This window comes from Limosilactobacillus oris DSM 4864, assembly GCF_001434465.1.
Lineage (GTDB): Bacteria > Bacillota > Bacilli > Lactobacillales > Lactobacillaceae > Limosilactobacillus > Limosilactobacillus oris.
Genome location: NZ_AZGE01000003.1, coordinates 1 through 96,884, shown reverse-complemented (window position 1 = coordinate 96,884; position 96,884 = coordinate 1). Strand labels below are relative to the sequence as shown.

Annotated in this window: 91 protein-coding genes, 10 tRNA genes, 1 pseudogene, 1 riboswitch and 3 other annotated features; of the genes and pseudogenes, 11 read left to right on the top strand and 91 right to left on the bottom strand. The window is 50.3% G+C overall.

Annotated features, from left to right (window positions below):
• Positions 1 to 483 precede the first annotated feature (483 nt).
• Positions 484 to 1,173, top strand: coding sequence for a VTT domain-containing protein (locus FC49_RS02955; RefSeq protein ID WP_056984113.1), 690 nt, complete (start codon positions 484 to 486; stop codon positions 1,171 to 1,173).
• Here FC49_RS02955 and FC49_RS09740 read toward each other — a convergent pair.
• From FC49_RS09740 to FC49_RS02875, 17 genes are all read right to left on the bottom strand, one after another.
• Positions 1,099 to 1,719: a TIGR01906 family membrane protein gene (locus FC49_RS09740; RefSeq protein WP_162253471.1), complete on the bottom strand. Its 621-nt coding sequence runs from the start codon at positions 1,717 to 1,719 to the stop codon at positions 1,099 to 1,101. The two genes, FC49_RS02955 and FC49_RS09740, sit on opposite strands and share 75 nt — an antisense overlap.
• Positions 1,712 to 2,488 carry a TIGR01457 family HAD-type hydrolase gene (locus FC49_RS02950; protein WP_003714031.1) on the bottom strand — a complete coding sequence of 259 codons (777 nt, stop codon included), beginning with the start codon at positions 2,486 to 2,488 and terminating at the stop codon, positions 1,712 to 1,714. The genes FC49_RS09740 and FC49_RS02950 overlap by 8 nt, the downstream gene beginning before the upstream one ends.
• A gap of 2 nt (positions 2,489 to 2,490) precedes the next feature.
• The gene (locus FC49_RS02945) at positions 2,491 to 3,036 is read right to left on the bottom strand and encodes a YutD family protein (RefSeq protein ID WP_003714030.1); all 546 of its coding nucleotides are present in this window, start codon (positions 3,034 to 3,036) and stop codon (positions 2,491 to 2,493) included.
• Positions 3,037 to 3,088: 52 nt separating this feature from the next.
• Positions 3,089 to 3,697, bottom strand: coding sequence for a metallophosphoesterase (locus FC49_RS02940; RefSeq protein WP_056984111.1), 609 nt, complete (start codon positions 3,695 to 3,697; stop codon positions 3,089 to 3,091).
• Between the two features lie 112 nt (positions 3,698 to 3,809).
• Entirely contained in the window at positions 3,810 to 5,006 is a 1,197-nt protein-coding gene (locus tag FC49_RS02935) for an acetate/propionate family kinase (RefSeq protein ID WP_003714364.1), read from the bottom strand.
• 17 nt (positions 5,007 to 5,023) lie between these two features.
• Positions 5,024 to 6,028, bottom strand: a complete 1,005-nt coding sequence (locus FC49_RS02930; RefSeq protein ID WP_003714362.1) for a class I SAM-dependent methyltransferase — start codon at positions 6,026 to 6,028, stop codon at positions 5,024 to 5,026.
• Between the two features lie 255 nt (positions 6,029 to 6,283).
• Positions 6,284 to 6,712, bottom strand: a complete 429-nt coding sequence (locus tag FC49_RS02925; RefSeq protein ID WP_003714357.1) for a ComGF family competence protein — start codon at positions 6,710 to 6,712, stop codon at positions 6,284 to 6,286.
• A complete protein-coding gene (locus tag FC49_RS02920; RefSeq protein WP_003714360.1) occupies positions 6,709 to 6,963 on the bottom strand; it encodes a hypothetical protein in 255 nt (84 codons plus the stop codon). Before FC49_RS02920 ends, FC49_RS02925 begins: the two co-directional genes overlap by 4 nt.
• On the bottom strand, positions 6,953 to 7,396 hold the full coding sequence (locus tag FC49_RS02915) for a type II secretion system protein (protein WP_156402452.1): 444 nt from the start codon (positions 7,394 to 7,396) through the stop codon (positions 6,953 to 6,955). The genes FC49_RS02920 and FC49_RS02915 overlap by 11 nt, the downstream gene beginning before the upstream one ends.
• Positions 7,393 to 7,707 carry a competence type IV pilus major pilin ComGC gene (comGC, locus tag FC49_RS02910; protein WP_003714367.1) on the bottom strand — a complete coding sequence of 105 codons (315 nt, stop codon included), beginning with the start codon at positions 7,705 to 7,707 and terminating at the stop codon, positions 7,393 to 7,395. Before comGC ends, FC49_RS02915 begins: the two co-directional genes overlap by 4 nt.
• Positions 7,707 to 8,786, bottom strand: coding sequence for a type II secretion system F family protein (locus FC49_RS02905; protein ID WP_225349512.1), 1,080 nt, complete (start codon positions 8,784 to 8,786; stop codon positions 7,707 to 7,709). Before FC49_RS02905 ends, comGC begins: the two co-directional genes overlap by 1 nt.
• Positions 8,704 to 9,681 (bottom strand): competence type IV pilus ATPase ComGA, encoded by a 978-nt coding sequence (gene comGA / locus FC49_RS02900; RefSeq protein ID WP_003714365.1) that lies wholly within the window; start codon positions 9,679 to 9,681, stop codon positions 8,704 to 8,706. Before comGA ends, FC49_RS02905 begins: the two co-directional genes overlap by 83 nt.
• A 109-nt stretch (positions 9,682 to 9,790) precedes the next feature.
• Positions 9,791 to 10,540, bottom strand: coding sequence for a YebC/PmpR family DNA-binding transcriptional regulator (locus tag FC49_RS02895; RefSeq protein ID WP_003711612.1), 750 nt, complete (start codon positions 10,538 to 10,540; stop codon positions 9,791 to 9,793).
• A 72-nt stretch (positions 10,541 to 10,612) separates the two neighbouring features.
• Complete coding sequence (locus tag FC49_RS02890) at positions 10,613 to 11,446, bottom strand: hypothetical protein (RefSeq protein ID WP_056984110.1); 834 nt, start codon at positions 11,444 to 11,446, stop codon at positions 10,613 to 10,615.
• A 13-nt stretch (positions 11,447 to 11,459) separates the two neighbouring features.
• Entirely contained in the window at positions 11,460 to 12,467 is a 1,008-nt protein-coding gene (gene ccpA / locus FC49_RS02885; RefSeq protein ID WP_003711614.1) for a catabolite control protein A, read from the bottom strand.
• 176 nt (positions 12,468 to 12,643) lie between these two features.
• Entirely contained in the window at positions 12,644 to 13,042 is a 399-nt protein-coding gene (locus tag FC49_RS02880) for a hypothetical protein (RefSeq protein WP_004564573.1), read from the bottom strand.
• Entirely contained in the window at positions 13,035 to 13,475 is a 441-nt protein-coding gene (locus FC49_RS02875; RefSeq protein WP_003714979.1) for a DUF948 domain-containing protein, read from the bottom strand. The genes FC49_RS02880 and FC49_RS02875 overlap by 8 nt, the downstream gene beginning before the upstream one ends.
• A 144-nt stretch (positions 13,476 to 13,619) precedes the next feature.
• On the opposite strand from FC49_RS02875, the gene FC49_RS02870 reads away from it, so the two are divergent.
• Both FC49_RS02870 and FC49_RS02865 read left to right on the top strand, forming a co-directional pair.
• On the top strand, positions 13,620 to 14,498 hold the full coding sequence (locus tag FC49_RS02870; RefSeq protein ID WP_003714977.1) for a mechanosensitive ion channel family protein: 879 nt from the start codon (positions 13,620 to 13,622) through the stop codon (positions 14,496 to 14,498).
• Positions 14,488 to 15,324 (top strand): HAD-IIB family hydrolase, encoded by an 837-nt coding sequence (locus FC49_RS02865; RefSeq protein WP_003714978.1) that lies wholly within the window; start codon positions 14,488 to 14,490, stop codon positions 15,322 to 15,324. The genes FC49_RS02870 and FC49_RS02865 overlap by 11 nt, the downstream gene beginning before the upstream one ends.
• 56 nt (positions 15,325 to 15,380) lie before the next feature.
• Here the strand turns inward: FC49_RS02865 and cbpB are convergent, their stop codons facing one another.
• Genes cbpB through murI form a run of 4 tightly spaced genes read right to left on the bottom strand, consistent with a single transcriptional unit; the run spans position 15,381 to position 17,779 of the window.
• Positions 15,381 to 15,848: a cyclic-di-AMP-binding protein CbpB gene (gene cbpB / locus FC49_RS02860; protein WP_003714347.1), complete on the bottom strand. Its 468-nt coding sequence runs from the start codon at positions 15,846 to 15,848 to the stop codon at positions 15,381 to 15,383.
• Entirely contained in the window at positions 15,845 to 16,381 is a 537-nt protein-coding gene (locus FC49_RS02855) for a metallophosphoesterase (protein WP_056984109.1), read from the bottom strand. Before FC49_RS02855 ends, cbpB begins: the two co-directional genes overlap by 4 nt.
• A complete protein-coding gene (locus tag FC49_RS02850; protein WP_056984107.1) occupies positions 16,378 to 16,974 on the bottom strand; it encodes an XTP/dITP diphosphatase in 597 nt (198 codons plus the stop codon). Before FC49_RS02850 ends, FC49_RS02855 begins: the two co-directional genes overlap by 4 nt.
• Before the next feature lie 4 nt (positions 16,975 to 16,978).
• Positions 16,979 to 17,779 (bottom strand): glutamate racemase, encoded by an 801-nt coding sequence (gene murI, locus FC49_RS02845; RefSeq protein ID WP_056984105.1) that lies wholly within the window; start codon positions 17,777 to 17,779, stop codon positions 16,979 to 16,981.
• A 148-nt stretch (positions 17,780 to 17,927) separates the two neighbouring features.
• On the opposite strand from murI, the gene FC49_RS02840 reads away from it, so the two are divergent.
• The gene (locus tag FC49_RS02840; protein WP_056984103.1) at positions 17,928 to 18,491 is read left to right on the top strand and encodes a DUF2507 domain-containing protein; all 564 of its coding nucleotides are present in this window, start codon (positions 17,928 to 17,930) and stop codon (positions 18,489 to 18,491) included.
• Between the two features lie 74 nt (positions 18,492 to 18,565).
• On the opposite strand, the gene trxA is transcribed toward FC49_RS02840, so the two are convergent.
• The 42 genes from trxA to FC49_RS02630 form a co-directional block, all read right to left on the bottom strand.
• Complete coding sequence (gene trxA, locus FC49_RS02835; RefSeq protein ID WP_056984101.1) at positions 18,566 to 18,880, bottom strand: thioredoxin; 315 nt, start codon at positions 18,878 to 18,880, stop codon at positions 18,566 to 18,568.
• Positions 18,881 to 18,957: 77 nt separating this feature from the next.
• A complete protein-coding gene (locus FC49_RS02830; RefSeq protein WP_056984099.1) occupies positions 18,958 to 21,330 on the bottom strand; it encodes an endonuclease MutS2 in 2,373 nt (790 codons plus the stop codon).
• Between the two features lie 14 nt (positions 21,331 to 21,344).
• On the bottom strand, positions 21,345 to 21,872 hold the full coding sequence (locus FC49_RS02825; protein ID WP_056984097.1) for a CvpA family protein: 528 nt from the start codon (positions 21,870 to 21,872) through the stop codon (positions 21,345 to 21,347).
• Positions 21,873 to 22,026: 154 nt separating this feature from the next.
• Complete coding sequence (locus tag FC49_RS02820) at positions 22,027 to 22,335, bottom strand: DUF1292 domain-containing protein (protein ID WP_003714426.1); 309 nt, start codon at positions 22,333 to 22,335, stop codon at positions 22,027 to 22,029.
• Between the two features lie 4 nt (positions 22,336 to 22,339).
• Positions 22,340 to 22,783 carry a Holliday junction resolvase RuvX gene (gene ruvX / locus FC49_RS02815; RefSeq protein WP_003714418.1) on the bottom strand — a complete coding sequence of 148 codons (444 nt, stop codon included), beginning with the start codon at positions 22,781 to 22,783 and terminating at the stop codon, positions 22,340 to 22,342.
• Complete coding sequence (locus FC49_RS02810) at positions 22,780 to 23,049, bottom strand: IreB family regulatory phosphoprotein (RefSeq protein WP_003714378.1); 270 nt, start codon at positions 23,047 to 23,049, stop codon at positions 22,780 to 22,782. The genes ruvX and FC49_RS02810 overlap by 4 nt, the downstream gene beginning before the upstream one ends.
• 193 nt (positions 23,050 to 23,242) lie before the next feature.
• Entirely contained in the window at positions 23,243 to 25,903 is a 2,661-nt protein-coding gene (gene alaS, locus FC49_RS02805; RefSeq protein WP_056984095.1) for an alanine--tRNA ligase, read from the bottom strand.
• Between the two features lie 255 nt (positions 25,904 to 26,158).
• Entirely contained in the window at positions 26,159 to 27,532 is a 1,374-nt protein-coding gene (locus FC49_RS02800; protein WP_056984093.1) for a DEAD/DEAH box helicase, read from the bottom strand.
• A 10-nt stretch (positions 27,533 to 27,542) separates the two neighbouring features.
• On the bottom strand, positions 27,543 to 28,490 hold the full coding sequence (locus FC49_RS02795; RefSeq protein ID WP_003714960.1) for a DHH family phosphoesterase: 948 nt from the start codon (positions 28,488 to 28,490) through the stop codon (positions 27,543 to 27,545).
• Between the two features lie 329 nt (positions 28,491 to 28,819).
• A complete protein-coding gene (gene gnd, locus FC49_RS02790) occupies positions 28,820 to 29,719 on the bottom strand; it encodes a phosphogluconate dehydrogenase (NAD(+)-dependent, decarboxylating) (protein ID WP_003714385.1) in 900 nt (299 codons plus the stop codon).
• A 145-nt stretch (positions 29,720 to 29,864) separates the two neighbouring features.
• Entirely contained in the window at positions 29,865 to 30,308 is a 444-nt protein-coding gene (yajC, locus tag FC49_RS02785) for a preprotein translocase subunit YajC (RefSeq protein ID WP_003714446.1), read from the bottom strand.
• Between the two features lie 56 nt (positions 30,309 to 30,364).
• Positions 30,365 to 31,453: a tRNA-ribosyltransferase family protein gene (locus FC49_RS02780; protein WP_056984091.1), complete on the bottom strand. Its 1,089-nt coding sequence runs from the start codon at positions 31,451 to 31,453 to the stop codon at positions 30,365 to 30,367.
• Position 31,454: 1 nt separating this feature from the next.
• The gene (gene ruvB, locus FC49_RS02775; RefSeq protein WP_056984090.1) at positions 31,455 to 32,477 is read right to left on the bottom strand and encodes a Holliday junction branch migration DNA helicase RuvB; all 1,023 of its coding nucleotides are present in this window, start codon (positions 32,475 to 32,477) and stop codon (positions 31,455 to 31,457) included.
• 13 nt (positions 32,478 to 32,490) lie between these two features.
• Positions 32,491 to 33,084 carry a Holliday junction branch migration protein RuvA gene (ruvA, locus tag FC49_RS02770; RefSeq protein ID WP_056984087.1) on the bottom strand — a complete coding sequence of 198 codons (594 nt, stop codon included), beginning with the start codon at positions 33,082 to 33,084 and terminating at the stop codon, positions 32,491 to 32,493.
• 20 nt (positions 33,085 to 33,104) lie between these two features.
• On the bottom strand, positions 33,105 to 35,132 hold the full coding sequence (gene mutL / locus FC49_RS02765) for a DNA mismatch repair endonuclease MutL (RefSeq protein ID WP_056984084.1): 2,028 nt from the start codon (positions 35,130 to 35,132) through the stop codon (positions 33,105 to 33,107).
• Positions 35,133 to 35,145: 13 nt separating this feature from the next.
• Positions 35,146 to 37,797, bottom strand: a complete 2,652-nt coding sequence (gene mutS / locus FC49_RS02760) for a DNA mismatch repair protein MutS (protein WP_056984082.1) — start codon at positions 37,795 to 37,797, stop codon at positions 35,146 to 35,148.
• A gap of 251 nt (positions 37,798 to 38,048) precedes the next feature.
• Complete coding sequence (rny, locus tag FC49_RS02755) at positions 38,049 to 39,572, bottom strand: ribonuclease Y (RefSeq protein WP_416338263.1); 1,524 nt, start codon at positions 39,570 to 39,572, stop codon at positions 38,049 to 38,051.
• A gap of 219 nt (positions 39,573 to 39,791) precedes the next feature.
• Entirely contained in the window at positions 39,792 to 40,868 is a 1,077-nt protein-coding gene (gene recA / locus FC49_RS02750; RefSeq protein ID WP_056984078.1) for a recombinase RecA, read from the bottom strand.
• 90 nt (positions 40,869 to 40,958) lie between these two features.
• Positions 40,959 to 42,206: a competence/damage-inducible protein A gene (locus FC49_RS02745; protein ID WP_056984076.1), complete on the bottom strand. Its 1,248-nt coding sequence runs from the start codon at positions 42,204 to 42,206 to the stop codon at positions 40,959 to 40,961.
• A 169-nt stretch (positions 42,207 to 42,375) separates the two neighbouring features.
• On the bottom strand, positions 42,376 to 42,960 hold the full coding sequence (gene pgsA, locus FC49_RS02740) for a CDP-diacylglycerol--glycerol-3-phosphate 3-phosphatidyltransferase (RefSeq protein ID WP_056984074.1): 585 nt from the start codon (positions 42,958 to 42,960) through the stop codon (positions 42,376 to 42,378).
• An 18-nt stretch (positions 42,961 to 42,978) separates the two neighbouring features.
• Positions 42,979 to 44,070: a helix-turn-helix domain-containing protein gene (locus tag FC49_RS02735; protein ID WP_056984072.1), complete on the bottom strand. Its 1,092-nt coding sequence runs from the start codon at positions 44,068 to 44,070 to the stop codon at positions 42,979 to 42,981.
• An 86-nt stretch (positions 44,071 to 44,156) separates the two neighbouring features.
• Complete coding sequence (gene yfmH / locus FC49_RS02730; RefSeq protein ID WP_056984069.1) at positions 44,157 to 45,455, bottom strand: EF-P 5-aminopentanol modification-associated protein YfmH; 1,299 nt, start codon at positions 45,453 to 45,455, stop codon at positions 44,157 to 44,159.
• A 5-nt stretch (positions 45,456 to 45,460) separates the two neighbouring features.
• On the bottom strand, positions 45,461 to 46,714 hold the full coding sequence (yfmF, locus tag FC49_RS02725) for an EF-P 5-aminopentanol modification-associated protein YfmF (RefSeq protein ID WP_056984067.1): 1,254 nt from the start codon (positions 46,712 to 46,714) through the stop codon (positions 45,461 to 45,463).
• Positions 46,715 to 46,876: 162 nt separating this feature from the next.
• Positions 46,877 to 47,725 (bottom strand): amino acid ABC transporter substrate-binding protein, encoded by an 849-nt coding sequence (locus FC49_RS02720; RefSeq protein ID WP_003714958.1) that lies wholly within the window; start codon positions 47,723 to 47,725, stop codon positions 46,877 to 46,879.
• Positions 47,726 to 47,745: 20 nt separating this feature from the next.
• Positions 47,746 to 48,420 (bottom strand): amino acid ABC transporter ATP-binding protein, encoded by a 675-nt coding sequence (locus tag FC49_RS02715; RefSeq protein WP_003714455.1) that lies wholly within the window; start codon positions 48,418 to 48,420, stop codon positions 47,746 to 47,748.
• Positions 48,421 to 48,431: 11 nt separating this feature from the next.
• A complete protein-coding gene (locus FC49_RS02710) occupies positions 48,432 to 49,073 on the bottom strand; it encodes an amino acid ABC transporter permease (protein WP_003714449.1) in 642 nt (213 codons plus the stop codon).
• A 69-nt stretch (positions 49,074 to 49,142) separates the two neighbouring features.
• Positions 49,143 to 49,499, bottom strand: a binding site (T-box leader).
• A 53-nt stretch (positions 49,500 to 49,552) separates the two neighbouring features.
• Positions 49,553 to 50,089 carry a rod shape-determining protein MreD gene (gene mreD / locus FC49_RS02705; RefSeq protein WP_056984065.1) on the bottom strand — a complete coding sequence of 179 codons (537 nt, stop codon included), beginning with the start codon at positions 50,087 to 50,089 and terminating at the stop codon, positions 49,553 to 49,555.
• Positions 50,090 to 50,094: 5 nt separating this feature from the next.
• Positions 50,095 to 50,952, bottom strand: coding sequence for a rod shape-determining protein MreC (mreC, locus tag FC49_RS02700; RefSeq protein WP_056984063.1), 858 nt, complete (start codon positions 50,950 to 50,952; stop codon positions 50,095 to 50,097).
• A 145-nt stretch (positions 50,953 to 51,097) separates the two neighbouring features.
• Positions 51,098 to 52,099: a rod shape-determining protein gene (locus FC49_RS02695; protein ID WP_056984061.1), complete on the bottom strand. Its 1,002-nt coding sequence runs from the start codon at positions 52,097 to 52,099 to the stop codon at positions 51,098 to 51,100.
• Between the two features lie 157 nt (positions 52,100 to 52,256).
• Positions 52,257 to 52,874, bottom strand: coding sequence for a JAB domain-containing protein (locus FC49_RS02690; RefSeq protein ID WP_003714370.1), 618 nt, complete (start codon positions 52,872 to 52,874; stop codon positions 52,257 to 52,259).
• A 48-nt stretch (positions 52,875 to 52,922) separates the two neighbouring features.
• On the bottom strand, positions 52,923 to 54,239 hold the full coding sequence (locus FC49_RS02685) for a bifunctional folylpolyglutamate synthase/dihydrofolate synthase (protein WP_056984059.1): 1,317 nt from the start codon (positions 54,237 to 54,239) through the stop codon (positions 52,923 to 52,925).
• An 83-nt stretch (positions 54,240 to 54,322) separates the two neighbouring features.
• Entirely contained in the window at positions 54,323 to 56,974 is a 2,652-nt protein-coding gene (locus FC49_RS02680; protein ID WP_056984057.1) for a valine--tRNA ligase, read from the bottom strand.
• 80 nt (positions 56,975 to 57,054) lie between these two features.
• Positions 57,055 to 57,265, bottom strand: a binding site (T-box leader).
• Positions 57,266 to 57,310: 45 nt separating this feature from the next.
• Complete coding sequence (gene thiI / locus FC49_RS02675) at positions 57,311 to 58,531, bottom strand: tRNA uracil 4-sulfurtransferase ThiI (protein ID WP_056984055.1); 1,221 nt, start codon at positions 58,529 to 58,531, stop codon at positions 57,311 to 57,313.
• A 19-nt stretch (positions 58,532 to 58,550) separates the two neighbouring features.
• Entirely contained in the window at positions 58,551 to 59,699 is a 1,149-nt protein-coding gene (locus FC49_RS02670; protein ID WP_056984053.1) for a cysteine desulfurase family protein, read from the bottom strand.
• Positions 59,700 to 59,845: 146 nt separating this feature from the next.
• Positions 59,846 to 60,571 (bottom strand): potassium channel family protein, encoded by a 726-nt coding sequence (locus FC49_RS02665; protein ID WP_003714980.1) that lies wholly within the window; start codon positions 60,569 to 60,571, stop codon positions 59,846 to 59,848.
• 98 nt (positions 60,572 to 60,669) lie between these two features.
• Positions 60,670 to 60,753: transfer RNA gene (locus FC49_RS02660), tRNA-Leu, on the bottom strand.
• 586 nt (positions 60,754 to 61,339) lie between these two features.
• The gene (locus FC49_RS02655) at positions 61,340 to 61,891 is read right to left on the bottom strand and encodes an RNA polymerase sigma factor (RefSeq protein WP_056984051.1); all 552 of its coding nucleotides are present in this window, start codon (positions 61,889 to 61,891) and stop codon (positions 61,340 to 61,342) included.
• A gap of 515 nt (positions 61,892 to 62,406) precedes the next feature.
• Complete coding sequence (locus FC49_RS02650; protein ID WP_235804862.1) at positions 62,407 to 63,099, bottom strand: CPBP family intramembrane glutamic endopeptidase; 693 nt, start codon at positions 63,097 to 63,099, stop codon at positions 62,407 to 62,409.
• Entirely contained in the window at positions 63,077 to 63,313 is a 237-nt protein-coding gene (locus FC49_RS02645; RefSeq protein WP_056984047.1) for a hypothetical protein, read from the bottom strand. Before FC49_RS02645 ends, FC49_RS02650 begins: the two co-directional genes overlap by 23 nt.
• 68 nt (positions 63,314 to 63,381) lie before the next feature.
• Positions 63,382 to 64,299, bottom strand: coding sequence for a ribokinase (gene rbsK / locus FC49_RS02640; RefSeq protein WP_003714384.1), 918 nt, complete (start codon positions 64,297 to 64,299; stop codon positions 63,382 to 63,384).
• 31 nt (positions 64,300 to 64,330) lie between these two features.
• A complete protein-coding gene (gene rbsR / locus FC49_RS02635; protein ID WP_003714420.1) occupies positions 64,331 to 65,350 on the bottom strand; it encodes a ribose utilization transcriptional repressor RbsR in 1,020 nt (339 codons plus the stop codon).
• A 61-nt stretch (positions 65,351 to 65,411) separates the two neighbouring features.
• Positions 65,412 to 66,017, bottom strand: coding sequence for a hypothetical protein (locus FC49_RS02630; RefSeq protein WP_056984044.1), 606 nt, complete (start codon positions 66,015 to 66,017; stop codon positions 65,412 to 65,414).
• Positions 66,018 to 66,195: 178 nt separating this feature from the next.
• Between FC49_RS02630 and FC49_RS02625 the strand changes: the two genes are divergently transcribed.
• Positions 66,196 to 66,828, top strand: a complete 633-nt coding sequence (locus FC49_RS02625) for a deoxynucleoside kinase (protein ID WP_003714379.1) — start codon at positions 66,196 to 66,198, stop codon at positions 66,826 to 66,828.
• Positions 66,829 to 66,991: 163 nt separating this feature from the next.
• On the opposite strand, the gene FC49_RS02620 is transcribed toward FC49_RS02625, so the two are convergent.
• From FC49_RS02620 to pepV, 4 genes and pseudogenes are all read right to left on the bottom strand, one after another.
• The gene (locus FC49_RS02620) at positions 66,992 to 68,122 is read right to left on the bottom strand and encodes a glycoside hydrolase family 73 protein (RefSeq protein WP_056984042.1); all 1,131 of its coding nucleotides are present in this window, start codon (positions 68,120 to 68,122) and stop codon (positions 66,992 to 66,994) included.
• A gap of 111 nt (positions 68,123 to 68,233) precedes the next feature.
• Positions 68,234 to 69,625 carry a L,D-transpeptidase gene (locus FC49_RS02615; protein WP_056984039.1) on the bottom strand — a complete coding sequence of 464 codons (1,392 nt, stop codon included), beginning with the start codon at positions 69,623 to 69,625 and terminating at the stop codon, positions 68,234 to 68,236.
• Positions 69,626 to 69,783: 158 nt separating this feature from the next.
• A complete protein-coding gene (locus tag FC49_RS02610) occupies positions 69,784 to 70,281 on the bottom strand; it encodes a universal stress protein (protein ID WP_003714402.1) in 498 nt (165 codons plus the stop codon).
• A 53-nt stretch (positions 70,282 to 70,334) separates the two neighbouring features.
• Positions 70,335 to 71,735 (bottom strand): annotated as a pseudogene (gene pepV, locus FC49_RS02605) (dipeptidase PepV).
• 80 nt (positions 71,736 to 71,815) lie between these two features.
• On the opposite strand from pepV, the gene FC49_RS02600 reads away from it, so the two are divergent.
• Positions 71,816 to 72,676 (top strand): NAD(P)H-hydrate dehydratase, encoded by an 861-nt coding sequence (locus FC49_RS02600; protein ID WP_056984038.1) that lies wholly within the window; start codon positions 71,816 to 71,818, stop codon positions 72,674 to 72,676.
• A gap of 257 nt (positions 72,677 to 72,933) precedes the next feature.
• Here FC49_RS02600 and FC49_RS02595 read toward each other — a convergent pair whose 3' ends face one another.
• The 6 genes from FC49_RS02595 to FC49_RS02570 form a co-directional block, all read right to left on the bottom strand.
• Positions 72,934 to 74,583 (bottom strand): putative polysaccharide biosynthesis protein, encoded by a 1,650-nt coding sequence (locus FC49_RS02595; RefSeq protein ID WP_056984036.1) that lies wholly within the window; start codon positions 74,581 to 74,583, stop codon positions 72,934 to 72,936.
• Positions 74,584 to 74,689: 106 nt separating this feature from the next.
• The gene (locus FC49_RS02590) at positions 74,690 to 74,953 is read right to left on the bottom strand and encodes a type II toxin-antitoxin system HicB family antitoxin (protein WP_003713851.1); all 264 of its coding nucleotides are present in this window, start codon (positions 74,951 to 74,953) and stop codon (positions 74,690 to 74,692) included.
• 59 nt (positions 74,954 to 75,012) lie between these two features.
• On the bottom strand, positions 75,013 to 77,433 hold the full coding sequence (leuS, locus tag FC49_RS02585) for a leucine--tRNA ligase (protein WP_003715319.1): 2,421 nt from the start codon (positions 77,431 to 77,433) through the stop codon (positions 75,013 to 75,015).
• 60 nt (positions 77,434 to 77,493) lie between these two features.
• Positions 77,494 to 77,705, bottom strand: a binding site (T-box leader).
• 48 nt (positions 77,706 to 77,753) lie between these two features.
• Positions 77,754 to 78,941, bottom strand: a complete 1,188-nt coding sequence (gene metK, locus FC49_RS02580) for a methionine adenosyltransferase (protein ID WP_003713862.1) — start codon at positions 78,939 to 78,941, stop codon at positions 77,754 to 77,756.
• A riboswitch (SMK box riboswitch) is annotated at positions 78,942 to 79,050 on the bottom strand.
• Between the two features lie 49 nt (positions 79,051 to 79,099).
• Complete coding sequence (locus FC49_RS02575) at positions 79,100 to 79,636, bottom strand: DNA-3-methyladenine glycosylase I (RefSeq protein ID WP_003715303.1); 537 nt, start codon at positions 79,634 to 79,636, stop codon at positions 79,100 to 79,102.
• 168 nt (positions 79,637 to 79,804) lie between these two features.
• A complete protein-coding gene (locus FC49_RS02570; protein ID WP_003715306.1) occupies positions 79,805 to 81,241 on the bottom strand; it encodes an MFS transporter in 1,437 nt (478 codons plus the stop codon).
• A gap of 128 nt (positions 81,242 to 81,369) precedes the next feature.
• Here FC49_RS02570 and FC49_RS02565 point away from each other — a divergent pair, with 128 nt between their 5' ends.
• Positions 81,370 to 81,831, top strand: a complete 462-nt coding sequence (locus tag FC49_RS02565; RefSeq protein WP_056984034.1) for a Fur family transcriptional regulator — start codon at positions 81,370 to 81,372, stop codon at positions 81,829 to 81,831.
• Between the two features lie 288 nt (positions 81,832 to 82,119).
• Here the strand turns inward: FC49_RS02565 and FC49_RS02560 are convergent, their stop codons facing one another.
• Positions 82,120 to 83,478 carry an amino acid permease gene (locus FC49_RS02560; RefSeq protein WP_003715300.1) on the bottom strand — a complete coding sequence of 453 codons (1,359 nt, stop codon included), beginning with the start codon at positions 83,476 to 83,478 and terminating at the stop codon, positions 82,120 to 82,122.
• A 190-nt stretch (positions 83,479 to 83,668) separates the two neighbouring features.
• Here FC49_RS02560 and FC49_RS02555 point away from each other — a divergent pair, with 190 nt between their 5' ends.
• Together FC49_RS02555 and FC49_RS02550 are read left to right on the top strand one after the other, a co-directional pair.
• A complete protein-coding gene (locus tag FC49_RS02555) occupies positions 83,669 to 83,851 on the top strand; it encodes a hypothetical protein (RefSeq protein ID WP_003713855.1) in 183 nt (60 codons plus the stop codon).
• A 209-nt stretch (positions 83,852 to 84,060) separates the two neighbouring features.
• On the top strand, positions 84,061 to 84,585 hold the full coding sequence (locus FC49_RS02550) for an HdeD family acid-resistance protein (RefSeq protein WP_003713884.1): 525 nt from the start codon (positions 84,061 to 84,063) through the stop codon (positions 84,583 to 84,585).
• 129 nt (positions 84,586 to 84,714) lie between these two features.
• Here FC49_RS02550 and FC49_RS02545 read toward each other — a convergent pair whose 3' ends face one another.
• Positions 84,715 to 85,146, bottom strand: a complete 432-nt coding sequence (locus FC49_RS02545) for an Hsp20/alpha crystallin family protein (RefSeq protein WP_003713872.1) — start codon at positions 85,144 to 85,146, stop codon at positions 84,715 to 84,717.
• Between the two features lie 292 nt (positions 85,147 to 85,438).
• Here FC49_RS02545 and FC49_RS02540 point away from each other — a divergent pair, with 292 nt between their 5' ends.
• Positions 85,439 to 86,002, top strand: coding sequence for a L,D-transpeptidase (locus FC49_RS02540; protein ID WP_056984032.1), 564 nt, complete (start codon positions 85,439 to 85,441; stop codon positions 86,000 to 86,002).
• Positions 86,003 to 86,164: 162 nt separating this feature from the next.
• Here the strand turns inward: FC49_RS02540 and FC49_RS02535 are convergent, their stop codons facing one another.
• Positions 86,165 to 86,674, bottom strand: coding sequence for an acyl-CoA thioesterase (locus tag FC49_RS02535; RefSeq protein ID WP_003713876.1), 510 nt, complete (start codon positions 86,672 to 86,674; stop codon positions 86,165 to 86,167).
• A 126-nt stretch (positions 86,675 to 86,800) separates the two neighbouring features.
• Between FC49_RS02535 and FC49_RS02530 the strand changes: the two genes are divergently transcribed.
• Positions 86,801 to 88,495 carry a phosphoenolpyruvate carboxykinase (ATP) gene (locus tag FC49_RS02530; protein WP_056984031.1) on the top strand — a complete coding sequence of 565 codons (1,695 nt, stop codon included), beginning with the start codon at positions 86,801 to 86,803 and terminating at the stop codon, positions 88,493 to 88,495.
• Between the two features lie 162 nt (positions 88,496 to 88,657).
• Here the strand turns inward: FC49_RS02530 and msrA are convergent, their stop codons facing one another.
• From msrA to FC49_RS02455, 15 genes are all read right to left on the bottom strand, one after another.
• Positions 88,658 to 89,182, bottom strand: a complete 525-nt coding sequence (gene msrA / locus FC49_RS02525; RefSeq protein WP_003713858.1) for a peptide-methionine (S)-S-oxide reductase MsrA — start codon at positions 89,180 to 89,182, stop codon at positions 88,658 to 88,660.
• A 21-nt stretch (positions 89,183 to 89,203) separates the two neighbouring features.
• A complete protein-coding gene (locus FC49_RS02520; protein ID WP_056984029.1) occupies positions 89,204 to 90,064 on the bottom strand; it encodes a MetQ/NlpA family ABC transporter substrate-binding protein in 861 nt (286 codons plus the stop codon).
• Positions 90,065 to 90,477: 413 nt separating this feature from the next.
• Positions 90,478 to 91,140, bottom strand: a complete 663-nt coding sequence (gene apf, locus FC49_RS02515) for an aggregation-promoting factor (RefSeq protein WP_003713889.1) — start codon at positions 91,138 to 91,140, stop codon at positions 90,478 to 90,480.
• Between the two features lie 338 nt (positions 91,141 to 91,478).
• Positions 91,479 to 92,390 (bottom strand): SufD family Fe-S cluster assembly protein, encoded by a 912-nt coding sequence (locus FC49_RS02510; protein ID WP_056984027.1) that lies wholly within the window; start codon positions 92,388 to 92,390, stop codon positions 91,479 to 91,481.
• 11 nt (positions 92,391 to 92,401) lie between these two features.
• Complete coding sequence (gene nrdG / locus FC49_RS02505) at positions 92,402 to 92,989, bottom strand: anaerobic ribonucleoside-triphosphate reductase activating protein (RefSeq protein WP_003713849.1); 588 nt, start codon at positions 92,987 to 92,989, stop codon at positions 92,402 to 92,404.
• Between the two features lie 14 nt (positions 92,990 to 93,003).
• Complete coding sequence (gene nrdD / locus FC49_RS02500) at positions 93,004 to 95,241, bottom strand: anaerobic ribonucleoside-triphosphate reductase (RefSeq protein ID WP_003713852.1); 2,238 nt, start codon at positions 95,239 to 95,241, stop codon at positions 93,004 to 93,006.
• Between the two features lie 745 nt (positions 95,242 to 95,986).
• A tRNA-Leu gene (locus tag FC49_RS02495) sits at positions 95,987 to 96,071 on the bottom strand.
• Between the two features lie 14 nt (positions 96,072 to 96,085).
• Positions 96,086 to 96,156: transfer RNA gene (locus FC49_RS02490), tRNA-Cys, on the bottom strand.
• A 46-nt stretch (positions 96,157 to 96,202) separates the two neighbouring features.
• A tRNA-His gene (locus tag FC49_RS02485) sits at positions 96,203 to 96,277 on the bottom strand.
• A gap of 17 nt (positions 96,278 to 96,294) precedes the next feature.
• Positions 96,295 to 96,365: transfer RNA gene (locus FC49_RS02480), tRNA-Trp, on the bottom strand.
• A gap of 5 nt (positions 96,366 to 96,370) precedes the next feature.
• Positions 96,371 to 96,453 (bottom strand) — tRNA-Tyr (locus FC49_RS02475).
• Positions 96,454 to 96,458: 5 nt separating this feature from the next.
• A tRNA-Phe gene (locus FC49_RS02470) sits at positions 96,459 to 96,531 on the bottom strand.
• Positions 96,532 to 96,564: 33 nt separating this feature from the next.
• Positions 96,565 to 96,637, bottom strand: a tRNA-Val gene (locus FC49_RS02465).
• A gap of 5 nt (positions 96,638 to 96,642) precedes the next feature.
• Positions 96,643 to 96,714 (bottom strand) — tRNA-Glu (locus tag FC49_RS02460).
• Between the two features lie 4 nt (positions 96,715 to 96,718).
• A tRNA-Ser gene (locus FC49_RS02455) sits at positions 96,719 to 96,810 on the bottom strand.
• Positions 96,811 to 96,884 lie beyond the last annotated feature (74 nt).

Here is a 96,884-nt window from a genome sequence, read left to right as displayed (position 1 = left end):
GTCTACCAAGCTGTCATCAGACAGCTTTTATATTCTATCACAACTACCATTATCAAGTCAACAACTAATTTCAAGTAATTATTTGTTAGCTTTCAAACAAGTAGCTTAAATAATATATCATGCTGTCAAAACGATGTCAACGACTTTTTTCAAAGCTGCTTATTCCCTTTGACAACGTTAATTACTATACAAGAATTACCAATTACTGTCAACAATATTTTGAACCTTAACTACTAGCCAGAAACACTAAATAATGAACGATCATTTAGTGTTTGCTCATTATCATGGAACATCGGCTAAGTTTTAGCAACAATTTCACCGGACTCAGGGCCTAAAAGTGGACTGATAGCGAACTATTCGCCAAGCCCAAACATTTCAGATTTATTACGTTTATCCTAATATTGTCCCTGCTATCTTCACAAGGCGCAGATTTCCTGCTAAACTTCATCACTGTTAACTAGCTATAAGAAAAGGAGAATACCGTTGACTACACTGATCGACTTTATATTACATATCGACACGCACATCATCCAAATTGTAAATCAGTTTGGCGACTGGACTTACCTAATCCTGTTTGCAATTATCTTCATTGAAACTGGAGCGGTAATCATGCCGTTTCTTCCTGGGGATTCGTTGCTGTTTGCCGCCAGTGCGATTGCTGCTGACCCCCGTTATAACCTCAACATCTGGATTTTTGCCCTGCTTTTCTTAATCGCCTGCCTGGGTGGTGACTCACTGAACTTCTTAATCGGTCACAAAGTCGGCAAGACTCTTTCTAATCACTCGCTCTTTGGCAAACTGATTAATAAAGAAAGTCTAGCAAAATCGGAAGCCTTCTTTGAGCGTCACGGTGCGCCCGCAATCATCCTTGCCCGGTTCATGCCAATTATTAGAACCTTTGCCCCCTTTGCTGCGGCAGGATCTGGCTTCCCATACCGCCGCTTTATCCCATACAGCATCATTGGCTGCTTAGCTTGGGTAATCCTTTGTTGTGGTTCAGGCTACTTCTTTGGAAACCTGCCGTTTGTTCAAGAACACTTCTCGGTAATTATTCTTGGGATTATCTTTGTAACCCTGCTCCCAGCAATTTTCGGTTTCCTAAAGTCGAAATTTGGTAAGTCCAGTGGCGAAGTGGAGGTATCCCCAGAGTACCGCGAGGAAGAAAAAGACTAAACTCACCCAAACTATAAACAGCTCTGTAAAAAAGCTCAGCGGCATCAGTAAAATAATCGGGTCCACCCGCGGATTCAACACCCAGTCCATCTTAGCAAAGAGCCAGTAATGGCTGGTAATGAACAAACTAGGAAAGTCAACCAGCATCATTGTCAAAATAACCGCTAATATGCTCATCCCCCACGCTAACGGTGACAGCAACTGCCAAAGTTGTTGCCGCCGTTTTTCTTTTTGCAAAAGTATGCAGGCAGCTGACGTACTAACTACCATAACCAGCTCATTAAGCAACAGGTAGCGTTTCACATCAGCAAAGTGGCCCCGTGCCGCTGCGGTGAGCGGCATCTGCTCTAACACTAACCGGCTACCTGGGAGCTCAAGGTAAGCAAGCAGCCGCCGGTAATCACTATTTATCCCATTTCGACTGACTTGTAATGATCCAGGATGCGAAATGAACCATGGTGAAACATTAATCGTAATAAAAAGAGCAACGCTAAACACGCTAATAATACATACTAGCGTAATCAGGATTGCTCTTCGACTAGTCAATCTGCCAATCATCTAAAGTCGCCACCGTATATGTCGGTTGAATCTCTTCTTGTTCAACTTCAGCTGGACGGGAAAGGCCCGTGTAAACTAACAGGCTGTCCATTCCAACGTTAATTGCCGCCTGAATATCGGTATGGTAGTTATCCCCCACCATCACCGCGTCAGCCGTAGTTAAACCAACTCGTTTTAATGCCATTTCCATAATAATTTTTTCGGGTTTGCCAATCATCAGCGGCTTTTGTTGGGTTGCGTACTCCACTAACTTAACAAGTGAGCCCGCTCCCGGAACCATCCCCCGTTCGTTAGGAAGGTTGCTATCAGCGTTCGTGCCAATAAATTTAGCACCGGCCCGAATCAATAGTACCGCCTTCTCCAGCTTTTCATAGGTAACATGGGAATCCAAGCCCACTACAACAAAGTCCGGATCCTGGTCATCGTCCTTGAAGCCCTTCGCAGCTAACGCCTCTCGGAGGCCGCTTTCCCCCACTACGTATACCGACCGTCGTTTCCCGGCAATTTGATCTAAGTAGTCAGCAGCTGCCAGTGCCGTTGTGTATATATTTTCAGGGCCCACGTTGATAGCATGGTTTTGGGCTAAGTTATCGGCGACAAATTGGGGTGACCTGGTACTGTTGTTCGTTACAAATAACACTTGCTTCCCGGCCGACTGGAGCCGTTTGATAAACCGGGCCGCGGCTGGAATCCGTTTTTTCCCCTTATAGGTAGTGCCGTCGAGGTCAATAAAATATGCTTGGTAATTAGCGGTCATTACTAATCCTTGTCTCCTTGTTTCCGTGAGCGAATCACAAATTTTTGCTGGTGTTTTCCCGTTCGCACACGTTTAGCATGCTGGTTGCGCCGGTGCTTAACATCTGGTTGATTAGCTTTCCGCCGCCGTTCTTTAATTGCCGGCCCCCGTGAGTGGCGTTTCCGTCGCCGGTGCTGACGAGGGAGATGCACACTGTCATTATGGACAATAAAATAGGCACAACCGAAATTACAATCCTCGTAAAGGAAATCCTCAATTGTTTCAACACCATGTTCGGAATTATAAAGCGGATTTTGCCGGTCATAGAAGCCCGTTAACCGCAACTGTTCATATCCCCAGTCACCAACAATGTAGTCATATTTACTGAGGATATTGCTAAAACGCTTGGCAAATTCCTCACCATCAAAGGCGTGCCGGTACTCCTTCACGAGCTCATATGCATGCCCATTCAGCTGGAAGTGCTTCTCATCCGTCGCTTCATAGTGATAAAGATCCGCTCGTTGCTCTTCCCGCTGGTCAATATAATCTTGAATTTTTGCCCGGTTCACCCTGTCACCTTCTTTTGGATTGATTTAACTCCTCTATCTTACACCATAAAGCTCACCGTTGCTTCTCCAAATCGGCTGCCTTGGCGACAATCATTTGTTCAATTTCGGCAAAGTTTACGGGAGCACCAAAAGCGGGCCGCGGGTTCAGGTAATCAAGTTCCGGCGCATCAATTCCCACATTAATATTTTCCTTTACTGGCACCGCATAGTGGTGAATATGCCCATGCAGGTTAATAATTTGCGGCGCAATTCCCAACATCATTGGGTAGTGAGTCAAGTAGTACTGCCGGTGGTTGTACTTTAAAAGTACCCCCACATCATGAAATTCATACTTAGGGTGACCGTCAACCATAAAATTATGCGCGGCCAGGTACTTGAACAGGGCCCGGCTATCGTGGTTGCCTTTCACCAGCACTAACCGCCCATGAAGTTGTCCTAGCACGTCGGCAATTGCTTCGTACGCCTTCCGCGGCGGCTTGGTAAAATAGAGGGCGATATCACCAAGGTGGTAAACAATATTGTGCTCACCAACCTTAGCATTCCAGTTATCAATAATTGTTTGGTTCATTGTCGCAACATCTGGAAATGGCCGCGGCGCAAACTTATCCACGCCCAGAAGCTCACTGTGAAAGAAATGCGTGTCAGCTGTTACAAATTGCATCAAACCACCCCTAAATTAGACAAAAGGCTGGGAAAAACGGTTCGTTTCTTCCCAGCCTCCATTTTAATTAACATTTTCGTATAGCCGGTAAATTCCCGGTCATAGTTTAAGCCTAGTTAGCTTCTTTTTTCAAGCGTTCGATATCGCGAACAATCATTAATTCTTCGTTAGTTGGGATCAACAGGGTTTTCACCTTAGCATCGGCAGCCGACAAATCCCGTTCAACACCATGGCATTGGTTCTTTTCCTGGTCAATCTTGATGCCGAAGCAGTCCAGGTTGTCAGTAACCAGTTTCCGAACTGGGGCACTGTTTTCACCAACACCAGCGGTGAAGACAATGGCGTCCACTCCGTCCATTTCGGCGATGTACGCACCAATGTACCGCTTGATCCGGTTGACGTAAATATCCAACGCTAATTGTGCCTTTTCATTTCCCTTATCAGCAGCGGCAAGGATGTCCCGCATGTCCGGTGATAATTCTGAAATTCCCAGTAACCCAGACTTGTGGTTCAAGGCATCAATCATTTCATCGGAGGATAGCCCGGCCTTTTCTTCAACAAAAGCAACCAGTGAAGGGTCAACATCCCCGGAACGGGTTGCCATTGTAATCCCGGCCAGCGGCGTAAAGCCCATTGAAGTATCAAAGGACTTCCCATTCTTAACGGCCGTGATAGAAGCACCAGCACCAATGTGCATCGTAATCAGCTTGAGATCTTCCAATGGCTTCTTCAGCATCTTCGCAGCTTGGGCAGCAACATAGCGGTGGCTAGTACCATGGGCACCGTACTTCCGGGCACCGTACTTTTCATACCATTCGTAAGGGATGCTGTAAAGCGCGTTCTTCTTCGGCATTTCCGCGTGGAATGATGTATCAAAAACAGCAATTGCGAATGCGTTTGGTAATGCCTTCCGGAAAGCCTTAATTCCCATCAATTCAGCCGGATCATGCAGTGGGGCATATTCTGCTAAAGAATCAATTTTTGCAATTACGTCGTCGTCAATAATGGCAGAATCCTTAAAGTATTCACCACCGGCAACTACCCGGTGACCCACGGCGGTAATCTCATCGTAGTTCTTAACAATTCCCAAAGCAATCAGCTGATCGAGCAGGTACTTGATTGCGGCCCCGTGGTCAGCAAATGGTTGGTCGTCCTCGTGCTTTTGACCAGCGTACTTGATCTTAGCATGACCCATCTTTTCTCCAATTCGCTCGATGGTTCCCTCAGCAACTACTTCCTCACTAGGCATATCAAAGAGCTTAAACTTTAATGTTGAGCTTCCGGCATTAACTGCAATTGATTTTGACATAAAACTGTCTCCTTTTATTAATTTAAGTTTGTCTGGACCCACTGGTCAATTTCCTGCATAAAGGCACTGAACTCCTGTGGCTTTTTAAACGACGGAAATTCGCCAAGGAGCACCTTGACCGCCTGCTTGCTCTTGCCACCATGACGTTGCAGGAGCAGGATGGCCTTTTGGGCATTCTGGTTGGCAAATAGCTCTGCTGGAAGGTTAATTAAACCTTGTAAGTAGCCGACAGAGTGCATCCACTGGATAAACGGTTGGGCTTCCTTCGTTTGGAAGAGGTTGCTTGGAACCAAGAACACACCAAAGCCACCCGGCCGCAAGTAATTCATCGCTTGTTCAATCAAGAGGTGATGAACGTACGAATGACCCTTTTGAGCCCGGGTCTTATAGTTTTTGGTATTCTGATCCAGCGGATAATAGCCAATTGGCAAATCCGCCACCGCCAAGTCACATTCCGGAATATCCAGCGCATTAATCGCATCCTGGTGAAAAAGATCCACGTCTAATCCTTGAAGGGCTACACTAGCGCTTGCCACTTCCAGCATTGCCGGATCATTATCAATTCCGTAGCCATGAATTGGCTCAGCACTGGCTTGTTGGAGCTGGTTGATGATCGTCGTCAAAAGGTTACCAGTTCCGACGGCGGGGTCGAAAATCGTGGAAGGCCGATCAAGCTTACTGATCTTCTCAATCAAAAACGCCATTAAAAAGCCAATGGTATCTGGCGTCATCTGGTGGTTGGCCTGGATTGCGTCCTTGCGAATCACCTTTAAAAAGCTCAGCTGAAGGACCTGACGAATGGTTTCAGCCGAAGCGTCTTTCAGGTGCATTTCCTGATAGAGCTTTTCGAGCTGCTCAACCGTTTTCTTGTCCGGCACCCCATCTTCAACCGCCACCCGGCCGTCAATCACGTTTTCCGCGTTTTCCAGCATGGCGTCAAGGTACGAACTCCGCAAAGCCGCTTGCAGGATTTCAGTCCCCTGATCAAAGAGTTCAAACAATTTCTGTGGTGTTTGTTGCAATGTCCCTGTCACCCCCTAATTAATGACAAACATTACATTAACAGTTTACCGATTCTCCGTTGCAAATTCAAGATAACGCTTTCCACTCACCGGATTTTCTGGCTTAAATTTTGACGTGCCCGGAGTACCAACTCATCCGTCAGCTGCTTCTCCAATTGATACTGAGTCGCATAATAGTGGTACTGAAAAATTAGTGTTATACAAATGCAGCTAAGTACCACTAGGCTGGTAATCATAACGTAGCCCTGGTGACGGTTACCGATCCTTTTCAAAGCAGACAACCCCTTCTAATTTTTGACCATTGGTTCGCACGACAGTAACATGAACCCGCTGACTATCTAACCGCTTAAAGGCACTCTGTTCGCCCCTAATATTACTAAAGATTGGCATATAGCCACCATTAGGCGCGCGGAGATACAAACGATCCCGCAAGCATAGTTCATAAATTCGCCGCTGGTTCAAGTCGTACAGTTCAAGCTGGTAACGCTCAGTCCGTTTGAGGGCGAACCGGTGGTCTGGCGATTCCAGCTCTTGGAGACAAATTATCCAGTCCGTAGCACGGTCCAAAGATGGCCGACTTGTCGTTCGAATCGCGGTTAAGGCATAGCCCGTTAACACCACCACCAAGCTGGTCACCAGCAAGGCCCCAATACATTCAACTAACGTGAAAGCCGACCGTTTCATAGTCGAATCACCAACCGTCCCTGATACCACACCGCGGCCTGATTAGAGTCCGCGACCGCGTGATAGTTAGCCCGGTTAATGACCGTCTGGCGATGCTGAATTCGGTAACCATCACTAGCCTCTTTTAGTAACCGGGCCGCAGTCAGCTTAATTAAATGCTGCCGTTGTTGATAATGCAACTGGACTTGGCAGACTGCTAACGATCCCAAACCAATACTAATGATTAGGAGCGCTAAAATGCTATCCGTCATCACGAATGCCCTCGTCTTTTTTAACATCATATTCCCCCCGTGCCATCTGAATTACCAGGCGGTAGCGACACCGCCCACTCCGCGAATAAAACCGCTGGGTTGCGGGCTTTACGTAGCCATCCGCCTGCATTTCAATCGGCGAAAAGCGCTCGACCCGCATGGTTGCCGGAACCGCTATCGTGGTGCGATTTTGCCAGCTGGTAAAAACCACCGCATTGGTATCCGCAGAATAAGTGATCGTAGTTGGCTGACGCTTGAGCTGAGCCCGTGTCTGTGCCAAATGCCATTGCTGGCGAAAGCTCTGCCAAAATCGCTGCTCAACCACCTGTTCATGGCTGTGACTAACCAGTGGACCGGTAAAGAGCAGGATTACCGTAACAAGTGCTAAGGCAATGACCATCTCAAGCATCGTAAACGCTTTGGCTCTGCTCATCGTCGGTATGCTTTCCCATTAGCAATGACGATCTGCTCCCGCTGGGCGCGAGCAACCTGGGCCTTGGTCAGGTAGTCATCCGCCTGGAGTTGGGCATAGCTGACCCGGTTCGTACCGTGTTCGTTCTCATAGGCATCAATTTGGGTTTGAACAACGGCAACCATTGCATCACCATGTACGCGATTAGCATGACGACGCTGCTGGGCTAAGTTTGGCAGCACGATTAAAATCAGCAAACTAATAATAAAGAGCACTATGGACATTTCTAGTAAGGTGAAGCCGGACCGCCGCCGTTTGAAGACTTTTTTCATTAGTACACCCCCTGAATGGACTGGTAGATTGGCAGCAAAATACTCAGGTACAGGACCACAATTACTACCGCAATGACGATAAAAATAACTGGCTGAACAAAACTCAGTAATTCTTCTAGCTGGGCTAGCAACCGTTGAAACTGAATCTTGCCTAAGGCCATCAAATCAGTCCCAAGCTGGTCTATTGTCGTTCCCTTGTCTGCTAAAATCACTAACTCATTCGGTAAATACGGACGACTGTTGACTAAGCCCTTAACATCGCCACCGGCAGCCAGCTGGCTTTGGAGAAGCTGACCAAGGCAATAAAGCAGGGACCGGGGCGCAAACTGGTTCACAACGGCTAAAATTTCTTTTAATGACATTCCGCACTGCAAGAGGGTCGCTAAAGTAGTGGATAAATAATAACCATAGTACAGGCAATAGCAGCGCCCGACTACCGGCAACCCACACAGCCAGGCCGCCCGTTGATCAGCATTGAAATGATGCCACCGGCAGCCAGTGCGAACACTCCACCCCAAGGCTGCAAGGAGGACAAAAATCAGTAAAAAAATACCGGTTTCTTTCAGCCGGTCCCACTTGATTCCCGCGGTCCCGGTTTGCCAGCTGCTTAACTCGGGAAAAACGTAGACGCTTAGCCCCACCATTAAGGCACCGAGTAAAAAGAGCAACAGGAGCGGGTACTGCAACAGTCTGTGAAGTTTCTGCCGCTGACGCTGCTTTGTTAGCAAAAGCGTCCCGATTTCAGTTAAAATGTGGCTAAGTTCACCGTGTTTCTCCGCTAACAGCAACTGATAATAAAGGTCCGCCCCCACGAAGGGTTGCATGCTATCCGCAAACGACTTCCCCTCCATCAAGCGTTGGTTAACCATTACTAACGCCAACCGCTGCCGCTTCATCACCACGGTCGTAAACGCCAGGGCGCGCTGCAAGGAAAAGCCGACCTTTAGCAGGTCCCCCATTAGTAAAAACCATTTTGCCTGTGCCGCCTGGTTAAAACTAACCCTGCGCAAACGCCGCTTGAACCGCAGAACTAATCTTTTTTTGGTCATAAGCCCGTTGAAGGCGTGTCCGCCAGTCATCTGTCATCCCCCGTTTCTTATGATTTACTAACGCAGCCTGCAAGTCCGCTCCCCGTAAGGAATCGAACAGGACCGCCTGCTTCCCGTCTTGACACGGTAAGAGTCGCTGATAAAAAACTCCCGTTAAAACCTGCTCCAGATAAAAAGGTGCAACCCCCAGCTGCTCCAGCCGCGCTACTACCCCAAAGACATTCTGCGCGTGAACAGTCCCCAGCACGAGGTGACCGCTCAAAGCAGCCTGGACGGTCATCTGGGCTGTCTCTGGGTCGCGAATTTCACCGATAATAAAAACGTCCGGTCGGTGGCGAAGACCTAGCCGGAGCAATTGTTGGTAATTCATCCCGGCCAGTTCATTGACCTGGAGTTGGACAAAGGATGGCTCATCAATTTCCACCGGATCCTCAATTGCCATGACTACCTGCTGGTCAGCCACCTGCCGGGCCAATTGATACATTGTGGTGGTCTTGCCAGACCCCATGGGTCCCGCAAACAAGACCAGCCCCCGTTGCTTTAACAGGTCTTTTAACTCCTGCCACTGATCTGGGAAGAGCAAGTGGTAATTGCTAGCGCTGAAATGATAGATAAAACGCACTACTAAGGACTCGCGCCCCTGGTAGTCGCCGACGCTCGAGAGCCGCAAGTTAATAATTTCCGGCCCGTGGTGCCATTCCATCGCTCCTAACTGCGGCCGCCGGTGTTCACTAACCGCCATGTCCGCCTGGTACTTTAAATAAGAGATCAGCCGCTGACCATAGTCAGGCGCAACTTCCTTAACTACCCTTAATTGTCCCTGGCAGTTAATCAGCAGCCGGTAATACTTTTTATATGGCAAGATATACAAGTCAGCCGCTCGCCGACCAATCGCCACTGCAATTTCTTTTTCAAATCCAATCATCCAAAAAGCCCCCTCACCTATAAGAAACGGTAACGGGAGCCATTTAAACTAAAAAATCCAATTCTCATCATCATGAGAATTGGATTTTTTAGTTCATCGTAATGACTACTTATTCTTCATCGTCGTCATCGTCATCTGGTAAAATTCCAGTTTCGTAGATGTCGGCAACATCATCATTAGCAGTTAATTCATCAATTAAATGCCGGTATTGCTTAACCTTGTCTTCAGGAACGGCCGTCCGGTTTTCTGGGATCATCGTTACTTCGGCAGTGTCCAGGTCGTAGCCCTTTTCCTGCAAAGCATCACGAACAGCAGTCATACTACTTGGGTCAGTGAAGATTTGGAACTTTTCTTCAGTGGCCTTCATATCATCCGCACCAGCATCCAGGGCGTCCATCAACATGTCGTCTTCACTGGTGTCAAGATCATCCCGCAAAATTTCAATCAAACCTTGGCGGTTGAACATGTAGGCAACGGAACCACTAGCACCCAGCGAACCACCAGAGTGACTAAATGCTGAACGAACAGCTGAAGCAGTCCGGTTCTTGTTATCAGTTAAGGCGGAAACCATTACGGCAACCCCACCCGGAGCATACCCTTCGTAGGTAACTTCTTCGAACTTTGCGCCACCAATACCAGAAGCCTTAGCAATCGCCCGGTCAATGTTCTTCTTTGGCATGTTAGCCGCGTGGGCCTTGTCAATGACCAGCCGTAATTGGGCGTTGTTAGCTGGATCAGGATCACCTGCTTTAGCTGCTTGGTACAAATCACGGGAGATCTTTTGGAAGATCTTGCCCCGCTTAGCATCCTGGGCGTTCTTCCGCCCCTGAATGTTATGCCATTTTGAATGTCCTGACATTACTGACTCCTCTTTTCTTTATTAATGTGATAAACAGATAAATTTTAGCAAAAAACGACTATGAATTCAAGGTTACCGTCGAGACGATAATCGCAGGCTTAACAGCCGGATTACCCACAGGACGATGGCAACTACCGCCAGCAGGCCCAGCCAGGTTAATGCAGCGGCCTGGAAGCCAGTCGCCAGCTGGGCCGCCAACGAACTGTATTCAGGATTAGCAGCGGCTAGGTGGGGAATGACGCCCTTGACTGTCATTACCAGCCCCCCACTAACCAGCAGGGCAAGCGTACAGATCCAAGAAAAGCTCTGGACTAAGTGACGGTGGATAACAGCCCCTACCAGCATTATGACCATGAGAACACTGCTGATGCCGAGAACCGTAGTATTAACCATCCGCGCCAGTTGGAGGCTGTTGATTGCCTGCTTTACCTGCGGGGTATTAATTCGCGAATTAACGGCAGAATTGATATTGTCGTTGACCGCAGCGGTCGTCCCGGACGGCAGTAAACTTGTTGAAATGCCAAATTGGGCTAGCTGACTGTTGGCCTGGCCAGCTAAGCGGTTGGTAACCTGACTCAGGTCCAGGCTTAGCTCCTGACCCGCGAAGGCTTGGTTCACCACCGTTCTAACAATTCGATCGGTATCGTCCTTCGTCAGGACCGTACGCGGAATACCGTACTGGCTTAGCCCAGCCTGCACTTGGTCCAGCAGGTCTGTTTCTACCGTTGATGAGGTGACTTCGTGCATTACAAACCGCTTGTTAAAAACCGTCCGGCTAGCAATTAAGCTAACCATTAACAGGACCAGAATAACTAGCCCACAGATGTTAAACGCAAGGTGGGGGCCCTGTTTGCCAGCCGAGTCATGATTGCGCCGCGCTTGGTGAATTCCACTCCGTGTTTGCACTGGTCTCAGCCACCTATTGCAAACGGGTCGACTGCCGTGGAATAATGCTGTGTTCCAAGATGACGTCGCTTTCGCTGTCATCCTTGTCTTCCATCAGCTTCGTTAACAAGCGCATGGAAACAGCACCAATATCGTACAGCGGCTGGCTAATTGAAGTCAGCATTGGCCGGCACAGCCGAGTGTAGGTCGTGTCATTGGATGAAATAATCTCAAAATCGTCTGGCACCTTGATGCCGCTATCCGTGAGTCCGTTTAACAGTCCCACCGCCAAGTGGTCATTCGTCACGTAAGCAGCCTTGACGCCGGAATCGGCAATTGCCTTCGCCTGGTCATAAATCTGCTTGTAGCTACCATCGGTTTCAATTACCAGCTGGTCATCAAAATCGACCCCGGCATCCGCCAAAGCATCCTTGTAGCCGCTGAGCCGGTCATCGGCATTGATTGAGTAGCCGAGCGAGCTCGTTACTAGGGCAACGTGGTCGTGGTTGTGATCCAACAACCGGGTTACCGCTTCTTTGGCAGCCTTGCGGTAGTCGATCCGAACTGCCGGAAGTTCCTTATCGTTGACCACGGAGCCAGCAACCACTACCGGTGTACTGCTCGACTTAAATTCAGCCCGTAATTCTGGGGATAAATCAAAGCCCATGAAAATAATTCCGTCAACCTGCTTAGCATGGAGGTTGCGAACCACCTTCAAGATCTTGTCATTATCATAATCCGAATTAGCCAGAATAATGTTGTACTTGTACATTGAGGCAATATCATCAATTCCCAAGGCAAGTTCCGCAAAGTACGGGTTCGTGATGCTAGGGATTACTACCCCGACCGTGGTCGTCCGCTTGGAAGCTAGGCCCCGTGCTACGGCGTTTGGCCGGTAGTTTAAACGTTCAATTACGTCAAGGACCTTTTGCCGAGTGGCCGGCTTAACGTTGGGGTTGCCATTAACCACCCGGGAAACGGTCGCCATCGAAACCCGCGCTTCACGCGCAACGGTATAAATTGTCACAGCTTGTTTTTCCATAAGATAGCCCTTTCTTTATTGATATATCATGCTTTCATTATTTTTCATAGCTACACTAATATAGCAAATTAAAATCTACTTGGCAAACGATTGCGAACATCTTTCGGTTAACGGTAATCGAAAAGCCGTTGCCACTCAAGCCAGGAGGGCAACGGCCATTTTATCTTAATTGTGCGTTATTCTTCATTATTATCATCCGCGGTTGCATCAATGACAATGTCATCATCTTGGTCAGCCGTGGAATTAGCATTAGCTAGTTTTTCCCGGATTGCCGCCGTCTGTTCGTCAAAATCATCATTGGCTAGGTGGTCAACCACTTGGTCCTTCTTATCCTTAACCTTTTGACCAGCCGCCTTGATACGGTCCGTAACTCCCGCGTTATCCATTTCGGCTAAGCGCTCGTCAACAATATCCAATGCCGTTAAGGCGTAGTCAGTAACGTAATCGGCAATATCATTCAATTTACTGTTGGCCTGCGTCTGCAATTCCTGACGCTTAGCCTTAGGCAACAGCGCCCAGCTCACGGCAGTGGCAACACTTCCCAAAACGATTCCCGTTAATAATTTTTTACTCATCTTTTGCGGCCCCTTTCTTATTCTTTCGGTGCTGACGGTAACGGTTGAAAGCACTGAGCACAACCGTCTTTCCGGCAGTCTTTGCTAAGCCTAAGCCCAGCCGGTTCTTTTCACGCTGGGTTGCAACCTTTTCCGCCATCTCGTGCAGTTGATCATTGATGTCCACCACACTCTGGCTAACGTCAGCCACAGCCTTAACGGCCGGATCCAATTGACTAGACTTCTTGTTGATATCTTCTAACAAGACATTTGTATTTCCTAAAACTTCTTCAACTTCCTTGCTCAGGCTATCCATATCCTTTGTGAGCAGGGAAATACTCCGGTTGGTTTCCTGCATGGTTTTACTAAGATGGTTGATCAGAATACATAAGAAAACCACCAGGATCAAAAAGGCAATTGCAGCGATTAACCCTGCTAATTCACCAAACGTCATTCTACTCCGCCTCCCGATTGCACAATTCAGTTATATCAATGATAGCATATCACAATCCCGGGCAAAACAACAAATTCCCCCTATCGACATTCCCTCGCAGAACTTGTTACAATTAAAAAGATATACCCAAAGGAGGAACGTCCCATGATTCTTGGTGCTGGAAATGCCCAATTGAATAAACAGCTGGAACAAGTCAAACATGCCTTTACCGACCTATCCTGGAATGAAATTGGGCGGCAAATTCTCAATAAGTTGCTCTTGATTATCGTCACCGCCCTGCTCTTCTTGATTATATTGTGGTTAGGCCGCTTGATTATTAACCACCTGTTCCTTGAGTCCAAACGCTACCAACTATTAAAAAATAAAAATCGGCTGGCAACCATCCGGACGATGACGCTTAATATCTACCGCTACACCTGCTACTTCTTCTTTCTCTACGCCATTCTTTCCGAAATTGGCGTTCCCGTAGGTACGTTGATTGCCGGTGCCGGAATCTTTAGCATCGCATTAGGACTGGGGGCCCAGGGCTTCGTCAGCGACCTGGTCAACGGTTTTTTCATCCTGCTCGAGCAGCAGCTTGACGTTGGGGATACAGTTGCTATCGGCCAAATTAAGGGAACCGTGACCGCGATCGGGATCCGGACGACCCAGGTAACCAGTGCCGATGGGACCCTCAACTATATCCCGAACCGGCAAATCACGATTGTCCAAAACTTTTCCCGCAACAATATGGTGACCAACGTAGATATTCACATTGCCCCCAGTGCTAAACTCGACCAAGTCCGCCAGTTAGTAGAGGAGGCTAACCAGCAGTTAATTGCCAACACGCCTGAGCTGCGGGAACAGCCGGTCATTATTGGACCGTTGACCGTTAATGCCCAGCTGGTCTTTCGGGTATCCATCACCGTCACCAGCGGAACCCAATCTCAGGTCGCCAGCAAGTTCCTCGCGGCCTATCTGAAAAAACTTCACGCGGCTCAGGTGCCGCTATCTTGGGAAGGAAGAGAACATAGTGAAAATTAAAATGATTGCGACCGACCTCGATGGAACCTTTCTCCACGATGATCATAGCTATAACCACCGCTTATTTGCTAAGGTTTTTCGGCAACTCCGCAAGCACCAGGTGCACTTCGTCGCTGCCAGCGGTTCTAGCTACCCCCGCCTTGCCCGTGAGTTTGCACCCTACCTCGACCAGATGTCCTTCGTATCACAGAACGGGTCGGTCGTCCACCAAGGTCAGCAGCTTTTGCAAACCTATCCCATCCAAGCACCGGCCTTGGCCCGTGTCCTGCACGTCCTCGACCGCTTTTACGGGCCGCAGGATATTAACCAGCTCGTGGTCTCCGGCCCCCAGGTATCATACGTGGATCAGCGGATGGACCAGCACAACCTCGCCATCGTCAAGACCTTTTACGAGCAGGTCCACACCGTGACCGACCTGCGACAGCTCTTCAGCAACAATCCCCACGAGGAGTTTACCAAGATTTCGATTAATTTTGCTGACCACGTTGACCTCCAACGGGTAGCAGCAACCCTAGACCAGTACCTGCCAGCCTCCCTGATTATTGAAAATTCAGGGTTCAACACCGACCTCATCGGCGACGCCCGCGGCACTAAACGAAACGGGTTGGCCCTCTTGCAGGAACGGTTCAACGTTGCGGATGATGAAATCGTCACGTTCGGCGACAACGAAAACGACCTGGGGATGTTGGCAATGACGTCCCAAAGCTATGCGATGCAAAATGCCCACCAGTTAATCCGGATGCAGGCCGGTCACGTCACGGCCGCCGATAATAACCACGATGGCGTCCTCAAAACCATCCAGCAAATCCTGAAAAACGATAAGTAAATAAAACCCACCGGTAGGCAGCACTTTTTTAAGCGCACCGAACTGGTGGGTTTTGTCTAATCTTTTTCACTTACGTTATAAAAATGGTCAAAGCGATGGACGGTGTAGTTGACGGCCTTGAGCAGCTCCCGGCGGGTTACGATCCCCGTAAAATGCCCCTCACTGTCGACCACCGTCAAAAAGGACTGGTCAATCAGGAGGTGGAGGTTCTCCTCCACGTCGTAGGGGTCGGTAATCGGCGCAACATCCGTCTGCATAACATCCCCGACCCGGTAGCGGTGCAAGTTCTCGACGTTGATCTTGGCCGTTTCAATTAGGCGGTCAGTAATCATTGAGAGGGAAATCAACCCGCGGTAGTGGTTATCATTATCAACCACCACGATTTTGGCATAGTGGTTCTTGGTCAAGAGCAAAAAGGCGTGGTCAAGCGTATTAGTAACGTTTACACTGGCGACTAAACTAGCAGGAATCAGGAACTTCTCCTGGTGGGCCAGGAGTAATTCGCGCAGGTGTCTTTCAATCATAGTTCGCGCTCCTCACGAGTAAATTCCCGGTGCAGCTGGGGCTGCTGGTGCGAATGACGGTCATAAAAATCGACCGTAAAGGACTGCGGCGAAAGCTCCACTACCGCAAAGGTTCCGCCAATTCCCACATACTGGCCCCGCGGCAAGGAGATACTTCCGGGGTTAATCATCAGCATCCCCCGTTCAACTGCTGCAAACAGCTGGTGGGTATGACCAAAGCAGACAACATCAGCCCCAACCGCTTCCCCTTTAAGCATTAAGGGCGTCATTGAAGAGTTGACCCCATAATTATGACCATGGGTGACCAGGAAACGGGCACCCCCGGCGAGGACCAGCTGATTAGGGTCATAGCCCAGGTGCCAGTCGTTATTCCCAGCCACCCGGACAAAGGACTGCATTAACGAGTCACTGCTTGGGATTTCCGAATCACCACAGTGGACCATCAGGTCGACCTTCTCTTTCCAGCGGTCTACCAACTGCTCTAAAATCGCCCGGTCACCATGGTTATCACTCACAATCAATGCCTTAGTCATGCTTGCCACCACCCCGCAAATTGTTCCATGAAAGCCCGTAAGGCCCGTCCACGGTGGCTGATCTGGTTCTTTTCTGCCGGAGTCAATTCCGCCATCGACCGTCCCGGAAATTCTTTTGGCATAAATAATGGGTCATAGCCAAAACCGTTTTGACCGCGCGGCTGGGTGAGAATCTGCCCTTCCACGCGACCGCTAGTCTCTAGCTTCGCCCCATCTGGTTTCAAGGCAACAATCGTCGTGTGAAAGTGTGCCGTTCGCTGCGCTGCTGGAACCCCGGTCAGTTCCCGTAATAATTTGGCATTATTCGCCGCATCATCATGGTCCCCCGCGTACCGTGCCGAGTGAACGCCCGGTGCCCCGTTTAAGGCATCGACAACCAAGCCCGAATCATCCGCCAGTACGGGCAAGTCCAGTTTAGCCACGGCCGTTCGCGCCTTTATTAACGCGTTTTCTTCAAAGCTGGTCCCACATTCATCAATCGCAAAGCGTGGAAAGTCCGCAAGCGTCTTTACCGTCACACCGAAGGGCGCGAGCATTTCACGGTATTCCCGCGCCTTTCCCGCATTGTTGGTTGCAATCACTAGAGTAGCCATTTTCTCACTCCCCGTCTAATTTAACACTGGAACACTGCTCATAGTCGCCAGCCAGCCACTTATCCGCACCAGCTTGCAAGTCGGCAATCCGGCCGGTAGTGTAGAGGGCCGTCCGTTGCTGTCCGCCAGCTGATAATAAGCGCTTATCCGTAAGCACCTGCTTAACCGTCTGAACGGTTTCATAGGCCGGATCGATCAGGCGTACGCTTGGCCCCAACCGTCGCTGGATTTCCCGACTGAGGAAGGGAAAATGGGTACAGCCCAGGATTAGGGTTTCCACCGGCTGGGTGGCAAAGCATTGCAAAACCTTGTTCACCGCTTGCTGTGCAGCTGGCGTCCCCGTCTGACCATGCTCAACAATGGACACCAGGGGCTGGGCCGGTTGGCTAACCACTTGGACTGTGGGCTGTAATTCATGCAGCGTTCGTTCATAGGCCCCATTCTTAATCGTCGAATCAGTACCAATCACCCCGATTGTCCGGGGATTCGTTGCTAAGGCCGCGCTTGCTCCTGGCCGGATCACCCCGATGACTGGAATCGGTAGAGCCGCCTGTAAAGCGGGCAAGGCCGCTCCGGTAGCCGTATTGCAAGCTACCACCATTAGTTTTGCATCGTGACGCACCAAGAACCGCCCGATTGCCAGGGCTAGTCGGCGTACCTCCGCCTGTGTCTTTGTCCCGTAAGGAAAATGTCCCTGGTCGCCAACGAAGAGCAGGGACTCGTCAGGAAGTTCCCGGCGCAATACCCGGAGGACCGAAAGACCGCCTAGTCCAGAATCCATCACCCCAATGGGCCGTCTATCCATTTCTGCCACCTCACTATTAATCGCAAAATACTTGAAACTTTATTATCGGTTTAATAATCAAAATTTGCAAGTTTTAAAATTGCCGTTACTATCCTAATCGATTTTAAGTATAATAAGTATTGATTGTAAAAAGGAGCGAACGATAACTATGAGTCAAAAATTATATGACGAATTGATCAATAGTCCGCAGGGACTGGTTAACGGTACCCTGCGGGATGTCATCCTGCCGGCAATTCTCGGTAAGGAAACCGACGAGATGCTTTACTGGATTGGCAAGGACCTCGCCCGTCAGTACCCCGTAGCTAGTCCCGCCGAACTTATCACCTTGACTCACCAGCTTGGGCTTGGCGAGCTCACACTGGAAAAGCACAGCCCCACAAGCCAGCTCTGGCGGCTAGGAGGGCCAATCGTCGCGGGACGGATCAAAAAGGATGATGAAGAAACGTCCTTTGGCCTCGAATGCGGCTTCCTTGCCCAAGAAATCGAATTCCAACTAGGGACCGTCGTTGAAGCTAAAATCAACGACCGGCACCACGATGCCGTCAATATTTTGCTGGAAAACGACCCCCAAACGGACAGCAACTCCGAACGAGCCGAATTGGCCACGTTCATTCACTTGCAAACCACTTCCGCCGATAATGACCAGGTGCAGTCCCCCAAAGCAGGACGGCACCTTCGCAAACGGCGGTCCAGACGAGAAAAGCAGGATTAAAACTGACCATAAACAAAAGGGACTTTCCAAACCGGCTATGCCGTGCTTGGGAAGTCCCTTACTAGTTTTAAAAACTAATCTACGTATTGTTGCAAAAGCTGTTTGAGCTGTTCCTGCGGGTGGTAACCGACAATCTGGTCAACTACCTCCCCGTTTTTCTTCACCATTAAGGTTGGAATACTCATGATCCGGAACTTCCGCGCCGTTTCCTGGTTTTGGTCAACGTCCATCTTAAAGAAGTTAACTTCCGGCATTTCGTCGGACAGGGCTTCAACGACCGGTGACTGCATCCGACAAGGGCCACACCAAGTTGCCCAAAAATCGACTAACGCAACCCCTTGCGCAGTATTCTGTTCAAACGTCTGATCAGTAGTTTCTTTTACTGCCATTGTAAAGACTCCTCTCTAATTGTTTGATTCTAATTTTAACAGAGGTCAGCAATAAAAGCACGAAAAGAGCTTACTTATTATAAGTTAACGATTGTCGCTCCGTCGCCACCAGCATTCGGGGCCGCATACGAGAAGGACTTGACCCGCGGATTACTCTGCAGGTACTGCTGGGTTCCCTTCCGCAATGCTCCGGTCCCCTTGCCGTGAATAATCGTCACAGTCCCCAGGTTGTTCAGCAGGGCATGATCAATGAAGTTGCTCAACTCGCCCATCGCCTCTTCGTAGCGGTGCCCGCGCAGGTCCAACCGGGCAGAGGTCTTCCGAGTCTGCGTGGTCTTGACCGCCCGGTGCCCCGTCCGCTGCTGCTTTTCTTTTGGCAGGTCCCGCTTGGCAACCTTTTCTAAGTCCCGTTCATCGATTTCCATTTTGAGAATGCCAATTTGGACTTCCCACTTATGGTTTCCCCGCCGGCTAAGCAGTTCGCCGTGCTGGCCGTAAGATTTCACCAGGACCGCATCCCCCTTATGCAAATCATGTTTCTCCTTGGCCCGCTTCAGGACGCTGTTATGCTGGAGCCGCGGGTTATCCTGGTGGAGGGCGTTCAACGCCCCCTGGGCATCAATCAGCTGATTCTCCTTAACTCCGGCTCCCTGTTGGATTTCCAACTGGCGCAGGTGGTGGATGATCCGGTCAGCCTTACGCTTGGCCTGAGCCACCTGGTGGTTCGCCTGCGACCGAGCCCGTTCCAACAACTGGTCGCGCTGCTCATTAAAGCGGTCTAACTTTTGGTTAAGTTCTTCCTGGTCAGCCTGATTTTGGGCAACCAGCTTTGCCAGCCGCTCGCTTTCTTCCCGCGCCTGCTTCCGTTGTTCTACCAGGTCGCCAATCATTGCGTTCAAGTCCTGACTATCATCACTGACCAGCGACTGGGCCTCGCTGATGATTGCCGGGCCAATCCCGAGACGCTTGGCAATCTCCAAACCGTTTGACCGTCCGGGAATCCCCAACAGCAACCGGTAGGTCGGCTGCAGGGTCGCCTGGTCAAACTCCATACTGGCGTTAATGGTTTTGGCACGATCGTAACCATACACCTTTAGCTCCGGATAGTGGGTGGTAATCATTACCAAGCTCCCCCGTTGCCCGACTTCATCCAGGATTGCCATGGCCAAGGCAGCCCCTTCTTTCGGGTCTGTCCCGGCCCCCAATTCATCCAGCAGAACCAGGCTGTCGGCGGTCAACTGGTCAAGAATCGTCTTCACGTTATCCATGTGTCCGGAAAAGGTACTGAGGTTTTGCTCAAGCGATTGCTCATCACCGATGTCAGCAAAGACGTTATCGAAAACCCCGATCGTGCTGCCCTCCTGCGCGGGGATAAACAGGCCCGCCTGACCCATTAGTTGGATAATTCCAAGCGTTTTCAGGGTAATCGTCTTCCCACCTGTGTTTGGACCAGTAATGATTACCGTTTGGTAGTCCCCACCAAGTTTAATATCATTGGCAACCGCCTGGTCACGTGCAATCAGGGGGTGCCAGGCTTTGCGCAGGTTCACCTGGTTATCCGCAGACAGGAGCGGCAGGCTGGCCTTGAGTTCGTGGGCGTAGATTGCCTTCGCGTTAATGAAGTCCAGGTGTCCCAAAATCTGCTCGTTATTTAGGATGTCGTGCCGGTATGGTGAAATCAGGGCTGACAGTTCGGCCAATACCCGCAGGACCTCCTGCTTCTCCTCAATCTGGGCCTGGCGTAAGCGGTTATTGTCTTCCATCACCGCGCCCGGTTCAATGTACAGGGTCTGGCCGCTAGCGCTCTGGTCATGAACGACCCCGCCAAACTTATTCCGGTACCGGGCCAACACCGGGATCACAAAGCGGTCGTTTCTGACCGTCACGATCGGTTCGCTGAGGTACTTGGCACTCTTCCCCTGGGTGTACTGGGCCATCTGCTGGCGAATTTCATTTTCGGTCTTACTAATTAACTGCCGAATCCCGTGTAACTTCGCCGAGGCTTCATCGTTAATCCGCCCGTCAGGATCCACCGAACGGACTAGCCGGGTCGTCACCGACGGAATCGTTACCAGCCGGTCCACCGTCTGCTCGAGGACCCGGAGTTTGATCTTCTTCTCCCGCATCTGTTCAAAGAAGTTCTGGACGCTTAGGCTCGCTTGCAGGACCTTGGTCACCTGGGCCAGTTCAGTCCCGTTTAAGTTGGCGCCAATCTTCAAGCGTTTCATCTGGGGCTTAATATCAGCCAGCTTAGGCAGGGGCAGGCCCCCCTCTAAGCGGAGGATGTCAGCCCCATCAGTTGTTTCTGTCAACCAGGTATCCACCGTCTGGTAGTCCGTTGCCGGCATTAAGGCCGCCAGTTCCTGCTTGCCAGCAGCCGAAACAAGGTGCTGGGCGACCCGGCCTTTGATTTGTTCAAATTCAAGTGTCTCGATTATTTTATGGTTCATTCTCCTACTTCCCCTTATTCAATCGTTTGTAAAACCAGCTGGGCGAGCAGTGGCGTTTGATCAATGATTAGCCGGGCCAAGCCAGAGTTGGCGAGTTGCATTTGCCACCATTCTGCCGGCCACAGCTGCGTCACTACCAGGATCACAAAGATAATCACGTAACCAATCAGTAACGATAGGAGTCCGCCGGCCAGCCTGTCGAGCGTTCCAATCACGGGCAGTCGCCGAACCCAGTTTAATTGGCGGACTAGCCAGTGGCATAAGAATGCTACAATGGCGAAAATCAGCATGAAGGCAATCCCGTTACTAAAAAAGTGGTCTAGATCAACCGGCGCTAACAGCTGCCCAGAATACGACGAGCCGTTTGAAACATTTGGCAGCAGGTTGCCCAACCATCTGCCAACCACCGGAGCCGCTAACTTGGCTACCAGCCAGCTCACGAGGTACGTCGCGGCATAGAGGACCATCATCAATAGCCCCCGGCGCCGGCCGTTAAGAAAACAACCGACTAGAATTAAAATAATAACTGTGGTTAAAACCATTCTCTGCCATCCTTTACCTGAAAATTACTACTACGCTAATAGGGCCTAGCACCCAATCCACTGATTGTATACTAGACCCCAATTCAATTTGGCAATTGTTATTTCAGTTGTTCCAGCCCTGGTTCACCGGTCCTGGACAATCGCCGTTTCCTGATTAACCCTTGAAGTTGCCATCATCATCCAAGAAGGTGTTCAGAACCTGCTCAACCATGTCCCATTCTTTATCGTCCTCGATGGGAACGAGGTCCTGCCCGTCGCCTTCCTGGTTATCAGTGACAATGTAGGCCTGGATGTCAACTGATTCATCGTTTTCCTGTTCAGCGGGGTAAATAAAAATGTATGACTTCCCATAATCATCTGAGTCAAAAGTAAACAGTTCCTTAAACAGCTGTTCATTGCCATCTTCATCAATCAGTGTGATCATGTTTTCATCGTTATTTTGTTGTTTAGTCACTTTAACCATTCCCTTATTTTAGTTTTTGCACTAACCGGCCATGACGATCAAGGTAGCTTTGCAGGATAAAGGTTGCAGCAACCTCATCAATGACTTTTTTCTGCTTGGCCCGTGAAATATCCGCCTCTTCCACCAGCATCCGGTGCGCTTCAACAGTCGTGAGGCGCTCATCTTGAAAGTCGATTGGAATCTGGGGGAACCGTTCCTGGAGCAGCTCACCATAGTGTTTAGAAGCTGCCACCCGGGGGCCTTCCGTATTATTCATGTTTTTGGGCAAGCCCAAGACGAAGCCCGCCACCTGTTCCTTGTCGACAAGTTCGGCGACCCGGTCCAAGCCAAAGACCTCTTCATCTTCATCAATCGGAATAATCTCGACCGCCTGGGCTGTCCAACCGAGCGGGTCACTCACGGCGATGCCCACGGTCTTGGAGCCAACGTCTAAGCCCAATAGCCTCATTTGGTCTCACCATTATTCTTTAGGTACGAGCGGACCAGCTCTTCAATAATTTCATCCCGCTCATGAGCCCGAATCAGATTCCGGGCGTCATTAAGCCGCGGAATGTAAGCTGGATCTCCAGACAGCAGGTAACCCACGATTTGGTTAATTGGGTTGTAGCCCTTTTCCTCCAACGATTCATAAACCGTTTTGAGCGTTTCTTTAATATCTTCTTGGCGTTCCTGACCAAAATCAAAGAACATCGTCTTGTCATTATTAGCAGTCATCAATCGTCACCTCCAGATAGTCTCTTTAACCCAATATTTTACTATACTCGTTGTAAAATCACAATTATCCCGGCTGATTGGCAATTAAAAAAGCCGGTTCCTTCATCGAACAACGCTAATCTTCATTTAACTGCAAAACGAGCAGCCCGCCCCGCTGATTGCCAGGGTTAGAGCTGCCCGCCTAACTGCTAAATTAATTTTCGTTGTCCAGGTATTCCTTTGCCAGCTTGAGGGCGGCAGGAATACCGGCAGGATCTTTTCCACCAGCCTGGGCAAGGTTTGGCCGGCCGCCGCCGCCACCCTTAATGGCGGAAGCGATTGCCTTAATCAGGTCACCAGCCTTTAAGCCCGCCTTGACCTTTTCGTCACTGACTGCCACGAGGAGGTTAGCCTTGCCATCATTGGCCGTCCCCAAGACAAGAACATCGGACAAGCCCTTGGCACGCCAGCTATCAGCCAGTTGCCGCAGTTGACCCATCCCAGCAACCTTGACCTCGGCCACAATCAGTTTACCCTTCTTCGTCTCTTGAACATCATCAAAGACGTTGTTCGCCTGCTGGGCCGCAATCTTAGCCTGCAGTGCCTCGACCTGCTTGTTGGCCTGCTTTAATTCCTCTTGCAGGTTAGCAACCTGGTGTGGCACCTCTTTGATCTGGGCTGCTTTCAGGTCCCCCGCGACTTCTTCCAACATGGCATTGCGCTTTTGCAGGAAGTCATAGGCATCGCTGGAGGTCACCGCTTCAATCCGCCGGACGCCGGCACCGACGCCCCCTTCGGAAACAATCTTGAAAAGCCCCAGCTCATTGGTGTTTTTGACGTGGTCACCGCCACAGAATTCGGTATTGTAGTCACCAATCTTAACGACGCGGACCTTATCGCCGTACTTGTCGGAGAAGAGGGCAATCGCGCCCATTTCTTTGGCCGAATCAATGTCGGTTTCCACCGTGGTTACCGGAATTTCCTTAAAGATCTGCTCATTGACCATTGCTTCAACCGCAGCTAAGTCCTTAGCAGTAACCTGGCCGAAGTGGTTAAAGTCAAAGCGGAGGTAGTGGGCTTCGACCAGGGAGCCGGCCTGTTGGGTGTGCCCGCCCAAGACGTTCCGCAACGCTTGATCCAACAGGTGGGTCGCGGTATGGTTCTTTTCAATCTTCAGGTGCCGAGCCCGGTCAACTACCAGCTTGTAGCGGGCCCCCTTCTTGATTGGGCTCGTCAATTCAACCCGGTGTAAGTTTTGCTGGTTTGGCGCGTGCTGGACGCCAACGACCCGACCGACCTTCTTACCGTAATTATCGATAATATCACCAGTATCGGCTACCTGGCCCCCCATTTCCGCGTAGAATGGTGTGGTATCAAAGATCACTTCGATGTTCTGGTCGCTTGGCGCTGCGCTGTCGGCTTGCTGGCCATCGTGGGCCAGGCCAATCACCTTGGCATCGTCGACCGTCAAATCAGTATAGCCGACGTACTTGCTATCTTCCTTGAAGTCGGTCCAGAGGTCGGTTTGCACGCCCATTCCGTTGTCCATGTCACGCGCGTTTCGGGCCCGGTTTTGCTGCTCAGTCATCGCAGCTTCAAAGCCCGTTTGGTCAACCGTCAAGCCCTCATCAGCTGCATATTCCTTCGTCAATTCGATTGGGAAGCCGTAGGTATCGTAGAGCTTGAACGCCGTCCGGCCATCGATCTGGTTACTGCCGTTTTGCTTGGCATCAGCAATCACGCTGTTTAACAGGTTTAATCCCCCATTCAGGGTCGCACTGAAACGGTCCTCTTCCGACTTAATAACGGAAGCAATGTAATCAGCGTTTTGCAAAACTTCTGGGTAGTAGTCTTCCATAATTTTGCCAACGGTGGGAACCAGTTGTGCCAGGAATGGTTCGTCAATGCCGAGCTTCTTGCCGGCTACCACGGCCCGCCGAAGCAGCCGCCGGATGACATAGCCCCGCCCCATGTTCGATGGGAGGGCACCATCACCAATGGCAAAGGTAATCGTCCGGATATGGTCGGCAATAATCTTAAACTGAACGTCATCGGCCTTATCAGCCCCGTACTGTTTACCAGCAGACAGGGCTGCAACCTGCTTGATAATTGGCATGAAGAGGTCGGTTTCAAAGTTCGTCGGTGCATTCTCAAAGATGGAAACGACCCGTTCCAAGCCCATCCCCGTATCAATATTCTTGTGGGGGAGCGGCTCGTAAGTATTTTCTGGCGTGTGGTTAAACTGGCTGAAGACGATGTTCCAGATTTCCAGGTAGCGTTCGTTTTCGCCGCCCGGGTAGCTTTCAGGGTCATCTTCTGCCAGGTTATTGAATTCCTGCCCCCGGTCATAGAAAACTTCGGTGTCCGGACCAGAAGGCCCCTGACCAATATCCCAGAAGTTGTCTTCATCGGCAATCAAGTGGTCTTCGGCAACCCCGACTTCCCGCCATTTATTGTAGGCATCATGGTCTTTCGGGTAGTAGGTAATGTAGAGACGGGCTGGGTCAAAGCCGAACCAGTCGTCACTCGTCAACAGTTCCCAGGCCCACGGGATGACCTCATTTTTAAAGTAATCCCCAACGGAGAAGTTGCCGAGCATTTCAAACATCGTGTGGTGGCGCGCCGTCTTCCCCACGTTTTCAATATCGTTGGTCCGAATACTCTTCTGGGAGGAAGTCATCCGCGGGTTATCCGGGACGACCTTCCCGTCAAAGTACTTCTTCATCGTTGCCACCCCAGAATTAATCCATAACAGGGTCGGATCATTGACTGGGACTAAGGACTGGCTTGGCATTACCTTATGACCGTGCTGTTGGAAAAAGTCCAGGTACATCCGCCGCACCTGCGCACTGTCCAACTGTTTCAGCTTTTTCACGCTACTCTCTTCCTTTCAAAAAACAAAAACCATCCCTGCTAACAAAGACGCCGATTGACGCGGTACCACTTTGCTTGCAACGATGGAATTCGTTTACCTCTTTATTTCCCTCACGGGAGTTTTATCCAGTTTTTTGGATGGGGAGCACCCGCTAACCGTCACTCAACCGTCACAGCGACCCGGTTGTTTCTGTCAATGACGAATCAACGGACATATCCCAAACGAACCATATTATAGCGGACCCCCGCGCAAAAATCAACGGTCGGCACGTTCACGCCGGTGCTGCCGTTGTCGCTGCCGCTTGGCCTTTCGGATTTTATGACGCAGTTCAAGACGCCGCTTTTGCTGCTCATCATCCTTGATTGCCCGCTTGATTCGCTTCTTATAGCCCGGTTTGACCTTCCGCTTGGCTTTCTTGACGTAGCCCTTCATTGACGGGTCAAGTTCCTCTTGCCGCCGCCGAAACTTTTTCCGCCGGTTCCGGTCATGGGTAGTTACCAAGCGGCCGTTTTTGACTTCCTTCGGCACAAACTTGATTCCCCGGTCTTCCAACTTGGCAATCAACTCATCTTCGGCCGGCTCGTAAAGGGTGATCGCCGTGCCAGTCATCTGGTTACGGCCGGTCCGCCCCACCCGGTGAACGAAGTATTCCAGGTCAGTCGGCAAGTCATCATTGATTACCAAAGAAACCCCGTCAATATCAATTCCCCGGGCCGCCAAATCGGTTGCCACCACATACTGGTAGTCTAAATTACGGATCTGGCGCATCACCCGTTTCCGCCTCCGGGGTTCCAGTCCCCCGTGAATCAGCGCTACCTTTAACCCCTGCTCGCTAAGGTAGCGGGTCAGTTCTTCTGCCCGCTCCTTGGTGTTGGCAAAGACGAGGGCCAGGTATGGTTCCCCCATCGTGAGCAGCTGGTAAATCAGCTGGTTGCGGTCATGGCCCTTAGTCGATAGCAGCCAGTTCTCTACGTCTGGATTAATGACCGTTGCCGTTGGGATTTCCTCAATCACCGGGTTCGCCATGTACTTTTTCAGAAACGGCCGGAGCTTCTCCGGAATGGTAGCAGAAAAGACCATCATCTGTAAGTTTTCCGGGAAGCGCCCCGCAATCTGGTCGACCTGTTCCAAGAATCCCATATCAAGAGTCATATCCGCTTCATCGACCACGAACATTGTGGCGGTATGCACGTCCAGGTGCTGGGACTTAATCAGGTCCAATACCCGTCCCGGCGTTCCAATCACTAACTGGGGTTGCTTGCGCTCCAACTGGGCAATCTGGTGCTGCTTATCCGTACCCCCAACGTAGTTATGGATGGTCAACGGCTGGTCAGCAAACTGGTTTAACTGCTTGGCAGCATTGTAAATTTGGTAGGCCAACTCCCGGCTCGGGGTCGTGATGACCGCCTGAACTTCCTGAACAGCCGGGTCGATCCGGGAAAAGAGCGGCAGTAAAAAGGCGTGGGTTTTCCCGCTCCCGGTAGCCGACTGCCCAACCACGCTCTTTCCTGCAAGGATATCTGGGATGACTTTCTCCTGCACCGCAGTAGGTTCGTGGAAGTTAATTGCCGTTACAGCTTTTACCAAGTATGGTTTGAGCTTAAAATCACTAAAAGTTTTGCTCGTCATGGGCGCCTCCTTATTCATTTTTTGTCAGTTGATCTAATTCGGCAATGACCTGCTTGATCTCCGCCTCGTCCTTGGCCTTAGCACCACTAGCCAGCGGGTGGCCACCACCATCGTGCTTCTTCGCTAGCTCATTGATTACCGGCCCCTTAGAACGCAACCGAATCCGGTAGTGGCCGTCCGCCTGCTCAACGAAGATGGCCCAGGCACGGACGTCCTTAATCCGTCCCGGCAGCGAAACCACCGCCGAGGTCCCTGCTTCGGTCAGGCCGAACTTCTCAAGGAGGTCATTCGTTAACACGACGTAGGCGGCACCGTGGTCTAAAATTGTCAGGTGCTCGTAAACGTAGGCCGATAGACGGGCCACCGGCAGGGTAATCTCATCTTCCCGCCGACTAATCTCGGCCGCATTTGCTCCGGCAGCCATCAGCGCCCCCGCGACTAGCATCGTCCGGGGAGTTGTTGCTGGGTACAAGAAGCGGCCGGTATCGCCGATAATTCCCGCATAAAGGGCATGGGCGGCCTTCTTAGGCAGGGTTAGCTGGTCGCTAAAATGCTGGTAGAAATCGTAAATCATTTCTGAACAGCTTGACGCGTCTGGTTCGACCCACATCAGGTCGCCGAAGGGTTCATCATTCGGGTGGTGGTCAATTTTGATCAACTCGTCACCGTTGTTAAACCGTCGGTCATCGATCCGGGGAGCGTTGGCCGTGTCGGTGACAATCACCAGGGCATCATTAAAGGTTTCACCGTCGATGTCATCCATCGTTCCAATCCAGTCAAAACCTGGAATATGCTTTCCTACCAGGTAAACCTGCTTGTAAGGGAAGGAGGCCTTCAAGATTTCGCCGAGCCCCACCTGGGAACCGATGGCATCCGGGTCCGGCCGCTGGTGCCGGTGAATGATAATTTTATTGTACTTTTTGATTTGTTCAAGAATCTGACTTAACTGGTCCGCCATAATAATTACTCCTTCGCACTCCATAATTGTCTAAGAATTAAGTATAACAGGATTTGCATCCTGATTCTATCAAAAACGTAACAGAATGGGCGTGGTCAGGCAAGTCAGCGTTTGAACTGCCAGCCAGTTGCTGCCTTGAGGCATTATTAGCTTTAAATATAGACAGAAGCCGTTTACGACTTCGTTTTCGAGCCCCCGCGAACACAAATAGGGCTTCAGAGATTGGCAAAGCCGAACTCTGAAGCCCATTTGCGTACCACGCTATTCGCTTTTTATTAAAGTAATAGGACTTATATCACAGCCCCCTGAACTAAAATCTTAAATATTAATTACTTCTTGTCAACAGCGTGGCCACCGAAACCATTCCGTAATGCCGCAACGACCTTCCCGTCAAAGGTATCCTCTTGCATGGACTTGAAACGCGCACATAATGCTTCGTAGATAACTGGCGTTGGCACGTTGTGGTCCATCGCATCAGCAATCGTCCAGTGTGCTTCACCACTACTGTGCATCCGACCTTGGATTTGGTCTAAGTGTGGGTCCTTTTCAAAGGCATCCTGCGCCAGTTCCATCAGCCAGGACCGGATAACAGAACCGTGGTTCCACAGCTTAGCAACAGCGGCGTTATCGTAATCGAAGTCTGATGCTTCCAGGATTTCAAAGCCTTCACCAATGGCTTCCATCATCCCGTATTCGACCCCATTGTGAACCATCTTGAGGTAGTGACCGGAACCGGCCTTACCAGTGTAGAGGTAGCCATCCTTTTGGGCAATGCCTTCAAAGAGTGGACGAATCCGTTCAAAGGCTTCCTTGTCGTCGCCACCGATCATGAAGTTACCGCCTTCAAGGGCACCACGCCAACCACCAGAAGAACCACAGTCAAAGAAGTGAATTCCCTTTTCGGTCAGCAAACGGTTGTGCTTCAGTGAGTCCTTCCAATAAGTGTTACCACCATCGATCACAATGTCGTCGGCAGAAAGCTTTTCCGCCAACTGAGCCATTGTAGCGTCGGTTGGCTTTCCTGCAGGAACCATTACCCACACAGTCCGTGGAGTGTCCAGCTTTTCAATCATTTCATCCAAGGAAAAAGCAGTTTCGGCACCGTATGAACCGGCTTCCTTAACGGCATCTTGGTTCAAATCGAAAGCAACAACATCGTTACCGTTACGCAGCATGTTTTGGGCAAGGTGAATCCCCATCTTTCCCAGACCAATCAATCCAATTTGCATCTCAAAAGTTCCTCCTGTCGTAGGTCAGCCTGCTAAGTTTAGTTAGCAAGCGAAAAGCTAAATAACGGGACCTTTTTGCTAATAAAAAAGCCCTTAACTAATTACCAGTTAAGAGTTTCGCATGTTTTCATAAATTAGTCAATTATTATTTTGACTCCTGGTCGTCGTCAGCAGACTTAGCATCCGCAGCGTCATCAGTAGTCTCTGTTTCAGCAGCGTCATCTTTGCCAGCACTGGCCTGGGTTTCAGCCGCTTGTTGAGCAGGCTGTTCAGCTTCACCAGCCCGCTTGAGGACCCGGGCAATTGCTACCATATCAAAGGTTAAATAGATTCCTTCACAGTCAAGAGTTACGGTCTGGTTTTCCTTGTTGACCTCGTCAATCTTACCGTGAAGACGACCGATGGTAACCACCTCGTCGCCCTTGTGAAGCTCATTCATCATTTCCTGGTGCTGCTTACGTTGCTTCTGTTGTGGCCGGATCATAAAGAAGTACATCAAAGCAATCATCAAAACAATCAGGATGATGCTGGAGTAACCACCGGTATTAGCAGCAGCTAAAGTTACAAAACTATTCACGATATTATCCATTCCTTTCGCCAAATCTCTCTTTTAACTTTACCAAACTTTTTATAAAAAAACCACCGTTAGTAGTCAATTGCTAGGTCAGCCATCAATTCTGCCAGCCGCCCAGCCGCGATAGCTTGGCGGAGGCGGTCAACCAACTGGTTAAGCACAAACAGGTTGTGGACTGTCAACAATCGGACCTCCACTGGTGACTGCTCTTGGAGGAGCTGGTGCAGGTATGCCCGGGAATAACCCGCCTGGCAAGTTGGGCACTGACATCCCGGCACCAGTGTCCGGGAGTCGCCTGCCAAGTGTTCTTGGGTCAGGTGCAATCGTTTTGTCCCCAGGTAGGCAGTGCCATGGAGCGCGGTCGTCGCCGCACAGTCGCTATCAACAATGTCCATTCCCTGTGCAATTGCCATCAGTACCTGCTCTAACGCCCCACAGGCAGGTAAATAGCGCAGTCCCTCCGTAGGGAGCATCGCAACGATTTCACCGATTACCCGTCGTTGTTCAGCCAATTTGACGGCCCCATCAACCCCTAAGAGGGCATAGCCACAAGGGTGCGTTGCCTGAGCCGCGGCAACACTGGCCTGGCGGACCCGTTTCAGGCCGCCCCCAACTACCGGCGCCAGCGTATTCAATGACTGCTTGTCCATTCCGAGCCATTCGGCCGTCTGCTGGGCAGCTGCTTGCAAATCGTCGACGGGGGCATAGTAATCATCCCAGCGGGCAAAGCCAACCAGCAGATCACAGCCCAGCAGCCGTTGCCATTGTTGGGCTAATTGGGGCGTATACATTTTTTGCTGCCCCGTCACTGGCTCGTGAAAACTAACCCCTGTTTTCTTGCGACCACGGGGTTTGGCCCAGTGGTAAGCCTGGTCTGCTCCAGAGGCCCCAACAACGATTCCCGGCCAGCGCAAGTGCTCATGGATATCGGCAAACCCGAGTTGCTCTGGTTGCCCCTGGGCCCCGAGCCAATATTCTAAGGCCGACTGCTTGATGGCCTGCGTCCCTAGTGCTGTCAATTCATCGCTGGTGAGAATTGCGGGCACCATTCCGGTTTGAACCAGCATGGGGGTGGTGGCCGTCCGGGATCCTAACTGTAAGTGGCCAGTACGGGCATTGCCGCTCTCTGCCTGGATGTTAAATTTAAGTTTGCTCTCCATATTATTTTCCCTCATCCGTTGGATAATTAATTCCCAGGTGGTCATAGGCTGCTGGCGTGACCACCCGTCCACGGGGAGTTCGACTAATGTAGCCAATCTGGATCAGGTAGGGTTCGTACATTTCTTCAATCGTATTGGTTTCTTCACCAATATTAGCAGCAATTGTTTTCAGACCGACCGGCCCGCCCTGGTAGAAATTAATCATCGTCAACAACATTTTCCGGTCGATTTCATCAAGGCCGCGGCTATCCACCTGGAGGAGATCGAGGGCCTGTTTGACGATAGCGGCATTAATCGCCTGCCGGTGAGCAACCTGGGCAAAGTCCCGCACCCGTTTGAGCAGCCGGTTAGCAATCCGGGGAGTTCCCCGAGAACGCAGGGCCAGTTCATGTGCCCCCTGCTCCTCAATTTGGGTATCAAAGATCCGCGCCGATCGAAAAATAATTTGTTTCAGCTCGTCCTGGTTGTAGTAGTTCATGTGCTCAACAATCCCAAACCGGTCCCGCAACGGCGCCGACAGCATTCCGGCCCGGGTCGTTGCTCCAATCAAGGTAAAGGGCGGCAAGGGGAAGTGGACCGGGTGGGCGGTTGGCCCTTCCCCGACCACAATGTCGATATAGTAATCCTCCATTGCCGAGTAGAGCATTTCCTCCACGACCTTGGGCAGGCGGTGAATTTCGTCAATGAAGAGAACGTCTCCAGGCTGGAGTTCGTTTAGCAGGGCCACAAGGTCGCCCGGTTTTTCAATTGCCGGGCCGCTGGTCGTCTTGATGTTCACAGCCATTTCATGGGCAATGACCATCGCCAGCGTTGTCTTCCCCAGGCCCGGTGGACCGTACAGCAAGACGTGGTCCAAGGCTTCTTCCCGTTCCTTGGCTGCCTTGATGTACACCCGCAGCTTATTTTTGAGCTGCGCTTGACCGATATAGTCCTGAAGATTCTGGGGACGGAGGGTGAGTTCGATCTGCTCCTCCGCTTCATCTTGGGACTGGTCAGATAGCACGTCGTTTTGCTTCTCGTTCACGATGATCCTCCCCTCATTGGTTTAGCAGGCGCAGTGCTTGCCGCAAGTACTCGTCGGTCGATTGTTGCTCCTCACCCAGCTGCTTACCGATCTTTTTAACCTCCCGCTCCTTGTAGCCCAACGCTTTAAGGGCCGCTAAGGCATCCGCCAGTGCCGGGTTAGCCGTTGCACTGACTGGCTGCTGGTCAAACAGGCTGCCAGCAGTAGCGGCCGCCAGCTTATCTTTCAAATCCAGCACAATCTGTGAGGCCGTCTTTTTACCGATTCCCGGAAACTTCGTCAGATAGCCAATGTTATTGTTAGCAATTGCATCCACCAGTCCCTGGTGGTCAGGGTTGGCCAGAATTGCCAAAGCACTCTTCGGGCCAATTCCCGAAACGTTGATCAGCTGCATAAACAACCGTTTTTCCGCCTGGTCACTAAAGCCAAACAGGGAAATGTCATCGTCTCGGACAGCCTGGTAGACAAACACCCGGACGGCCTTGGCTGAATCCTCATGAAAGCGGTAAGGGTTGGCCACCAATAATTTGTAACCAACTCCCTGAACATCTACCACGATGTACTGGGGGGCAACAATGCTAATGGTTCCCGTTAAATATTCATACACGTCAGAAAACTCCTTTATCACTAAAAATCATGGTCGTCGAAATCGTCAGCATACGGAACATGGGCTTCCTGGATCCGTTTAAACATCTTTTCGAGGTCGCGGTCGTTAAAATGAACCGTTACGGGACGACCGTGGGGGCAGTTAAACGGATTCTCACACTGGGGAAGCCGGTGCAAGAGTGCCCGGGCTTCCCGATCGTCCAGGTGGTGGTTAGCCTTAATCGCACGTTTGCAGCTCATCATGATGGCCGTCTTCATCCGAAATTGCTGGACAGTCAGCTTGCCGTCCTTAATGATCCAATCAATCATTTCCCGGACGGTATCCTCTTCTTGCCCCTCTTTAAACCAGGTCGGGTGTGACCGTAGCAAGAAACTGTTTTGCCCAAAGTGTTCTAGGTGCAGGCCAACACTTGCTAAGACGTCAGCATGGTTGCTGATGGCCAAGGCATCAACCGTCGAATAGTTCAACACTAGCGGAACCAGGAACGTCTGCTGGTCAGCACTGACCTGACCAATTTCCTGCCGGTAGCGCTCATAGTTGATCCGCTCCTGGGCGGCATGCTGGTCTACGATATATAAGCCATCACTAGCTTGGGCTAATAAAAAGGTCCCCTGGAGCTGGCCGATATATTGCAGGTCTGGAAAGCGTCCCGTCTCCTGGTCGCTCTTGTCATGAACGTCCAGTTCGAGGTTTTCCGTCTGGACTGGCGCGGTTGGCTGACTGTCAGCGGCTGGCCTTCCCGAATCATTAAACAGTGCCGGCAGGCTTTCGTCTTGGTAACGAGCATCAAACTCCTTCATCCGGGCAGAATTTAGTTCACTGCTCTGGTGGATAATCACCGGGGCCGGGATTTGGCTGTCGACCGTATCCGCCCCGGCCTTTGCCGTGCTCATTGGCTGAGGCGGTGTCACTCCCGCGGCTGCGCTGGACGCTCCTGCCGTGTCAGCTTGGTCAACCCCGTAGGAAGCCGCCGCCTCGTTCAGGCGCCGGTTAAGGTCGTCAACTAGGTCCGGATCTGGCTGGGGGGTAAACCGGTCCGCGTCCACGTCAGGAATTAGGTTTTCCTGGGCAATCCGCTGGCGAATGGTTTGCGCAATCAGCTTAGCTAGCTGGTCCTCCTTGCTCAGACGGACCTCCCGTTTTGCCGGGTGGACATTGACATCCACCAGGACCGGATCCAAGTCAATGTTAATGACGGCCACCGGGTAGCGCCCCACCATCAGCTTTGACTCGTAGCCCTGGATAATCGCCTTAGTCAGGGCATAATTACGGACGTAGCGGTGGTTAATCATTATCGTAATGTACTGGCGGGACGCCCGGGTTAACTCCGGCAGGGAAACAAAGCCGGTTACCCGAAAATCATTATCGGTCCCCTGGACAGCCAGCATCTTCCGCCCCGCTTGAATTCCGTAAATCGTTGCGATTACCTGCTGGAGGTTATCGTTCCCCGCCGACCGAAAGATTTCCTTCCCGTTATGGGTAAAGCTAAAGGCCACCTGGGGGTTAGCGAGGGCCAGCCGGTTGATAATATCAGTAATTCGAGCCAGTTCCGTCTGGGGAGATTTGAGGTACTTCAAGCGGGCTGGCGTGTTGAAGAAGAGTTCCGTCACCCGGACGTCAGTTCCCCGCCGGGCCGGTGCTGGTTGGTTGGCAACCAGTTTGCCACCCCGGAGATGGACAGTTCGGCCAGCGGTTGCGTCCGCAATGGCCGTCGTTAGTTCGACGTCTGCAACCGAAGCAATGCTGGGCAGCGCCTCCCCGCGAAAGCCCATCGTCTGGACCCGAAAAAGGTCTTGGCGGCTATTGATCTTACTCGTGGCATGGCGCTTAAAAGCTAATTCCACGTCATCAGCAGCGATTCCCTGACCGTCATCAATCACCCTAATGCTATCAAGGCCCGCATTTTCCACGATGATGTCAACCCGTTTGCTCTGAGCGTCCAGGGAATTTTCCACCAGTTCCTTCACAATTGAGGCTGGCCGTTCAATTACTTCCCCGGCAGCGATTTGATCAGCTAAAATATCATTCAATTCATGAATCTGCCCCATTCGCCTTCACACCTCACTTTAGTTTTTGCTGCCAGTCATACAGCTGGTTCATTACCTCCATCGGCGTCATCCCCATCAGGTTAAGCTCCTTCAGCTGGTTAAGCACCCGTTCCTCTTTTTTATCCAGCTTCTTGGCGGCCGGCTGGGGGTTAAACAATTCCATTTGGCCGTTCTGTTCAACTAGCGGAGCTGCCGCTGCGGGTGCTTCCTGGACCCGGTCGTTTGGCTGGGCCGCAGGCTGTTGCGGAGTCGGTTGGTTGGTCGGGGCTGCCCCTTTCTTAGCCAGCTCGGCTTCCTTATTCTCCAATTTCTGCAGGATCTGGTCGGCACGCTTCAGAAGTGGCGCGGGCATGCCAGCCAGCTTGGCAACGTGGATCCCGTACGACTTATCTGCTGGCCCCGCACTGACCTTGTGGAGGAAGACCAGCTCACCGTTCTTCTCCGTTGCCCCCACGTGAACATTCTTTAAGCGGGGAAGAGTCTCTTCCAGGCTGGTTAGTTCATGGTAGTGGGTGGAGAAAAGGGTCTTGGCGCGAACGTGCTGGTGGACATACTCAATTATTGCCTGGGCCAGGGCCATCCCATCGTAAGTAGCGGTCCCACGGCCAATCTCATCAAAGAGGATCAGGCTCCGGTCCGTGGCGTGACTCAGGGCATTGTTAGCCTCCATCATCTCCACCATAAACGTACTTTCGCCGGAAATCAGGTCGTCCGCCGCCCCAATCCGGGTAAAGATTTGGTCAAAAATCGGCAGCTCAGCCCGGCTTGCCGGAACAAAGCACCCCATCTGGGCCATTACCGCCGTCAGTGCTAACTGCCGCATATAGGTACTCTTCCCGGACATATTAGGTCCCGTAATCAGCAGGATATCCGTGTCGTCCCCCATCTGGACGTCGTTTGGAACGTATTCCTGGTGGCCCATAAACTTTTCTACCACTGGGTGGCGCCCGTCTTTAATCTGTAACTGGTGACCACTATTCATTATCGGCCGTACGAAGTGGTAGTCTTCACTGACCACGGCAAAGCTCTGCAAAACATCCAGTTCGGACAGGGCCTGGGCCAATTTTTGCAGCCGCTGGATCTGTTCCTTGACCTGCTCACGAATCTTCACGAAGAGGTCGTATTCAAGGGCCACTGACTTCTCCTGGGCGCCGAGGATTAGGGCTTCCTTTTCCTTTAGCTCCGGCGTAGAAAAGCGCTCCGCGTTGACCAAGGTTTGCTTTCGTTCGTACCGGTCCCGTGGGATCTTATCCAGGTTGACCTTGGTAACTTCGATAAAATAGCCAAAAACATGGTTATAACCAATCTTCAAGTTATTGATACCAGTGACCTGCCGCTCCTGCTCTTGAAGGTCAGCGATCCACTGCTTGCCGTTGTTCATGGCATCCCGGTACTGGTCTAACTGGTCATTGTAACCATCCTTAATTACCCCACCATCCGTGACCGCAATCGGCGGCTCTTCCACGATGGCCCGGTCAATCAGGTCGGCAATATCCGTCAAGGGGTCTAAGCGGCTAGTAAGGTCTGTAAAAACGGGGGAGTCCAGGGTTTCGAGGACGTACTTAATCTTGGGGACCTGCTCCAAAGACGTCTTTAGCTGAATCAGGTCCCGGCCATTGACACTCCCGTACGCGACCCGGCCAGCTAGACGTTCCAGGTCATAGACCTTAATCAATTCTTCCTGAAGGTTGCTCCGTTCGAAGTAGTGGTCAAGCAGCTCGGCCACTTTATCCTGGCGCTCCTTAATTGCCGCCGGATCAATCAGCGGCCTGTCCAGCCAGCGTTTTAAAAGCCGGCTGCCCATCGCCGTTTTGGTCTCGTCTAACAGCCAGGATAGGGTTCCCTGACGCTTCCCGCTACGGAGGTTGGTCATCAGTTCGAGGTTCGTCTTGGAATAATGATCAATCTTCATAAACGAACTAGGTTGGTAAGCAATCGCCCGCTGCATATGGGCAAGAGAACGTTTTTGCGTCGTCAGCAGGTAGGAAACCAGGAGGCCTACCACGTGCCGCTGACCTGCGGCTGTCAGGTCCTGGGTCAGGTAGCTGATCTCCGACCGCTTGAGAATTTCCGTCTGCTGGGAAAGCAGGATGTGCCGGCTGTCCAAGGCAGCTTTGAGGCGGGCGGGCAGGTCCCCCTCCCCGACGACTTCCTTGCTTTGGAGGTTGATCAGTTCGTTAATGACCCCCTCGACGCTGCCTAAGCTGGTCGTTTTCAGTTCCCCCGTCGACAAGTCGGTGTACGCCAGGTTAAACTGATTATCCGCCTGGCTAATTGCCGCCAAATAGTTGTTCTGCCGCGCTTGATCGCCATTGAGGTCCATCTGGGTTCCTGGAGTAATCAACCGGGTTACGGCCCGTTTGACCATTCCCTTAGCCTTCTTTGGATCCTCCATCTGTTCACAGATTGCCACCTTGTAGCCCTTGTCAATCAACACGTCAACATAGCTTTCAACGGCCCGGTGGGGAACCCCACACATTGGAATTGGATTTTTGGCACTGTGATTCCGGGTCGTCAGAGTCAGCTCTAGCAGCTGAGCCCCCTTCACCGCATCTTCGTTAAAAAGTTCATAAAAGTCACCAAGGCGATAAAACAGGAAAGCATCTGGATACTGGTCCTTGACCTTCTGATACTGTTCCATCATTGGTGTTTGTTTCTTTGCCAAAAAGTTCACCTCATTAAAAACTCTGCGTAATTTACATATGACAATTATATTTTTTGTGTCTCGTCAGTGCAAGCAGGGCACCGGGGATTTAAAAAACAAGAGAGGAGGATAGAAACTATTGGCCTAGTTCGTAATCCCACCTCCGTTGATGTGCAGCCAGCCTCCTGCGGATTGCACTATTAACTTTAAAATAGCAAAGAGGTTGAGCTGAGTCCCAACCTCTTGCTTGATAACGCTGGCTGATTGGCTAACTATTTTGCATAGTCAACCGCCCGTACTTCACGAATAACCGTTACCTTAATGTGGCCTGGATATTCTAACTGTTTCTCAATTTGTTGTTTAATATCATGAGCCAAAGTCGTTGCTTCCATGTCGGAAATCTTCTTTGGCTTGACAATTACTCGTAATTCACGACCAGCCTGAATGGCAAAACTATGGTCGACACCATCGTAATTATTAGCTATACCTTCTAGTTTCTTTAGCCGCTGAATGTATTGCTCTAAGGACTCACTCCGGGCACCGGGGCGGGCACCAGAAATGGCATCCGCTGCCTGTACCAGGACGGCAATGACCGACGTTGCCGGTACATCACCGTGATGAGAAGCGATTGTGTTAATCACAACCTTATTTTCCTTATACTTCCGCGTCAATTCAACTCCTAATTCAACGTGGGAACCATCGACCTCATGGTCAACTGCCTTTCCGATATCGTGAAGGAGTCCGGCCCGTTTAGCCAGGGCCACGTCTTCACCTAATTCACCCGCCATAATACCGGCTAGCTTAGCCACCTCGATCGAGTGGTTAAGGACGTTTTGTCCGTAACTGGTCCGGTACTTCATCCGGCCGACCGTCTTAATCAGGTCGGGGTGCATTGAATGGATACCAAGGTCAAAGAGTGCCTGTTCACCGGTCTCCCGGAGCTGACTGTCCATTTCCTTGCGGGCCTTGTCGACTGCCTCTTCAATCCGGGCCGGGTGAATCCGGCCATCCTGAATTAGCTTCTCCAAGGCGATCTTAGCAATCTCCCGCCGTACGGGATCAAAGCCGCTCAAGACGACCGCTTCCGGCGTATCATCAATAATCAGGTCAATCCCGGTCAGGGTTTCCAAGGTCCGAATATTCCGACCTTCGCGCCCGATAATCCGGCCCTTCATATCATCATTCGGCAGGTTAACAACTGAGACCGTCGTTTCGGAAACTACATCGGCGGCACTCCGCTGGATTGCTTCCACGATCAATTTCTTTGCATTACGATCCGCGGTCACTTCGGCTTCCTGCTCACTGTCACGGATCATTACTTCCCGCTCTGTCTTGAGCTGCTCCTTCATTTCTGCCAGAAGCAGGCTCTTGGCATCCTCGTGTGACATCTGCGCGACCTTTTCCAATTCGGCCTGACGCTGGTCAACTAATGCGGTTGCTGCCTGCTGCTTTTGGTGAAGTTTCTCAGTTTCCTGATCCAGTTTGTGTTCACGCTTGCCGACCGCTGATTCACGTCGTTCTAATGCGGAATCCTTGTGGTCAAGGCTGGTTTCACGCTGCAAGAGACGATCCTCCTGCCGCTGAACCTCACTCCGGCGTTGTTTTAGCTCATCTTCAACGTTTTCACGGTAGCGGTGACTTTCTTCCTTAGCCTCCAGAATCGCTTCTTTTTTCGCCGTTTCCGCTTCACTCTTAGCGGTCGCAATAATTCCCGCAGCGGTCTGCTGCGCCGCTGCTAACTGTTTTTCGTAAGTTGCTTTACGAATAGCATAGCCAATAACAAGACCGACAACCATAGCAAGCGCGGCGAAAATAAATAACTGCACAATTTCACCCCCGCTTCAACTATTTTGTTGTTGGTTGGTTAATAATTTTCACCGTGTCACGCTTAAAAAGCATCACACAAATTAAATTTTAATCTTGGTCAAGGAAGGTGTCAACTATTATTATTTTGTCGCCTCCCCAGCAAAAAAGGGAGTCACAAACATTTGTGCTCCCTTAGTTAACAGTATTAGTTAGTTCTTGCTGGCCTCTTCGATAGTTTCCTGCTGACCGGCAGCCGGAGTGTCACCATCATCGGCGGCCTTCTTGCTCTCTTCCAGCGGCTTCATGCCATTAGCAACCCGAACCTTATTCATCAGTTCCATCATGCTGTCTGGGTGATCAGCAAGCCACTGTTTGGCGTTTTCCCGGCCTTGACCAATTCGTTCGTTGCCGTATGAGTACCATGCACCGCTCTTCTTCACCAGGTCCTGGTCTACCGCCATATCCAACAGTTCACCAGTCTTCGAGATTCCTTCACCGTACATGATATCAACTTCACACCGCTTGAACGGAGGTGCTACCTTATTCTTAACGATTTTGACCTTCGCCTTATTACCGATGACGTCGGTTCCGTTCTTAATCTGTTCCGCCCGGCGGATTTCCATCCGGATGGTGGAGTAAAATTTAAGGGCCCGGCCCCCAGTAGTCGTTTCGGGATTTCCAAACATAACCCCGACCTTTTCACGGATCTGATTGATGAAAATCGCAATTGTCTTCGTCTTGTTGATTTCACCAGAAAGTTTCCGCAAGGCTTGGGACATCAGCCGCGCCTGCAAACCGACGTGGTGGTCACCCATGTCACCATCAATTTCGGCTTGGGGAACCAGGGCGGCTACGGAATCAATCACGACCAGGTCAATTGCACTGGTGGCAATTAAGGCATCTGCAATCGCCAGTCCCTCTTCACCGGTGTCTGGCTGGGATAAGAGCAGGTTGTCGACATCAACCCCAAGGGCTTCCGCATACTGCGGGTCTAAGGCGTTTTCGGCATCGATGTACGCTACCGTGCCCCCTTGCCGTTGAACTTCTGCCACGGCATGGAGGGCGACAGTCGTCTTCCCCGAACTTTCAGGACCGTAGATTTCTACTATCCGGCCCCGTGGATAACCGCCAACACCAAGTGCCTTGTCGATTGCCAGCGAACCGCTGGAAACCGTCGCAATCTTCATGTCGGCAGCATCCCCCATGCGCATGATCGAACCCTTACCAAAGTTCTTTTCAATCTTTTGAAGTGCTTTATCTAAAGCTGCTTTACGCTGGTCTGCCAAATTACTTCCTCCTTTATCGGACTCATCTCTGCCAATTAACGATACCAGTTTTCATCAGAAAACACAAGAAAAATGCGAACAGCGGTTCGCTTAGCCTTGTAGTGCCTGGAAAACCATTTGTAGGCCGTACTGGACACTCAGGTTACGAACCGCCTGCCGCCCCAGGTAGGCAGCTAAATGGAGCTCCTTAGTTTTCGTCGGCTGGCCGCGGTGAGCAAGTCCCAGCCAAACGGTTCCCGCCGGGTGCCCCTCCAAGTCATCAGGGCCCGCAACTCCGGTAAAGGAGAGCGCAAAGTCAGCATCCAGGAGTTCACGGCTCTTTTCTGCCATCTGGGCCGCGGTCTGGGAACTCACAACCCCGTGTTCTGCAATTACTTCCGGTTCAATCCCCAGTAATTTTTCCTTCGCACCCGCCGCATAGGTCACAAAACCACCGTTAAAGACGTTGGAGGCACCAGGGACCGAACAAATCGTACTCTGAAAAAGGCCGCCGGTGAGGCTCTCAGCCCCAGTGATGGTTTGCCGCCGCGCATGCAGCTGCTCAACCACCTCCGCTACCAGCGTACACTTGTCGCCAACCCCAAAGAAGTATGGCCGTTCGACCGCCAAAATGGCTGCCGTGACCTGGTCTAGCAGGTCATTAGCCTGAGCTGTCGGCAGGTCATAGACGTTAATCCGTACCTGGATTTGGCTAGGCTGAACGTAGGAGGTAACCGTCATATCCTGAAACTGCTCAGTTGCAGCCTCAATCTCATCCATTAACTGCGACTCGGGCCGTCCCAAAAAATTCAAGGTTCGACTTGCAATCCGCCGCCCGGTACCATACTTTTCCACCAGACGCGGTTGAACACTTTCTTCCAGCATTGCCCGGAACTCTGCTGGGGGCCCCGGAAGCACGACTACCACCAGGCCGTCCTGCTCGTACCAGCTGCCCAATGCCAGCCCCACCGGATTGGCGAGCGGTGTCCCACCGGCAAGGTAACGAGCCTGTTGAATATTCTCCGGGAGCATCTCAATCCGGCGCGCCTTAAACGTTCCCTTGATCCACTCCCAGTGCTGTTCATCCGTCTTTAGCCCCGTCCCTAAAGCGGCAGCAGTACTCTTTAGCGTAACGTCATCGGTTGTCGGTCCAAGCCCACCACAGACAAAGATCAGCGACGCCCGCTGACGGGCATTGTCAATCGCAGTAACGATTTGCTCCTGGTCGTCCATCACCGTTACCTGGTGGGGGGATTTAATGTCCAGCGTTGAAAGCGTCCGGGCTAATAACGGAACATTAGTATTCGTCACCTGGCCCAACACTAATTCAGTTCCTACCGAAATAATTTCTGCATCCATGTCAGTATCCTCCTAATTATTTAAACACGGCCTTTACCCGTAAATGCACGAAAACTGTTAAAAAAGGCAAAAAAGGAGTGGGGCGGAACTAGCCCTTCCTAGTTCGGTCCCCGCTCCCATCGGCATCCCCTGCCTGAGCAGCAATGGCACGCCGTTGCGTTATCCTTGTTTACTTAAAGCCGTCCGAGAACACACCCCGGCCCTGGATGAAGTAGTCAACTCCAGAGTAAATGGTGAAGAACAGACAGATGTACAACATAATTTGACCAAACGGAATATTCCAGATGGCAAAAATAACGTTGTTTAGCAGCAAGAAGATAATTGCGATAAACTGCGTCGTCGTCTTAATTTTTCCAGGCATCTTTGCAGCTAAAACCGTACCATCCTGTTCTACCAACAGCAACCGCAGACCGGTTACTGAAAGTTCCCGCCAAATGATGATCGTGGTGACCCAGGCAGGCACTACCTGACTGCCAGTCAAAACGATAAAGGCAGTCATTACGAGCAGCTTATCTGCTAGGGGATCGGTAAATTTACCGAAGTTCGTCACCAGGTGATGTTTCCGGGCGATCCGCCCATCTAAGTTGTCAGTAATGGTCGCCGCAATGAACAGGATTGCGGCAATCAGCTGGGCCACGGGAATCGTCGCTCCCCAAAAGGTCACGCTACCCCAGGCAAAGGGCACCACCATTAAAATCAGGAAGAAGGGAACAATTATTAATCGTACAACGGTTAGTTTGTTAGGTAAATTCAAAAGCTCGTCCTCCCTGGATTAACGTGTGGTGGTTTGCTGGCCACCGGTAGTAGTAGTTCCCTGATTACCAGTCGTCGGGGTCGTAGTCGTCTGCTGACGGTTAGCAGTCGTGGCATTTGACGTTCCCGTCGTGGTGGAGTTGGTTGTTGCCGACCGGTTGACCGCAGTCGTCGTATTGTTAGTGGTGGTCCGTTGACCATTATTCACGGTCGTATTATTAGTGCTTGAAGAGCTGGCGGTCTGGCTACCAAAGTTGATGGTAATCGTCCGCGTCGTTTGGGCCTTTCCGCTATTGGTAAAGTTAATGGTCCGCCCACCAATTTTAATGGTCGTAACCGCCGGATTAGTAACGGTGATCACCAGGGAAGTCGTTCCCTTGGCAACCTTGACACTGCTCTTCCCGTTAGCGGTCAAAGTCCGGCTCAAGAGGGTGTCAGTGTTATTTGCCACGGCCCGAACCGTCGAACTGCCGCTTGTCTGCACATCCAGGTTAACAGCCTTATTTAGCTTGCCAGCGGTATAGGTAACGGCAGTTGCGGTCCGACTTTGCTCCGTCAGTTTCAGCTTTGCCGTGCTGGTTTTAGTCGAGGTCTTCTTAGCAGACGATGCCTTTTTCCGGCTTTCACCAGAAACGGATACGGAACTATTGTCAATCCGCGTCGAAGAATCACGATGGCTCCGTGCAATCGCGGTAATCCAGATTGCCGCCAAAACAACCACGATTACACAGGCAATGATAACCGTTGGCAAATATTGGCGCGCTTTGGAAACACTATTGCTGACGGTCTTACGCTGGCTAGCCCGTGTTTCCACTGCTTGGGAAATATGGTCAGAGTATTCCGCCGTCTTTGCTTCAGGCAGGTCATCATCGTACTCCCGCAGCAGTTCTTTACCATCTAAGCCAACCGTATTGGCGTACTGCTTGATAAAGGCACGGACATAAAAATCACCTGGCAATTCATCGAATTTTTCATCCTCAATTGCAATCAAGTACCGCTTCTGAATCTTCGTGATTTGTTGAAGGTCGTCTAATGTGTAGCCTTTCGCTTGCCGGGCCTCCCGCAGCTTTTTACCAATTTGAATTTGTTGTTCGCTGTCGTTTTCACTCATTATCTTATCTCCATTAATCTCTTAGTTTTACTCACTGGATAATTATATCATGCCGCCTGCCAGGTGAAAGTTAAGAAAATATTTATTTACTGGTGCTGGGGAACGATTTGGTAGACTGACATCGCCTGGGGCATAATGAAGTCGGTTGCTGCTTGGTGCAGGTCAGCCAGCTCCAGCTCCTGCAAGAGACGAATTTCATCCATCAGGTTAGCATCATCATAGAGGCGGCCAGCATAGCGATTCCCTACCGCCTCGGGAGAATCAAGCAGGCTAATCAAGCGGCCCACTTCAGCCCGCTTTACTCCAGCAAACCGGTCGGCTGCCTGTTCCAGCTCCTGGTCGGCATTTTCTAAAATCACCATCACTTCATCCGCAAACTCTTCCAGCTGCTCGGTATTCGTGCTGATCGTCGCAAAGTCAAAGCCCCGCTGCATATCATAGCTATAGCCGAAAGAATCATCAATGATCCCCTTATCATAGAGGCGCAGGTAGTTGGCCGAAGTGTCATCAAGCAGCATATCCAATAACAGGTCCACCGCCAGCTTATACTTCAAGCGGTCGCGACCGTTAGCAAAGGTCTTCGTACCCCGCACTCCCACCATGATTTTCGGGCGGGAAACGTTCATTGTCAAAGAACGGAACGGAATTACGTCGTGACCAGTAGGATCGGTCAGTTCAAACAGACGCTGCGGGGCCTCCTGGGCGGCAAATAACCGGCGCTGCTGGTTGGCTTTAATCCACGTCATGGTTTGGGCCGGTTCTAGCTTCCCCACCAGCAGCAGGGTCATATTACCTGGCTGGTAAAAAGTCCGGTAGCATTCCATTAACGTCAACGGCGTAATCTGCCGAATCGACTCGACGGTTCCGGCAATATCAATCCGCATCGGGTCATGCGGGTACAGGTTGCCGAGCATCCCCAAGTAAAGCCGCCAGCCCGGGTCATCATTGTACATTTGAATTTCCTGCCCGATAATTCCCTGTTCCTTTGCCACCATCTGCTCCGTAAAGTAAGGCTCCTGCACAAAATCGAGGAGGACGTCGAGGTTCTCGTGCAGGCGGCTCGTCGTCGAAAAGAGATAGCTGGTCTGGGTAAAACTGGTAAAGGCGTTCGCGTCTGCCCCCAGTTCGCCGAAGAGGTCGAAAGCGTCGTGGTCCTGCTTTTCAAAGAGCTTATGTTCTAAAAAATGGGCCGTTCCGTCAGGCACCCGGACCGCTTCGTCCCCCTGGTAGGGGATAAAATGGTTATCAACCGAGCCAAAATCGGTGGTCATAATCGCATAGGTTTTGTTAAATCCCGCCATCGGCATCAACTCTACCCGCAAACCATTTGCCAGTGTTTCCCGGTAGACAGACCGGTTAAATTCACGATAAAGATAATTCTCCATTTAGTTTAATTCTCACCACTTAATAAGTATACCGCTTGCTTTTTCATCATTTTGGCAACCGCCACCACTTGCTCACGGGTAACCGCATGAATTGCGGCCGCCTCGTCCTGGTTAGGCAAGCCTAAGAGCTGGTTAGTCAGTCGCCGGCCGAGAATGTTTCCAGCGAGGTCATTACTCGACAGGTACTGGTTAGCTAGCCCATTCTGCACCTCCGTAAACCGTTCCGTACTAAAGCGGCCCGCCTGCAGATCTGCTAACTGGCTGTCAATCAACCCCTCGACCTGGACTGCCCGCTTGGAATCAATCCCTGACTGGACACTCAGGAGCCCATTAAACGGCATTAACCGGCTAGCTGCGTAATAAGCCAATCCTGCCTGTTCACGGATATTAACGTAAAGTTTGGAAAAGGGGCTGCCCCCAAAGAGGTCGTTAAAGACGATCCCGGCGTAATATAGCTCCGTACCGCTATACAGTGGCAACTGGTAACCAATGTTGAGTTTTGCCTGGCTGACCGGTTGGTATTCCACCTGCCGTTGAACCTGCCGGTAGAGCGGCTGGTGGTACAGAATTTCCGGCTGCGCATCGGCATTCGGCCGGGGCGTAAACGGCAGCTGGGCAAACGCCTGCTTCACCTGTTCTTCATCAATATTCCCCAGGAAGAAGATATCGACCCGGTCGTTAGTCAGCATCCGCTGGTAGGTCTGGTAAACGCTGGCGGGTGTCAGTTGATTGACCGCCTGGGCCCGGCCAAAACTCGGAATCTTCATTACCGAGTCATCACGGTAGTAAAGGTCCAGCAGGCGGCGGGCCGCCCAAAACTGTTTGTCGTCATAGTAGCCCTTGATGGTGCTCTGCAAGTTAACTGCCTGCCGCGCAAACGTTGCCTCATCAAATTGGTTATCGCTGACCAGCGGGTTAAACAGCATTTCCTGGATCAAAGCTAGCAGTTGTTGGAACAGGTCCTCATTAGCCAGCTCATTATTGACAAAGCTGGCCTTCAGGCGAACACAGTGCAGCCGGCCGACCCGGCTAACCCCCATGTTGACGTATGCCCCGTACATCTTTGCTAGCTGGTCGGCCAGTTCAGTCTGCGTCGGGTACTTGTTCGTACTTGTCTCGAGTAAGTTGGCTAACAGGTTCCGCGCCGTTGCATTGTCTGCCGTTTGCGGCGTAGCAAAGTTAATTAGGATCTGGTTCATATTGAATTTGTTCGTGGGGATTACTTCTAAATTGACCCCATCAGTTAATTGATACCGCATGAATATCATCCTTCCTATCCAAAATACTCCATTCCATACGGGTTAATGATACGTTATCTGCTAGGCAAATTCAAACTGCCACCGCGATGAGCATAAAGCGACCCCCAGAGTCAGCAGTTGCCAAACTCTGGAGGTCGTTTTTTCGAATTGATAGGCCTATTCCTATTCACTATCTGGGCCCAGGAAGTTACTGTCCTTGCCAAACCACTTTTCATTAATCTGTCGGAGCTGACCATCCTTTTGCAGGCGGCCTAAGCCCTGGTTGATCTTCTTACGGAGGGTCTTGTCACCTTTCCGCATCCCAACACCAAAGTATTCTGCCGGCAGCTGCTTGCTCTCGTAAACCTGATAAGCATTCTTGTCCTTCTGGTGGTCAACGTAATAGTCGGCATACACCTGATCCATTAGGATGCCCTGAATCCGGTTGGCATTGAGGTCAATAAAGGCGTCCGGGAAGGTATCATAGAGGACCGCCGACTTATTTTTAATTTTATCCTTTAACAGCTTAGGCTTAGCATCCAGAACAGCCGCCCCAGTAGACCCATTTTGGACCCCCAGCGACTTACCAGCCATCCCACTCAAGCCGTCAATGTGACTGCTCTTTTTCGTTACCAGGACCTGCCGGTTATCTAGGTATGGCCGGCTAAAGGCGACTTTCTTTTCCCGGCTCGGATTCATGGAATAACCATTCCACAGCAGGTCAATCGTCCCGTTCTTCAACTCGGTCTCTTTCATTGACCAGTCAATGGTCTGAAAATCAACCTTAATCCCATACTGCTTAAAGACTGCCTTTGCAAGGTCCACATCATAGCCAACCAGCTTACCGTTCTTTTCGCGAAAACCCATCGGCACAAAGCTATCATCTAGGCCAATCACCACTTTTTTACGGCGCTCAATCCGCGACCAGGTATCCTGCGTATTGGCCCGGGTCGTAACACTCTCGCAGCCCCCCAGCAAGAAAGTGGGGATCAGCAGGATCAGCAGCAGCCAGATTGCCTTAACCTTTTTCATATGCCTCTTCCTCTTTTCTTTTAAGCGTCCTTACCCAGATCTTCTACCTGGTTTACGGCCTTATCAAGGGCCTGCACCTTCAAAATATCGTCCGCAATCGTATCAGCAAAGTCAAAATCGTGGGTAACTACCAGTTGGGTCATCCCGTCTTTCTTCAGCCCCAAGATGATTTTAGCTACTTCTTGCCGCAGGTTGGGATCCAACGCTGAGGTTGGTTCATCGTAGCAGAGAATTTTCGGTTTCATTGCCAGTGCCCGGGCAATGGCGACCCGCTGCTTCTGTCCGCCAGATAGCTGGTAGGGGTAGAGGTCACCCTTCGTACTCAATCCCAATTCTTCTAAGAGAACCTTAGCGTCCTTGACTGCCACCGCTGTATCCTTCTTCAGAACCATCGTCGGGGCAAGGGTAATATTCTCCATAACGGATAAGTTAGGAAAGAGGTTGTAGTCCTGAAAGACTACCCCAATCACCCGGTCCGTGTCCTTGCTCCCCTGAGGATCAAAGGGCTGGCCGTCGACCAAAAACTGCCCGCTGTCCGCCGTTTCCAAACCAGTGATGCAACGAAGCAGGGTCGTCTTCCCGGCTCCAGAAGGACCGACAATGCTTAAAATTTCGCCATCTTTTACCGTCAAGTTAACGTTGTCCAAGATGACCCGGTTGCCAAAACTCTTCGTTAAATTTTTAACTTCTAACATTGCAATTCCTCCTACTTAAAGTATGCGTAGCGTTGTTCAACCTTCCGCAAAATCAACGTGCAGATCCCAACTAAAATCAGGTAGATCAAGCCGACCAGCAGTAACGGCAGCAGGGTGACATCCCGTGAAGTGGCGACGTTCCCGGCCCGTAACAGGTCGCCCAGGCCAATTACGTAAACCAGTGATGAATCCTTCACCAAGTTGATTACTTCATTACCAATGGACGGGATGACGATCTTGACCACTTGGGGAATCACAATCTTGCGCAGGGTTTGCCAGTAGCTTAACCGCAATACCCGGGCCGCCTCAAATTGACCTTCATCAATTGCCTGGAACCCACCCCGAAAGATTTCGGCGAAGTAGGCAGCGTAGTTTAGGATGAAGGCTACCAGAGCGGCGTCATAACGTTGGAAGACAATTCCAATGATTGGCAGGCCATAGAAGACAAAAATCAATTGCAGCAAGAGCGGCGTCCCCCGCATTAACCATACATAAATTTCCAGGATCCACTTGAGGGGGCGAATCTTAGAAATCAAGCCCAGACTAACAAGGATTCCTAGCGGCAAAGAGCCAATCAGTGTCCAGAAGAAGATTTGCAGGGTCAGCGACGCCCCCTGGAATAATGACGGTAAAATTGATGAAATATAAGACATATAATTATCCTCCTTCTCGTGTTCAGCAAATGGCCCTAAACAAAAAGTCCCCTAGAATCCAACCGGATCCTAGAGGACGAATCAATCGTGGTACCACCTCAGTTTGCGGCCGCTTCACAGCACCCGCCTCGGTAAGTTCATCATGTCTGCGCCCACCTCGCTGGAAAACAAAAACACCCCCGAGCCAATTTGGCTCCGAGGGCGTTTCCGCGGTTCCACCTCATCTTGCCAGTCCCTCACGGTAACTGGCCTTAGCGAGTTCATTATGATAAACTCCGTGCTGTAACGGGCGACCCCGGACCAACCTACTAGGCTTCAGAAGGTCAACTCACAGATGTGATTCAAGTACTTTAACAGGTCCATTCCCACCAGCCTGGACTCTCTTAGCTGCTAGAAGCACTTTACTAGTCTGTTCATTGTCATTTGCTTTATTGATTGTAAATGATACTACACTCATTATATTTTAATGTCAAGCCAATTTACATAGTTTTTTCTGTCGTTGCCCACGAATATAGTGACCGGATTGGCCAGTAAAGGACAACAAAGTAAACAAGGTTTAACGCTAGGGTCGGTGCAAGTGAGAATGCTAGGTAGTCACCAAAGCCGACACTGGTAACCCCAATCAGGGAGTAGGCCCAGTAGTTGACCGTCGCAAACACCACGAGACCAACAAAGAAAATCATGATGTTCGTCAAAAAAGACGGGGTAAAATAATGGGCGAGCATCCTGGTGAGCGCAACGATGCAGGGAAAAAGGACCATGTATAAGCCCAGGATTCCTGATATATAAACATCGGCAACCACCCCCGCCGCGATTGCAAACGGAATCAGCGGGATCTCAATCCCATCTTCAAAGAAGTAGGATAAGACCAGCCACAGAATAACCAGCTCACTCGCCATCGAATACGGGTAGCGGAAAAACAGCGGTGCCCAAACATGACTTAATGAACCATCAAGAAAAAGGCAGACGAACAGGCCAAGCGGGAAAACATACTTTAATCGTGATAATCGGTACATGGCAATCACTCCCGAGCAGTACTTTCCGCAACGGTAACAATATTGATGTCATTAAAGTTGCTAGCCGGCGTAATATACACCTTCTGGGCAAGGCCGTAATCATCCTTGCCGATCCGAGCAACTTTGCCGACATAGAGGCCCTTCGGAGTAACGCCACCCATACCACTGGTAACGACCTTGGTCCCCTTCTTGATTTTCGCCTTGGAGCTGACCTGACCCATTACTAATTCATTCCGGTCGGCATTATAACCAGTGATAATCCCGTTGACGAGTTGGTAGTTGCTCCCGCCAATAGAAATCGCAAAGCGACTTGAAGCTTCATTAGTGTCACTGAGCAGCTCAACCTTACTATTTGTCTTGTTGACTTCCACGATCCGGCCAACCAGGCCACCATCACTCATCACTGGCATATTCTTTTTGATTCCGCTGGACTGGCCCTTGTTAATGACCAGCTGCTGCTGCCATGACGACGGGGTCCGTGTTAACACAGCCGCCGTCACAGTATCATAATCAGTCATCGACTTTCCCAGCTTGAGTTCCTGCTTCAATTGCTGGTTCTCATGAGCAAGCGTTTGGTCCCGAACCTTCGTCTGTGCCAATTCCGTCACTTGCTGCTTTAATTCACGGTTCTCCGAATAGGTATTCATCAAATCGTTAACCGAGCTGAAGCTGGTTTGCAGCCAGTTAACCGGTAGCGCAACCGCACTATCAGCAAAGCCAACGATATCGTTGCCAAACTGCTGAATCAATGGCGGTGTATTTCGCCGGTTGCGGAGGGTAACTGATCCTGCCATAAGGCCAAAACAAACAACCAGAATTACCACAATGATCACCAACCGACGATTGGAAAAGAATTTTTGCATGCTAATCCTCCATTGTGGGCAAGATAATAAAAGGGGGCTAGACAAAACAAATCGTTTTGCGACCAGCCCCGCCTATCACTAGCCAAATCTAATGATATATCTTTGACTGTCAATTGACAGCTATCTCAAAATCATTTCTCTTTGCTTACTTCTTCATTACGTCAATGCTCTTTAGTGATTCACCAGTACCGATGGCTACACAGTCCAGCGGGTCATTAGCGATAAACACTGGCACCTTAGTAGCATCCGCGATAACATCTGGCAGGTGCTTCAGCAAGGCTCCCCCACCAGTCAGAACAATTCCGTGGTCAATGACGTCCGCGGCAATTTCTGGTGAAGTTTCCTCAAGCGTGCCCTTAATAGCATTAATAATGTCTTCGACAACGTCCTGAAGAGCAGTTGAAACGTCCACAGCGGATACTTCCATCGTCTTTGGCAAACCGGTTACCAAATCCCGGCCGCGGACTTCGGTCGTTCCCATTTCCTTGGCAGCTTCGACGGAAGCAGAACCAACATCCCACTTCAGCTTTTCGGCAGTCCGTTCACCAATCAGGAGGTTCATGTTTTGCCGGACATACTGGGCAATGGCATCGTTCATCTTGTCACCAGCCATCCGAATTGACCGGCTAGAAACGATTCCCCCCAGTGAGATGGTAGCAACGTCAGTCGTCCCACCACCAATATCAACCACCATGCTCCCGGTCGGGTCCATTACTGGAAGACCGGCACCGATTGCGGCCGCGAATGGTTCCTCGATGACGTACGCATCACGCGCACCAGCAACCCGCGTAGCGTCGATTACGGCCCGCTTTTCTACTTCCGTAATGCCGCTTGGGACACAAACCATCACGTATGGCTTGCCATTCCCATTACCGAGGGCCTTGTTGATGTAGTACTTCATCATGGCAACGGTGGTATCGTAATCAGCAATCACACCGTCCTTCATCGGCCGAATTGCAACAATACTTTCTGGGGTCCGGCCAATCATGTCACGGGCGTCGCTCCCAACGGAAATAACTTCGTTGGACTTAGCATTCCGCGCAACAACTGATGGCTCCCGGAGTACGATTCCCTTGCCCTCAAGGTAGACAATCGTATTCGCAGTTCCCAGATCGATTCCCAAATTTTTGGTTCCGATTCCTAGCACTCTGTTTCTTCCCTTCGTTTTTAAGACTGATAATCTTTTGAATTCAATACCGTGGATATTATACCATAGCCACGGGTCACATACGAACATAAATATACATTATTAGCCGTTCCGGGTAAAACCTCACTAGGGAAATTAAATCTTTCTTTACCTTTTATTACTTTAACTGACTTTCCCGCCAGCTAAAGTACTGCTCTTGACCGACAATCAGGAAGTCCAGCATCTGAAGGCCGAGAATTCGACTGCCCCGCTCCAGTCGTTTGGCAAACCGCAGGTCCTGTTCAGAGGGCTTGACGTCCCCAGAAGGATGATTATGGACCATCACAATTCCGGTCGCGGATTGCCGCAGTGCATAGGCAAAGATTTGGTCAGGATACAAAAGGCACTCACTCTGCCCACCCTTGAAGACCGTCTTGTAGTCGATAACGTCATTATGAACATCAGTACAGGCAATCACAACACTTTCCTGCTCATCACCCGCAAAGTAGTCGATCATCTGCTGGCCTAGCGTCACGCTGGAGTATGCGTGTCCGCAAATTTCCGGGTGACTCTTCCCTACCAGTTTTCCAAGCTCAATTCCCGCAATCAAGGCCCGCATTTCCGGGCCCCACTCCAGGACCTGGGATCGCTGGGCACGTGACATCTGTTTAACCGCGAGCGGGTTGGGAAACCAGTCTAAAAACTTCAAAAAAAGTTCTTCATTACGCTTGATTGTCGCCGCGGGAATGCTCCGGGCTAGTAAATTGACGTACTGATCTTCAACTGAGTTAGTCATACTTATCATTCTCCTTTTCGGCTCTAAATAATAAATACGACTGCTTTCCTAATTTGCATCAAATAGGTGGCGAACTTCTGAAATAAAATAAAGTGAGCCGGTGACAATCATAACGTCGTCGCTGCTTAGTTCCTGAGCTACCTGCTGAAAAGCCAATTGCCATTGTTCGGCAACTTGAATTGGGTAGCGGGCCTTGATCTGCTGGGCAGCCGCGGCCAAGTCAGCACTTGGTCGCTTAGGCCCCGGTCCCGCAAAGTGGGTAACGGTGATATGGACATTCCCAAGGCTCGCCAGCTCACCAAGCATCAGCTCGTACTGCTTGTCGGCCAAAATGGCCACCAACAGGTAAACGTCCCGGTCGGCGAAATCATCACGAATCGTCTTAACTAGTGCCTGGATTCCAGGAAGGTTATGCGCCCCATCCAACAACACCAACGGTTCCGCGTTAACGGGTTCCAATCGTCCCGGCCACCGCGTCTCTGCCAAGCCGGTCAGCAAGGCGTGCCGGTCCAGGGGGTAATGGTTACTCGTGAGAAATAATTGGACCGCCGTCAGAGCCACCGCGGCGTTTTCCACCTGATAGTCACCGCCTAGGCCTAACTGTCCCCGAAGCTGGTGCAGTTCCAACCCAGAATAAGTAATCTGAGCGAAAAAACGGTGGTTGGCGGACTTTTTAACCGTAAAGTCACGATCCAGCGTGTACAAGCGGGCGTCCTTTGCCACTGCCGTTTGCTTAATCACGGTTGCGGCACTTGCTGGCAATTGACCGACTACTACTGGACGGCCCGCCTTAATAATGCCCGCCTTTTGCGTGGCAATTGCCGCCAGAGTATTCCCCAAGTACTTCATATGGTCCCAGCCGACCGTCGTAATCACGCTGACTTCGGGAACGATCACGTTTGTCGAATCATAGAGGCCCCCGATGCCAACTTCCAGCAGTACCACGTCCGGCTGTTTTTCCGCCATGTACAAAAACATAATGGCCGTATCAATTTCGAACTCCGTCGGTCCCCCCTCGGGTAAGGCCTGGTCAAGTTTAGCCACTACCCCGGCGACCTGGTTCGTCAGCCGCACCAGGTCCGCGTCGCTGATTTGTTCGCCATTAAGTTCGATTCGTTCGTTAAAGCGGGTAATAAAGGGCGAAGTAAAGCTGCCAACCGTCAAGCCGCTTTCCAGCAGCATTGACCGCATCATCGCCACGACCGACCCCTTCCCATTGGTTCCGGTGACGTGGATGTACTTTAAGCCCTCCTGCGGGTCGCCGAGTTCTTTTAAAAAGCGCCGCATCCGCTTGAGCGTCGGAATTTTCTTGAATTTCGTCCGGCCATGGATAAAAGCCAACGCCTCTTCATACGTTGAAATCATCTTAATCCTCCTTTATTCAAAACAAGGCGGTCAACGAGTCACGATTGACCGGTTAACCGCCTTGTTGGGGACATCAATTAATGTTAAGCATCTTGCAATGAGGCCAAGCGATCTTGTGCGGCCGCCAGTTTTTGCTGCCACTCAACGGCCTTTTGCTTTTCGGCTTCAACGACCTTTTCAGGAGCATTTTCAACAAACTTCTTGTTGCCGAGCTTCTTGTTGGAACGTTCAACTTCCTTTTCCAGCTTGGCAATTTCTTTCTCCATCTTGGTTCGTTCTTCATCCAGGTCGACCAGTTCGGCCATTGGGATAAAGACTTCAGCCCCTGCCAGGATACTGGACATCGCCAGCTTTGGTGCTTCCACGTCGGCCCCGATCTTTAATTCTGCCGGGTGACAGAAGCGGTCAATGTAATCGCGGTTCGCATTGAGCATCTCGGCCAGGTGGGCGTCCTTAGTCTTAACCAGGATGTCTACCGGCTTTGACATCGGTGCGTTAGCTTCGTTCCGGATGTTCCGGACCGCCTTGATCATCTCAATCAGGCTATCCATCTGCTCAGTTGCAGCCGGATCATTCAGATCGGCATTAACCGTTGGGTAGGCTGCGACCATGATTGACTTGCCATCGTGCGGCATTGACTGCCAAAGTTTTTCCGTTACGAACGGCATGATCGGGTGAAGGAGCTTCAGGGTTTGATCTAAGACGTAGCCAAGAATGTTCTTAGTGTCGGCATTTTCTTCTGCGGTCCCGTTATTCAGCTTCTCCTTGGTCATTTCGATGTACCAGTCACAGAAGTCGTTCCAAATGAAGTTGTAGAGGGCCCGTCCCACTTCACCGAATTCAAACTTCTCTGACATTTCGGTAACCTGTTCAATCGTAGCGTTCAGCCGGCTCAGAATCCACCGGTCGGCTAAGTCCCACTTTTCCTTGGCCGGCAGAACTGGGGCTGGCATCTCACCAAGGTTCATGATTACGTACCGGCTGGCATTCCAAATCTTGTTGATGAAGTTCCAGGCAGCGTCCATCTTGGTGTAGGAGAATCGAATATCCTGACCTGGGGTGGAGCCGGTAATCAGGAACCAGCGCAATGCGTCCACCCCGTACTTCTTGATGACGTCCATTGGGTCAATCCCGTTTCCGAGGGACTTACTCATCTTCCGGCCCTGTTCATCCCGAATCAAACCGTGCAGGAGGACGTTCTTAAACGGTGCCTTGCCAGTAAATTCGAGTGACTGGAAAATCATCCGGGAAACCCAGAAGAAGATGATGTCGTAACCAGTAACCAGGGTGTTGGTTGGGAAGTAGCGCTTGAAGTCTGCGGAATCAGTATCCGGCCAGCCCATCGTTGAGAACGGCCAGAGGGCACTGGAGAACCAGGTATCGAGGACGTCATTATCCTGCTCCCAGTTCTCGGCATCCTTTGGTGCTTCCATCCCGACGTAAACTTCCCCGGTCTGCTTGTTGTACCAAGCCGGAATCCGGTGGCCCCACCAGAGCTGCCGGGAGATTACCCAGTCATGAATATTTTCCATCCACTGGGTAAAGGTGTGCTCGAACCGTTCAGGGATAAAGTTTACCCGGTCGTCCGTCTGCTGGTTCTTGAGTGCCATTTCAGCCAGCGGCTTCATCTTAACAAACCACTGGGTCGACAGGCGCGCTTCGACTTGGACCCCGGTCCGTTCGGAGTGACCAACAGAGTGGGTAATTGGCACTACTTTGAGCATGTAGCCTTGATCTTCCAGGTCCTTGACGATTGCCTTCCGGGCTTCAAACCGGTCCATGCCTTCGTACTTGCCGGCATTTTCGTTCATCGTGGCGTCTTCATTCATCGTGTTCAGCTCTGGCAAGTTGTGACGCTTACCAACTTTGAAGTCGTTCGGGTCGTGGGCTGGGGTAATCTTAACCATCCCCGTTCCGAAGTCTGGGGTAACGTATTCGTCGGCAATGATTTCGATTTCCCGATCAACCAGCGGTACTTTGACCTTCTTGCCGACCAGTTCCTTGTAGCGTTCGTCATCAGGGTGGACAGCGACCGCTTCGTCACCGAACATCGTTTCCGGACGGGTCGTCGCAATTTCGATGTAGTCCTTGCCGTTAAAGGTCGTGCCGTCGGTAAACGGGTATTTAACGTGGTAGAAGGCACCCTGATCATCCTTGTGGACAACTTCAATGTCCGACAGGGCCGTCCGCGCTTGCGGATCCCAGTTGATAATATAAGTTCCCCGGTAAATTAAGCCCTTCTTGTAAAGGTCAACGAAAACCTTCCGCACGGCCTTGTTCAGCCCCTCATCCAGGGTAAAGCGTTCCCGGTCGTAATCAACAGAAATTCCCATCTTGGCCCATTGCTGGTGGATAATGTCGGCGTACTCGTCCTTCCAGTCCCAGACCTGTTGAACGAACTTTTCCCGGCCCAGGTCGTAACGGGAAATCCCCTGCTTGCGCAACCGGGCTTCTACCTTTGCCTGGGTGGCAATCCCGGCGTGGTCCATTCCCGGAATCCACAGAACGTCATAACCCTGCATCCGCTTTTGCCGGATAATAATATCTTGCAGGGTCGTATCCCAGGCGTGGCCCAAGTGAAGTTTCCCGGTAACGTTCGGCGGCGGGATCACGATAGAATACGGGTGGGCCTTCTTGTCACCGCTGGGTTTGAACAGACCCTGGTCAATCCACCATTGGTAGCGGCCAGTTTCAACTGCTGACGGATCATACTTAGTTGACATCTCTTTTGTCATCGTATAATCGCTCCTTTCACATTTTGTTTACTCCATCATCTTCGTAAGCACGACTAATAAAAAAATCGCCCCATCATTTCTGATAGGACGATTGCTCGCGTTACCACCTAAATTGAGTCAAGTCATGACTCCCCTCATTCATTTGGTAACGGTGATGAACCGGATCAGCCTAATAAAGGTTCAGCCAATCAGCTCCCGAGCTACATTCGTCAGTCAGCAGCCAGGCCCTTTCACCAACTGGCCCTCGCTAGGCACTACACGACTCACTACTCTTTCGGTCATTGCTTATTATGCTTGTATCATAGCTAAATAACTTAGCGACGTCAAGCAGGAATTTTACAGAAGTTCCGCAAAGACATCCTCGTTTTGGTTCAGGAAGTCTTCCCCAGGATGGATTTCGGTAATCTTAATGCCATCTAGGGACCGCTGAATCAAGCCTTCAACATCAAGGTGCTGTTCGTACAAGCGGGCCTTTTTCACGCTTGGTTTAGTCTTCGGCGACGGCGGCGTAAAGACCGTACAACAGTCTTCGTACGGCAGGATTGATAAGTCATAGGTATCGATATTTTCGGCAATCTTGATAATTTCCGTCTTATCAAAGGACAGGACCGGCCGTAAAACGGGATAGTTCGTCACGTCCTCAATTGCCATCATACTCTCCATCGTCTGGGAAGCCACCTGGCCCAGTGACTCACCATTAAAGATTGCCAGGCCGTGGCGTTTTTCCATAATTGCCGTTGCCAAACGGAGCATCATTCGCCGTTGGACGGTCATCAAGTAACCTTCTGGAACTTTTTCCTTCACCGCTTCCTGGATTTCGGTAAACGGCACCTGAATAAACTTGATACTACCGGAGTACTTAGCCAGCTTTTCCGTCAGCTGCTTCGCCTTGGCAAGCGCCTGGGGGCTAGTGTACGGCGGGCTAAAGAAGTGAACCATTTCCATCGAAACACCCCGCTTCATTCCTAAGTAGGCGGCCACTGGCGAGTCAATTCCCCCGGAAAGCATCATCATTCCCTTGCCGGCGGTTCCAACCGGGAGCCCACCAGCACCCTTGATGGTCTCGCTGGAGAGGAAAATCCCGTTTAAGCGAATTTCAACCCGGATCGTCAGGTCGGGATGGTGAACATCGACCTTTAGCTTGTCTGGAAACTTCTCTAACAGGTCCCCGCCCAGGCGGTTATTCATCTCAAAGGTGTCGATTGGGAAGTGGTGGTCCGCGCGCTTGGTCTCAATCTTAAAAGTCACGGGCTTAGTAACCTGTTCCTTTACCATCGCTTCAGCAGCGGCCGCAACGGCTTCAAAACTCTTTTCAACCTTAATCGACGGTGAAAAGTTTTGAATCCCGAAGACGTCCTTCAGGTGCTTCATCACTTCGTCGTAGTCAGCACCATTTAATTGGACGTGGAGCCGATCTTGCTGGGCGTGCACCTTTACTTGCTCAAAGCGGTGTAGGGCATGGCGAACGTTGCTTCCCAAGCGGTCAATAAATGACTTTTTATTGTGCCCCTTGGTGGAAAGCTCACCGTAGCGCACCATAATTTCAGTGTACTGCAAGTGTTTACCTCCTTAGTTGTTAGTCAATAATTTTTTGGAAACCAGCGTAAAGCTGATCCAAAACTTGGTTGAACTCATCGGCATCTGCCAGGGTGTTCTGGTCACCAAGACTAATCCGGACCGCACTGGTAGCTTCATTTTCCGGTACTTTCATCGCAGCTAACGTCCCGGCTTCGGCGTGTTTCTTTGAAGAACAAGCACTGGTGGTAGAAATGTAAATCCCCTGTTCCTCAAAAGCGTGGACAATCGTTTCTCCACGGACACCAACAATTGCAAAGCAAAGCACGTGGGGTGCAAAACCAGCATTGCGGCCAGAGAAGATGCGGACATGGTCGAACTGCTTGAGGTGGTCGTAAATCCGCTCCTTGATCGCCTGCTCGTTTTTAACGGTTGCGGCTTCGTTTTCCTTCACTAAGCGGATGGCCCGGGCCATTGCGACGTCACCAGGGGTGTTTTCCGTTCCGCTCCGCATCGTCCGTTCCTGACCGCCGCCGTCAATCAGCGGCGAAAGTTTCCGACCGCTCTTGGCATAGACAAAGCCCGTTCCCCGGGGAGCGTGAAATTTATGCCCAGAGAAAGTTGCAAAATCGACCCGGTCACTAAAGACAAGGTCATCTAAGCCCTTGCCAATCGCTTGAACCGCGTCAACCATGTAGTGGATGTTCGGGTAATCCTTGAGAATTTCGCCGACCTCTTTAATTGGCTGAATAGTGCCAATTTCATTATTAACAGCCATGATGGAGACCAAGATGGTATCGGGACGGAGGGCGGCCTTGACATCTGCCGGGTTGATCCGCCCTTCCTTGTCAACTGGCAGGTACGTAACTTCAAAGCCCAACTCTTCTAACTGAGCCATTGCATTGCGTACCGCCGCGTGCTCCACCGAAGTGGTAATGATGTGTTTGCCAAAGCGGTGCTTAGCGAGGGCGGTCCCCTTGATTACCCAGTTGTCCCCCTCGGAGCCACCACTTGTGAATATAATTTCACTCGGTTTTACGCCCATTAACTTAGCAATCTGCTGCCGAGCCTGTTCCAACAAGTTCCAGGCCTCTTCACCAAAGTTATGCAGACTGCTGGGGTTCCCCCAAATTTTTTGGCTAACCGTATCATAGGTTGTCAAAACTTCAGGAGATATTTTTGTCGTCGCGCTATTATCAAAATAGATCATTGCATTTGCTCCTCTGATAATTTCATCTGACGGTCAGCAACCGGTTTGACCACCGGTAGGGTTGGTTCGACCCATTCTTAAAGCAACTTCATATTATAACAAAAAACGGCCGGGGAGCAAGCATCCCGGCCGCCAAGCCAGCCGAGTCACTCATTTTGATTATCACGCTGTTCCTGCCGTTGCACCAGTCGCCATACTTCGGCCTGAAGTTCTCGGTTAGCTTTTTCTAGTTGGTCCAGCTTGTTCAGGACCGTGGTCATCCGGTCTTTAGTATGGTCCTGAATAAAGAAGTTCGTCAGCGAACTGGTGAGGACCCCGACAAAGCCGATTCCAATAATCATTAGCAGGATAGCGGCAAATTTGCCCAAAACCGTATGGGGTGAAATATCACCATAACCAATCGTCGTCGCGGTGGCGATTGCCCACCATAACGACCGTCCATAGCTGACGTGTTCACTGACGGAATACATGGCGGCACTAATGATCAAAATAGCAAGACTGGTATAGATGATGTAAACCAAGCCGTTAATTTTCAGAAGGCGGTTCAGTTTACCGGTCAGACCGACTAGTCGTACCAAGCGGAACACCATTACCAGGCGTCCTAAGCGCGCAACCCGGAAAAGGTTGAAGGAGGCACTAGCCGGAATAATGGAGAGCAGGTCAAAAATATTTTCCTTAAAGAACCTTTTCTTATCCTTGGCTAGGTATAAGCGGCTAAAATAGTCAATCGTAAAAATTCCCAGCAAAACGTTGTTTAATAGGGCTGGGTAACCCCGGTCAATGTTAATTACCGAGCCATAATCAAGAATAATTAAAATAATCGAAATCAGCGCCATAATCGCCATGCTCGATTCATAAAGTTTATTTTTCATTGAACAATCCTTCCCCCGATTGAGATTCTGGCAATGCACACCTAGAAACACCGACAAAGAAAAAGCCCGGTAAATCAACATTTACCGAGCTAACCCTATGCCCCAAACAGGATTCGAACCTGTACATGGAAACCCATACAACGACCTGAACGTTGCGCGTCTGCCAATTCCGCCACTGGGGCATCGCTATTTAGTTGTTATCAATCAGACAACAATAATTATTATACTGATTCCCAGAAAAATTGCAAGCAGTATTTTGCATTAATTTATTATTTTTTGAAAAATGACTCCCCCCCCCCCGTTCCTCCACCACTGGATGAGGCCGCTGCTTTCAGGTCGGTCGAGTACCACTTCCGCAACAGTCGTCCCACCCGCCGGTGACTTGCCATTTAAAATAGTAAAAGGCCGGGTTTCTACCCAGCCTTTTACTCATACGGAAGGAATCTCGCCACTTTGCACTGGAACTGATTAATTAACTATCTTTGATTCTAAACTTCCGCAAAGTCGCTTTTTTTACCGCCCTTCAAGCGCACCCTGGTGACCACAACTGTTAAAAGATAAACGCTAAACGATATTTCAGGTCACACTTACGTTGCTTCTGCCTACTCCTTAACTTCCTTCGGCACTTTATCAGGTGGGAGAACTTCATGACGTATCATGGACTCATTTACTTTTCCTTCCACGCCTTTAATATACCATCTTTTGTAAGCGATTACAACAATGAGGTAAAAAATAAGCTAACTTTGTATTCAAATTAACAAGTGCCAGCTATGACTGGATAATCTTCATCATTTTCCTCCTGCTCCTCCCCATTGCACTTTGTACCTGACGCTTCGTGCACTGCAAGCGTTCCGCAACTTCGTCTATCGAATATCCCTGATTAAAACTAAGCAACACCTGACGTTCAAAGGGTGAACAAGCCGCAATCAATTGCCGCAGACAGAACCGGCCATGAACCAGCTCCTCAGGTTGGCGCCACGGCTGATCTTGCAGCATTTCTTCAGCTTCCGGCGTCAATGCCCCAATTTCTCCTGCCGGAATCCGCTTGTGAGCCTTCCGAGCCCGGTATAAATCCAAGATGCGGTTAACCAGACTCTGTTTTAAAAAACCACTAAACTGCTCACCATCTTCGCTCCCCTGGTACACCTCTAAAACGCGGACAATCACCATCCGCGCCTCCTGTTCCCAGTCGGCAAATTCCAGGCCAGCAACATAGTAGCGCCGCCAGAGCCTGATAATTAGCGGGCGGTACCGCTGAAAGATTTCTTCTTGTTTCCCATTACCGCCATCACGTCCCCGTGGTCCTTGTTTCAAACGCATTAATAAAAACTCCCTGATATTAGCTATTGACTCGTCACGATTTTTGATCTCCTTTATTTTATTGATCCCCCCACCATGGTATTTGCCTTCCCCATGGTCTGGTGCGTAACTCACGCAAAATCCACGTGTCTGTTAACAATTTAGCAAAGGTCAACCGGATTAACAATCGTCTACAAAACTTTGGCAAACGACTAATCGAACGCTTCAAAGCCAACCCCCGTACCAGTGTACTCTCCGTCCGCCCCATAATCCGCAAAAATATGAAAGCGCTTTAAAATACCGTCCAAGCGATAAGCGACTAATATAATTATCAGCAGTTGAAGTGCATTCTACCCCCACTCCCGTATATCTATATTAGAGCCGCTCGACATTCTCCTTCGTCCATACCAACCACTCGCAACCTTTAAAATACAAAAGGACTGGAGAAAATAAACTTTTCTTCCAGTCTCTTAATTATTTAATGCTAATAATACTGAGCCGCATCCTAATAAACACCTTTGTAAAGTTTGAAGTAATCAGCTACCAGCCAACGACATTACCATCATCAGCATCGCAACTAAGTTATTGATTCCGTGAACTAAGATACTATTTTTTAAGTTGCCAGATTGCCGGTAAACATACGTCAAAACCATTCCCATAAAACAGTAAAGCAAGAAACTGATAATCGTTGTGCTGGTATGCGCAGCCGAAAAAACCAGCCCAGACAAGATCATCTTCGACCAGAGAGCCGTCCGATTAAAAAAGAGGTTCGTTAAGATTCCCCGAAAAATCAGCTCCTCGGCAATCGGCGTCAGGGTAAACGATGATATAACAAAGACAACCGTAATAATCAGGTTGTGGTTGAGCAGTTGCCGGATGATTTCATTATTGGCCGTCCCAGCCTGGTGAAAGAGCCACTGGTTCAACCAGCCAAAAATCATCATCCCAACAATCAAAGCAAAATACCCGCCTACTACCAGGCGCCAGTTAATCCCCTTAGCCACTGGCAATTGGTTATAGTGCCGGTACACTCGTCGTGCGCCAGCAATGATGACCAAAAACATCACCACAAAGACAACGGCTAAGCTGATTGCTAACCTTTGATTCGTCGGGTCGCGGTTGGCAATTACTACTGCCACTGGCGGCACCTGAACCAACAGGAAAAACACCGCAACGATTCCTACGCGGTAAAACCCGTTGCCAAGTTTACTTATCCTTATTTTCCGCATTCTTCTTTTCTTCCTTCATCCGTAATTCACGGCGGCGCTGATAACTCCACTTAGCGGTAATTTTGGTAACAATGATATTAGCAACCACAAAGCCAATAATCCATAATCCATACATCAGCCAGCCAGAAATGACTTTGGCGATCGTCAGGGCTACTAAAACCGCAAAAATAATAAATGGCGGTAAAATTACCTTAACCAGGTACTCTGCTTTCATTAATCATTAACCTCACTTTAAAACTAAGGAGACGTGACAGAAACTGCCGCATCCCCCCCATTGCTGATTTAGTTTTGGCTTGCCGCCAAGATTTGTTCCCTAGTCGGAATTGATGGCAATGCTCCCATCTTTTGAACCGCCAGTGAACTAGCCCGTTGTGCATAAACTAAGGCTTTTTCAATGTTACTCATATCCGGCTTGAGCTGTGACGACAGTGCCCCAATAAAGGTATCACCAGCGGCAGTCGTATCAACCGCGTTAACCTTAAAGGCCGGAATAAAGCTATAACCATCCTGAGTGCAGTAGAACGCTCCCTTAGCCCCAACGGTAATGATCAGGTTACGAACTCCCATTTGTGCAAACTTGGCTGCCGAAATCAGCATTGAAGTTTCATCAGTAATGATCACACCAGTCAACTCAGCGCTTTCCGTTTCATTTGGAATAATCAGATCCGTCAGTTTCAATACTTCTGGATCAATCTTTTGAGCCGGCGCCGGATTCAAAATAGTAGTAACACCATTGGCCTTTGCCAATTGGAAAGCCCGAAGAGTTGCCGCTTGCGGCGTTTCAAATTGAGCTACTACAAAGTCCGCTGCCGTAATCTTATCCTTCGCTGCTTCCACATCGGTTGGACTAAGCTGCTGGTTAGCGCCCCCATAGATCAAAATACTGTTTTGACCATTTTCGTCCAGGAGAATCGAGGCGGTCCCGGTACCAACCTGGTCGTTTTCCCGAATTCCGGCAACGTCAATCCCGTTGGCCTTCATTTCATCCAGCATCATCTGGCCACTGTTGTCCTTACCAACTTCACCAATAAACGCCGTTTGTGCACCGGACCGTGCCGCCGAAACTGCTTGGTTAGCCCCCTTGCCTCCTGCGGCGCTGCTCTTGCCTTCCGCTGCTAAGGTTTCACCAGGCAGGGGCATCCGCTTGATCCGCAGCGTCGTGTCGACATTTAAACTACCGACAATTGTCACTTTATTCATTTTGAAATCCTCCTCGTGTTCTGTACTAATACTATACCATATGATATGGCGCCGTGCTCTCCCGACGGATGAGCCGCACTGGGAAATGTTCAACCTGCTCCGATTGGTGTTTGTTCTCAATTCGGTCAAGTAAAATTTTCGCCGCGCCAACTCCTAAGTCAAAGATTGGTTGGTGGATGGTTGTCAACTGGGGATACACATACTCGTCCAGGGCAATATCATCATAGCCCACCACAGAAATATCCTCCGGCACCCGCACCTTCAATTCACGCAGACCGCGCAGGAGCCCCATGGCAATATCATCGTTGGCTGTAAAGACCGCTGTGGCCCCACTCTCTGCGACCGCTTGGGCAGCCTTGTAGCCCCCCTGGCGGCTAAGCTCTGTATGTAAAACGTCCCGGTCTTCATTAAAGGACAGGTGACTAGCCAGCAGACTATCCTTGAAGCCGGCCAACCGTTGCTTAAAGTTTTCGGTCAGGTGGTTAACACCCAGGTAGAGAAACTTACGGTGGCCTAGTTCAGCCAGGTGCTGTGCTGCCAACTGACCACCATGGTAATCATCGGTTTGCACCCGCGTCCCCACCTGATCATAATTCCGGTCAAACAAAATGTAGGGGATTTCACGGTTAATCAGAGCCTGATTAATCATTTCGGTCGTCATCCGGGCACTTGCGATAATCAGGCCGTCAATTGACCGTTCCACCATCTGTTCCAGGTAGGCCTTTTCGAGTTTAGGATCCCGGTTAGCACTGAAAATCAACGGAATCAGCTTTTCCTGGCGGGCCACCTGCTGAACCCCTTCGACAAAGGTTCCAAAGAAAGGTTCGCTGACGTTCGGTACTAGCACCCCGATCGTATTGATGTTTTCCCTCATAATCAGACTGCGAGCGTGGAAGTCTGGCACATATTGGTACTCGTCCCGCAGCTTTAAGATCTTTTCCCGCGTGCTCTTACTAAAACGGTTTCCCTTGCCATTCAGTACTTGAGAAACGGTCGTCACCGACACCCCAGCCAGGCGCGCAATATCTCGAATTGTTACTTTTTTCCCCATGTTATTCCTCTTTACATTAGCTTTAATATGAATGGTAAGCTAATTTCGGTTATCTTGCAATTTAATTTTGAAAAAGGTCCCGCATTATTTGCTGGCCCGTAGCTGCCTGGGTCCCCCGAACCCGGACGTAATCAATCTGAGCAAGTAAAATCTCGTATGACCATAGTGATGATAAATCTCGTTCATTAAAGTAATGCAAATCAAGCTTGATCCGATCCCGATTAGCGATTAAGCCGGTAAAATCATCAGCGCCCTTATATTTTCTCGTACCGACCACCACGGGTAGCCGGTGGGTATAAGAATCATTCAAGGCATTATTTAACAGGTCGCCCCGGCTAAAGTCCGGATGGTCATCAATAAACTGCTGAACGTGCCAAAGGTCAAAATAGTCGTGACGGTGGGCAACCTTGGTTTTTTCCGAAATCGTCAGTAAGTAATCCGTGTTGCTTTCGATTTTATCAATGCTACTAATACGAATTACAATCAGCCCGTTGATTTTTCCATCCCAGTCAATACTAATCATCAGACAAAAGGTGGGATCCATGGCCACGACAAAGCCCACGTTAAAGTACTCGTCATGTGGAATGTTATGAACCTCAATTAGCGTCCCCTGCTGCCGCGCAATCGTCAACTGGGCCCGGAGCTCGTTCAACTTTGCTTTCTCCATTTCGTCATTACTTCCTCTAAAGTTCTTTCCCTTTATTTTCCCGGTTTTAGCGGCTTTTTTCAAACTTTTTTGCGGACCAATAACGGCTTCCACTAAATCTAGTTGAATTTTTAATAGGAATCCCCCATATTTTGTAGTAACATGGTTCTTGTGCTAAAAAAATTAAAGAGGGGCCACTATGGTGATTATTACAGCAGGAATGATTGGTGTTGGCAAGACGACGTTAACGGGAAAGATTGCTGAACACCTCCATACTAAAGCTTTTTTTGAACCAGTTGGCGACAATCCCGTGTTGCCACTGTACTACCAAGACCAAAAGCAATATGGCTTTTTACTCCAGATCTACTTTTTAAATAAGCGGTTTTCGATGATCAAACAGGCTTTGGCCGACGATAATAACGTTTTAGACCGGTCAATCTATGAGGACGCCCTGTTTACCAGGGAGAATAACGCTGAGGGAAACATCTCCGACACTGAGCTGGAAGTGTACCTAACTCTTCTCGACAATATGATGAAGGACCTGCAACAGCTGCCGAAGAAGGCACCTGACCTGATGGTTTATTCTGAAACTGACTTTGAAACCATTCTTTACCGGATCAAGAAGCGGGGACGGGACTACGAGCAGATTGACCACAATCCAGAACTAAAGGATTACTACTACAAGATGTGGAGTGCCTACAAGCAATGGTACCAAGACTACGATGCTAGTCCTAAAATGAAAATTGACCTGGAAACTTATGATTTGGAAAAGCCAGAAAACGTTCAGACCGTTTTAGCAATGATTGACGAACGGTTAAAGACCATTCGTTAATCGTTAACAGGCAAAGCCAAAGAGTGCCAGAAAAACGACCACCCAGCGCTAAAGCTGATGTTGGTCGTTTTCATTTTGGCATTCAGGGAGTTAGTACCGACAGTTAACCAATCAGGGATTGCACCTGAACATCCCCTAATTGCGGCAGAGAATTACCCCACCTTTACGATTTAATTAAAAACCGCCGGAGTAATCCTAATGCACCCGCGGAACTAGCGCCGCCAACAATCGACAGCCAGGTTAAATGGTGGGTTTTCTTTCGTGAAACGTGACTTTGCGGGTCCCGTACCGCTGCCACGGATTCTTGCTTCGGCAGTTCCCGATTATCATGATCGTTTTTCCCTGTGGGAACGGGGTCGTCATATTTAGTTAACTGGTAGCTAGCAATAATTTTATTTAGTTTTCGATCATACTGCGGGTCTGTTGCATACCTGCCTAATAAGGAGTGCGTTGCTGCCCGGTAACTACCAGCTTGGCCCCGATGAACGCCTGCATATAACGGGTCCGCCAAAGTTTCAGCATAATCGCATAACGACTGGTAGTCATTTTCGTACCAACGAAAATGGTCATTGATCTTTTTTTCCTCTCCGTCATGGGTATACTCCGTTGTTGGCTGAACAACTGATTTCCCATTAAAAGAACCCTTGACCCCAAAGAGGTTATGGTAGGGTTTTTGAGCCAAACCGCTGCTTCCCCAGTTGCTCTCCAGAGCGGCCTGGGCGATGATTACCGACGGGTAAAGATCATATTCCATCCCCACCTTCTGGGCACTCTTGGCAATTCGTGAGATAAACTTAGCCTGATCCGGCGAAGGGCTTTGCACTTCGTATTCTTGTTGGTCAGGACCCGTTGCGGCCGGGGACTGGTCTGGTTGTGCTGGTTGGTCCGCTGGTGGCGTTGTGTTATCCGTTGGTGCAGCTGACGGCGAACTTGGCGACGCCGGGACCGGCTGAGGACGAAGCTGTTGTCCGCGTTGATACCCCCGCTGGTAGCCAGCCTGACCAACTTTAGTCCGTGTCCGCCCGTCTATAATCCCCCTGAGGCCGTCAGCAACTCCTTGCCGGAATGACTGCTCATAATCCCGGCTTAGCTGCGCGAAGGCCGTTAGAAAAGCACTGGTATATTCTTCGCCCCGTTGGCGAATTTGCCCCTCATCAAGCTGTTGTTGGTTGATAATTACTGATTCAGCATCCTGGTAGGCCGAGTTAACGTTTATTCCCGCTGCTAATACCGGTGCGCCATTGGTAAAGGACAGCATTCCGGCAATAATTACTGTTAATAATTGTTTATTCATCTTCTCACCTCTATATAATAAATACGGTAAGAAGCCCCAAAATATTTTTTAAAATAAAAAGAGGAGGGACAGACCTAGCTTAACTAGTTCGTCGTCCCGCCTCTTTCGTTATTAATAAATTACTACCGGTTCGTTGATTTCCATATCGTGATAAGCAGTCCCGGCATCGCTTGGGTGCATATTAGCACAACCATGAGAGCCACCGGTCGTTGTCAGATATTGGGTCTTTGACCAGTTATTCCGCCAGCTAGCATCGTAGAAGCCACAGCCACTGTCGGTAAATGGTGACCAGTATTGAACCGGACTGCTGTATTGCGAACCATCATCGTTTAAGCCCCGTAACGTTGCCGGCGATTGCTGGTACATAATGTACCAAACACCCCTTGGCGTCCGGTTGCCCGGTGTATTACTTCCCGTAACCACGTCGGCATCAAATACACACTTGCCGTCCTTGTAGAACCAAACATGCTGGTCCGCTAGTGAAAGTTCTACGTAGGTATTACCAATTCCGTTGTTACTGGTAACCCCGTAGCCGGTTCCGCGGCGGTTGTAGCCAATCCCGTAAATATCACTTTTAGCGTTAACATTCTTTTTGTTATCTGCCATCGCGTGCGCCAGGGACTGGCCGGCTAGCTGCTCGCTAATTTTCCAACCATAGGAGCCCTTGTCACTGGTAGTAATTTCCTTTCCAGCGTGAGTCCTAAACTTAAACGCCTTGCCAAGCGTAGCCTGTTTTTCGTTGATTTTAGCAATCCGCCCGTTGACCGCACTCGTATCAAAGTTGTACTTGCCGTGTTGGTAAGTCGCCCGGGTAATCACATCAGCAGCGGTGAACTTATAGTTTTCCTTTTCAACCGTGTAAGTTACCTTCCGCTTGCTCAGGGTTTGTAACTTCGCTTTTTCAGCTTGAACAGTCTTGCTATCAGCCGCCAACGGTTGGGTATAGTGAGTCGTTAACCGAATCGTCCCGTTTGCCCGCTGACTATTAAACTGCTTAATAAGGTCCTGGACGTCATACTGGTTTCCCTTCTTCGCGGCGACCGTTGAAACCTTACCATTTTTCAGTTCCGCGTATGCGTCAACAGGTGCCCGGCGGCCCTGGTTCATCTTCTGGGTTTCAGCGTAGACTGCCCGCCGCATCAGAGCCGTCTGTTCATCATCTAACTGGCTCGGCATCACATTAACGTTTTGCTTTTTGCCAGACGGGAAAAAGGTCCGTTGCTTCTTTTGCGCGGCAACAAACTTGCTTTTATCCGCACTGCTAATTCCTGATGCACTTGCCTTCCCCTCGTAGACTAACCGTCCATTGATATAAACCTGGTTAGCACGGCTACTCTCCTTGACCTTATGGTAGGCCTGGTCAACCGTCATTCCGCCGACTGCCACCCCATTGACAGTCGTGTTCCGGTTAAAGTGGTTATGCTGATGCCAACTCATTACTCCCAGTAAAACCACTAGGATCGCAATAACAGCAATAATATAGTTTCTTAACTTCAACTGCATTTTCTAACTCCCTAGATACAAAATTTCCGCTTTACCTAAATAAAGTTAACATTTGCATTATACCAGCATTTTAAGATAATGATACCGTTAACGAAGCAGATTTAAAAAAGAACTTTGCCAACCCCAAATCATGCTCCGGAGCCGGCAAAGTTCACTAATTAAATTTCTGGATAACTGTTCTTTTTGACGTCAATTTTATGATTATCAAGATCCGTCTTCACAACCGTAACATCACACGGCGCTTCCCGAATCGTGTACGCAGCGGTCGAACCCACAATCAACCGTCCAACCACATTTAACCCGGTCGCACCAATCAGGATGAGGTCGATTCCATTTTGCTTGGGGTAGTTTTCAGCCAACTCCAGCTTGGCATTGCCTACTTCAACCTCTGTCACCACGTCCGTAATACCTGCTGCTTGGGCCTTTTTTTCGTACTCTGCCAACTTTTGCTTCATCGTTTCAATTGCTGGCTTGTAGATGCTTCGGTCAACAAAGCCATAGCCGTTCGGACCACCAGAAGGAATCCGTTCACCATTGATCACACTCAGCAAATAGAGTTTGGCATCATTTTGCTTAGCCACCTCAAGAGCCTTTGCAAAGGCCATGTCGGACTGCTTGGAACCATCAATACCCACCAAAATTTTTTGATAACTCATCAGAAACCGCCTCCACAGTTAATTTAACCCTATTTTAGCATAAGTTCAGAGTATTAATCAGTAACGAGGTCATTAATTGCTTCCATGTAAATGGCCATTGATTTAATCAGGTCGGCTACCGGCTGGAACTCATTGGCCTGGTGCATCGTATTCGGCGTGTTCGGCATCAGCGCCCCAAAGGCAACTCCCCGTTTCATCAACCGGCCATAGGTGCCGCCACCGACAACCTCGGGCTTAGCCGTCTGATCCCCGGTTTGGTCAATGTAGGCCGTCATCAACGTTTTAACGATCGGGTCAGTGGGGTCAACATAGTGCGGTTCCTGGGCCGGCCCTTATTTCACGCTAATTCCCAATGGGTCGGCAACTTTCTTTACGGTCGCTTCTAATTGGTCAGGCGTGATTCCCTTTGGAAAGCGGAAGTTCATGTTAATGTCACCACCATCTTCAGTGGTAAAGTTAAGAATTCCGGCATTCATAGTCAGCTCGCCCATCACCGGATCCTTAAAGGAACCATCAAACTTATCCATCCGGGTATCGAGGTGGAGGTAGTGGCCGAGGAAGTGAATAAAGCTGCCCGCACCGCCAGCAAAGTCATACTGGTCCAAAAAGTTGGCCAGGTAGGTTCCCGCGTTAATCCCCTTTTCGGGTTCCATCCCATGGGCCGCCTTGCCAATAACGGTCAGCTTTAAGCCGTCTTCCGTTTCTTCTGCCTCACCAGTGATTGGGTTCTCCGCGATAAAGCGGGCAAAATCGTCCTCCAACTTTTGGAGATTATTAACAGTTACTAGCGCTACGGCTTCCCGGGGCACCATGTTGAACCGCAGGCCCGACTCAAAGTGCTTGAGCTGGTTAGGGCCTTCATTAGTCGCTGGCACGTTCAGCAGCAATGATACTTGCCCCTTTTCACTATTGATTACCGGAAATTCGGCATCTGGCGAAAAGCCGAGGGTCGGTGCCGGTTCCACTTCAAAGTAGCGGTGCATCCCCGTCCAGTTGCTTTCTTCGTCCGTCCCCACGATAAAGCGAACCCGCTTATTGAACTTGACTCCCTGATCTTTTAAATACTTGAGAGCATAGTAAGCAGCCATTCCGGGCCCCTTGTCATCAGAAGCACCCCGACCATAGAGGTTGCCATCCTTGATCACTGGGTCGAATGGATCGGTATCCCAACCCTTGCCCGCTGGCATCACATCCAAGTGTGCCAGGATTGCCAGGGTTTCGTCCCCTTCCCCACACTCAGCGTAGCCAACCAGGTTATCAATATTCTTGGTCTTGAAACCGTCCTGGTCCGCCATCTCCAAGAAGGCCTTTAGTGCTTGGGCTGGTCGTGGCCCCAATGGGTATTCATCAGTTGCGGCCGCGTCATCTCGAACGCTGGGAATCTTCATTAAGGCCACCAGGTCGTTCAAGTAATCTTTTTCTTGGCTCTGGGCCGCTTTTAACCATTCTGTCATTTTAGTCCCTCCATCTAATCATTCAACTAAAATAATGATACCATTATTATAACGATTACAAAATCTAAAGGAGTTTTAAAATGGAAAAATTAACTGAGCAAATCCTGCACGATGTTATTCGGCCGCGTCCAGCCAATAGTTTTAAAGGAAGCTATGGCAAGGTGACCCTCGTTGGGGGCAACCGTAACTTTGGCGGTGCTATTATCATGGCTTCTACTGCCGCTGTCTGCGCCGGTGCTGGTTTAGTGACGACCGCAACTGCCACCAGCAATTCTGGTGCCCTCCACGCCCAGCTGCCAGAGGCAATGTTTGCCGACTTCACCGCCGACCAGCAGTTAGCGGACTTGTTGAGTGCCGCAACCACCGTTGTTGTGGGCCCCGGTCTGGGAGACGACGACCAAAGCCTGCACATTCTAAAAAACGTCTTTGCCCATGTTCGACCCGAACAAAACCTGGTAATTGACGGCTCAGCCATTACGCTGATGGCTCGCGAAAAGCTAACTGCACCGGCCGCTAACGTCATTTACACCCCGCACGAGATGGAATGGCAACGCCTCTCCGGAATCAAAATTGGTGAGCAAACGGAAGCAAGGAATCAGGCCGTCCGGGACCAGCTTAACGCCACGGTGGTTCTCAAAAAGCACCACACGGAAATTTATACCGCTAGCCAGGTCTACCAGCTCACCATTGGCTCTCCCGCCCAGGCCGTCGGCGGCATGGGCGACACCCTGGCCGGCATGGTGGGTGGCTTTACCGCTGAATTTAGCAGCCAGCCGCAAAAGGCAGTCCTTGCCGCTGTTTATGCCCACAGTGCCATCGCCGATAAGATTGCGGAAAGTCAGTACATTGTCTTGCCCCACCAAATCAGCCGTGCCCTTCCAAGTTTCATGAAGAAGATGGAACAGGTACCAACCGAACACCAAATTGGCTTTTTAAATTAATTTCCCGGGAAATTAATTCCAGTTCAAAAGATAAAGACAGGCCGTTGCCTGGTAAAAGTAAGTGAGTGGGAAATAACCTTCTCGACAGGGCGTATGGCTAACCTAGAACGATAGTTGGCACGGCACGGGCCGGCTAGCGTTCGTAGTTAGACACTAGCCCTGTGGTTATTTCGCACGTTATCTTTATAATAGTTAAGAACTAGCAAGAGGCTGGTGAGAAAAGCAACGTTTTCTCCCAGCCCCTTTTCCATATTCAATTAGCTAATTCGCAGCTTCTGCCGAAGTGCGGCTGACCGGGAACCAATGATTCGGTCCGCCAGACGGTACTTCAATGCTAGGTAAATGAAGATGCTGGCACCAATGATAACCCCGAGCACGAGGGCAAAGAATGCCGTAAACCGGCCGTACGGACTGATAAAGTGACCGAGAACGACCATTACCGTCTTAGTAACGGCATACATAATCAAAGAAAAGCAGAGAATTTGGTTCGTTGACCTTGCCATCTGGTTAAAATGCAGGCCAAATTCCATGTTAAAAGAATGAAGAATCAGGTAGTCAATTACAAACATTGACAGGCAGGTCGAGAGCAGGGGACCCATTCCCTGCAGGAGGAAAATACATGGGTACTGTAACAGCAGTTTGATGATAATCCCAATTCCGAGGTACTTCATCATCCGCCGGTTTTCTGAAATTCCCTGCATCATCGCTGCGGCGACGGTATACAGACCCATAGGAATTGCCACAAAGGCCGCAAACTCAAGGATAACGATTCCGGCGTGGTCATAGCGGTAAAAGACCGTATACATCTGCTGGGCCACCGCAGCCAGGCCGAGTGAAGAAGGAATCATAATAAAGTAGAACAGTTGCAGGACATTTTCAATTTGCTTCCGCATCCCTAACTGGTCATTTTGGGCCCGGGCCGTTGCTAACAGCGGAATCACTGTAGCTGCCATCGCACTCGCTAGTGAAATAATAATCGTGTAGAGCTTGTTGGCGTTAAAGGCAAAGAGCGCGTAAAGCACGGTTTCTTGGTAGCGGGTAAAGTCACCGACCCGGAACAGAATCCAAGGGAAAGTATACTGGTCAATCAGCATAAAGATGGCCACCCCGGATTCAATCACGATAAATGGAATCGACTGGTAAACCATCTTACCGATCAGGCTAAGCGTTGATACCGACCGGTTTGGCTTTCCCCGGTTAACCAGTTCGTTCATTTCCCGCCGGTGACGCATCCAAAACCAGGCGAGGACCGCCCCAGCACCTAGGGCCCCGATGAAGGCCGCAAAAGTAGATTGGGTAACCGCACCGACCCAGCTTCCCTTTTGGATCTTCATAATCAGGTAGGTTGCCCCCAGCATGTAAACCACCCGGAAGACCTGCTCAACAAACTGGGAAATTCCCGATGGCGCCATCCAGTTGTATCCTTGCAGGAAGCCCCGACTCATTGCCAGAGCTGGGATAATCAGGACTGCCCATGCCAAAGAACGAATTACCGGTACGACATTCGGGTCGTTATTTGACAGTCCCGGTGCCCAGGCCATCATGACGATTGCGCAGACAATTCCCATCGCCAGGGCAACGTACATGCTGGAATAGTACAGCCGGCGACTGACGCCGTATTCATTAAGGCCATTGTAATGGGCGACCATCTTAGAAATCGCTGACGGCAACCCTGCCGTGGCAATCGTCAAGAAAATGTTATAAATGTTGTATCCCTGTGCATAGAGGGCGTTGGCCTCGTTACTATACGCATCAAACCAGGTTACCCAGGGGATAACGTAAATTGCACCAAGAATCCGCGAGGTAATACTACCGACCGTCATCCAGGCGGAACCACTCAGCATCTTCTCCCGGGCATCCTTATTGGCAGCCGCAAGCGGCGACCCGTTAGTATGTTCTTCATTCATGATTCATAAATTTCCTGCCTTCTTCAAAAATAAACAATCTTAATTATTTTAGCGTGAATCAGACCGCGGCGCAATTTCTTTTCCGCTTTTTTAGCTTTCCTTAATGCTAATACTGGTCGAGGTCGACCCGTACTTCCCGAACGGTCGCTTCCGGGTGTGCAGCAGCCACTTCCGCCAGCGGGCTGGCTACCGGAGCTGCTTCGAAATGCCCCAGCTTATCGTTAATGGTGATTGCCAGGCCGAGTTTGGCGAACTCCAGCGCCTCCTCCATCGTCTTCCCCTGTGTAAAAGCCTCCGGAAGGTCGGGAAAGTCAACCAGGATTTGCCCATCCCGCGGGGTAAAGATGGCCGGGTACGTTACGATTTCCATACTCAACGTTCCTTTCTAAAGAAAAAGGCCCGGGAAAACCACGGAACCTTTTAATTCATTTACTTTGCAACGATGTTAACAATCTTATTTGGCACAACGATGACCTTCTTGATGTCCTTGCCAGCCGTAAATTTCTGCACGTGCTCGTTTGCTAGTGCCTGCTTTTCGGCCTCTTCCTTCGGCGTATCCTTAGCCATCTTGACCTTCGCCCGGACCTTGCCGTTAACTTGGAGGATCATCTCGACCTCATTTTCTACCAGAGCCGCTGGATCATACTTTGGCCATGGCTGGTAGGCAATCGTGTCGCTAATGCCGAATTGGCTCCACAGTTCTTCTGCCACGTGCGGCATAACTGGTGAAATCATCTTAATGAAGCCCTGCATGTACTCCGCCGGTAAGTCATCAGCCTTGTAGGCCTCGTTGACGAAGACCATCAGTTGGGAAATCGCGGTGTTGAAGTGCATCCGTTCAAAGTCTTCCGTTACTTTCTTGACAGTCTGGTTGTAAACCTTGGTCAGCTTGCCATCGTTAAAGTTGGAAACCCGGTCCCGGAGGTGGTTATTATCATCCATCAACAGGCGCCAAACCCGCTGAATCCACTTGTAGGAACCGTGCAGGCCTTCTTCATCCCACGGCACGGATTCGGTCAGTGGCCCCATGAACATTTCGTAGAGACGGAGCGTGTCGGCACCGTACTTGTCAACGATGTCATCCGGGTTGACCACGTTCCCCTTGGACTTCGACATCTTTTCATGGTTGGAACCCAGGATCATCCCCTGGTTGACCAGCTTCATGAACGGTTCCTTGGTTGGTACTAAGCCCAGGTCGTAAAGAACCTTGTGCCAGAAGCGGGCGTAAAGCAGGTGGAGGACGGCGTGTTCGGCACCACCAACGTACAGGTCAACCGGTGACCAGTAGTCCAGCGCTTCCTTAGAGGCAAATTCCTTGCTGTTGTGAGGATCCGTGTACCGCAGCCAGTACCAAGAAGAGCCCGCCCATTGCGGCATCGTGTTGGTTTCACGCAGACCGTGACGGCCGTTTTCATCATAAACGTTGACCCAGTCCTTGACGTTTGCCAGTGGACTTTCACCAGTCCCGGATGGTTCAATGTTGTCGGTATCCGGCAGCTTCAGCGGCAGTTCGTCTTCTGGAACCAGGGAAGTCGTGCCGTCATCCCAGTGAATAACCGGAATTGGTTCACCCCAGTAGCGTTGCCGACTGAAGATCCAGTCTCGCAGCCGGTAGTTGACCTGCTTGTGACCGGCATCGTGTTCTTCCAGCCAGTCAATCATCTTCGCCTTGGCATCCTTAATATTCAGGCCATCCAAGAAGCCAGAGTTGATATGCTTGCCGTCACCGTCAAAAGCCCCTTCGGAAAGGTCAGCCCCTTCGATGATCGGCTTGATTGGCAGGTCAAATTTCTTGGCAAAGTCATAGTCCCGCTGGTCGCCAGAAGGAACCGCCATCACACACCCAGTCCCGTAAGAAGCCAGAACATAGTCACTGATCCAGATTGGCAGCTTTTCGCCGTTCACCGGGTTGATAACGTAGGAACCGGTAAATACCCCGGTCTTTTCCTTATTCAAGTCGGTCCGTTCCAGGTCCGAGCGCCGGGAAGCCTCTTCCTTATACTGAGCAACCTCTTCCTTGTGTTCCGGAGTGGTCAGCTGGTCAACTAACTCCTGTTCCGGTGCCAGGACAACGTAGGAAGCCCCAAACAGGGTGTCCGCCCGGGTAGTAAAGACTTCAATCTTCGTCTCTTCGTCACCGGCAACGGGAAAGAAGACGGAAGCCCCCTCAGAGCGCCCAATCCAGTTCCGCTGCATTTCCTTAACGCTTTCTGGCCAGTCTACTAGGTCCAGGTCCTTGATCAGGCGGTCAGCGTAGGCAGTAATCTTTAGGACCCACTGCTTCATCGGCTTCCGGTAAACCGGGTAGCCGCCCCGCTTGGTCTTGCCATCTTCAACTTCTTCGTTGGCAACCACGGTTCCGCCCATGAAATCAGGCGCCCAGTTGACCATAATTTCACTTTCGTAGGCCAGCCCCTTCTTGTAGAGCTGTTCAAAAATCCACTGGGTCCACTTGTAGTATTCCGGGTCGGTAGTGTTGATTTCCCGGTCCCAGTCATAGGAAAAACCGAGTGACTGAATTTGGTCGCGGAAGTGGTCGATATTCTTGTTAGTAAAGCTCTTTGGGTTGTGGCCGGTTTTGAGGGCGTACTGTTCCGCCGGCAAACCAAAGGCATCCCAGCCCATCGGGTGCAGTACGTTAAAGCCCTGCATCCGCTTCATCCGCGACATTACATCGGTTGCGGTGTAACCTTCAGGGTGTCCGACGTGCAGTCCCTGCCCAGATGGGTACGGGAACATGTCGAGGGCGTAAAACTTCTTCTGGTCCTTATTAATGTCTGCCTTAAAGGTTTGGTTTTTCTTCCAAAACTTCTGCCACTTATTTTCAATCGTTGTGTGATCGTAAGCCATAGTCTGTCTCCCTTTCTTTTTCATGATCGTAATAAAAAAGTCCCGCAGGAGTCTAAGCTCCTCCGAGACGAAATCTAATCCGCGGTACCACCCGTTTTTCTATGGATTCCCATAGCACTCTAAGCCTTAACGCGGTTAGACGTCACCACCTACTCCTGTTCAGCGGCAATCTATTAGGATGAGTTCACCGGATAACCATCCCCGCTTCACAGCACCAGCGGGTCTCTGTCGATAGTTCATCCAGCTACTATTTCCCCTACGATCAAAATATTAATTGTATTCTAACTTTCTCACCCGTAATTTGCAAGCAGGAAACGAAATTAACCCAAGATTTGTTTCAATTCGTCAACTTTATCCAGGTGTTCCCATGGCAGATCAACGTCGGTCCGACCGAAGTGGCCGTACGCAGCAGTCTGCTTGTAGATTGGCCGCTTCAGGTCCAGCATTTCAATAATTCCGGCTGGACGCAGATCAAAGACTTTCCGAACCGCGGCAATTAATTCCGCTTCACTCTTGGTACCAGTGCCAAAGGTGTCAATCGAAATCGAGACTGGTTCGGCCACCCCAATTGCGTAGGCGACTTGGATTTCCAGCTTCTTAGCGTAACCAGCGGCAACCAAATTCTTGGCAATGTACCGGGCCGCGTAACTAGCAGAACGGTCCACCTTCGTCGCGTCCTTGCCGGAGAAGGCTCCACCACCGTGGTGAGCGGCCCCACCGTAAGTATCAACGATGACCTTCCGCCCGGTCAAACCGGCATCCCCCTGCGGACCACCGATTACAAAGCGGCCGGTCGGGTTGATAAAGTACTTGGTTTGATCATCAAGCAGTTCAGCAGGAATCACTGCCTTGATCACTTGCTCCTTAACGTCTTGCCGAATTTGTTCCAGCGTCGCTTCAGGATCATGCTGGGTACTCAGTACCACGGTGTCTACCCGGAGCGGCTTCCCTTCGTCATCATATTCAACTGTCACTTCGGCCTTCGCATCCGGCCGCAGGTAAGAGATTGCCCCTTCCTTCCGGAGCTTGGCAATCCGTTGCATCAGCTTGTGGCTGAGCATTAAGGTCAGCGGCATGTATTCCGGCGTTTCATCGGTTGCGTAGCCAAACATCAGCCCCTGGTCACCAGCACCAATCTTGTCGAGCGGATCACTATCACCAGTCCGCGTTTCCAGTGAGTCATCAACCCCCTGAGCAATATCTGGTGATTGCTCATCCAAGGCGGTGATTACTGCACAGTTATCAGCATCAAAGCCATACTTGCCATCGGTATAGCCAATCTTGCGGATGGTGTCCCGAACGACCTTTTGGATATTAACGTAGCCCTTGGTTGAGACTTCGCCAAATACCAAGACCAGGCCGGTCGTCACTGAGGTTTCCACCGCAGCCCGCGCGTCTGGATCTTCTTTTAGCAGGGCGTCTAAAATGGCGTCACTGATTTGGTCAGCAATTTTATCCGGGTGTCCTTCAGAAACTGATTCTGATGTGAAGAGGTGTTTTTCTGTCATCTTTATTAATTCCCCCATATTCTAGTCGAAACTCTAACAGTAGTTTTGTAGTTGCGGTTACAAGGCATCTTCACAATTAAGTGAATCCTATCGGGAATTTGCTTCATAACGAGGATAATACTATCACAAAGTAACATTAATAATCAATTAGGAATCTATTAAAGACGGGCATTCACCAGCCCGACCGCCGTCATAAACGAGTACACGGTCGTTGGCCCCACAAAGGCCAAACCATCTTTTTTCATCTGGCGGGCCATCTGCCGTGACAAACTTGTTTGGGCCGGCAACGGTTCACCTGACTTTAAAATGAGGCGCTGTGGCTGGTAATCGACGAACTGCCAAACATAGTCGTCAAAACTCTGCCCAGCTGCAGCAAGTTTCTGAATCATCCGGGCGTTATTTATCGTGGCTTCGATTTTACGCCGGTTGCGGATAATCCCTGAATCATCCAGCAACCTGGCGCGGTCCCGGTCGTCAAATTCAGCAACGACCGCAATTTGAAAATCGTGGAACGCCCGCTCAAATGCAGCGCGACGCTGCCAAATTGTCGTCCAGCTCAGACCGGCTTGAAATGCTTCTAGGCTCAGCATTTCAAAGAGAAAGCGGTCATCATGAACCGGAAAGCCCCAGTAATGATCGTAATAATCCTGCATGGCAACCGAACTATTTGCCCAGTCGGGACGGATAATAGCCATATTCTGTCCTCCTAAAAATAATAAAAGTCAGGAGGCCGGGAAATTCTCCCAGCCTCTTTGCTAATTTAATACGGTGGTTGGCTAGCTACGCGCCAGCAGGAACTGCGAACCAGACAAGCTGGTTCTGCCCGCTCACGACTCCCTCATAGTTTAAATACGGGGCTAACCTTACTTTGCACCTTGCTTTTTAGTGTTCTTCAGCATTACTGCCAAAACCAGGCCCACCAGTTCAATTACCACCATCATGATAAAAACCAGGTGGTAGCCATGAAGGTTCGCTGCTAATGGCTTGCTACCAGCACTCAGGGCGTGTTCGCTCGCCACGGTCAGAACAATTGTCGCTACGGCAACCCCAGCTGATCCCAGAACCTGACGAACCGTGGTAATCACGGCCGTCCCGTGAGGAACCAGCTTGTCGGGCAGGGAATTGGCTCCCAGGGTGACCGCCGGCATCATTACAAAGGCGTTTCCCCCTTCAATGATCATCGCGCACAGGATCATTGCCACGAGACTCAACCGACTCAGCATGGTTAAGCCAACCAGCCAGCCGCAGATAATCATGACCATCCCCACCAGCATCGTCGGCTTAAAGCCGATCTTATCAGCTAATTTACCTGACAATGGGTTGAGGATACTCAGAAAGACCGCTCCCGGAACCAACGCCATCCCGGAAACAAAGGGGCTGACGTGCAATACTCCCTGGTAATAGAGGGGGAAAATAATGGTCGTAACAATCAAGGCAATGTAGGAGATCGATGTCAGCAACACCGCTAGATCGTAATTGAAGGTCTTTAAGACCCGCAGTTCCAGCAACGGTTCCGCCAAGTGCAATTGCCGGTAGCAGAACCAAATGATTGCCGCCACGCTGACAACCAGGATAAGACCATTAAGAAGCCAGTTGACGTCCTTTTTGGCCGCCAAATTGACCACGTACATGATCCCAATCAGGCCAACCGATAAGATAACGGACAGCCAGTCCAGAACCGTTTCGTGCCGGGGCATGACGTCCCTAATTAGACCAGTTCCCGCCATCACCATAATTAAGGTAATGACAATCATAAAGAAGGCAAAGAGGCTCTTCCAGTCAAAGAATTTCAGGATAATTCCCGAGACAATCGGTCCGCAGGCAAGGGCTGATCCCATCACCAGACCAGCGATTCCCATGGTTGTCCCCCGGTTATCCTTGGGCGTAATTTCCAAGAGCACCGACTGGTATGATGGAAAGAGGACACCCACCGCGAAGGCTTCCAGCGCCCGACCAACCATCATAAACCAAAAACCGTTGCTCCCCCAACTTGCCGGGGTCAGGACAATCATCAACGAGCCGATATCAAACAGTCCCAGGGCAACGACAAACATCGTCTTAAAGTTTAAGTTATTCAGCATCCAGGGACTGATCGGCATGCTGACACACATCACCAGCATGAAGCCAGTCGTCAGCCACTGGACAGTATCAGCTGAAATGCCAAACGCCCTCATTAGCGTCGGGTACGCTGTCGACAGTGATGACTGACTAATTGACATCGTAAAAGTTCCCACTAACAAGGTAAAGATAAACCAAAACCGACTGTAAGGCCGGCCATGTTGGTCAATGCTCTTTTCCATCTAACTCGCTCCCTTTTTAGAACTATTATTATTTGCCAGTTATCAATTATATATTTTGAATCTCTCCTTGTAAATGGTATAATATTGATAGATTAAAACTATTTTAAATTAAGAAAGGAGAATTGCTCATGGCAGAAGCTGAATTGGACCGGGCACTGGAAATGCTGCGGAAGCACAAGGTTCGCCTCACCCCCCAGCGGAAAACAATTTTGGAATACCTCATCAGCCACCATACCCACCCCAGTGTGGAAATGATCTATGCGGACTTAAAAGATCAGGTCGACAATATCAGCATGGCGACGGTCTACAACACGATTAAACTCTTCGTCGACTACAATTTGGCCATTGAATTAAAAAATGGTGACGGCAGTACCCATTACGACTACTTTGGCCGCCCCCACTACCACGTTGTCTGCGATAACTGTGGCAAGATTACGGACGTTTTCGATGAACATTTTTCTGAAATCACCAAAGAGCTTTCCACGATGACCCGGGAAAAAACGCATTATCTCGTGACTGGAAGTAACATTGAAATTCACGGCTTATGCCCCGACTGCCAGCGCAAGCTTCATTTAAATCAGACCTTATAGGAACAGAGGCTGGGAATTAACTCAGTCTCTTTACTGTTTTAAAGATAGTAATGCCTCAGCGTAGTAGCTGGCTGGCAGTTCAAACGCTGATCAATTAGCATTTGACCACCCCCAAATAGGCTTGCTGTGCGTCGACGGAGGTTCTCAGAGGCTAGCTGCGCGTCGAAAGACAAACGCCCCCAACCAGCTAGCCGATTGGGGGCGTTTGTCCTCACTCTCACGCTCACTCCTTTTTATTTTTAAACTGAAATCAGCGGTCGGGCCACATCCCGCCGCTGATTGATCAGTTTATTTAATTTTTGTCCGGGCCGGCTGACTTAGCGAGGCTACCCCCAAGACGGCAAACCAGGCCAGGGTAAAGAGCAGCGCAATCAGTGTCTGCTTTTCAAAACACAGCACAACCATCACAAAGGCGAGAAATATCAGGACCAGCCAGTCCGTAAACGGGGCCCCCGGCATCTTGAACTGCCGGTCGGTCGGGTGCAGCTTGATAAAGCGCAGGTGGGCACCAATAATCGCTGCCCAGATAAAAAGAAAGCTGGTCGTTGCAATACTGGAAACCAGGGTGAAGACCTCCCCTGGCATCGTTAAGTTAAGCACCGCTGCTAGGGCAATGACCGCCGTGGAAAAGGCCACGGCCCGGGCCGGCACCCGGTGCTTTGAGAGGCGGGAAAGGCTCCGAATTGCCGGCCGGTGAGCGTTGGACGTCAGCTCCGCCAGCATCCGGCCGGTGGTGTAAATGGAACTGTTGCAAGCAGATGCTGCCGCGGTAATCACCACAAAGTTAACCACGCTCGCTGCCCCACGTAAACCCGCATCACGAAAGACCAGGACAAAGGGGCTGTTAGTTGGCGACAGCCGGTTCCAAGGGTAAATACACATAATTACCGCCAACGCACCGATATAAAAGAGCAGGATCCGGATGGGAATACCGTTGATGGCCTTTGGAATTACCTGGCGCGGCTTTTCCGCCTCTGCCGCTGTGACCCCCACCATTTCAATCCCGACAAAGGCGAAGACAACCATCTGAAAGGACATTACGAACCCCTTCCACCCGGTCGCAAAGAAGCCGTTATAGGCGACCAGGTTTCCCGGCGACGCCACGTAGCCTCCCCGGGAGCGGAACTGAATGACCATCATAAAAATCCCCACAGCAATCAAGACCAGGATAGCGATAATCTTAATCAAGGCAAACCAGAACTCAATTTCACCAAATATATTAACGGTAATCAGGTTGAGGCAGAGAAAAATCAGGAGCGTAATCAACCCGGGAACCCATTGGGGAAGATTGGGCAGCCAGATCTGAATGTAAAGCCCGATTGCCGTGATTTCAGCCATTGCCAGCGCCAGCCAGCACGCCCAGTAGGCCCAACCAGTAATAAAACTGATCCGGTTGCCCAGGTAGTCCCGAATTGCTTCCATAAAGGAACGGTATTTGAGGTTTGCCATCAATAGCTCCCCTAGGGCCCGCATAATGCCAAAGCAGACAATCCCCGTAATCAGGTAGGCTAACAGGATGGCTGGGCCCGCCATCCGAATAGCCCTTCCAGATCCCAGGAACAGTCCGGTCCCAATTGTTCCGCCCAGTGCCATCAACTGAATGTGCCGACTCTTGAGACTCCTCTTCATCCGCTGTTGCTTATTCATATTTGCTAACTCTCCTATGGTTCGTATTTAGAGCTTACCGCGCCCTAATTTTTGATCCGTAAATTGTGAGCCTTCATTGTATACCCAATCACCGCTCCAGTACAACTCGGCTCATCTCCATGCACCTTGAGTAAACAAATCCGCCGCAAGCGGCGAAAGTCTGGTAAACTTAGGGACGAGGTGAGAGAAAATGATTTCAAATGAACAACGTGCGCACGACATCGCGGTGGCCCTCGTGCAAGCCAATGCGAAGGACTTAGAGCCCCTCGAGGCATATCATCGCTATGTCAACTACCTGGTGCCCCTGCTAAAGGAAATTGACAAGGATTTCCCCCACGGCATCCGGGAACACCTGGGACAGCATGACGAATAGTGAATCGGAGGCTGGGAATTAACTCAGTCTCTTTACTGTTTTAAAGATAAAATGCCTCAGCGCAGTAGCTGGCTGCGCGGTGACGGGGTGGGACAGCGAACTAGCCGAGCTAGTTCTGTCCTCCTGCCATTTTTTATTTGTAAGATATTTGTTTTAAAATATTATTTAGTTTATGATTATAACGATTACGCTAAGAAAGGAAGTCAATTATGTTTACTGAACACAAGAAGGGCTTTGACTGGTTTAGTCTGGTCCTCGGAATCTTATTCGTTATCGCCGGGATTGCCTCGTTTGCCCATCCCGATAAGACGATGCACTTTTTGGCAATTCTAGCAGGGATCGCCTTTATCCTTCGGGGAATCTACGAATTATGGTTCCGGAACTTTATCAATAACGCCCTGGACGAAAGCACCGGCTGGATTATCTTTATTGCTATTTTAGATATTATTTTAGGAATTATCGTCCTGGTCTGGCCAAACTTCGGTGTCTTGTACCTGGCAATCCTCTTTGCCATTTGGTTCATCATTGACTCACTGGCAATGATTCGCGGGGCCAAGTTCTTTAAGGAATTCCACCGCGGTTACGCTACCTGGTTAGTAATCCTGGGCATTATCAGTCTGATTCTGGGGATCATTCTCCTCTTCAGTCCAATTCTCTCGACAATCACCATTGTTTGGCTAGTTTCCGTCATGCTGATGGTCTTCGGAATTATGCACATTATTCAAGCATTCTAACTGGCAATTAGAACAGTTCTCAACAACACTAAGGCCCCGGGTTCGGCAAAACCGAATCTGGGGCCTTAAATTTTCTTTACTAAATTAAACTCCGCAATAACGGTGAAACGCATCCGTAGCTCTTACTGACTAATCAATGTCGATCCGGGTATCATTCTCGTCACTCGCCTGAAGCTTAGGCAGTTCCAATGTCAAAACCCCGTTCTCGTAACCGGCTTTCACAGCGCTGCGGTCAACATCAGGCAATCGGTACTGCCGACTCATCTGACCATACCGCCGTTCCGTGTGTAAGACGTTGCCCTTCTGGTCACTTTCATCAGCAAAACTATCCCGGTGGCCGGTAACGGCTAAAATATTATTAGCGTAGTTGATATGGATGTCTTTCTTATCAAAGCCTGGCATATCAATTTTAACGGTGTAGCCGTGGTCGTCTTCCGCCACGTCCGTCTTCATATGATCAGCGGCGGGCGTCAAGTCCGAGAAGAAGTCATCATTCATCCAGTCACGCATATTCATCAAATTGTCAAAAAGGTTGTTACGACGTTGAATTTCGTTAGCCATAATTGAATCATCCTTTCTCATACCTTGATTACGCCCCTATCATAGTCCATTAGCCGGCGGTTGCAAGTGCTTTTTAGCAGTCTAATCGTTAATCTGCTAAAATTCGTTTGACTTTTATTGGCCAATTGTTAGAACGCTACGCCCACCTGGCCGCACCCATTTTAAACCGGCGCCCCTCATTTTGTCTTAGCCGAAACTAATTTATAACATATGATAAAAAATACATCTTTATTTCAGGAGTGACTATGCTAAAATGGGTTTGATTATTTTAAACCACAAGGGGTAACTCAGAATGACAATTAAAAAAATCCTGCTGCTAATCACTGAGGTCGCCGCGCTCTTCTTGCTGGCACTCCCCGGAACTGCTAGTGCCGCTTCCCATATGCGGACGCCAATCAACTATCTCAAGTCTTCCGAGACTATCCCCTACCCAGATATTAACAAACTGAAGGATCCCTGGGTCAAGGTCAGCATTGCTAAAAACCGGGTCTACATCATGGATGGTCACCGGTGTGTCTACACTATGTACGCCAGCGCCGGCAAGTATGAAAGCAAGCATGGCAAACACGTCAGTGCTACGCCGACCGGAACCTTTGCCATTCAAGACGACCGGGGTGCGAGCTTCTACAATGCCGCGGTCAAGTGTGGCGCTAACAACTATGTCTCCTGGCATGATAACGGGGCCTACCTCTTTCACAGTGTTCCAACCGATAAGGACGGTCACTACATCAAGTCGGAGGCGGCCAAGTTAGGCAAGCAAACCGCTTCGCACGGCTGTGTCCGGCTCTCCGTCCCTGACTCTAAATGGATGATGAATGTCCCTACCGGCACGAAAGTCGTCGTCCAGGAAAACTAGGTCGGTTCTCAAAAGCCAGCGCGGAACTCTAATGCCACCTGTACCACAAACGGTGATTCTACACAGCCCACGTAATTTAACTGCAGGACCACGTAACAAGCAGTCTTCCACCTGATAAAACCGGCTGACCGCCTCCTAATTGGAGATGGTCAGCCGGTTTTGCTATTCCCAAGGTTTATCGATCGTAATGGCTGCTAACGCTTCCTGCTGGTGGCCTCGGTTGGCTGCCCGCTGTTCGCGACGCCGTTCGTAACCGGCGACCAGTGCCCGCTGCTCGTTATTTTCCGGGAGCACTTCGTCGTACTTCACCTGTTCTGCCGGATCCTGAATCACATAGGTCATAAAACAGGTAAAGCCTAAAAAGCGCTCCCCAGTCCGGAGGTGTTCACCGATCACTTTAACAAACACCTCTAAGGAACGGTGCCCGATCCCGGTGACGTACGCCTCCATGCACATTGAATCCTGCAGGCGGAAGGGTTTTAAGAACTGAACATGGTCCATTGCCGCAGTAACCACCGTTGCCCGGGTAACCCGCATCGCCGCCACCGATGCTTCCCCGTCTACCAACTCTAAGATCCGCCCGCCGAACACCGTGCCGTGTTCATTCAAGTCGGCATTGAAGACCCGGTGAATCGAAACTGATAGTGTTTGCTTACAATTTATCTTCATCATCTGAAACCCCTTACACAATTTATTACTACCTATTTTACCACAACGGGATAAATATTAGATTTTTCTCACCAATCGATTAAAAGTAGCTTATAATAGGAGCAAGGCTATAAGAAAGGATTGAGATAAATGGCTAAGCAAGAAAAAGTTCAAACCCCATCGCTTTACGTCAACACCGATGCAGGGGTCGCGTTGTTAAACCTAAGTCAAGCATACTATAAGGATACCTATTCACTGGTTAACAGTGACGAATTGTTGGAAATCATTAAGCTCTACCTTGATTCCAAGAACCCCGAGTATGATGATGACGCCTTTGATAACGCCACCCCAACCCAGTATGTAAGTGTCCTCAAAAAAATCCTGATCGATGATGATAGCGCCTTTGATAAGTATGACCCGAAAGATATTCTGGCCAGTGTTGAAGAATTGTATTCCTTCTACCGGTCACTATTACGGGTAACAGTCATCAACTACAACAACAGCAAGATCGCCGGGAACGAATTTAAGATGATTGATAGCCACCTCAATGACCTGGTTCGGGAAGCCTACCGGGTCATTGAAGAAAAGCTCCAGGGCTACCCTAACCAGACTTACCGGCAGGTCAACGCTGGTTCTAACGCATCAATGCTCGTTCAAACTCACGACTGGCCAATTCCTGAAGACTACGACCAGCTCCGTGACATTGACTTCATCGACACCGTCATGCTCCGGCCGCCAATGATGATGCACACCAAGAGTAATAAGCGGGAGGGTGTCTTCTCCGCGGTCGATGAAAATCCTATCAAACGGTTCCATGGGCAAAAGGGACAGTGGTACTGCTACCCGGCCAAGATCGGTGAAAGCCTGGCCTATATCTACTTCAACGTAGACTACCTGGTCAACGGAATTGCCCTTTCCAACCTCTTCCAGCTGGCCCGCCCCGATGAAGTACAGGGCCAAAAGCCCGACCTAATCCTCCTCTTCGGCCTGAAAGAAACCGAAGGAATGGTCTCCCACTACTACCACGACACAGCTAACGACATCTGGGTCGGCGAAGTGCCATACACGGACAAGACCACCTACTTCGGCTACATGAAGAAGATGTGCCTGACCCTGCACAACCTGCACCAGATTTACAGTGGCCGGTTGCCAATCCATGGTTCCATGCTCCGGGTCCGCTTCACTAACGGCAAGGAAAAGAACGTGGTCTTCTTTGGCGATTCCGGCGCCGGCAAGTCCGAATCAATCGAAGCCATGCAGGAAATTGCTGACGACAAGATTGTTGACATGGAAACCATTTTTGATGACATGGGCAGCTTTGCAATCGGTGAAGACGGCAAGGTTTACGCCCAGGGAACAGAAACCGGGGCCTTTGTCCGGCTCGATGACCTGTCCAGCGCGGTCGCCTTTAACAACATGGACCGCGGGGTTTACCTCAATCCTGAACTTTCCAACGCCCGGGTCATCATCCCCGCCGATGCTTATGAAAACATCATCAAGCACCACCCAATCGACATGTGGGTTTACGCTAACAACTACGATGACAAGGTTGGTATCCACCGCTTTGACAACGAAGACGAAGCCAAGAAAGTCTTCGTTGCCGGTAAGCGGAAGGCCTTGGGGACGACTGACGAGGTCGGCATGAGCACCACCTTCTTTGCTAATCCATTTGGCCCGGTTCAAGAAGAAGAAAAGACGAAGCCGATTATCGACAAGATCTTCAATAAACTTTTCAACAACGACGTTTACGTCGGTGAAGTTTACACCCACCTGGGGAACGACAAGTCCAAAGAAGCCCTCCATGAATCTGCACGGGAGCTGCTCGACGTCTTGATGAACAACTAATTGATAGCTAATAATATAACTTCGCGTCAAAAAGGTCCAAAATCAGCTTATCAGCCAATTTTGGGCCTTTTTCCTCATTCTTTCGCTAACTTAACAATTGCAAAGACAATGTAAGCAAGGTCTCCAGTTCGGTTTTACCAGAATTGGAGGCCTTGTTGCGTATCACTTTTTATTCCAATGCTCCTGCCGGAACTGGTCCCGGCCAGCCCCTTCCTCGGCCGCAAACCGCTCTGGATTCTTCTTATAAAACTGCTGGTGGTAGTCTTCTGCCAGGTAAAAGGGCTGGGCCGGCTCAATCCGGGTGACGATTGGGTCTGCAAACCGGCCACTCGCCGCCAACCGTTTCTTGGAAGCCTCTGCAATCCGGCGCTGGTCCTGATCCTTAACAAAGATTACCGGCCGGTAGTTATCACCACGGTCCTGAAACTGTCCCATGGCGTCCGTCGGGTCTGTTTGCTGCCAGTAGATTTCGACCAGGTCCGCGTAAGAAACGACTGCCGGATCAAAGGTAATACGCACCGCCTCCGTATGCCCAGTTGCCCCCGACTTGACCTGCTCGTAGGTCGGATTGGGCACGTGACCGCCGGTATAACCGGACTCGACCTTCTCGATTCCCGGGTAGGTATCAAAGGGTTGAACCATGCACCAGAAGCACCCACCCGCAAAGATTGCTGTGTCTACACTCATTTTCGCTTCCTCCTTCATAGCTTAGTTCCGGCCAAAGATCGGCCATGCCGCTACCTGACTGCCCTTGTAAGTCTTTTGGATAACCTGCTTAGTGGCCTCAGTCTGGTAAGCATCAACAATTTTCTTATAGGTCGGGTTGTCCTTATCCTTGGCCTGAACTGCAATAATGTTGACGTACGGCCGGGCCTGCTTGTTGACCGGTTCCAGGTAGAGGGCATCCTTCTTTGGTTGCAGGTTTGCCGCCACCGCGTAGTTGCTGTTGATGATTGACGCATCCACAGAAGTCAGTGCCCGGGCCGTTTCCGCGGGATCGACCTCCTTGAACTTCAGCTTTTTCGGGTTGGCCGTGATGTCACTGAGCGACGGCTTGATTCCGCTGTTGCCATTGACCTTGATCAGCCCCGCCGACTGCAGGAGGTTCAGCCCCCGCCCCAGGGTCGTCGGTTCATTTGGGATTGCAATTGTTGCGCCATCTGGCAGATCCTTTAAGCCCGAGTACTTTTTCGAGTAAATTCCCAGAGGCGAAATCACCGTATTGCCGATACTGGTCAAATGGGCGTGCTGGCTTTTATTATAAGAATCAAAGTAATAGCGGGTCAGGCAGGAGTGCAGATCAATCTTGCCTTCCTTCAATGCCACGTCTGGTTGGACGTAATCGTTGAAGGTCACGTATTTAATCTCGATGTGCTCCTTTTTCAGCCGGGCCCGGACGTTGTCCCAAACCGGTTCGGAATCGGTGCCAACTAACCCCAGCCGAACCGTCTTGGTAGCTGCCCGCTGGTGGCGCTGATAAACGAGGCGGCCAAGTCCGCCCAGCACTAACAGGACAACAATAATTCCAATAATCCAATTGCGGCGCTGCCGCCGTTTTTTTCTCTGCATTTGCACTTCCTCCTTAATATAAAAAACGTCCCGAAAAGCAGTTCAACTCTGCTCTTCGGGACGTCGCTGTTCTAACGTGTTACCACCCGGATTTAACTGGACCTCACAGCCCACTCCTCATTGAGTACTAACATACTCAGACCTGATATCGAGGTCACCCCGCACGGTTGCTTGCCACCTGACTCACCACCGTGAACCGCTCCAAGACCATCTTCACTATCCTCAACCGGACGGGCTCACACCTTTCCCCGCTCTCTGGACCAGTTTCTTAAATAGTTACTCATCTTTTCTCAGCGTTTTATAATTTGATTGTCATTATCATATAACAAACCTTTAAGCGGGTCAACTCTTTTTAAACAAAAAAGGGACGGCATACGCCATCCCCTTGCAATTAATATTTAGGTTGATTAATTTTAGTACCAGCCGTGTGATTGCCAGAATGCCTGGGCAGCAGTCCAAGAGCCGTAACGACTCGCAACATACTGGTCGGCAACCCGTTCCTGGTTAGCGGCTGAGTAGTCACCGTTCAGGTAAGAAGCAGATAATTGGTACTTACCAATGTATTGACCATTGGTTGCGCCGTAGTTGCCACCGGATTCACGAGCAGCGATCCAGGCCTTAGCAGCGGCGTCACTACCAGCTACACTAGAGGTGTAGTTAGAAGTAGCGGCATTCGCAGCTTGGGTCGTTGCAGTAGCCGTAGCCTGTTGGGCTTGACCAGCAGTTTGTTGTTGAGCGGCCGCCTGTGTCTGGCTAGCAGCCTGGTTAGTTCCGTTTGAACTTGGCAGGGTTGCGACTTCTTCCTGCGTTGCTGGTGCAACTTCACCATTATCCTTGATTACCAACTTTTGACCGACGTAAATCAGGTTCTTGTTAGCAATGTTGTTGGAAGAAGCCAGCGTGTCAACAAAGTTCAAATCGTGACCGAATTTGTAGGAAATTCCTGATAAAGTATCGCCACTTTGCACCGTGTAAATTGAATCTGCATTTGCAGTCGTCGCGGTAGCAATGGTTCCTAAAGCAACGGCACCAGCAACAGCAGCGGTAATTTTTGCGATGTGTTTAGATAACTTCATAGAGATAAAATCCCATCCTTTTCATATTTTTGATTTTGCGATCTTTTCTTGAGAAACGATTGATATCAATCAACAGTTAATACTATAACGCCTCGAGGTTACACCACAATTACCCCCAATTTTCAATTTCTAGCCGCTGGTAATAATCCGTAACATAGGCCATTAAAAAAGTGATGATAATGCGGAATAAGCGCATCAATTCGGTCTTAATTCATCCCCCAACCAGGATGGAAGTTTGTAACAAACACACGAAAAAAAGTGGTCAAAACCGGCTTGCCAAGCTGATTTTGATCACTTTTAAACTGTCTTAAACACTTTTTGTAATACTGTCGTAACGATTACTGCACCCCAGTAAGACTTAGGGGCCACTTGGCCGCTCCCGATTTTCTAATAACCATACTCTTCAAAGGAAGCGGTTCTCCTGAGCCGGTCTTAAATGGGGTGAGCTTAACCTGCCCCTGGCCCTGGTCGTTGATATAGGTAGTCAAGTCGGCATGACTGCCTTGACCAAAACCATCTGCAACCGGAATAAAGCGGAGCTGACCGGTATCCCCAGGATCCAGCAAGGCGGTCGTCGTCCACTCGCTGCCAGCCCCATCGAGAAAGTTGCTGGCACTAACCGTGACCGCTCCCTGGTTAGCAACCACCAGGTGCAGGTCTAGCATAGCCCCGTGGGCTTGGTAGGCGTGAACCGCCGTGTAAACTACCGGCGCCCGCAAGTCATTTGCCTGCCGGTATTCCACCCGGGCCCCAGCACCCAGCAAAATTTCAGTCCCGGCGAATAAGCCCTGGGCGCTCTTCACCATCAGCCGTTCGGCGATTGTCACCTGACTCCGGGCCCCCACGATAATCACATTATGGGGGTTAGCCAAGCACCCCCGCCCCGTGAACTCAAGCGGCACCGTTAACTGGCAATCATCGGGCACGTAAATGAACTGACCACCGTCAATGTTGGCAAGGTGGCCCGCAAACAACTGGTTGTCCTGCCAGCGGAGGGCCTTCTCCATTAAGTTCTCCTGCAGGAGTTCGGAGTAGTCCCACACTGCCTCTTCCAGGGGAAGCGCAGTGTAAGTTCCGGCATGACGCAGCCAGCCCTCATTCTCCTGCCCAGTACAGCTAGTTGGTTGCCAGGGGAGCCACTGTTCTTGCCCCGGGAGCACGGGAAAATGGCTTTGTAAGAGGGTCGCTAGCTGGCGCTTCTTTTGCAGCCAGTCCGGTTCTGCTTTTCCAGCCTGTTTTTTAACTGTCATCGCATACCCCCCTAGTGAACTAGCTTGTCCCAGATGACTACCTGTCCCTGGTCCAGTGACTTCGGAACGTCGATAATCCGTTGGTTGGCACTCCCACGGAACTGGAGGGTTAAATCTTTTTGAGCCAGCATGAAACGACCATCAACGAGGATGTCAATGTTATGCAAGAGTTCCAGCTTGTCAGCCGACTCCTTTTGCAATTCTTCCCAAGTATACCCCGACCAGGACCAGATATCCTTAGTGTGACCAAACTCCTTCCGTAAGCGATGAACCAGTTTCAGGCAGACCTGGGTGTTAAGAAAGGGTTCGCCGCCCAGCAGGGTCAAGCCCTGAACGTAGCTTTGCGAAAGGTCTTCCATAATCTGGTCTTCCAGCTCCTGGGTATAGGGTTGGCCATAGTGAAAGTTTTGAGCGGCCTTATTGTAGCAGCCTGGGCAGTTAAAGAGGCAGCCGCTGACGTAGACACTGCAGCGGACCCCCTCGCCGTCAACAAAGTTAAAGGGCTTGTAATCGGCCACGTACTGGAGAGAGTGGTCCGCAGCAAGCCACTCCTGCGGTTGAGGATTCTTCGGTAAGCGTTGGCGCTGATGTTCTACCATTTAATCCCCTCCCGTTAAATCTGCTGACCCTTAACGGTAGCGTAACCTTCCCGTGAGTCACACTGCCGGGCCGCTTCAAAGGCCGCCGCGTGCTTGATCATCGACGGGCTCATGTGTTTCTCCCGGTGAATGATTTCTTCATGCCGGCCGTGAACCATTGGCCGCGCCTGGGGGTTCCCCAAGTAGCCACAGGTCCGCTTGACCACGTCACAGGTTGCCGGGTCGGAGTTGCCACACTGGGGGCACTTGAAGCCCCGGGCAGTTGCCTTGAATTCACCCTTAAAGCCGCACTTGAAGCACTGGTCAATTGATGTGTTGGTCCCTAGGTAGCCCACGTGGTCATAGGCCCAGTCCCAAACGGCTTCCAGGGCCTTCGGGTTTTGCCGCAGGTTTGGGTACTCACAGTAGTGGATAAAGCCACCAGCGGCCTGGTAAGGGAAATCTTCCTCAAATTCCAGCTTTTCAAACGGGGTCGGGTGCTTTCGGACGTCGTAGTGGAAACTGTTGGTGTAGTATTCCTTGTCGGTAACGTTAGCAACCCGGCCAAACTTCTTCAGGTCATCCTGGCAGAAGGTATCCGTCAGCGATTCCGCCGGCGTAGAGTAGAGGCTAAAATGGTAGCCCTCTTCGTCCTCCCACTTGGCACAGAGGTCGTGCATCGTTTTGGTAATTGAAACCGCAAAATCATGGGCCTCCTGATTGTGCTCCCAGTTTGGGCCGTAGAAGGTCGTGCAGACTTCGTAAAGGCCAATGTAGCCAAGCGAAACGGTGGCCCGGCTGTTCTTGAAGACCTCATCCACACTATCGGTCTTCTTGAGCCGCTTGCCGAAGGCCCCGTACATGTACAGTAACGGGGCGTTCTCGGGTTTAGCTTCCTTGGTCCGCTTAATCCGGTAGTCGAGGGCCTGCTTGCAGATGCCCATCTTTTCCTGGAAGATTTCCCAGAAGAGCCGCTTGTCACCGTGGGCTTCCAGGGCGATCCGTGGTAGGTTGACAGTGACCACTCCAAGGTTCATACGGCCAGAGTTAACTTCTTTGCCCGTCTCGGGGTCCGTCCAGCCCTGCAAGAAGGACCGGCAGCCCATTGGCGTCTTGAAGCTCCCGGTTATTTCCTTGATTTTGTCGTACATTAAGAGGTCGGGGTACATCCGCTTGGTCGAACATTCTAGAGCCAGCTGCTTAATGTCATAGTTCGGGTCGCCGGGGTTCAAATTAAGTCCTCGCTTAATAGTAAAGATCAACTTCGGGAAGATTGCCGTCCGGTGTTCTTTCCCCAGTCCCTTGATCCGAATTTGCAAAATAGCCTTTTGGATTTCCCGCGAGATCCACGATGTCCCCAGGCCAAAATTAATAGTCGTAAATGGGGTCTGACCCTGACTGGAGTAGAGGGTGTTAATCTCGTATTCCAACGCCTGCATGGCGTCGTAGATATCCTTCTTGGTCTTTTCACGGGCAAACTCCTCCCGCTTGTCAGGAGTAATCCACTTCTTTGCATCCGCCATGTGCTTTTCGTAGTTAATCTTCGCGTACGGTTCCAAGAGCTGGTCAATCCGGTTGGCCGAACAGCCCCCGTATTGGAGGGAGGCAACGTTAGCGATGATCTGGGACATCTGGGCCGTCGCAGTCTGAATAGAGCGGGGCGAGGAAACCCAAGCATTTCCGATCTTAAAGCCGTGCTTGAACATCTCGTCGAAATCGATTAGGCAGCAGTTCGTTTCCGGCGTCACTGGCGAATAGTCCAGATCGTGCCAGTGAATATCACCACGGAGGTGGGCCTTGGCAACCACCTCAGGAAGCATCCGCAAACCGAGGGCCCGACTGACAACCCCGGCCTCGAGATCCCGCTGGGTGTTGAAAACCCGACTATCCTTGTTGGCGTTTTCGTGAACCACCGTGTCCTTGCGCCCAAAAAGCTGTTCTAGCTTGTGCTGGGGGTTAGTCGCCTCGGCAAAAGCCCGTTCATCCGCTTGCCGGTAGTCGCGGTATTGCTTAGCCAGGTCATCATGACCAGCTGCCTTGAGCCCAGCGACGAATAAATCAGCAATCGTACTCGTCTGTACCTCATGGTTCCCCATTAAGGCATTGAAAATGGCCAAATCGACGCTGTGCCGCGTTTGCTCGTCGGCATCCAGGGCGTCTAAGACTAGATCGATCTTGTAGGCGTAAAAGGAGCTGGGGGTCCCATCACGCTTAATAACCTTCACATCTGCCAGGTTATTTAAATTTTTTTTATCAATTATTTGGACCTTCATTAATGCCGTCTCCCTTCAAAAGTTAACAGTTTATATACTAGCACAAATACAATTGGTAGAAAGGATTGACATTTTTACCACTATATGTTGTGGTTGAGATTTAGATTACTCCCTTCCCTGGTTAAACCGATTAACTAGATTACACGATAAAAAGAGCAATTCCCTCTGACACGCTCACTAGCCCAATAGTTGCTCTTTTTTCCTGCCTCTTAAATTTCAGTTTGCTTTATCGTTAGATATATTTGATTTTAATTTGCCCACACATGAAGGAACCATCATTCTTCAATCATAGGAAAAGCGAGAAAGAGCTTCCTCGGCAGGTGGGACTAGCTGCACGGCTATTATTCGTAGGGTCCCACGTCTGATGATACGAAGCGCTAACTTTAATTAAGAACTACCGCTTTTAAAAGACTAAAGAGGCCGGGAAACCTTCCCAGCTTCTTAATAGAATGTCTTAACGCAGCATCTAACTGGCGGTTCAACCAGCATTCACTGCTGCCGTTGTCTTAGCCTGCTGAAGCACCCGGGTTGCCCCCTCACTGACATTCCCAAGAATCATTCTGTTAGGAACAAGTTTATAATCCTGGAGGGTCATCCCTATAAAATTTATTTGATTTTAGGAAAATGGACGCCCTTATTTTAACTGATGTACAAGCGGAAATAAAATTTAAAATAAAACAGGCTTGAACGCTGCTAAGCCAGCAATTCAAGCCTGTTTAATATTAGCTGAATAGTATCTGTAAAATGCCTCCGGTGGGGGTCGAACCCACACTCCCTCAACGGGAACTGGATTTTGAGTCCAGCGCGTCTGCCAATTCCGCCACAGAGGCATTAGCTAACTAAAAGGTGGTAATCGGATTTGAACCGATGATAAAGGTTTTGCAGACCTCTGCCTTACCACTTGGCTATACCACCAAATAGTTAAGATTGAACAGGAAAGACCCTCATGTTCAATCATAAGGGCGGTATGTGGGATTTGAACCCACGCGTGCCGGACCCACAAACCGGTGTGTTAACCAAACTTCACCAATACCGCCAAAATATTCAGTTAAGCAGGGATAGTAGGAATCGAACCCACAATGACGGTTTTGGAGACCGTAGTTATACCGTTTAACTATATCCCTATAAATGGAGGAGGGTGGATTCGAACCGCCGAACCCGAAGGAACGGTTTTACAGACCGTCGCGTTTAGCCAGACTTCGCTACTCCTCCATAAATGGCGCGGGACGGAATCGAACCGCCGACACACGGAGCTTCAATCCGTTGCTCTACCAACTGAGCTACCGAGCCATCGTGTATGGGTAACAACTATTAAGTTGTTGATGGAGGATACAGGGCTCGAACCTGTGACCCTCTGCTTGTAAGGCAGACGCTCTCCCAACTGAGCTAATCCTCCAAAAGTGACCCGTGCGGGATTTGAACCCACGATACCAGCGTGAAAGGCTGGTGTCTTAACCACTTGACTAACGGGTCATAACGGAGAGTAAGGGATTCGAACCCTTGATACAGGCTTTAACCCGTATACAGCATTTCCAATGCTGCTCCTTCGGCCAACTCGGACAACTCTCCAGTATCCGAACCCCGGCACAAAGCCAGGTGCCAAAGTCCGTCAATCGCGTGGCAACGTCCTATCCTCGCAGGGA

What these genes read in the sequence shown, in the direction of transcription:
- FC49_RS02855 (WP_056984109.1), bottom strand. Translation starts at nt 16,381, where the DNA reads ATGACTAAGGCATTGATTGTGAGTGATAACCATGGTGACCGGGCGATT.
- FC49_RS02560 (WP_003715300.1), bottom strand. Translation starts at nt 83,478, where the DNA reads ATGAATAAGCAACAGCGGATGAAGAGGAGTCTCAAGAGTCGGCACATT.
- yfmH (WP_056984069.1), bottom strand. Translation starts at nt 45,455, where the DNA reads ATGGAGAATTATCTTTATCGTGAATTTAACCGGTCTGTCTACCGGGAA.
- ruvX (WP_003714418.1), bottom strand. Translation starts at nt 22,783, where the DNA reads ATGAGGCTATTGGGCTTAGACGTTGGCTCCAAGACCGTGGGCATCGCC.
- FC49_RS02810 (WP_003714378.1), bottom strand. Translation starts at nt 23,049, where the DNA reads ATGACTGCTAATAATGACAAGACGATGTTCTTTGATTTTGGTCAGGAA.
- FC49_RS02875 (WP_003714979.1), bottom strand. Translation starts at nt 13,475, where the DNA reads ATGACGTTTGGTGAATTAGCAGGGTTAATCGCTGCAATTGCCTTTTTG.
- FC49_RS02575 (WP_003715303.1), bottom strand. Translation starts at nt 79,636, where the DNA reads ATGGCTATTATCCGTCCCGACTGGGCAAATAGTTCGGTTGCCATGCAG.
- FC49_RS02520 (WP_056984029.1), bottom strand. Translation starts at nt 90,064, where the DNA reads ATGCAGAGAAAAAAACGGCGGCAGCGCCGCAATTGGATTATTGGAATT.
- FC49_RS02940 (WP_056984111.1), bottom strand. Translation starts at nt 3,697, where the DNA reads ATGCAATTTGTAACAGCTGACACGCATTTCTTTCACAGTGAGCTTCTG.
- FC49_RS02625 (WP_003714379.1), top strand. Translation starts at nt 66,196, where the DNA reads ATGGTGATTATTACAGCAGGAATGATTGGTGTTGGCAAGACGACGTTA.
- FC49_RS02915 (WP_156402452.1), bottom strand. Translation starts at nt 7,396, where the DNA reads ATGAGCAGAGCCAAAGCGTTTACGATGCTTGAGATGGTCATTGCCTTA.
- mreC (WP_056984063.1), bottom strand. Translation starts at nt 50,952, where the DNA reads ATGCAAAAATTCTTTTCCAATCGTCGGTTGGTGATCATTGTGGTAATT.
- FC49_RS02570 (WP_003715306.1), bottom strand. Translation starts at nt 81,241, where the DNA reads ATGGAAAAGAGCATTGACCAACATGGCCGGCCTTACAGTCGGTTTTGG.
- FC49_RS02780 (WP_056984091.1), bottom strand. Translation starts at nt 31,453, where the DNA reads ATGGAGAGCAAACTTAAATTTAACATCCAGGCAGAGAGCGGCAATGCC.
- rny (WP_416338263.1), bottom strand. Translation starts at nt 39,572, where the DNA reads ATGGTTGTCGGTCTTGTTATTGGCTATGCTATTCGTAAAGCAACTTAC.
- mreD (WP_056984065.1), bottom strand. Translation starts at nt 50,089, where the DNA reads ATGTACCGATTATCACGATTAAAGTATGTTTTCCCGCTTGGCCTGTTC.
- FC49_RS02530 (WP_056984031.1), top strand. Translation starts at nt 86,801, where the DNA reads ATGGCTAAGCAAGAAAAAGTTCAAACCCCATCGCTTTACGTCAACACC.
- FC49_RS02935 (WP_003714364.1), bottom strand. Translation starts at nt 5,006, where the DNA reads ATGTCAAAATCAATTGCAGTTAATGCCGGAAGCTCAACATTAAAGTTT.
- FC49_RS02680 (WP_056984057.1), bottom strand. Translation starts at nt 56,974, where the DNA reads ATGACAAAAGAGATGTCAACTAAGTATGATCCGTCAGCAGTTGAAACT.
- yfmF (WP_056984067.1), bottom strand. Translation starts at nt 46,714, where the DNA reads ATGCGGTATCAATTAACTGATGGGGTCAATTTAGAAGTAATCCCCACG.
- FC49_RS02545 (WP_003713872.1), bottom strand. Translation starts at nt 85,146, where the DNA reads ATGGCTAACGAAATTCAACGTCGTAACAACCTTTTTGACAATTTGATG.
- FC49_RS02550 (WP_003713884.1), top strand. Translation starts at nt 84,061, where the DNA reads ATGTTTACTGAACACAAGAAGGGCTTTGACTGGTTTAGTCTGGTCCTC.
- FC49_RS02920 (WP_003714360.1), bottom strand. Translation starts at nt 6,963, where the DNA reads ATGACGGATAGCATTTTAGCGCTCCTAATCATTAGTATTGGTTTGGGA.
- FC49_RS02905 (WP_225349512.1), bottom strand. Translation starts at nt 8,786, where the DNA reads ATGACTGGCGGACACGCCTTCAACGGGCTTATGACCAAAAAAAGATTA.
- FC49_RS02510 (WP_056984027.1), bottom strand. Translation starts at nt 92,390, where the DNA reads ATGACAGTTAAAAAACAGGCTGGAAAAGCAGAACCGGACTGGCTGCAA.
- nrdG (WP_003713849.1), bottom strand. Translation starts at nt 92,989, where the DNA reads ATGGTAGAACATCAGCGCCAACGCTTACCGAAGAATCCTCAACCGCAG.
- FC49_RS02650 (WP_235804862.1), bottom strand. Translation starts at nt 63,099, where the DNA reads ATGCGGAAAATAAGGATAAGTAAACTTGGCAACGGGTTTTACCGCGTA.
- FC49_RS02685 (WP_056984059.1), bottom strand. Translation starts at nt 54,239, where the DNA reads ATGATTTCAACGTATGAAGAGGCGTTGGCTTTTATCCATGGCCGGACG.
- FC49_RS02850 (WP_056984107.1), bottom strand. Translation starts at nt 16,974, where the DNA reads ATGGCTACTCTAGTGATTGCAACCAACAATGCGGGAAAGGCGCGGGAA.
- FC49_RS02800 (WP_056984093.1), bottom strand. Translation starts at nt 27,532, where the DNA reads ATGACGAGCAAAACTTTTAGTGATTTTAAGCTCAAACCATACTTGGTA.
- FC49_RS02690 (WP_003714370.1), bottom strand. Translation starts at nt 52,874, where the DNA reads ATGACTAACTCAGTTGAAGATCAGTACGTCAATTTACTAGCCCGGAGC.
- yajC (WP_003714446.1), bottom strand. Translation starts at nt 30,308, where the DNA reads ATGGATAATATCGTGAATAGTTTTGTAACTTTAGCTGCTGCTAATACC.
- FC49_RS02555 (WP_003713855.1), top strand. Translation starts at nt 83,669, where the DNA reads ATGATTTCAAATGAACAACGTGCGCACGACATCGCGGTGGCCCTCGTG.
- comGA (WP_003714365.1), bottom strand. Translation starts at nt 9,681, where the DNA reads ATGATTGGATTTGAAAAAGAAATTGCAGTGGCGATTGGTCGGCGAGCG.
- FC49_RS02595 (WP_056984036.1), bottom strand. Translation starts at nt 74,583, where the DNA reads ATGAATGAAGAACATACTAACGGGTCGCCGCTTGCGGCTGCCAATAAG.
- FC49_RS02615 (WP_056984039.1), bottom strand. Translation starts at nt 69,625, where the DNA reads ATGCAGTTGAAGTTAAGAAACTATATTATTGCTGTTATTGCGATCCTA.
- mutL (WP_056984084.1), bottom strand. Translation starts at nt 35,132, where the DNA reads ATGGGGCAGATTCATGAATTGAATGATATTTTAGCTGATCAAATCGCT.
- nrdD (WP_003713852.1), bottom strand. Translation starts at nt 95,241, where the DNA reads ATGAAGGTCCAAATAATTGATAAAAAAAATTTAAATAACCTGGCAGAT.
- gnd (WP_003714385.1), bottom strand. Translation starts at nt 29,719, where the DNA reads ATGCAAATTGGATTGATTGGTCTGGGAAAGATGGGGATTCACCTTGCC.
- ccpA (WP_003711614.1), bottom strand. Translation starts at nt 12,467, where the DNA reads ATGGAAAAACAAGCTGTGACAATTTATACCGTTGCGCGTGAAGCGCGG.
- FC49_RS02820 (WP_003714426.1), bottom strand. Translation starts at nt 22,335, where the DNA reads ATGGTTAAAGTGACTAAACAACAAAATAACGATGAAAACATGATCACA.
- FC49_RS02745 (WP_056984076.1), bottom strand. Translation starts at nt 42,206, where the DNA reads ATGGATGCAGAAATTATTTCGGTAGGAACTGAATTAGTGTTGGGCCAG.
- rbsR (WP_003714420.1), bottom strand. Translation starts at nt 65,350, where the DNA reads ATGGGGAAAAAAGTAACAATTCGAGATATTGCGCGCCTGGCTGGGGTG.
- leuS (WP_003715319.1), bottom strand. Translation starts at nt 77,433, where the DNA reads ATGGCTTACGATCACACAACGATTGAAAATAAGTGGCAGAAGTTTTGG.
- apf (WP_003713889.1), bottom strand. Translation starts at nt 91,140, where the DNA reads ATGAAGTTATCTAAACACATCGCAAAAATTACCGCTGCTGTTGCTGGT.
- FC49_RS02620 (WP_056984042.1), bottom strand. Translation starts at nt 68,122, where the DNA reads ATGAATAAACAATTATTAACAGTAATTATTGCCGGAATGCTGTCCTTT.
- FC49_RS02665 (WP_003714980.1), bottom strand. Translation starts at nt 60,571, where the DNA reads ATGAAAAATAAACTTTATGAATCGAGCATGGCGATTATGGCGCTGATT.
- FC49_RS02670 (WP_056984053.1), bottom strand. Translation starts at nt 59,699, where the DNA reads ATGATCTATTTTGATAATAGCGCGACGACAAAAATATCTCCTGAAGTT.
- FC49_RS02565 (WP_056984034.1), top strand. Translation starts at nt 81,370, where the DNA reads ATGGCAGAAGCTGAATTGGACCGGGCACTGGAAATGCTGCGGAAGCAC.
- FC49_RS02715 (WP_003714455.1), bottom strand. Translation starts at nt 48,420, where the DNA reads ATGTTAGAAGTTAAAAATTTAACGAAGAGTTTTGGCAACCGGGTCATC.
- FC49_RS02590 (WP_003713851.1), bottom strand. Translation starts at nt 74,953, where the DNA reads ATGGAAATCGTAACGTACCCGGCCATCTTTACCCCGCGGGATGGGCAA.
- FC49_RS02630 (WP_056984044.1), bottom strand. Translation starts at nt 66,017, where the DNA reads ATGGAGAAAGCAAAGTTGAACGAGCTCCGGGCCCAGTTGACGATTGCG.
- FC49_RS02645 (WP_056984047.1), bottom strand. Translation starts at nt 63,313, where the DNA reads ATGAAAGCAGAGTACCTGGTTAAGGTAATTTTACCGCCATTTATTATT.
- cbpB (WP_003714347.1), bottom strand. Translation starts at nt 15,848, where the DNA reads ATGATTGAAAGACACCTGCGCGAATTACTCCTGGCCCACCAGGAGAAG.
- comGC (WP_003714367.1), bottom strand. Translation starts at nt 7,707, where the DNA reads ATGAAAAAAGTCTTCAAACGGCGGCGGTCCGGCTTCACCTTACTAGAA.
- trxA (WP_056984101.1), bottom strand. Translation starts at nt 18,880, where the DNA reads ATGGCAGTAAAAGAAACTACTGATCAGACGTTTGAACAGAATACTGCG.
- FC49_RS02600 (WP_056984038.1), top strand. Translation starts at nt 71,816, where the DNA reads ATGGAAAAATTAACTGAGCAAATCCTGCACGATGTTATTCGGCCGCGT.
- FC49_RS02535 (WP_003713876.1), bottom strand. Translation starts at nt 86,674, where the DNA reads ATGATGAAGATAAATTGTAAGCAAACACTATCAGTTTCGATTCACCGG.
- FC49_RS02610 (WP_003714402.1), bottom strand. Translation starts at nt 70,281, where the DNA reads ATGAGTTATCAAAAAATTTTGGTGGGTATTGATGGTTCCAAGCAGTCC.
- murI (WP_056984105.1), bottom strand. Translation starts at nt 17,779, where the DNA reads ATGGATAGACGGCCCATTGGGGTGATGGATTCTGGACTAGGCGGTCTT.
- FC49_RS02735 (WP_056984072.1), bottom strand. Translation starts at nt 44,070, where the DNA reads ATGAGTGAAAACGACAGCGAACAACAAATTCAAATTGGTAAAAAGCTG.
- FC49_RS02840 (WP_056984103.1), top strand. Translation starts at nt 17,928, where the DNA reads ATGAGTCAAAAATTATATGACGAATTGATCAATAGTCCGCAGGGACTG.
- FC49_RS02880 (WP_004564573.1), bottom strand. Translation starts at nt 13,042, where the DNA reads ATGAGTAAAAAATTATTAACGGGAATCGTTTTGGGAAGTGTTGCCACT.
- FC49_RS02795 (WP_003714960.1), bottom strand. Translation starts at nt 28,490, where the DNA reads ATGGCGGACCAGTTAAGTCAGATTCTTGAACAAATCAAAAAGTACAAT.
- FC49_RS02950 (WP_003714031.1), bottom strand. Translation starts at nt 2,488, where the DNA reads ATGACCGCTAATTACCAAGCATATTTTATTGACCTCGACGGCACTACC.
- FC49_RS02895 (WP_003711612.1), bottom strand. Translation starts at nt 10,540, where the DNA reads ATGTCAGGACATTCAAAATGGCATAACATTCAGGGGCGGAAGAACGCC.
- FC49_RS02720 (WP_003714958.1), bottom strand. Translation starts at nt 47,725, where the DNA reads ATGAAAAAGGTTAAGGCAATCTGGCTGCTGCTGATCCTGCTGATCCCC.
- metK (WP_003713862.1), bottom strand. Translation starts at nt 78,941, where the DNA reads ATGACAGAAAAACACCTCTTCACATCAGAATCAGTTTCTGAAGGACAC.
- FC49_RS02825 (WP_056984097.1), bottom strand. Translation starts at nt 21,872, where the DNA reads ATGGTTTTAACCACAGTTATTATTTTAATTCTAGTCGGTTGTTTTCTT.
- FC49_RS02925 (WP_003714357.1), bottom strand. Translation starts at nt 6,712, where the DNA reads ATGAAACGGTCGGCTTTCACGTTAGTTGAATGTATTGGGGCCTTGCTG.
- msrA (WP_003713858.1), bottom strand. Translation starts at nt 89,182, where the DNA reads ATGAGTGTAGACACAGCAATCTTTGCGGGTGGGTGCTTCTGGTGCATG.
- FC49_RS02655 (WP_056984051.1), bottom strand. Translation starts at nt 61,891, where the DNA reads ATGCGTTTGAAACAAGGACCACGGGGACGTGATGGCGGTAATGGGAAA.
- FC49_RS02870 (WP_003714977.1), top strand. Translation starts at nt 13,620, where the DNA reads ATGATTCTTGGTGCTGGAAATGCCCAATTGAATAAACAGCTGGAACAA.
- rbsK (WP_003714384.1), bottom strand. Translation starts at nt 64,299, where the DNA reads ATGAATAAAGTGACAATTGTCGGTAGTTTAAATGTCGACACGACGCTG.
- FC49_RS02830 (WP_056984099.1), bottom strand. Translation starts at nt 21,330, where the DNA reads ATGAACCATAAAATAATCGAGACACTTGAATTTGAACAAATCAAAGGC.
- FC49_RS02540 (WP_056984032.1), top strand. Translation starts at nt 85,439, where the DNA reads ATGACAATTAAAAAAATCCTGCTGCTAATCACTGAGGTCGCCGCGCTC.
- FC49_RS02710 (WP_003714449.1), bottom strand. Translation starts at nt 49,073, where the DNA reads ATGTCTTATATTTCATCAATTTTACCGTCATTATTCCAGGGGGCGTCG.